General features: G+C 63.9%; 104 protein-coding genes and 5 tRNA genes (1 of these 109 cut by a window edge). 44 read left to right on the top strand and 65 right to left on the bottom strand.

Translation table 11 applies throughout. The features are described 5' to 3' along the window. On the bottom strand, window positions 1-869 hold the start of the coding sequence (locus tag ACFW0H_RS20740; protein WP_422915741.1) for a DUF1302 domain-containing protein. The gene continues 988 nt to the left of window position 1, outside the view; 869 of the gene's 1,857 nt are visible here — the first part of the coding sequence; it begins with the start codon at window positions 867-869; its stop codon lies off the left edge, out of view. A 149-nt stretch (window positions 870-1,018) separates the two neighbouring features. Beyond that, complete coding sequence (locus tag ACFW0H_RS20735; protein WP_422915740.1) at window positions 1,019-2,341, bottom strand: serine hydrolase domain-containing protein; 1,323 nt, start codon at window positions 2,339-2,341, stop codon at window positions 1,019-1,021. A 159-nt stretch (window positions 2,342-2,500) separates the two neighbouring features. Here ACFW0H_RS20735 and ACFW0H_RS20730 point away from each other — a divergent pair, with 159 nt between their 5' ends. After that, the gene (locus tag ACFW0H_RS20730; protein ID WP_422915739.1) at window positions 2,501-3,412 is read left to right on the top strand and encodes a LysR family transcriptional regulator; all 912 of its coding nucleotides are present in this window, start codon (window positions 2,501-2,503) and stop codon (window positions 3,410-3,412) included. A 362-nt stretch (window positions 3,413-3,774) separates the two neighbouring features. Here ACFW0H_RS20730 and ACFW0H_RS20720 read toward each other — a convergent pair. From ACFW0H_RS20720 to ACFW0H_RS20700, 5 genes are all read right to left on the bottom strand, one after another. Next, window positions 3,775-3,850, bottom strand: a tRNA-Gly gene (locus tag ACFW0H_RS20720). A 15-nt stretch (window positions 3,851-3,865) separates the two neighbouring features. Then, window positions 3,866-3,941, bottom strand: a tRNA-Glu gene (locus tag ACFW0H_RS20715). 6 nt (window positions 3,942-3,947) lie between these two features. Then, window positions 3,948-4,023: transfer RNA gene (locus ACFW0H_RS20710), tRNA-Gly, on the bottom strand. An 89-nt stretch (window positions 4,024-4,112) separates the two neighbouring features. Next, window positions 4,113-4,188, bottom strand: a tRNA-Gly gene (locus tag ACFW0H_RS20705). A gap of 15 nt (window positions 4,189-4,203) precedes the next feature. After that, window positions 4,204-4,279: transfer RNA gene (locus ACFW0H_RS20700), tRNA-Glu, on the bottom strand. Between the two features lie 232 nt (window positions 4,280-4,511). Between ACFW0H_RS20700 and ACFW0H_RS20695 the strand changes: the two genes are divergently transcribed. Continuing rightward, entirely contained in the window at window positions 4,512-5,282 is a 771-nt protein-coding gene (locus ACFW0H_RS20695) for a hypothetical protein (RefSeq protein ID WP_422915738.1), read from the top strand. A 23-nt stretch (window positions 5,283-5,305) separates the two neighbouring features. Further along, on the top strand, window positions 5,306-5,968 hold the full coding sequence (locus ACFW0H_RS20690; protein ID WP_422915737.1) for a glutathione S-transferase family protein: 663 nt from the start codon (window positions 5,306-5,308) through the stop codon (window positions 5,966-5,968). 171 nt (window positions 5,969-6,139) lie between these two features. On the opposite strand, the gene ACFW0H_RS20685 is transcribed toward ACFW0H_RS20690, so the two are convergent. Next, window positions 6,140-6,622 (bottom strand): GAF domain-containing protein, encoded by a 483-nt coding sequence (locus ACFW0H_RS20685; protein ID WP_422915736.1) that lies wholly within the window; start codon window positions 6,620-6,622, stop codon window positions 6,140-6,142. After that, window positions 6,619-7,509 carry an ATP-binding protein gene (locus ACFW0H_RS20680; protein ID WP_422915735.1) on the bottom strand — a complete coding sequence of 297 codons (891 nt, stop codon included), beginning with the start codon at window positions 7,507-7,509 and terminating at the stop codon, window positions 6,619-6,621. The genes ACFW0H_RS20685 and ACFW0H_RS20680 overlap by 4 nt, the downstream gene beginning before the upstream one ends. A gap of 57 nt (window positions 7,510-7,566) precedes the next feature. Here ACFW0H_RS20680 and ACFW0H_RS20675 point away from each other — a divergent pair, with 57 nt between their 5' ends. Then, a complete protein-coding gene (locus ACFW0H_RS20675) occupies window positions 7,567-9,936 on the top strand; it encodes a response regulator (RefSeq protein ID WP_422915734.1) in 2,370 nt (789 codons plus the stop codon). On the opposite strand, the gene ACFW0H_RS20670 is transcribed toward ACFW0H_RS20675, so the two are convergent. The 3 genes from ACFW0H_RS20670 to msrB form a co-directional block, all read right to left on the bottom strand. Next, on the bottom strand, window positions 9,917-10,384 hold the full coding sequence (locus ACFW0H_RS20670) for a MarR family winged helix-turn-helix transcriptional regulator (RefSeq protein ID WP_422915733.1): 468 nt from the start codon (window positions 10,382-10,384) through the stop codon (window positions 9,917-9,919). The genes ACFW0H_RS20675 and ACFW0H_RS20670 overlap by 20 nt on opposite strands. Continuing rightward, window positions 10,381-10,866, bottom strand: a complete 486-nt coding sequence (locus tag ACFW0H_RS20665) for a glutathione peroxidase (RefSeq protein WP_422915732.1) — start codon at window positions 10,864-10,866, stop codon at window positions 10,381-10,383. The genes ACFW0H_RS20670 and ACFW0H_RS20665 overlap by 4 nt, the downstream gene beginning before the upstream one ends. 118 nt (window positions 10,867-10,984) lie before the next feature. After that, window positions 10,985-11,377, bottom strand: coding sequence for a peptide-methionine (R)-S-oxide reductase MsrB (msrB, locus tag ACFW0H_RS20660; RefSeq protein WP_422915731.1), 393 nt, complete (start codon window positions 11,375-11,377; stop codon window positions 10,985-10,987). Between the two features lie 172 nt (window positions 11,378-11,549). Here msrB and ACFW0H_RS20655 point away from each other — a divergent pair, with 172 nt between their 5' ends. From ACFW0H_RS20655 to htpX, 3 genes are all read left to right on the top strand, one after another. Beyond that, window positions 11,550-12,761, top strand: a complete 1,212-nt coding sequence (locus tag ACFW0H_RS20655; protein WP_422915730.1) for a pyridoxal phosphate-dependent aminotransferase — start codon at window positions 11,550-11,552, stop codon at window positions 12,759-12,761. Window positions 12,762-12,767: 6 nt separating this feature from the next. Continuing rightward, entirely contained in the window at window positions 12,768-13,220 is a 453-nt protein-coding gene (locus ACFW0H_RS20650; protein ID WP_422915729.1) for a hypothetical protein, read from the top strand. Window positions 13,221-13,307: 87 nt separating this feature from the next. After that, complete coding sequence (gene htpX, locus ACFW0H_RS20645; protein WP_280366508.1) at window positions 13,308-14,180, top strand: protease HtpX; 873 nt, start codon at window positions 13,308-13,310, stop codon at window positions 14,178-14,180. A gap of 177 nt (window positions 14,181-14,357) precedes the next feature. Here htpX and ACFW0H_RS20640 read toward each other — a convergent pair whose 3' ends face one another. Continuing rightward, the gene (locus tag ACFW0H_RS20640) at window positions 14,358-15,029 is read right to left on the bottom strand and encodes a thiopurine S-methyltransferase (RefSeq protein WP_422915728.1); all 672 of its coding nucleotides are present in this window, start codon (window positions 15,027-15,029) and stop codon (window positions 14,358-14,360) included. 99 nt (window positions 15,030-15,128) lie between these two features. On the opposite strand from ACFW0H_RS20640, the gene ACFW0H_RS20635 reads away from it, so the two are divergent. Continuing rightward, window positions 15,129-15,896, top strand: coding sequence for a DODA-type extradiol aromatic ring-opening family dioxygenase (locus ACFW0H_RS20635; RefSeq protein WP_422915727.1), 768 nt, complete (start codon window positions 15,129-15,131; stop codon window positions 15,894-15,896). A gap of 187 nt (window positions 15,897-16,083) precedes the next feature. Here ACFW0H_RS20635 and ACFW0H_RS20630 read toward each other — a convergent pair whose 3' ends face one another. Continuing rightward, on the bottom strand, window positions 16,084-17,751 hold the full coding sequence (locus tag ACFW0H_RS20630) for a DEAD/DEAH box helicase (protein ID WP_422915726.1): 1,668 nt from the start codon (window positions 17,749-17,751) through the stop codon (window positions 16,084-16,086). A 369-nt stretch (window positions 17,752-18,120) separates the two neighbouring features. Here ACFW0H_RS20630 and ACFW0H_RS20625 point away from each other — a divergent pair, with 369 nt between their 5' ends. Beyond that, window positions 18,121-18,912 carry a crotonase/enoyl-CoA hydratase family protein gene (locus ACFW0H_RS20625; RefSeq protein ID WP_422915725.1) on the top strand — a complete coding sequence of 264 codons (792 nt, stop codon included), beginning with the start codon at window positions 18,121-18,123 and terminating at the stop codon, window positions 18,910-18,912. Between the two features lie 153 nt (window positions 18,913-19,065). On the opposite strand, the gene ACFW0H_RS20620 is transcribed toward ACFW0H_RS20625, so the two are convergent. Next, window positions 19,066-19,812, bottom strand: a complete 747-nt coding sequence (locus tag ACFW0H_RS20620) for a spermidine synthase (protein WP_422915724.1) — start codon at window positions 19,810-19,812, stop codon at window positions 19,066-19,068. 246 nt (window positions 19,813-20,058) lie between these two features. Between ACFW0H_RS20620 and ACFW0H_RS20615 the strand changes: the two genes are divergently transcribed. Next, the gene (locus ACFW0H_RS20615) at window positions 20,059-21,408 is read left to right on the top strand and encodes a class II 3-deoxy-7-phosphoheptulonate synthase (RefSeq protein WP_422915723.1); all 1,350 of its coding nucleotides are present in this window, start codon (window positions 20,059-20,061) and stop codon (window positions 21,406-21,408) included. Window positions 21,409-21,951: 543 nt separating this feature from the next. Here ACFW0H_RS20615 and ACFW0H_RS20610 read toward each other — a convergent pair. From ACFW0H_RS20610 to ACFW0H_RS20600, 3 genes are all read right to left on the bottom strand, one after another. Next, window positions 21,952-23,157, bottom strand: a complete 1,206-nt coding sequence (locus tag ACFW0H_RS20610; RefSeq protein ID WP_422915722.1) for a winged helix-turn-helix domain-containing protein — start codon at window positions 23,155-23,157, stop codon at window positions 21,952-21,954. A 40-nt stretch (window positions 23,158-23,197) separates the two neighbouring features. Next, window positions 23,198-23,698 (bottom strand): DUF3291 domain-containing protein, encoded by a 501-nt coding sequence (locus tag ACFW0H_RS20605; protein ID WP_422915721.1) that lies wholly within the window; start codon window positions 23,696-23,698, stop codon window positions 23,198-23,200. A 77-nt stretch (window positions 23,699-23,775) separates the two neighbouring features. Further along, window positions 23,776-24,015: a DUF1127 domain-containing protein gene (locus ACFW0H_RS20600; RefSeq protein WP_422915720.1), complete on the bottom strand. Its 240-nt coding sequence runs from the start codon at window positions 24,013-24,015 to the stop codon at window positions 23,776-23,778. Between the two features lie 97 nt (window positions 24,016-24,112). On the opposite strand from ACFW0H_RS20600, the gene ACFW0H_RS20595 reads away from it, so the two are divergent. Continuing rightward, entirely contained in the window at window positions 24,113-24,964 is an 852-nt protein-coding gene (locus tag ACFW0H_RS20595; RefSeq protein ID WP_422915719.1) for a LysR substrate-binding domain-containing protein, read from the top strand. Window positions 24,965-24,967: 3 nt separating this feature from the next. On the opposite strand, the gene ACFW0H_RS20590 is transcribed toward ACFW0H_RS20595, so the two are convergent. Continuing rightward, window positions 24,968-25,720: a sulfite exporter TauE/SafE family protein gene (locus ACFW0H_RS20590; protein ID WP_422915718.1), complete on the bottom strand. Its 753-nt coding sequence runs from the start codon at window positions 25,718-25,720 to the stop codon at window positions 24,968-24,970. A 103-nt stretch (window positions 25,721-25,823) separates the two neighbouring features. Here ACFW0H_RS20590 and ACFW0H_RS20585 point away from each other — a divergent pair, with 103 nt between their 5' ends. Next, on the top strand, window positions 25,824-26,777 hold the full coding sequence (locus ACFW0H_RS20585; protein WP_422915717.1) for a LysR family transcriptional regulator: 954 nt from the start codon (window positions 25,824-25,826) through the stop codon (window positions 26,775-26,777). Here the strand turns inward: ACFW0H_RS20585 and ACFW0H_RS20580 are convergent, their stop codons facing one another. Further along, complete coding sequence (locus ACFW0H_RS20580; protein ID WP_422915716.1) at window positions 26,778-27,287, bottom strand: RDD family protein; 510 nt, start codon at window positions 27,285-27,287, stop codon at window positions 26,778-26,780. It lies immediately after the preceding gene. A gap of 126 nt (window positions 27,288-27,413) precedes the next feature. Between ACFW0H_RS20580 and ACFW0H_RS20575 the strand changes: the two genes are divergently transcribed. Both ACFW0H_RS20575 and ACFW0H_RS20570 read left to right on the top strand, forming a co-directional pair. Further along, a complete protein-coding gene (locus ACFW0H_RS20575) occupies window positions 27,414-27,887 on the top strand; it encodes a MarR family winged helix-turn-helix transcriptional regulator (RefSeq protein ID WP_422915715.1) in 474 nt (157 codons plus the stop codon). 152 nt (window positions 27,888-28,039) lie between these two features. Then, on the top strand, window positions 28,040-29,059 hold the full coding sequence (locus ACFW0H_RS20570; protein ID WP_422915714.1) for an alpha/beta hydrolase: 1,020 nt from the start codon (window positions 28,040-28,042) through the stop codon (window positions 29,057-29,059). Between the two features lie 60 nt (window positions 29,060-29,119). On the opposite strand, the gene efp is transcribed toward ACFW0H_RS20570, so the two are convergent. From efp to ACFW0H_RS20555, 3 genes are all read right to left on the bottom strand, one after another. Further along, window positions 29,120-29,686: an elongation factor P gene (efp, locus tag ACFW0H_RS20565; protein ID WP_044875372.1), complete on the bottom strand. Its 567-nt coding sequence runs from the start codon at window positions 29,684-29,686 to the stop codon at window positions 29,120-29,122. A 43-nt stretch (window positions 29,687-29,729) separates the two neighbouring features. Further along, window positions 29,730-30,857, bottom strand: coding sequence for an elongation factor P maturation arginine rhamnosyltransferase EarP (earP, locus tag ACFW0H_RS20560; RefSeq protein ID WP_459077322.1), 1,128 nt, complete (start codon window positions 30,855-30,857; stop codon window positions 29,730-29,732). 121 nt (window positions 30,858-30,978) lie between these two features. Further along, complete coding sequence (locus ACFW0H_RS20555; protein WP_422915713.1) at window positions 30,979-31,188, bottom strand: hypothetical protein; 210 nt, start codon at window positions 31,186-31,188, stop codon at window positions 30,979-30,981. A gap of 500 nt (window positions 31,189-31,688) precedes the next feature. Here ACFW0H_RS20555 and ACFW0H_RS20550 point away from each other — a divergent pair, with 500 nt between their 5' ends. Both ACFW0H_RS20550 and ACFW0H_RS20545 read left to right on the top strand, forming a co-directional pair. Then, window positions 31,689-32,063 (top strand): helix-turn-helix domain-containing protein, encoded by a 375-nt coding sequence (locus ACFW0H_RS20550; RefSeq protein ID WP_422915712.1) that lies wholly within the window; start codon window positions 31,689-31,691, stop codon window positions 32,061-32,063. 332 nt (window positions 32,064-32,395) lie between these two features. After that, window positions 32,396-33,061 carry a YcbK family protein gene (locus ACFW0H_RS20545; RefSeq protein ID WP_422915711.1) on the top strand — a complete coding sequence of 222 codons (666 nt, stop codon included), beginning with the start codon at window positions 32,396-32,398 and terminating at the stop codon, window positions 33,059-33,061. A gap of 2 nt (window positions 33,062-33,063) precedes the next feature. Here ACFW0H_RS20545 and ACFW0H_RS20540 read toward each other — a convergent pair whose 3' ends face one another. The 9 genes from ACFW0H_RS20540 to amaB all read right to left on the bottom strand — a co-directional run bounded on the left by ACFW0H_RS20540 (window position 33,064) and on the right by amaB (window position 42,164). Then, window positions 33,064-33,267, bottom strand: coding sequence for a hypothetical protein (locus ACFW0H_RS20540; RefSeq protein ID WP_422915710.1), 204 nt, complete (start codon window positions 33,265-33,267; stop codon window positions 33,064-33,066). Window positions 33,268-33,463: 196 nt separating this feature from the next. Then, window positions 33,464-33,802, bottom strand: coding sequence for a DUF2388 domain-containing protein (locus tag ACFW0H_RS20535; protein ID WP_422915709.1), 339 nt, complete (start codon window positions 33,800-33,802; stop codon window positions 33,464-33,466). A gap of 192 nt (window positions 33,803-33,994) precedes the next feature. Beyond that, window positions 33,995-34,711, bottom strand: a complete 717-nt coding sequence (locus tag ACFW0H_RS20530; RefSeq protein ID WP_422915708.1) for an ABC transporter ATP-binding protein — start codon at window positions 34,709-34,711, stop codon at window positions 33,995-33,997. After that, window positions 34,708-35,580 carry an ABC transporter ATP-binding protein gene (locus tag ACFW0H_RS20525; protein ID WP_422915707.1) on the bottom strand — a complete coding sequence of 291 codons (873 nt, stop codon included), beginning with the start codon at window positions 35,578-35,580 and terminating at the stop codon, window positions 34,708-34,710. Before ACFW0H_RS20525 ends, ACFW0H_RS20530 begins: the two co-directional genes overlap by 4 nt. Further along, window positions 35,577-36,857 (bottom strand): high-affinity branched-chain amino acid ABC transporter permease LivM, encoded by a 1,281-nt coding sequence (gene livM / locus ACFW0H_RS20520; protein WP_422915706.1) that lies wholly within the window; start codon window positions 36,855-36,857, stop codon window positions 35,577-35,579. The genes ACFW0H_RS20525 and livM overlap by 4 nt, the downstream gene beginning before the upstream one ends. 1 nt (window position 36,858) lies before the next feature. Beyond that, entirely contained in the window at window positions 36,859-37,770 is a 912-nt protein-coding gene (locus ACFW0H_RS20515; RefSeq protein WP_422915705.1) for an ABC transporter permease subunit, read from the bottom strand. Window positions 37,771-37,931: 161 nt separating this feature from the next. Beyond that, window positions 37,932-39,053, bottom strand: coding sequence for an ABC transporter substrate-binding protein (locus tag ACFW0H_RS20510; RefSeq protein WP_422915704.1), 1,122 nt, complete (start codon window positions 39,051-39,053; stop codon window positions 37,932-37,934). A gap of 212 nt (window positions 39,054-39,265) precedes the next feature. After that, entirely contained in the window at window positions 39,266-40,552 is a 1,287-nt protein-coding gene (gene amaA, locus ACFW0H_RS20505; protein ID WP_422915703.1) for an L-pipecolate oxidase, read from the bottom strand. A 121-nt stretch (window positions 40,553-40,673) separates the two neighbouring features. Next, window positions 40,674-42,164 carry an L-piperidine-6-carboxylate dehydrogenase gene (gene amaB / locus ACFW0H_RS20500; RefSeq protein ID WP_422915761.1) on the bottom strand — a complete coding sequence of 497 codons (1,491 nt, stop codon included), beginning with the start codon at window positions 42,162-42,164 and terminating at the stop codon, window positions 40,674-40,676. 145 nt (window positions 42,165-42,309) lie between these two features. Here amaB and ACFW0H_RS20495 point away from each other — a divergent pair, with 145 nt between their 5' ends. From ACFW0H_RS20495 to ACFW0H_RS20475, 5 genes are all read left to right on the top strand, one after another. Next, on the top strand, window positions 42,310-43,233 hold the full coding sequence (locus tag ACFW0H_RS20495; protein WP_422915702.1) for a LysR substrate-binding domain-containing protein: 924 nt from the start codon (window positions 42,310-42,312) through the stop codon (window positions 43,231-43,233). A 245-nt stretch (window positions 43,234-43,478) separates the two neighbouring features. Next, window positions 43,479-44,729 carry a 2-aminoadipate transaminase gene (locus ACFW0H_RS20490; protein ID WP_422915701.1) on the top strand — a complete coding sequence of 417 codons (1,251 nt, stop codon included), beginning with the start codon at window positions 43,479-43,481 and terminating at the stop codon, window positions 44,727-44,729. A 4-nt stretch (window positions 44,730-44,733) separates the two neighbouring features. Then, window positions 44,734-47,775: a D-2-hydroxyglutarate dehydrogenase YdiJ gene (gene ydiJ / locus ACFW0H_RS20485; protein WP_422915700.1), complete on the top strand. Its 3,042-nt coding sequence runs from the start codon at window positions 44,734-44,736 to the stop codon at window positions 47,773-47,775. Between the two features lie 396 nt (window positions 47,776-48,171). Beyond that, a complete protein-coding gene (gene hglS, locus ACFW0H_RS20480) occupies window positions 48,172-49,569 on the top strand; it encodes a 2-oxoadipate dioxygenase/decarboxylase HglS (protein WP_422915699.1) in 1,398 nt (465 codons plus the stop codon). Between the two features lie 90 nt (window positions 49,570-49,659). Next, a complete protein-coding gene (locus tag ACFW0H_RS20475) occupies window positions 49,660-51,342 on the top strand; it encodes a thiamine pyrophosphate-binding protein (RefSeq protein ID WP_422915698.1) in 1,683 nt (560 codons plus the stop codon). Between the two features lie 131 nt (window positions 51,343-51,473). Here the strand turns inward: ACFW0H_RS20475 and ACFW0H_RS20470 are convergent, their stop codons facing one another. After that, on the bottom strand, window positions 51,474-52,388 hold the full coding sequence (locus ACFW0H_RS20470; protein ID WP_422915697.1) for a LysR substrate-binding domain-containing protein: 915 nt from the start codon (window positions 52,386-52,388) through the stop codon (window positions 51,474-51,476). A gap of 103 nt (window positions 52,389-52,491) precedes the next feature. Between ACFW0H_RS20470 and ACFW0H_RS20465 the strand changes: the two genes are divergently transcribed. Both ACFW0H_RS20465 and ACFW0H_RS20460 read left to right on the top strand, forming a co-directional pair. Further along, window positions 52,492-53,196, top strand: a complete 705-nt coding sequence (locus tag ACFW0H_RS20465; RefSeq protein WP_422915696.1) for an SDR family oxidoreductase — start codon at window positions 52,492-52,494, stop codon at window positions 53,194-53,196. Window positions 53,197-53,242: 46 nt separating this feature from the next. Continuing rightward, window positions 53,243-53,623 carry a Rid family detoxifying hydrolase gene (locus ACFW0H_RS20460; RefSeq protein ID WP_422915695.1) on the top strand — a complete coding sequence of 127 codons (381 nt, stop codon included), beginning with the start codon at window positions 53,243-53,245 and terminating at the stop codon, window positions 53,621-53,623. A gap of 343 nt (window positions 53,624-53,966) precedes the next feature. Here the strand turns inward: ACFW0H_RS20460 and ACFW0H_RS20455 are convergent, their stop codons facing one another. Next, the gene (locus ACFW0H_RS20455; protein ID WP_422915694.1) at window positions 53,967-54,932 is read right to left on the bottom strand and encodes a LysR family transcriptional regulator; all 966 of its coding nucleotides are present in this window, start codon (window positions 54,930-54,932) and stop codon (window positions 53,967-53,969) included. Window positions 54,933-55,241: 309 nt separating this feature from the next. On the opposite strand from ACFW0H_RS20455, the gene argH reads away from it, so the two are divergent. From argH to ACFW0H_RS20410, 9 genes are all read left to right on the top strand, one after another. Then, window positions 55,242-56,669: an argininosuccinate lyase gene (gene argH, locus ACFW0H_RS20450; RefSeq protein WP_422915693.1), complete on the top strand. Its 1,428-nt coding sequence runs from the start codon at window positions 55,242-55,244 to the stop codon at window positions 56,667-56,669. Window positions 56,670-56,761: 92 nt separating this feature from the next. Beyond that, on the top strand, window positions 56,762-57,640 hold the full coding sequence (locus ACFW0H_RS20445) for an amino acid ABC transporter permease (RefSeq protein WP_422915692.1): 879 nt from the start codon (window positions 56,762-56,764) through the stop codon (window positions 57,638-57,640). A 26-nt stretch (window positions 57,641-57,666) separates the two neighbouring features. After that, on the top strand, window positions 57,667-58,431 hold the full coding sequence (locus tag ACFW0H_RS20440) for an amino acid ABC transporter ATP-binding protein (protein WP_422915691.1): 765 nt from the start codon (window positions 57,667-57,669) through the stop codon (window positions 58,429-58,431). A 32-nt stretch (window positions 58,432-58,463) separates the two neighbouring features. Continuing rightward, entirely contained in the window at window positions 58,464-59,282 is an 819-nt protein-coding gene (locus tag ACFW0H_RS20435) for an ABC transporter substrate-binding protein (protein WP_422915690.1), read from the top strand. Window positions 59,283-59,297: 15 nt separating this feature from the next. Beyond that, complete coding sequence (locus ACFW0H_RS20430) at window positions 59,298-60,146, top strand: polysaccharide deacetylase family protein (RefSeq protein WP_422915689.1); 849 nt, start codon at window positions 59,298-59,300, stop codon at window positions 60,144-60,146. Further along, window positions 60,139-61,038 carry a polysaccharide deacetylase family protein gene (locus ACFW0H_RS20425; RefSeq protein WP_422915688.1) on the top strand — a complete coding sequence of 300 codons (900 nt, stop codon included), beginning with the start codon at window positions 60,139-60,141 and terminating at the stop codon, window positions 61,036-61,038. Before ACFW0H_RS20430 ends, ACFW0H_RS20425 begins: the two co-directional genes overlap by 8 nt. After that, window positions 61,035-62,396: an MmgE/PrpD family protein gene (locus ACFW0H_RS20420; protein ID WP_422915687.1), complete on the top strand. Its 1,362-nt coding sequence runs from the start codon at window positions 61,035-61,037 to the stop codon at window positions 62,394-62,396. Before ACFW0H_RS20425 ends, ACFW0H_RS20420 begins: the two co-directional genes overlap by 4 nt. A 95-nt stretch (window positions 62,397-62,491) precedes the next feature. Further along, entirely contained in the window at window positions 62,492-63,670 is a 1,179-nt protein-coding gene (locus ACFW0H_RS20415; protein WP_422915686.1) for an MFS transporter, read from the top strand. Window positions 63,671-63,721: 51 nt separating this feature from the next. Next, window positions 63,722-64,009 (top strand): hypothetical protein, encoded by a 288-nt coding sequence (locus ACFW0H_RS20410; RefSeq protein WP_422915685.1) that lies wholly within the window; start codon window positions 63,722-63,724, stop codon window positions 64,007-64,009. A gap of 9 nt (window positions 64,010-64,018) precedes the next feature. Here ACFW0H_RS20410 and ACFW0H_RS20405 read toward each other — a convergent pair whose 3' ends face one another. From ACFW0H_RS20405 to ACFW0H_RS20370, 8 genes are all read right to left on the bottom strand, one after another. Next, entirely contained in the window at window positions 64,019-65,056 is a 1,038-nt protein-coding gene (locus tag ACFW0H_RS20405) for a GlxA family transcriptional regulator (RefSeq protein ID WP_422915684.1), read from the bottom strand. Window positions 65,057-65,243: 187 nt separating this feature from the next. After that, on the bottom strand, window positions 65,244-66,281 hold the full coding sequence (locus tag ACFW0H_RS20400) for a GlxA family transcriptional regulator (RefSeq protein ID WP_422915760.1): 1,038 nt from the start codon (window positions 66,279-66,281) through the stop codon (window positions 65,244-65,246). Between the two features lie 146 nt (window positions 66,282-66,427). Next, window positions 66,428-67,774 (bottom strand): MmgE/PrpD family protein, encoded by a 1,347-nt coding sequence (locus tag ACFW0H_RS20395; protein ID WP_422915683.1) that lies wholly within the window; start codon window positions 67,772-67,774, stop codon window positions 66,428-66,430. Between the two features lie 71 nt (window positions 67,775-67,845). Beyond that, complete coding sequence (gene proX / locus ACFW0H_RS20390) at window positions 67,846-68,865, bottom strand: glycine betaine/L-proline ABC transporter substrate-binding protein ProX (protein ID WP_422915682.1); 1,020 nt, start codon at window positions 68,863-68,865, stop codon at window positions 67,846-67,848. A gap of 56 nt (window positions 68,866-68,921) precedes the next feature. After that, a complete protein-coding gene (proW, locus tag ACFW0H_RS20385; protein WP_422915681.1) occupies window positions 68,922-69,875 on the bottom strand; it encodes a glycine betaine/L-proline ABC transporter permease ProW in 954 nt (317 codons plus the stop codon). 52 nt (window positions 69,876-69,927) lie between these two features. Next, entirely contained in the window at window positions 69,928-71,100 is a 1,173-nt protein-coding gene (gene proV, locus ACFW0H_RS20380; RefSeq protein ID WP_422915680.1) for a glycine betaine/L-proline ABC transporter ATP-binding protein ProV, read from the bottom strand. 248 nt (window positions 71,101-71,348) lie between these two features. Beyond that, the gene (locus ACFW0H_RS20375; protein WP_422915679.1) at window positions 71,349-72,296 is read right to left on the bottom strand and encodes a DMT family transporter; all 948 of its coding nucleotides are present in this window, start codon (window positions 72,294-72,296) and stop codon (window positions 71,349-71,351) included. A 73-nt stretch (window positions 72,297-72,369) separates the two neighbouring features. Further along, complete coding sequence (locus ACFW0H_RS20370; protein ID WP_422915678.1) at window positions 72,370-73,581, bottom strand: aromatic ring-hydroxylating oxygenase subunit alpha; 1,212 nt, start codon at window positions 73,579-73,581, stop codon at window positions 72,370-72,372. 219 nt (window positions 73,582-73,800) lie between these two features. Here ACFW0H_RS20370 and ACFW0H_RS20365 point away from each other — a divergent pair, with 219 nt between their 5' ends. The 9 genes from ACFW0H_RS20365 to ACFW0H_RS20325 all read left to right on the top strand — a co-directional run bounded on the left by ACFW0H_RS20365 (window position 73,801) and on the right by ACFW0H_RS20325 (window position 84,530). Continuing rightward, the gene (locus ACFW0H_RS20365) at window positions 73,801-74,751 is read left to right on the top strand and encodes a LysR family transcriptional regulator (protein ID WP_422915677.1); all 951 of its coding nucleotides are present in this window, start codon (window positions 73,801-73,803) and stop codon (window positions 74,749-74,751) included. Between the two features lie 363 nt (window positions 74,752-75,114). Next, entirely contained in the window at window positions 75,115-76,434 is a 1,320-nt protein-coding gene (locus ACFW0H_RS20360; RefSeq protein WP_422915676.1) for an NAD(P)/FAD-dependent oxidoreductase, read from the top strand. A 183-nt stretch (window positions 76,435-76,617) separates the two neighbouring features. Further along, window positions 76,618-77,943: an MFS transporter gene (locus tag ACFW0H_RS20355; RefSeq protein WP_422915675.1), complete on the top strand. Its 1,326-nt coding sequence runs from the start codon at window positions 76,618-76,620 to the stop codon at window positions 77,941-77,943. A gap of 77 nt (window positions 77,944-78,020) precedes the next feature. Beyond that, entirely contained in the window at window positions 78,021-78,932 is a 912-nt protein-coding gene (locus ACFW0H_RS20350) for a dihydrodipicolinate synthase family protein (protein WP_422915674.1), read from the top strand. Next, entirely contained in the window at window positions 78,925-80,415 is a 1,491-nt protein-coding gene (locus tag ACFW0H_RS20345; protein ID WP_422915673.1) for an aldehyde dehydrogenase, read from the top strand. Before ACFW0H_RS20350 ends, ACFW0H_RS20345 begins: the two co-directional genes overlap by 8 nt. A 240-nt stretch (window positions 80,416-80,655) precedes the next feature. Further along, complete coding sequence (locus ACFW0H_RS20340; RefSeq protein ID WP_422915672.1) at window positions 80,656-81,570, top strand: DMT family transporter; 915 nt, start codon at window positions 80,656-80,658, stop codon at window positions 81,568-81,570. Window positions 81,571-81,585: 15 nt separating this feature from the next. Next, window positions 81,586-81,777 carry a hypothetical protein gene (locus tag ACFW0H_RS20335; RefSeq protein WP_422915671.1) on the top strand — a complete coding sequence of 64 codons (192 nt, stop codon included), beginning with the start codon at window positions 81,586-81,588 and terminating at the stop codon, window positions 81,775-81,777. A 146-nt stretch (window positions 81,778-81,923) separates the two neighbouring features. Continuing rightward, on the top strand, window positions 81,924-83,333 hold the full coding sequence (gabP, locus tag ACFW0H_RS20330) for a GABA permease (RefSeq protein ID WP_422915670.1): 1,410 nt from the start codon (window positions 81,924-81,926) through the stop codon (window positions 83,331-83,333). A gap of 168 nt (window positions 83,334-83,501) precedes the next feature. Beyond that, window positions 83,502-84,530 carry a GlxA family transcriptional regulator gene (locus ACFW0H_RS20325; RefSeq protein WP_422915669.1) on the top strand — a complete coding sequence of 343 codons (1,029 nt, stop codon included), beginning with the start codon at window positions 83,502-83,504 and terminating at the stop codon, window positions 84,528-84,530. Between the two features lie 357 nt (window positions 84,531-84,887). Here the strand turns inward: ACFW0H_RS20325 and ACFW0H_RS20320 are convergent, their stop codons facing one another. The 4 genes from ACFW0H_RS20320 to ACFW0H_RS20305 form a co-directional block, all read right to left on the bottom strand. Next, window positions 84,888-86,012 carry an agmatine deiminase family protein gene (locus ACFW0H_RS20320; RefSeq protein WP_422915668.1) on the bottom strand — a complete coding sequence of 375 codons (1,125 nt, stop codon included), beginning with the start codon at window positions 86,010-86,012 and terminating at the stop codon, window positions 84,888-84,890. A gap of 85 nt (window positions 86,013-86,097) precedes the next feature. Then, the gene (locus ACFW0H_RS20315) at window positions 86,098-87,192 is read right to left on the bottom strand and encodes an extracellular solute-binding protein (RefSeq protein ID WP_422915667.1); all 1,095 of its coding nucleotides are present in this window, start codon (window positions 87,190-87,192) and stop codon (window positions 86,098-86,100) included. A 2-nt stretch (window positions 87,193-87,194) separates the two neighbouring features. Then, window positions 87,195-88,103: an N-carbamoylputrescine amidase gene (gene aguB, locus ACFW0H_RS20310; RefSeq protein ID WP_422915666.1), complete on the bottom strand. Its 909-nt coding sequence runs from the start codon at window positions 88,101-88,103 to the stop codon at window positions 87,195-87,197. Between the two features lie 4 nt (window positions 88,104-88,107). Beyond that, on the bottom strand, window positions 88,108-89,157 hold the full coding sequence (locus ACFW0H_RS20305; RefSeq protein ID WP_422915665.1) for an agmatine deiminase family protein: 1,050 nt from the start codon (window positions 89,155-89,157) through the stop codon (window positions 88,108-88,110). A 133-nt stretch (window positions 89,158-89,290) separates the two neighbouring features. Here ACFW0H_RS20305 and ACFW0H_RS20300 point away from each other — a divergent pair, with 133 nt between their 5' ends. Then, window positions 89,291-90,151 carry a LysR substrate-binding domain-containing protein gene (locus tag ACFW0H_RS20300; RefSeq protein WP_422915664.1) on the top strand — a complete coding sequence of 287 codons (861 nt, stop codon included), beginning with the start codon at window positions 89,291-89,293 and terminating at the stop codon, window positions 90,149-90,151. 72 nt (window positions 90,152-90,223) lie between these two features. Here the strand turns inward: ACFW0H_RS20300 and ACFW0H_RS20295 are convergent, their stop codons facing one another. The 4 genes from ACFW0H_RS20295 to ACFW0H_RS20280 form a co-directional block, all read right to left on the bottom strand. Continuing rightward, window positions 90,224-91,816, bottom strand: a complete 1,593-nt coding sequence (locus ACFW0H_RS20295) for an MFS transporter (RefSeq protein WP_422915663.1) — start codon at window positions 91,814-91,816, stop codon at window positions 90,224-90,226. Continuing rightward, a complete protein-coding gene (locus ACFW0H_RS20290) occupies window positions 91,813-92,910 on the bottom strand; it encodes an HlyD family secretion protein (protein WP_422915662.1) in 1,098 nt (365 codons plus the stop codon). Before ACFW0H_RS20290 ends, ACFW0H_RS20295 begins: the two co-directional genes overlap by 4 nt. 93 nt (window positions 92,911-93,003) lie before the next feature. Next, a complete protein-coding gene (locus ACFW0H_RS20285) occupies window positions 93,004-93,417 on the bottom strand; it encodes a cupin domain-containing protein (protein ID WP_422915661.1) in 414 nt (137 codons plus the stop codon). A 98-nt stretch (window positions 93,418-93,515) separates the two neighbouring features. After that, a complete protein-coding gene (locus ACFW0H_RS20280) occupies window positions 93,516-94,265 on the bottom strand; it encodes an SDR family oxidoreductase (RefSeq protein WP_422915660.1) in 750 nt (249 codons plus the stop codon). Between the two features lie 262 nt (window positions 94,266-94,527). Here ACFW0H_RS20280 and ACFW0H_RS20275 point away from each other — a divergent pair, with 262 nt between their 5' ends. Beyond that, window positions 94,528-96,126: a winged helix-turn-helix domain-containing tetratricopeptide repeat protein gene (locus tag ACFW0H_RS20275; protein WP_422915659.1), complete on the top strand. Its 1,599-nt coding sequence runs from the start codon at window positions 94,528-94,530 to the stop codon at window positions 96,124-96,126. A 119-nt stretch (window positions 96,127-96,245) separates the two neighbouring features. Here ACFW0H_RS20275 and ACFW0H_RS20270 read toward each other — a convergent pair whose 3' ends face one another. Beyond that, window positions 96,246-97,001, bottom strand: coding sequence for an SDR family NAD(P)-dependent oxidoreductase (locus ACFW0H_RS20270; RefSeq protein ID WP_422915658.1), 756 nt, complete (start codon window positions 96,999-97,001; stop codon window positions 96,246-96,248). A gap of 9 nt (window positions 97,002-97,010) precedes the next feature. After that, window positions 97,011-97,778: an SDR family NAD(P)-dependent oxidoreductase gene (locus ACFW0H_RS20265; protein ID WP_422915657.1), complete on the bottom strand. Its 768-nt coding sequence runs from the start codon at window positions 97,776-97,778 to the stop codon at window positions 97,011-97,013. Window positions 97,779-97,990: 212 nt separating this feature from the next. Here ACFW0H_RS20265 and ACFW0H_RS20260 point away from each other — a divergent pair, with 212 nt between their 5' ends. After that, entirely contained in the window at window positions 97,991-98,935 is a 945-nt protein-coding gene (locus ACFW0H_RS20260) for a LysR substrate-binding domain-containing protein (RefSeq protein WP_422915656.1), read from the top strand. Window positions 98,936-99,222: 287 nt separating this feature from the next. Here ACFW0H_RS20260 and ACFW0H_RS20255 read toward each other — a convergent pair whose 3' ends face one another. The 13 genes from ACFW0H_RS20255 to ACFW0H_RS20195 form a co-directional block, all read right to left on the bottom strand. After that, window positions 99,223-99,930 (bottom strand): GntR family transcriptional regulator, encoded by a 708-nt coding sequence (locus ACFW0H_RS20255; RefSeq protein ID WP_422915655.1) that lies wholly within the window; start codon window positions 99,928-99,930, stop codon window positions 99,223-99,225. Window positions 99,931-100,018: 88 nt separating this feature from the next. Beyond that, window positions 100,019-100,927, bottom strand: a complete 909-nt coding sequence (locus tag ACFW0H_RS20250; protein WP_422915654.1) for an EamA family transporter — start codon at window positions 100,925-100,927, stop codon at window positions 100,019-100,021. Window positions 100,928-101,027: 100 nt separating this feature from the next. Next, window positions 101,028-101,798, bottom strand: coding sequence for a GntR family transcriptional regulator (locus ACFW0H_RS20245; protein WP_422915653.1), 771 nt, complete (start codon window positions 101,796-101,798; stop codon window positions 101,028-101,030). Then, window positions 101,795-102,823, bottom strand: a complete 1,029-nt coding sequence (locus ACFW0H_RS20240) for a proline racemase family protein (protein WP_422915652.1) — start codon at window positions 102,821-102,823, stop codon at window positions 101,795-101,797. The genes ACFW0H_RS20245 and ACFW0H_RS20240 overlap by 4 nt, the downstream gene beginning before the upstream one ends. Window positions 102,824-102,833: 10 nt before the next feature. Then, complete coding sequence (locus tag ACFW0H_RS20235; protein WP_422915651.1) at window positions 102,834-104,315, bottom strand: aldehyde dehydrogenase family protein; 1,482 nt, start codon at window positions 104,313-104,315, stop codon at window positions 102,834-102,836. Beyond that, on the bottom strand, window positions 104,312-105,595 hold the full coding sequence (locus ACFW0H_RS20230) for an NAD(P)/FAD-dependent oxidoreductase (protein WP_422915650.1): 1,284 nt from the start codon (window positions 105,593-105,595) through the stop codon (window positions 104,312-104,314). Before ACFW0H_RS20230 ends, ACFW0H_RS20235 begins: the two co-directional genes overlap by 4 nt. Continuing rightward, window positions 105,592-106,623, bottom strand: coding sequence for a 4-hydroxyproline epimerase (locus ACFW0H_RS20225; protein WP_422915649.1), 1,032 nt, complete (start codon window positions 106,621-106,623; stop codon window positions 105,592-105,594). Before ACFW0H_RS20225 ends, ACFW0H_RS20230 begins: the two co-directional genes overlap by 4 nt. A gap of 57 nt (window positions 106,624-106,680) precedes the next feature. After that, on the bottom strand, window positions 106,681-107,559 hold the full coding sequence (gene dapA, locus ACFW0H_RS20220) for a 4-hydroxy-tetrahydrodipicolinate synthase (protein WP_422915648.1): 879 nt from the start codon (window positions 107,557-107,559) through the stop codon (window positions 106,681-106,683). Between the two features lie 46 nt (window positions 107,560-107,605). Beyond that, window positions 107,606-108,271: an amino acid ABC transporter permease gene (locus tag ACFW0H_RS20215; RefSeq protein ID WP_422915647.1), complete on the bottom strand. Its 666-nt coding sequence runs from the start codon at window positions 108,269-108,271 to the stop codon at window positions 107,606-107,608. A gap of 10 nt (window positions 108,272-108,281) precedes the next feature. After that, entirely contained in the window at window positions 108,282-108,953 is a 672-nt protein-coding gene (locus tag ACFW0H_RS20210; protein WP_422915646.1) for an amino acid ABC transporter permease, read from the bottom strand. A gap of 10 nt (window positions 108,954-108,963) precedes the next feature. Continuing rightward, window positions 108,964-109,782, bottom strand: a complete 819-nt coding sequence (locus ACFW0H_RS20205) for an amino acid ABC transporter ATP-binding protein (protein ID WP_422915645.1) — start codon at window positions 109,780-109,782, stop codon at window positions 108,964-108,966. Between the two features lie 54 nt (window positions 109,783-109,836). Further along, a complete protein-coding gene (locus ACFW0H_RS20200; RefSeq protein ID WP_422915644.1) occupies window positions 109,837-110,682 on the bottom strand; it encodes a transporter substrate-binding domain-containing protein in 846 nt (281 codons plus the stop codon). Window positions 110,683-110,917: 235 nt separating this feature from the next. After that, window positions 110,918-111,829: a LysR family transcriptional regulator gene (locus ACFW0H_RS20195; RefSeq protein WP_422915643.1), complete on the bottom strand. Its 912-nt coding sequence runs from the start codon at window positions 111,827-111,829 to the stop codon at window positions 110,918-110,920. Window positions 111,830-112,081 lie beyond the last annotated feature (252 nt).

The raw sequence follows: 112,081 nt of genomic DNA, 5'->3' as shown, positions 1-112,081 counted from the left end.
TTGCCGAAGCTGGCCGGGTCGTTGGCACCGCCACGCGGAACGCCGAAGCAGCCCTGGGGGATGAAGTCGTTGGTCGCGAAGTAGGTGCCGCAGCCCTCCAGCACGGTCCGCCGCCACTCCAGCTGGTAGAAGGCCTCCAGGCTCAAGGCGTCTGTCAGGCCGAGGTTGCCGTAAAGCATGGGCACCGGCAGCAGCGCTTCCTTGAGCTGCGAACCGGGTCGGCGCAGCGCCGCCACGTCGATGGGGTTTGCCGCGTTGATGCCGTTCTGGAAGAACAGGCCCTCGCCCCAGTTGACCACCTGGTTACCGGCGCGGGCATGCAGTGGGTGGTCCCCGAGGGTGAAATCACCGAACACATAGGCGTCAAGCAGGGCCGCGCCCTGGAACTTGGCCAGCTCGTCGAAGTGGCTGTCATCCAGTTTGCTGTTCGGCTGGTAGCCATTGGACGAATGGCCGAAATCCACCTCGCGATTGCTCAGGGTGTAGTCGTACCAGGCCTTGCCACGGATGAATGCGCCGTAGTTGCGCCAGTTCAGTTCCATCTCGCCTAGCAGGGTAATCGGCGACGACACCAGGTTGCGTTTGCGGAAATTGAGGCGGCCGTCGTCGCCGGTACGCCCGCCGCTGGGATTGAACTGGCCGGGCGCGCCAAAACCGATACTGTCGGCGTTCCCCTGGAAGATGCTGTCACTGTCAGGCTTTTCAGCATTCCAGATCGCACCGATGCTGAGGCTGCCGTTGACACGGCCACTCACCTCGCCCCATTGGATCTCGGCGGCCTCGGTGCCCATCGAGATTGCCAGGGCCAGCGGAGAAAGGAGCCGCGAGGCCCGTACCAGTCGGTGACGGCGGGACTGTTGGTGAATCATGACGCTACCTCTTATTAGTTGTTCTGTGAGGTTTTCGATTGGCCTGAAACCGGCACGAGCGAACCCGACCCACGCCGGCGATGGCGCGAGGTTCAGGGGAAGTTGGCCGGATCGAATGCAGGGACGAACTGCCAGTCCCCGCCCTGGGGTTAATTGGGAATGACGCGGAGCACCGCGGTGACCAGATTGTTGAACGCCTTCTGCGAATCAATCGCCCTGGACCCTCGGGCCTGACTGGCTCCAGGCTGCGTGGCGCGAGGTGCCAGGTCCATGGCGGAGGCCAGCTTGACGATCACCAGTTCGCGGGCCGGATTGATGTAGATCTTCTGGCCGAAACGACCGGCCGCCTCCAGCGAGCCGTCGCCATCGTTCTTCTGGTACCAGTAATTGTGGTAGGAGTAGCCGGTCCGCTCTCCGGATTTGCTGCCCGCAGCAATCAGGTCCCGATTGTCGTGAGGTGCGAAGCTCAGCTGCACCGCTCGCGCGAACGGGTCTTTCCGGGAGTCCTCGCCGAGTGCGAGGCGTACCGCTTCGGCAAAGCGTCCGGCATCGCGCAAACTGCTGCTCAACCCACCACTGGCCATCTCGATGCCCTGCTCATCCACCAGCATGTCGGCATCATCCACCGCGAACTGCGACCAGATCCGCTCCGACACCAGCCTGCTCCAGCTCTGCCCGGTGACGCGGCTGATGGCCCAGGCGACCGCTTCAGGTGAGCCGTTCTGGTAGAAGAAAAGTGGTTTGCCCGCCTGTGCCGCATCGTTACCCGCCACCTTGAGGAAGTCGTAGATGGTGGCAGGCATACCGGGCTTGCGAGGAACAATGCCCGTCGCAGCAAACAGCCCGATGTCCGGCGGCACGTTGCCGGGATAGCTGACGGCAACGGCCATATCCAGGTTCTGCTGGACAGTGGCATCGCCGAAGGGGGTATCGACCAGCTCGGGGACATAACTGGAAAGCCGCGCATTGGGGTCCAGTTTGCCCTCGGCGATAAGCTGCGCTGCAAGCAGGCCCGTGACCGATTTGGTCATCGACGCCCAGATATGCGGCTGACGCTCAGTGAAACGGTCGAGATAGCGCTCGTAGACGATCCTCCCCTTGTGCAGGACGAGGAAGCCATCGGTGGCGGTTTCCTCCAGATATCGGGAGAGCGTCAGCGTCTGCTCGCCAACGGAAAAGGCCAGATCACCCAGCGACTGCGGCTCGCCATTCTTCAACACCAGGGGCGATTCGGCCCGGGCGACGTTACGGGTGGGCGACAACTCTCGCGCATGGCTCGTGGCCCAGCGCAGATAAGGGGATTGAAAGGCATTGGCCTTGGTCACTCGCTGCTCGGCCGGCGGCGGGAACCCCTGCATCACGTCCAATCCTCCTTCAGCGAACGCAGACTGCAAACCCAATCCGGTGAGCAGCAGACAGGCAGAAGCAACACGTTTGAATGGTGCGGTGATCAAAGTTGACTGGTTGTTCATTGTTATTGTGTCCGACGGTGTGGTCCGGGCAGTTCGGGAGCTTGCCACGATCAATTCCTGGGCAAGTCACAACTGTTGTGGTGCGGCGCCAGTCTGTGAGAGATTCAGGCATAAACACAAAGAACCAAACAGGCGAAACCCATAACCATCTGGAATGCCATGGACACTCGCGACTTCGAATACATGGTCTGCATCCAGAAGCACGGCACGATCGGCAAGGCCGCAGAATCCCTGGGGATCAGCCAACCGGCACTGACCAAGGCGCTACGCCGGGTCGAACAGCAGTTGGAAATTCAACTCTTCGAGCGTCTCCCGCAGGGCGTGCGGGCCACCGAGGTCGGCGAGCTGTTTCTCGAACGGGCAAAGCACCTCTACCGCGACTTCGAGGACGCGCTCGCCGAAATGCGTTGCATCAGCAAGGGTGAGCAGGGAATCGTGCGGCTCGGCTACTCCCCGACATTCCCCGATGCGCTGGTGGTCGCAGCCAGCCGCCGCCTGATGCGCGAACGGCCCGCCGCCAAGCTCCGTCTGCACTGGCGCTTGGCCAAGGAGCTGATGGAAGCTCTTGATGCCGGAGACATCGACATGGCGTTTGTTCCCCTATCGGCAACCAGCTCGGAGTTCAGCACGCAACTCCTCTATGAGGATCGCCTGGTCGTTGCCGTGGACCCGAGTCATCCACTGGCCACACGAAAGCGGATAACCCTCGCGGAACTGCAGGGGGAAGAGTGGTTGCTGCCCGCCGGGAACATGGGCGTTCGGCAGATGCTCGAGGAAAACTGCCGTCAACGCGGCTTGCCTCCGCCATTGTGGCGGGCCGAAGCGGACTTCAGTAGCGAGACGCTCTATCAATTGATTGAAGGGACACGGCTGCTGACGCTTGCACGCTATGGGCGTGGCTTCCTGGCGACAGGATTGGCGGCGATCGACATGAAACCGGGAGAGCTCGAACTCGATCGACGCGTCGGCATCGTCACGCGAGCGCAAGGTTACCTATCCCCCGTTTGCCAACGAATGATCGAATTGTTCAAGGAGGAGTTGGACAAGAAAGAGATTCTGGAGTGGCTGTAGGGTCAGGGGATCGATTGGGAGATGCCAGGATTTTCCGCCCGTGGGAGAGACGACAAGGCAATAGCCATCTGCGTCGGGAAGGCTGTAGGTTTTTTCTGATGCTTTAGCTTGTCGGATAGACAGATCGGAGAGGCTCATTTCATAGCTCCCAAGCTTCAGCATGGGCTCTATGCAGGACATGCCCCCGCTCATCCCTGGAAACAATGCGAATCGACGCCAAACCTGTTTTCGGTCTCGACTCTGGCCTCAAAACCTCCAGCTGTTGCTGGAAATTCATGGCTTTTGGCTGGAACGAAAAAAGGGCCTTGCGGCCCTTCTTTCAGTGTCTTACAGAACTCCGCGGAACTCTGTAGATCGATATTTGGAGCGGGAAACGAGACTCGAACTCGCGACCCCGACCTTGGCAAGGTCGTGCTCTACCAACTGAGCTATTCCCGCATGCAACTTTGAAACTGGCGTCCCCTAGGGGACTCGAACCCCTGTTACCGCCGTGAAAGGGCGGTGTCCTAGGCCACTAGACGAAGGGGACTGAAATTGGAGCGGGAAACGAGACTCGAACTCGCGACCCCGACCTTGGCAAGGTCGTGCTCTACCAACTGAGCTATTCCCGCATGCAACTTTTACAGCTGCGCTCTTCAGAGCGCGCCCCTCACCCTTTTCGGGCTCGGGAGACAGAACCCTTGGGCCCTGCCTTTGAATCTGGAGCGGGAAACGAGACTCGAACTCGCGACCCCGACCTTGGCAAGGTCGTGCTCTACCAACTGAGCTATTCCCGCATAAAACTTCGAAAGTGGCGTCCCCTAGGGGACTCGAACCCCTGTTACCGCCGTGAAAGGGCGGTGTCCTAGGCCACTAGACGAAGGGGACGCGGCCCGGAACTTACAACAGCTTTGACGCTTGCTTCCGGCTTCATCGCTCTGCCACCGGCATTGCGTCGAAGTGGCGCGCATTCTATGGAGGCTTTGAACACCCGTCAACCCTCTATCGAAAACTTTTTAAAATCAAAGACTTCCGATCAAAATTTGATCCACCTCTATGAAGGCTCCGGGGCGAGCCTCTACACTCGCCCGCACCTGACATGAACATCGGAGCCCTTCAGATGTCGCCACTTGTGATCACCCTGTTGATCGTTGTCGGTATCGTCATCCTCGTTGTCATTGGCTACATCAATCATGTGGTGGAGAACAGCAAGCTGGAGAAGGCGCGCCTGAAGGCCGACCTCGGCGACCGCATTCGCCGCTGCGCCGACCTCTCCGAGACCCTGCCCGGCCAGATGGTTTCCCCCGCCCTCAAGCTGCTGTTGACCCGCCTGCAATTGCAGTTGGGCGAACGACTGCAACAAATAGAGAAGCACGACAACGGCCTCAAGGTGCGCCTGGACCAGCTCCGCTCGCTGGCCGGCCAGGGCGAATCCATCCCGGTGAGCAACCCGCCACAGAAGATCCAGACCGAAGCCAAGGCCAAGGAAATCCGCTTCCAGCTGGAGACCCTCCACGGCCAGGTCACGCGAGCCGTCCAGGACGGACTGCTTCCCGCTGCCGAGGGCAAGAACTGGGCCAGGGATATCCGCGACATGCTCGTGCAGCTGCACGTCGAGTTCTTCACCAACCTTGGCCTGCAGGCCGTCCAGGAAAACCAGCCGCGTCAGGCCCGCCTGGCCTTCGAGCGCGGCGTGCAATACCTGCAGAAGCAACCCGATCCGGCGCGCTACCAGGCCCCGCTGCAACAGCTCAAGGCCCAGCTCGCCCGGGCCAACGCCCTGGTACTGGAAAACGCGCAGCCCACCGCGAACGAACCCAGCGAGCTCACCGAGGGTCTGAAGTCATTGGATGACGACGACATCTGGAAGAAGAAGAACATCTACGACTGATCCGCTCGGACGAGGACCACCCGATGAGCCTGATCCTGTATGGCGCCCCACTCTCTCCCTTCGTGCGCAAGGTACGCCTCTATCTCCATGAGAAGGGCCTGGATTACCAGCTGGAGATAGTCTCACCTTTCAGCCAACCGGCCTGGTACCGTGAACTGAGCCCCCTGGGCCGAATCCCCGCGCTGCGCGACGGCGACCTGACCCTCGCTGACTCCAGCGTCATCTGCCAGTACCTGGAAGAAAAGCACCCGGAGCGCGCGCCGCTCTATGGCCGCAACGCCGAGGAACGCGCACGGGTACGCTGGCTGGAGAAGTATTGCGACTACGAAGTCGCACCGCTGGCGACTTTCGGGGTGTTCCGCAATCGCACCCTGAAGCCGTCCATGGGCCAGAGTTGCGACGAAGCCACGGTGCAGGCAGCCCTGGTGGACAAGCTGCCGCCCCACTTCGATTACCTGGAGAAAACCCTGGGCACCGCGGAGTATTTCGTTGGCGAGCAGCTGACCATGGCCGATCTCGCCTTCGCCACGCAGATGATCAACATGGAGCATGGCCGGGAGCGCCTCGACCCGGAGCGCTGGCCAAGCCTGGCCACCCATTACGACCGCATCAGCGCACGGGAATCGGTACAAGCCGTGCTGCCGGGGGAGCAGAAAATCCTTGCCAAGCTGGCGGGTCGGGCCTGAAGCATCGTCTGCAGGGTGGATAGCGCTCTTCTATCCACCTTCCTTCGCCAGGCCTGACTCCGCTGGTGGACCGGTGAAGCGTGGTCCACCCTGCGAAGGGCACACCTACAAATACAACGCCCCTGCAAAGCAAAAGCCCGGACCAGTCCGGGCTTTTTCATTGCGGCGGAATCAGCAATCGGTCAGGCGCAGAAAGATCGCCGCCAATTGCTCGATGCCGGTCTGGTCCTCTTCCGTGAAACGCGCCAGCTCCGGGCTGTCCAGGTCGAGCACGCCGATCAGGCGGCCGTCCTTGACCAGGGGCACCACCAACTCGCTGTTGGAAGCACTGTCACAGGCGATGTGGCCGGGGAAGGCATGCACGTCTTCCACTCGCTGGGTTTCCCGGGTACGAGCCGCCGCCCCGCAAACACCCTTGCTGAAGGGAATGCGCACGCAAGCCACCTTGCCCTGGAAGGGGCCAAGCACCAACTCCTCGTTGCGGTTCAGGTAGAAGCCGGCCCAGTTCAGGTCCGGCAGCTCATTGAAGAGAAAGGCGGAAAATTGCGAGCTGTTGGCGATGAAATCACGCTCATCGGCCAGCAGCGACTCCAATTGCGCAGCTAGCAGCGCGTAGCCGGAAAGGCCGGCGCCGGCCTGTTGCAGATCGATCATTTGGAAGACTCCAGTAACGCGAGCCCGACCCAGTGGCGGGCAAATTGATAGGCACAACGGCCGTTGCGATTGCCGCGCCCGAGGGCCCAGCGGATCGCCAGTATTTCCAGCTCCTCGGTCCACTCCCAGTCCAGCGCGGTGGGCTCGGCCAGTACGCCGATCCAGTGGCGCACCACAGCGAGGAAGTGATCCTGGGTGAAGGGATAGAAGGACAGCCAGAGGCCGAAGCGGTCGGACAGGGCGATCTTGTCCTCCACCGCCTCGTTGGGGTGCAGCTCGCCGTCGACCATCTGCCAGTGTTCGTTGTCGCTCTGCTTCTCCGGCACCAGGTGGCGGCGGTTGGAGGTGGCATAGAGCAGCACGTTGTCCGGTGCGCGCTCCAGGGAGCCATCCAGCACGCTTTTCAGCACCCGGTAGTCGCCCTCGCCCGCCTCGAACGACAGGTCGTCACAGAACAGCACGAAACGCTGCTGCAGGCCGGCCAGTTGCTCGACCACACGCGGGAGGTCGGCCAGGTGGTCGCGCTCGATCTCGATCAGGCGCAGCCCGGCGCCAGCGTGCTCGGCCAGCAGGGCCCGCACCAGGGACGACTTGCCGGTGCCGCGGGCGCCCCACAGCAGCGCATGGTTGGCAGGGAGGCCATCGACGAACTGGCGGGTGTTACGCGCGAGCTGCTCGCGCTGGGTGTCGACCCCGATCAGATCGGCCAGGGACAGGTCCAGGCTCACATCCAGGGGCTGCAGATAGCCGCTGCGGCCATCGCGGTGCCAGCGCGCAGCGAGGCTCTGCTGCCAGTCGATTACCGGGCGGATCGCCGGCAACAGGGGATCGAGACGGGCCATGAGCGCATCGGCGCGCTCGAGAATTTCATACAGACGGGAATCCACGTTCTACTCCTTGGCTCAGCCGCAGTCACCAGGCGCTGCCGGCAGACCGGATAGGCTATGCTTGGCAAGCCCTCGGAACAAGGCCAAATCCCAAGTCCCATGGATATTCCGCTGACACAACGGCTGTCGTTCAAGCAGGCCAGCCTTACGGTCCTGGTGGCGTTCATCCTCGGGACCGTTCTCAGCGTCATCCAGGTGGCCAGCGACTATTTCAACGAGAACGCCTCCATCGACCGAGAGATTCAGGCCCTCCTCGAGATCGCCCACAGCCCCGCCGCGCGTATCGCCTACAACATCGACGCCGAACTCGCCCAGGAACTGGTACTGGGGCTCCTGCGTTCGCCGGCGGTGATCCGCGCCGAGATCATCGACAACAACGGCGCGATACTGGCCAGCGTCAGCCGCCCGCGCACCGAGAGCGATTTCCGCATTTTCAGCGACTATATGTTCGGCGAACGCCGCGAATTCGAAGACCCGCTCTACATCATCCACGCACCCAACGAGACCCTCGGCGTGCTGCGCCTGGAAGTGGACACCTTCGCCTTCGGCAGCCACTTCCTGCGCCGCGCCATGCTGACGCTGCTCAGCGGATTCGTGCGCAGCCTGCTGCTGTCGCTGATTCTCCTGGTGCTCTTCTACAGCATGTTGACCAAGCCCCTGGTGGCGCTGATCCGCCACCTCAGCGAGCGCGACCCGCGCGCCGCACCGGACGCCAAGCTACCCTGCCCCGTCGGCCATGAGCAGGATGAGATCGGCGTGCTGGTGGAAGTGATCAACCGCCAGCTGGCCAGCCTGTCCACCGAGATGCAGCAACGGCGCGAAGCGGACCAGCGCCTCAACCAGTACCTGGCGGAACTGGAAAACATCGTTTCGGCACGCACCGCCGAGCTGAAGGCCGCCAACAGCCGCCTCAGCCGCTATAACCAGGAACTGGAAGTGGCACGCAGCACCGCCCTGGAAATGGCCAAGGCCCGGGCCGCCTTCCTCGCCAACATGAGCCACGAGATCCGCACTCCGCTCAATGGCCTCCTGGGCATGCTCGACCTGGCCATGGACGGGCCGCTGAACAACGAACAGCGCCGCCAGCTGCAGATCGCCCACGACTCCGGCAGCGTGCTGGTGGAGCTGCTCAACGACATCCTCGACCTGTCCAAGTTCGAAGCCGGCCAGTTGGAGCTGGAGCAGATTCCCTTCGACCTCGGCACCCTGCTGGAAGACACCGCCAACCTGCTGTCGCAGAACACCGCCCCCGGCGTGGAACTGACCTGCCTGATCGACCCGCAATTGCCATCGCTGGTGATCGGCGACCCGACCCGGGTGCGCCAGGTGATCAGTAACCTGCTATCCAATGCGCTCAAGTTCACCCGTTTCGGCCGCGTCGACCTGCGCGCCACGCCGAGCCCCGGGGGCGTGCTGATCTCGGTACGCGATACCGGCATCGGGATTTCCGCCGAAGCCCTGCCCAAGCTGTTCCAGCCATTCTCCCAGGGCAGCGCGGGGATCACCCGGCAGTTCGGCGGCACCGGCCTCGGCCTGGCGCTGACCCGCCATCTGTGCGAAGCCATGCAGGGCCAGCTGGAGGTCAAGTCCCAGGAAGGGCTGGGCAGCCTGTTCAGCGCGGAATTGCCGCTGGTGGAGCACAGTCCGGCCGAACCACGCCCGCCACTCAAGGGCAAGGTCATCGCGCTGTGCGGGGCCAAGAGCGGCCTGGCCGAACTGCTCGCCACCTGGCTGCCGCTATGGGGACTCGAATTCGAGCGGCGCGACAAGAATGCCGAGCTTGCTGGTCTCCATGCCGATCTGCTGGTCAGCGACGACCCGGACTGCCTTGAAAACCTGCGTCGCTCCGCCCAGATGCCGATCCTGCTGGTGACCGGCTACGGCAGCTTCCTGCCGCCACCCAGGGCGGCGACCCTGACACCCCTGCACCAGCTGGCCCGCCCCCTGTCGCGGGCGGCACTCTACCAGGCCCTGCAGCGGGTACTGATGAAACTCCCGGACGAAGCACCCGCCGCCAAGTCGGCCGCGGCCGAGCCGTTGCACCGCAATGCCCGGGTGCTGCTGGTCGAAGACAACGCGGTGAACCAGTTGGTGGCCAAGGGCATGCTGGCCAAGCTGGGCTGCGAGGTGCTGCTGGCCGGTCACGGCGCCGAAGCACTCAGTCATCTGGAGCGAGCGCCCGTGGACCTGGTGCTGATGGACTGCAACATGCCGGTGATGGATGGCTATGAAGCCACCCGTCGTATCCGCCAGAGCGGGCGCTGGCCGGGGCTGCCGATCATCGCCCTGACCGCCAACGCCCTGCCGGACGAGCGCGAACGCTGCCGCGCCGCCGGCATGGACGACTACCTGGCCAAGCCCTTCCGCCGCGAAGAGCTGGTGGCCATGCTCGACACCTGGCTGCCCGCTACTCAGGCAACCCCATGAGCTGACCCAGCAGTTCGCCAAGGCGCTCGCGCAGCTCGGCCATCTCGTTGAGGTCCAGGCCGCTGGCGCAGATCAGCTCGTTGCGCAGGGGCATCACTTTGTCCCGCAAGGCGGCGCCCGGCTCTGTCAACGCCAGGTGCACCTCGCGTTCGTCATGGGTGGCGCGCTGGCGCCGCACCAGGCCGAGTTGCTCCAGGCGCTTGAGCAGCGGCGTGAGGGTGCCGGAATCCAGCAACAGGCGTTCGCCCAGGGCTTTCACCGTGGGCTGCTCCGGCGGCCGCCCGTGCCACTCCCAGAGCACCAGCATGACCAGGTATTGCGGGTAGGTCAGGCCAAGTGGCTCCAGCAGCGGGCGATAGCCACGGATCACCGCGCGGGACGCGGCATACAGCTTGAAGCAGAGCTGGTTGTCCAGCAGCAGCTCGGGTTCGATCGACGGCGTGTTCATTTCAGCAGGGCTTCGATCTCGGCGCTGATTTCTTCCGGTTTGGTGGTCGGCGCGAAGCGCTGGATCCGCTGGCCGTCCTGGCTGATGAGGAACTTGGTGAAATTCCACTTGATGCCCTGGCTGCCCAGCAGGCCCGGCGCGCGCTTCTTCAATTGCACGTAGAGCGGGTGGGCGTTGGTGCCGTTCACCTCGATCTTCTTGAACAGCGGGAAACTGACGCCGAAGTTGAGCTCGCAGAACTCGCTGATGGCGCTTTCGTCGCCCGGTTCCTGCTTGCCGAACTGGTTGCAGGGGAAACCCAGTACCACCAGGCCCTTGTCCCGGTACTGCTGCCAGAGATCTTCCAGCCCCTTGTACTGCGGCGTGAAACCGCACTGGCTGGCGGTGTTGACCACCAGCAGGGCCTTGCCGCCGAAGTCCGCGAGGGTCTTCTGCTCGCCTTTGATGGTGGTGACGGGGATATCGAGAAGCTTGTCGCTCATGGCCTTGGCCTGCGCTGAAAGGTGGGAAGTAAAAAATAGCTCTCAATTAAATTGCGTGCAATTCATTTCCTCCAAAAGAAGGCCCGCCTTGCGGCGAGCCCTGGTACAAAGCCCCGGATCAGCGCGGTTCGAGCTTCAGCGACACCGAGTTGATGCAGTAGCGCAGGCCAGTGGGCCGCGGGCCGTCGGGGAAGACATGGCCCAGGTGCGCGTCGCAGCGGGCGCAGCGCACCTCGATGCGGTGCATGCCATGGCTGAAATCCTCCAACTCGCGGATCACGTCCTTGCCCACCGGCTGGAAGTAGCTCGGCCAGCCGCTGCCGGAGTCGTATTTGGCATCGGAATCGAACAGCGCCTCGCCGCAGCAGGCGCAATGGTAGATACCCGGGGTCTTGGTGGCGTAGTACTCACCGGTGAAGGCACGCTCGGTGCCGCCCAGGCGGCAGACGTGGAACTGGGCGTCGGAAAGCTCCTCGCGCCAGCTATCCAGGGGTTTCTCAAGCTTGTCCATGACGGTCCTCGGCAGTATTAAAAAAGCCCGTTCCCGACCTTTTCGGGCCATCGGGCCGCACGTATCATGCGCGATTCATCAGACGCCAGTCTGGCAGCGGCGTTACAGGCTGCCAAGGCGCATCGATCCCCGTCGCCCGCGCGACCTTTTCATCTCGGGACAGTAACGCATCATGCAGGTCAGCAAATCGAACAAGCTCGCCAACGTCTGCTACGACATCCGTGGGCCGGTGCTCAAGCACGCCAAACGCCTGGAAGAGGAAGGCCATCGCATCCTCAAGCTGAACATCGGCAACCCGGCGCCGTTCGGTTTCGAAGCCCCGGAGGAAATCCTCCAGGACGTGATCCGCAACCTGCCTACCGCCCAGGGCTACAGTGACTCCAAGGGCCTGTTCAGCGCCCGCAAGGCGGTCATGCAGTACTACCAGCAGAAGCAGGTGGAAGGCATCGGCATCGAGGACATCTATCTCGGCAACGGCGTGTCCGAGCTGATCGTGATGTGCATGCAGGCGTTGCTGAACAATGGCGACGAAGTGCTGATCCCGGCCCCGGACTACCCGCTCTGGACCGCCTCGGTAAGCCTGGCCGGCGGCAAGCCGGTGCACTATCTGTGCGACGAACAGGCCAACTGGTGGCCGGACCTGGAAGACATCAAGGCCAAGATCACCCCGAACACCAAGGCCATGGTGATCATCAACCCGAACAACCCCACGGGCGCCGTGTATTCCAAGGAAGTCCTGGAAGGCATGGTGGAACTGGCACGCCAGCACAACCTGGTGGTCTTCTCCGACGAGATCTACGACAAGATCCTCTACGACGGCGCCGTGCACATCTCCACCGCCTCCCTGGCGCCGGACGTGCTCTGCCTGACCTTCAACGGCCTGTCCAAGTCCTACCGCGTGGCCGGCTTCCGTTCCGGCTGGGTGGCCATCTCCGGACCCAAACAGAAGGCCCAGAGCTACATCGAAGGCATCGATATCCTGGCCAACATGCGCCTGTGCGCCAACGTGCCCAGCCAGCACGCCATCCAGACCGCCCTTGGCGGCTACCAGAGCATCAACGACCTGGTGCTGCCCAATGGCCGCCTGCTGGAACAGCGCAACCGCGCCTGGGAGCTGCTCAACGACATCCCCGGGGTCAGCTGCGTCAAGCCCATGGGCGCGCTCTACGCCTTCCCGAAGATCGACCCCAAGGTCTGCCCGATCCACAACGACGAGAAGTTCGTGCTCGACCTGCTGCTCTCCGAGAAGCTGCTGATCGTCCAGGGCACCGCGTTCAACTGGCCCTGGCCGGACCACTTCCGTGTGGTCACCCTGCCCCGCGTCGACGACCTGGAACAGGCCATCGGCCGCATCGGCAACTTCCTCAAGTCGTACCGCCAGTAACGGTTCATGGACCTGCACGTAGACGACTTCTACAAGGACTGCGCCACCGGCCTGCTGCAGCTGTACCAGGCCTTTCCGCGGCGCATCGCCCTCTATGTGGAAGACCTGATCGGCCCGTCCGAACCCGACGAGTTCGGCCTGCCCAGCAAGCGCCACGAAAGCTGCCTGGGCGCCCTGCTCTGGCTGGCCGATGAGGGTTACCTGCGCTTCGACAGCAGTATTCGCTTCGAAGCCCTGGACCAGGCAGTCCTCACCGAGAAGGGTTTCCTCCGGCTTTCCCGTGCCCTGCACGGCGCGCCGGCCGATGCACAGACCCTGCCGCCCAGCGTCCTGCGGGTCCGCGCCAGCCTTGCACAGCAACTGCGCGAGACCCTGCGCAGCGCCGACAGCGAACGCCTCGTGCGCCTGACTCGGCTAATCTTCGAAAACAGCAACAACTCCGCAAACGACATAGTTTGAAATAGTCCCCGGTTGAATACGCCCGGGGCGCCCCTTATATACCCCGCATACCAAAACGCTTTCCGCCGTGAGGAGACTGTTCCAATCATGATGCGCATCCTGTTGTTCCTGGCCACAAACCTTGCAGTCCTGGTGATAGCCAGCATCACCCTGAAGCTGCTGGGCGTGGACCGTTTCACCGGCCAGAACTACGGCAGCCTGCTGGTCTACTGCGCCGTGTTCGGCTTCGCCGGCTCGCTGATCTCGCTGTTCATCTCCAAGTGGATGGCGAAGATGAGCACCGGCACCGAAATCATCACCCAGCCGCGCACCCGCCACGAGCAGTGGCTGCTGCAGACCGTCGAGCAACTGTCCCGCGACGCCGGCATCAAGATGCCCGAGGTGGGCATCTTCCCGGCCTATGAGGCCAACGCCTTCGCCACCGGCTGGAACAAGAACGACGCACTGGTGGCCGTGAGCCAGGGTCTGCTGGAGCGTTTCTCCCCCGATGAAGTGAAAGCCGTGCTGGCTCACGAAATCGGCCACGTGGCCAACGGCGACATGGTGACCCTGTCGCTGATCCAGGGCGTGGTGAACACCTTCGTGATGTTCTTCGCGCGCATCTTCGGCAACTTCGTCGACAAGGTGATCCTGAAGAACGAAGAAGGTCCGGGCATCGGCTACTTCGTCGCGACCATCTTCGCCGAACTGGTCCTGGGCATCCTCGCCAGCATCATCGTCATGTGGTTCTCGCGCCGCCGCGAATACCGCGCCGATGAAGCCGGCGCCAGCCTGGCCGGCACCAACGCGATGATCGGCGCTCTGCAGCGTCTTCGCGCCGAACAGGGCGTACCGGTGCAGATGCCCGACAGCCTGACCGCCTTCGGCATCAACGGCGGCCTGAAGCACGGCCTCGCCGGCCTGCTGATGAGCCACCCGCCGCTGGAAGACCGCATCGAGGCCCTGCGCCGCCGCGGCTGAAACGAATCACACTGACTTGGGCGGCCAACTGGCCGCCCTTTTTTTGTCTGTGTGTAGGGCGGAAATCCCTTTGGGGATTTCCGCCATCGGTGTATTGCGGTCGGGCACGAAATGGTGGATCGATGAAGCGTGATCCACCCTACACGGCTGACACGGCGCTGCCCTGTGGGAGCGAATTCATTCGCGAATGGAGTCCCGACGGTGCAGGCGAAACACCGGTTCATGCAGGCTGTCCAGGCCACGGGAGGCGAACTTCCAGTTCTTCTCCAGCACGTCGTTGCGCTCCAGCATCTCCACCTCCCAGCCCGCCTCCAAGCGCCGGCGCACTTCGGTCTCGGGCACCGAGAACGGCGGGCCTTCGAGGCGGGCCTGCTCGTAATCCAGCGTCACCATCAGCCCTTCGCAACGGGCCGGCAGAATGCTTTCCAGATGGCGCACGTAGTCGTCACGCATGGCGGGCGGCAGGGCGATGATCGCCGCCCGGTCGTAGAGGGCATGGCAACCGGCGACATCGGCGGCATCCAGGGAAAAGAAATCTCCCTGGAGAATCTCGATCTCGCCCACGCTGTAACGGCGCAAGGCGCCCTGCTGCGTAAGCTCCGGCGTCAGCCCCTGCTCGGCGAAAAAGTCCTCCACGGCACGCTCGGCCAGCTCCACACCAAGCACGCGGTGCCCCTGCCCCGCCAGCCAGACCATGTCCAGAGACTTGCCGCAAAGCGGCACCAGTACCTGGCAGCCCCGGGGCAATCCCAGCTGCGGCCAGTAGCGCGCCAGATAGGGATTGGCCTCCCGCTGATGGAAACCGATCTGGTTCTCTGCCCAACGCGCCTGCCAGAATTGCTCGTCCATGATTCCTCCATCTTTTCGATCAAAATACTCAAATATTTATGCTGGAAATCGATATATCCAGCCCGGATGATGCCGGAATCCTACCGGAGGAATTCCGAAATGCTACCCAGCCTGTACATCTCCCACGGCTCCCCCATGCTCGCCCTGGAGCCAGGTGCCAGCGGCCCCGCACTCAAGGCCCTGGCCGATGCACTGCCGCGCCCCCGGGCCATCCTGGTGGTCTCCGCCCACTGGGAAAGCGATCGCTTGCTGCTCAGCGGCGGCGCCCGGCCGGAAACCTGGCACGACTTCTACGGCTTCCCGCCGCCGCTCTACGCCGTGCAATACCCGGCTCCCGGCGCGCCTGAACTGGCCGAAGAAATCGCCGGTCTGCTGACCGAGGCCGGCCTTCCCGCAGGCGTCGACCCGGAGCGCCCGTTCGACCACGGCACCTGGGTGCCGCTGTCGCTGATGTACCCTCAAGCCGATATCCCGGTAGTCCAGCTATCACTCCCCAGCCGGCTCGGCCCGGCCTTCCAGACCCGCGTCGGCCGGGCCCTGGCCGGCCTGCGCCAACGCGGCATCCTGCTGATCGGCTCCGGCAGCATCACCCACAACCTGGGCGAACTGGACTGGCGTGCCGGCCCGGACGTGGTGACACCCTGGGCACAGGAATTCCGCGACTGGATCGTGGAGCGCCTGGAGACCGACGACGAGGCCGCCCTGCATGACTACCGGCACCTGGCCCCTCACGCGATCCGCAACCATCCCCGGGACGAGCACCTGCTGCCGCTCTACTTCGCCCGTGGCGCCGGCGGCCGTTTCGGCCTGGTGCACAGCGGCTTCACCCTGGGGGCGCTGGGGATGGATATCTACCGCTTCGATTGAAGCCGCGAGGTTTCGCTCTTCTGTGGGGGCGAATTCATTCGCCAAGGGCTGCGCAGCAGCCCCCTTGGGCCTTGCCGGGCAGACCTGCGGCCTGCTTGGCGAATGAATTCGCCCCTACAGGTAGCCCAACAGCCAGACACAAAAAAGCCCCGCGATTGCGGGGCTTTTTCGTTTACAGCGGCGTGCTTCAGTCTTCGCGGTAGCGGCGCAGCTTCAGTTGCTTGCCGGCCACGCGGGTGTCCTTCAGCTTGCCCAGCAGGCGGTCGAGGCCCTCTTCCGGCAGCTCGATCAGGCTGAAGGTTTCGCGGATCTGGATGCGACCGATGGCCTCGCGGGCAATACCGCCCTCGTTGAGGATGGCACCCAGCAGGTTCTTCGCGGCGATGCCGTCGCGAGTCCCCAGGGCGGTGCGGCAACGCACGCGACCCTCACCCAGCGGCATGGGCGCACGGCGTTCGCGGTATTCGCCGCGCTCGCTGCTGTCGCGCTCGCGACGCTCGCGGGGCTGGAAGCTCGGCACCAGCGGCTGCTCGCGCTCGACATCAGCCAGGTTCAGCGCCTGGCCATTGGTGGCCTTCTGCAGCAGGGCGGAAGCCAGGGCACGCGGGCTGCAGCCGATATCGGCGATCAGGCGGTCCAGCAGCTCGCCGTGGCTGGCTTCAGCACCGGCCACCAGCGGGGCGATGCTGGCGGTGAGCTTCTTGATGCGCGCGTCCAGCACTTGCTGGGCGTTGGGCAGACGCACCTCGGCGACCTTCTGCCCGGTCACGCGCTCGATCACCTGCAGCATGCGGCGCTCACGCGGGGTCACCAGCAGCAGGGCGCGGCCATCACGGCCGGCACGGCCGGTACGACCGATACGGTGCACGTAGGATTCCGGGTCGTAGGGCATGTCCACGTTGAACACATGGGTGATGCGCGGTACGTCGATACCACGGGCGGCAACGTCGGTGGCGACCACGATGTCCAGGCGGCCGTCCTTCAGCGACTCGATCACGCGCTCACGCTGGTTCTGGGCAATGTCGCCGTTCAGCGCGGCGGCCTTGTAGCCCTTGGCTTCCAGGGCACTGGCCAGGTCCAGGGTGGCCTGCTTGGTGCGCACGAAGGCGATCAGCGCGTCGAACTCCTCGACTTCCAGCAGGCGCAGCACGGCCGGCGTCTTCTGGTCGGCGTGGACCATCAGGTGGGCCTGCTCGATGCGTGCCACGGTCTGGGTCTTGGCGGCGATCTTGACGTGTTGCGGGCTCTTCAGGTGACGCTCGGCGATCGAACGGATCGACGGCGGCAGGGTGGCGGAGAACAGCACGCTCTGGCGGCTTTCCGGGAGGGCCTCGAAGATCACTTCCAGGTCTTCCATGAAGCCGAGCTTGAGCATCTCGTCCGCTTCGTCCAGCACCAGTTGCTGCACGGTGGCGAGCAGCTTCTCGTCACGGCGCAGGTGGTCGCAGAGGCGGCCGGGGGTGGCCACGATCACCTGGGCGCCCTGGCGCAGGGCCTTGAGTTGCGGGCCCATGGGGGCGCCGCCGTAGACGGCGACCACGTTCAGGCCGGGCATCTGCTTGGCGTAGGTTTCAAAAGCGGTGGCGACTTGCAGTGCGAGCTCGCGGGTCGGTGCCAGGATCAGCGCCTGCGGCTCTCGTTTGGCCGGATCGATGCGCGACAGGATCGGCAGCGCGAAGGCTGCGGTCTTGCCGGTACCGGTCTGGGCCTGGCCGATCATGTCGTGGCCGGCGAGGATCACCGGAATCGACTGGGCCTGGATGGGGGACGGCTCTTCATAGCCAACCGCGGTGATCGCGGCGAGTACGTTGGGATGAATGCCGAGCGCGGCGAAAGTGCCGAGTTCCTGGGTCATGGGTCTGCCTCGTGTGCATCCGCAAAGACCCTTTTTCCATGGCTGCACATGCCGTGAAGGACCTTGTGGGTCAACCCTGGCAGCCTGGTAGAGAATTTGCGTGAACGCTTTTATGGGAATGGATGAAACGTCAAGGGAGTCCGCAGCGCGGACTTGCCGCCGAAGGCAAAGTGCCTCGGGAAAAACGCAGTACTTGAACGGAGCCGTCAATTGGCCGGCGCGCATCATACAGGAAATTTCTTCCACACGTGCAGCTTTTTCAACACCCCGGCACCCTCTCCGCTGGACGGCGGCCCCGCAATGGACAAGCCTCCCGCGCGGGTCTATATCCCACCTGCCCTCCTGCGATTCCGATGAAGGAAAGCCGCTATGTCCCCCAGTTCCGCCGGCCGCGTCAGCCGTGAAAAACGCGGCCACATCATGCTCATCGGCCTCGACCGTACCCCCAAGCGCAACGCCTTCGACCAGTCCATGCTGGACGACCTGGTGCTGGCCCTGGGCGAGTACGAGCGGGATGACAACGCCCGCTGCGCCCTGGTCTTCGCCCATGGCGAGCACTTCACCGCCGGGCTGGACCTGGCCAGTGTCGGCGACACCTTCAGCAAGGGCTGGAAGCTACCGGGCGGCGCAATCGATCCCTGGGGCACCTTTGGCGGCCCGCGCCCGACCAAGCCGCTGCTGGTCGCGGTGCACGGCTATTGCTACACCATCGGTATCGAGTTGATGCTCGCGGCGGACATCAACCTCTGCGCCAGCAATAGCCGCTTCGCACAGCTGGAAGTGCAACGCGGCATCTTCCCGTTCGGCGGCGCCACCCTGCGCATGCACCAGGTGGCCGGCTGGGGCAATGCGATGCGCTGGCTGCTCACCGGCGATGAGTTCGACGCCCACGAGGCCTATCGCCTCGGGCTGGTCCAGGAAGTGACAGCCCCCGAAGACTTGCTGCCGCGGGCCATCTGGCTGGCGGAACGGGTAGCTGCCCAGGCTCCACTCGGGGTCAGGGCGGTGCTGGCCTCGGCGCGCCAGACCCTGGACGAAGGGGAAAAGGCCGCGGCGGCCAGCCTCCTGGCCACCACCCAGCGCCTGCTCGCCTCCGAGGACGCGAAAGAAGGCCTGCGGGCGATGCTGGAAAGGCGGGATGGGCATTTCAAAGGGAAATAGCCGTTTCCGCGCGGAGTTTCAGGAACCTGTAGGGGCGAATTCATTCGCCAAGGGCAGCGCAGCTGCCCCCTGCTGCCTTGAAGGGCAGACCTGCGGTCTGATTGGCGAATGAATTCGCCCCCACAAAGTTTGTACTTCCCATCCAGGCACCGTCTAACTCGCCGGCCGCAGCACATCCAGCAGCGACTGCAGCGAATAGCCGAGGCTCGGCGCCAGGGCTTCGGCCCTTGACCGGAGCGCCTCGCGGTCCAACTCCTGGTCGAGGCCGGCCGGCACGAAGATCACCACGTTGCCCTCTTTCACCGGGCACTCCCAGTAATGGCGGTGGAAGAGCCCGCGCAGCAAGGCCGCGCCCAGGGGCTTGCCATCATCCGTCGCCCACTGGTTGATCACCAGCCAGCCACCGGGGCTGAGGCGCTTCTGGCAGGCGCCGAGGAAATTCCAGGCCAGGTGGCCGACACCCGGCCCCTGGTCGGTGTAAAGATCGACGAAGATCAGGTCGGCCGGCTCGGTGCTGTCGAGCAGTTCCAAGGCATCGCCGATGCGCACGAACAGGCGCGGGTCGTCGGTCAGGCCCAGGTATTCCATGGCCAGGCGTGGCACGTCGGGGCGCAGCTCGATCACCTCGACGTCCTCCAGTGGCAGGAACTTGAGGCAGGCCTGGGTCAAGGTACCGGCACCCAGGCCAAGGAACAGGGCGTTTTCCGGCGCCTCGTGACATAGCGCCCCCATCAGCATGGCGCGGGTGTAGTCGTATTCCAGCCAAGCCGGATCGCTGGTGAAGACGCAGCTCTGCTCCACCGCATCACCGAACTCGAGAATGCGATAAGGGCCGACCTCGTAGACACGGATCACCCCGAAATCGTCGTGCACTTCCGCGAGCAGGCGCTCTTCGGACATCAGCTCATCACTCCATCAAGGCGGTGCAGACCGTTCGCACCCGCCCGACGCCACACCGGCGCCTATTGCCATTGAAGCCGGAGCCGGTATTCCCGGCATTATCCGAACCACGCGCCCACCTGGCGTGGGCCGCACAAGGATAACAGCGGCGCAACCGAAAACCGCACACATGCCGTCATAGGCGCCGCCTGCGGGCCTTTCGGTTACCATGGCTCATCTACCGCAAGCAGCCGTATCGAGACCCTGATGAGCAGCCAAGAATGGAGCCCCGAAAGCTGGAGGGACAAACCCATCCAGCAGCAGCCCGAGTACCCGGACGCCGCCAAGCTGGCGCATGTCGAGCAGACCCTGGCGAGCTACCCGCCCCTGGTGTTCGCCGGCGAGGCCCGCGAGCTGCGCCGTCAATTCGCCGAGGTCACCGAGGGCCGCGCCTTCCTGCTCCAGGGCGGTGATTGCGCGGAAAGCTTCGCCGAATTCTCCGCTGCGAAGATCCGCGACACCTTCAAGGTGCTGCTGCAGATGGCCATCGTCATGACCTTCGCCGCCGGCTGCCCGGTGGTGAAGGTGGGGCGCATGGCCGGCCAGTTCGCCAAGCCGCGCTCCTCCGGCAACGAGACCCAGGGCGATGTCACCCTCCCCGCCTACCGTGGCGACATCGTCAATGGCATCGGCTTCGATGCCACCAGCCGCGTGCCGGACCCGGACCGCCTGCTGCAGGCCTATCACCAGGCCACCGCCACCCTCAACCTGCTGCGCGCCTTCGCCCAGGGCGGCTTCGCCGACGTGCATCAGGTGCATCAGTGGAACCTCGACTTCATCGCCAACTCCGCACTGACCGAAAAATACAGCCAGTTGGCCGGCCGCATCGATGAAGCCCTGGCCTTCATGCGTGCCTGCGGCCTGGACAGCGCGCCGCAATTGCGCGAAGCGAGCTTCTTCACCGCCCACGAGGCATTGCTGCTGAACTACGAGGAAGCCTTCGTGCGCCGCGACAGCCTCACCGGCGGCTGGTACGACTGCTCGGCGCACATGCTCTGGATCGGTGACCGCACCCGCCAGCTCGACGGCGCCCATGTGGAGTTCCTGCGCGGCGTCGGCAACCCCATCGGTGTCAAGGTGGGGCCGAGCATGGACACCGACGAGTTGCTCCGCCTGATCGACATCCTCAACCCGGACAACGACCCCGGCCGCCTCAACCTGATCGTGCGCATGGGCGCCGAGAAAGTGGGCGAGCACATGCCGCGCCTGGTCCGTGCGGTGCAGGGTGAAGGCCGCAAGGTGCTGTGGAGCTCCGACCCCATGCACGGCAATACCATCAAGGCCTCCAGCGGCTACAAGACCCGCGACTTCGCCAGCATCCTCAGCGAGGTGAAGCAGTTCTTCGAGGTGCATCGCGCCGAAGGCAGCTATGCCGGTGGCATCCATATCGAGATGACCGGGCAGAACGTCACCGAATGCATCGGCGGCGCCCGCCCCATCACCGAAGACGCCCTCTCCGACCGTTACCACACCCACTGCGACCCACGCCTGAACGCCGATCAGTCCCTGGAACTGGCCTTCCTGATCGCGGAGACGCTGAAGCAGATTCGTCGCTGACGGTCGTGCCGCTCTTGTAGGAGCGACTTCAATCGCGAGGCAGGTCGACGACCTGCCCGAAACGTCCCGGGGACGGCTTCGCCGTCCTTTTCGCGAATGAATTCGCTCCTACACGCCCATTCCAGTGCGTAGGGGGGGGTAAATCCCTTTTGGGATTTACACCATCGGTGTCTTGCCCCGCCTCGCTGGTGGATAGAAAAGCGCTATCCACCCTACACGGCTGATTGCGGAGACGCTGAAGCAGACCCTTCGCTGATGGCGTGTCGCTCTTGTAAGAGCGATTTCAATCGCGATGCAGGTCGAAGACCTGCCTGGAACGTCCCGGGGACGGCTTCGCCGTCCTTTCGCGAATGAATTCGCTCCTACACGCCCATTCCAGTGCGTAGGGGGGGGTAAATCCCTTTTGGGATTTACACCATCGGTGTCCTGCCCCGCCTCGCTGGTGGATAGAAAAGCGCTATCCACCCTACACGGCTGATTGCGGAGACGCTGAAGCAGACCCTTCGCTGATGGCGTGTCGCTCCTACACGCCGATACCAGGCCTCAGCCAAGGCACGCCTGCAAGCGCACCGTCCCCGGCCGGCGGCAGGTCACCGCCACCTCGCCCAGACCCAGCCAGGCCGCCATGCTCTGCAGGTTCTCCGCCAGCGCCTGCATTCCGGCCTCGCCGAGGCCGTGCTCTTCCTCGTGCAGGGCATGCACGGCCAGACGGTCCTGGGCGCGCTCGGCGCGCAGGTCGACGCGCGCGGCCAGGCGCTCATCATGCAGGAAGGGCAACACGTAGTAGCCGTACTGGCGTTTGTGCTGGGGCGTGTAGATCTCCAGGCGGTAGCGGAAGTCGAACAGCCGCTCGGTGCGTGACCGCTCCCAGATCAGCGAATCGAAGGGCGACAGCAAGGCGCTGGCCTTGATCCTGCGCGGCACCCTGGGCGTCCCGAGGCAGTAGGCGAGCTGTTTCCAGCCGTCGACCCGCACCGGCTCCAGCGCGCCCTCTTCCACCAGTTCGGCCAACCGTGCCTGGCTGTCCGCCGTGTCCAGCCGGAAGTAGTCGCGCAGGTCGCGCTCGGTGGCGACGCCCAGGGCCAGGGCGGCACGCAGCAGCAACTGGCGCTGGGCGTCGGCTTCGGACAGTTCCGACTGGTTCAGGAGGTCGACCGGGATCACCCGCTCCGGCAGGTCATACAGGCGCTCGAACCCCCGACGCCCGACCACCGTCACCTCACCCGCGGCGAACAGCCACTCCAGCGCGTGCTTTTCCGCGCTCCAGTCCCACCAGGGCCCGGCCCGCTCCTCCCGCGTACTCAACGCGCCAGCCCCCAGGGCGCCCTGCTCGCGCACCGCCTGCAGGACCCGCTGGATCACCGTCTGCTGTTCGAAACCGAAGCGCGCCAGCTGCTGGTAGATGCCCTCGCCGTCGGCCGCCCGGCGCATGCGCCAGCGCATCAGCGGATAGAGCTCCAGCGGCAGCAGCGAGGCCTCGTGCCCCCAATACTCGAACAGCGCCCGGCGCCGGGGCTTGCCCCAGGCGAGGTCATCCAGTAATTCGCGGTCGTAGTGGCCTAGGCGGGAGAAGGCTGGCAGGTAGTGGGAGCGCACCAGGGCGTTCACCGAGTCGATCTGAACCACACCCAGCGCCTCCAGCTGCGCCAGCAGTTGCCGGTGGCGGATGGCGCCGCGTGGCGTGCGGGCGAAGCCCTGGGCGGCGAGGGCCAGGCGGCGGGCTTCGGGAAGGGAAAGGGTCAGCGTCATGGGCTCCGTGCCGGCTGGGGAATGACGCTTCACACTAGCATCAGCTTGCCTGACTTTCGCGTAGCAACTCGACGGGCGCAAAAGGCACGGACTGATCCGGGGCGAGGAAGGTCTGGCGGAAGGTGAAAGCCTCGGGCGTCGGGCCGGCCTCCCGCAGCCGCGCCAGGCGCTGGGCCGCTTCCTGGACATCCGGGCGGTGCCCCCTCGGGACCCACCAGAGCACCTGATGGACGCCGGCAACACGCTCGAACCACTCCTTGCGCCGGCGCAGCATCTCGACATGGGCGGAGCCGTAGACGAAGTCGCTGAGGCTGGCCACATCGCGCCAGACCGAGAGATTGACCAGCACGTCCGGACCGAAGGGGCGGATGGCGGTGGCATCGCCCTCCTCGTCCTGCAGGCGCCAGACGAAGCCCGGCGCGCTGTCGGCCATGGCATTGACCGGCGCCAGGTTGGCGACGAAATCGGCCATGAGCGGAGAATCCAGGGGCGCCGTCATCACGGCGATATTCAGTTGTGCCAGTTCGTGGGTGTTCGACATGGTTTCTTTCCTTTGAGTCCATTCATCAAGGTTGCGGCCCGCCCTGCGCTTCACCGTCGGCGGGCCGCATCGCAGTTTCACTTGGTCATCGGGTCTTCCCAGAAGTGGCGTTCGCTTTCCTCCATCACATCGGCACGGGACAGGCCGATGTCCTTGAGCATTGCATCGCTCATCCGCGCCAGTTGCTCCCGCTCGTACGCAAGCTGCTCCCAGCGTCTGATCCTGTGCCATGCGGCGGCAAACCAGCTTTCCTGATGAGGCATTGCGTCGAATCGAGCCTGATGCGAAGTACCGATAAAGCCGTGTTGACCTTTCATCGTGTTGCCCTCCCAGTGGGGATGGCGACAGTTTCCGACCAGGTCTAAGATCAATCCAACGAATGTTTCTTATGCAATGCATCTCAGGATTTGATGAATGAACTACCCTGCCATCGATACCGAATTGCTGCGCACCTTCGTCGCCATCGCCGACTTCGGCGGCTTCACCCGCGCGGCGGAAGTGGTCAACCGCACCCAGTCGGCCGTGAGCATGCAGATGAAGCGGCTGGAAGAGGACGTGCTGCAACGCGCGGTGTTCGAGCGTGACGGCCGCCAGGTCAGACTCACCGCCGAAGGGCAGATCCTGCTGGGCTACGCGCGGCGCATCCTCAAGCTGCATGGCGAGGTGATGAGCACCCTGCGCGAGCCGCATATGGTGGGTTCGGTGCGCATCGGCACGCCGGACGACTATGTGATGCGATTCTTGCCAGGCATCCTCTCGCGCTTCGCCCAGACCTTTCCGCTGGTGCAAGTGGAGGTGCACTGCGACTCCAGCGCCCAGCTACTGCAGCGCCAGGACCTGGACCTCACCATAGTCACCCGCAAGCCGGGCGACGACATTGGCCAGTTGGTACGACAGGAACGCATCGTCTGGGCCGAGGCCATCGGCTTCAGCCCCCACGAACAGGCATCCATCCCGCTGGCCATGTTCAACGGCGAATGCTTCTGCCGCGCCTGGGCCTGCAACGCCCTCGACGCCATCGGCCGCGAATACCGGGTTGCCTATACCAGCCCCAGCCTGTCGGCGATCATGGGCGTGGTCAGCGCCGGCCTGGCAGTAACCGCCCAGCTGCAGAGCCTCGTAACCCCCGACATGCGCATCCTCGGCGAGGCCGAAGGCATGCCGCAGCTGCCGCTGTGCAACATCATGCTGCTGCGTAACGATCACACGCAGTCACCGGTGACCGACACCCTGGCCGAGCACATCATCGAAGGCTTCCGCATCTGAGCCTTACTTGACCACCAGCAGTACCGCGCAGAGCAGCAGGAAGACGCAGAACAGCGAGCGCAGCACCCGCTCCGGCAGGGCATGGGCCATCCGAACACCCCAGCTGATGCTGAGCAGGCCACCCACCGCCAGGGGCAGGCCCATGGCCCAGCTCACGTGGTGGTGCAGGCCATAGGTGGCCAGGGTCACCGCGGTGCTCGGCGCCGCCAGCGCCAGGGACAGCCCCTGGGCCACCACCTGGCTGGTGCCGAATACGCTGGTCAGTACCGGCGTGGCGATCACGGCGCCGCCGACCCCGAACAACCCGCCTGCCGCCCCGGCCACGCCGCCCAATGCGCCCAGCCAGGGCCAGGGCTGGCGCAGTTCGGTACTGGCCTGGGTCTTGGCCATGAACATTCGCGCGAAGTTGTAGGCGGCCAGGGCCAGCAGGAAGCCGACGAACGCCAGGCGCATGCTTTGCGCATCCACCCCCACGGCGAAGAGCGAGGCCAGCCAGGCGAAACCGAAGCTGGTGGCCGCCAGCAGCGTCGCGTAGCGCACGTCGATGCGATTGCGCTGGTGATAGCGCCACAGCGCCAGCAGCACATTGGGCACCACCATTACCAGGGCCGTGCCCTGGGCCAGTTGCTGGTCCAGACCGAAGAGCACGCCCAGGGCGGGAATGGCGATCAGCCCACCGCCGATGCCAAAGAGCCCGCCCACGGTGCCAAGCAACGCGCCCAACAGGATATTCAGAACAAAAGCCAGCAGGTCCATGACGCCTCCAGATCAGATTGCTGCCGATGCTACGCGCGGCCGGTTGGCACGGAAACGCACAGCGGCGCACAATGGCTGTGCGCCAAACGCATAGGCAAACCCCATGAACCCCGACGCCCTCACTGAACAACTGGCCCTGTTCCTCGACGTGCTGGAAGCCGGCAGCTTTTCCGCCGCCGCACGCCGCAATCCCCTGACGCCCTCGGCCGTGGCGCGGCGTATCGACGCCCTGGAACGGGCCCTGGGCAGCACACTGTTCGTGCGCAGCACCCATGCGGTGAAGGCTACCCCCGCCGGCCTGGCCTTTGCCGAACGAGCAAAACGGGTGCTCGCGGAGCTGCGCCTGGCGCGCGCTGAGGCGGTGTCCCTGAGCAGCGCCCCCGAAGGACTGATCCGCATCGACGCGCCCTCCCCCTTCGGCCGTCGCCATCTTGCTCCCGCCATCGCCGAGTTTCTCATGGCCTATCCCGGCCTCGACGTGCAACTGCGGCTGATCGACAGCTTCGTCGACATGCAGGGCGAGAATCTCGGCCAGGTGGACCTGGTGCTGCGCATCGGTCCCCTGGCCGATACCCGGCTGGTGTCCACCCCGCTGGCGCCCATGGTGCGGATACTCTGCGCCAGCCCCGAATACCTGCGCCGGCGCGGCATTCCGCGCGATCCGCGCGAATTGCCCGACCATGATGGCCTGGACTGGGACGCCCTGGCGCCACCTTATGCCTGGCGTTTCGAGGTGGACGGCAAGTTGCAGCTGATCCGACCGGGACGCATGCGCATGACCGCCAACAATGCCGAAACCCTGCTGTTCAGTGCCCTGGCGGGGCTCGGCATCGCCCACCTGCCGACCTGGCTGATCGGCGAGTACCTGGTACGCGGCGAACTGGTGCCGCTGTTCTGCGACGACGGCCTGCCGCCGCCCGAGCCGAGCGGCATCTACGCCTTGCGCCTGGAGGGCGAAGCCAGCTCGCGGAGCCGGCTGTTGCTGGAGTTCCTGAAGAACCGCTTCGGCCCGGTGCCGCCCTGGGACCTCGCCCTTGGCGGACTGGGCCGGGCCTGATCAGCGCGGCGGCTGCACTACACGGGTGCCCGCCAGCAGGTCGTGCAGGCAGCGTCGGTCGGCGCGGAAGATGAACAGGTAATCCACCAGCACCAGCAGCACACCGACCACCGGGACATAGGCCAGCAGCCACCAGAGCAGGTAACGCTTGAGCAACAGGTTGCCCAGTTCCGGCACCTGGCCTTCGAGGTCGACGATGGCAATCTTCAGCAGTCGCTTGCCGAGGGTCTGGCCGTACTGCTTCAGCAGATGGCCGTTGACCAGCAGGAACACCGCCAGGCCCACCACCAGACCGAGCAACTGCTGGCCGAGGCTGGGTTCGATGCCTTGCCGGGCCGCTTCGAAGGTGCCGGAGAGGTAAGCCACCGGCACGGTCGCCAGGCTCATGACCAGGCCATCGATCAGCGCTGCGCCCAGGCGCATCCAGCGGGAGGCCAGCAGGGGTTCAGCGGCGCTGTTGACGGTGAGTTCGGCCTGGGGCGCCTGATAGGGATTTTGCAGGTTGTCCATGTTGCGGTCCTTGCAGGGAGTGACCAGTGAAGTCTGGCCCCTGCCCGGTGCAGTGCAAGGACATCTCGCCGGAGACGAACGGAATGAACTTTGCCCACGAAAGGCTTGCGCGCTAAATTGGACGCCATGACTGCCTTTCGGAGATCGATCATGTCCACCGCCCCGTGCAAGGAACTGCTGCTCGACAACCAGCTCTGCTTCGCCCTGTATTCCACGTCCCTGCTGATGACCAAGGTCTACAAGCCCCTGCTCCAGGAACTGGGCCTGACCTACCCGCAGTACCTGGCCATGATGGTGCTCTGGGAAGGCGACGGCATCACAGTGGGCGAAATCAGCAACCGCATGCTGACCGACCCCGGCTCCCTCACCCCGCTGCTCAAGCGCCTGGAAACCGAGGGTTTGATCACCCGCACCCGCAGCAGCAAGGACGAACGCGTGGTGGAGCTGCGCCTCACCGAGCAAGGCCGTGCCCTGCAGGAAAAGGCCAAGTCGGTACCGGCCTGCATCCTCGCCGCCACCGAGCTCTCCATCAAGCAATTGGACAGCCTCAAGGGCGAACTGGTGTCGCTGCGCAGCAACCTGGGCAAGGCCGTCTCCTGACGGCCTTATTCCCGAATCGGCAAAAATCTATTCCAAAGTCTTCCAATAAATATCTTGCGCGCTAAATAAATCGCGATTAATTTTCGTACCACGCACTTACTTAGCGCGCCAATTTTTAGCTATCAAATCAAATCCAGACTGAGGAATCCGCCATGAAACCTATCAGCACTTTCGTCGCCGGCAGCCTGCTCGCCCTGTCCGTTGGTCACGCCTTTGCCGCCGGCAGCCCGGGCGTCGAGCGCACTACCCAGGCCTTTCTCGAAGCCCTGGCGGCAGGTGGCGGCAAGCCCATGGAGACCCTGGCGCCCAAGGACGCCCGGGCCGTGCTGAGCGGAGCCCAGGCCAGCGTGAAGCTGGAGCTGCCGAGAGCCGATGTCAGCCAGAAGACCATCGAAGCCGATGGCCAGAAGATCGACCTGACCATCGTCCGCCCCGCCGGCGTGAATGGCACCCTGCCGGTCTTCATGTTCTTCCACGGCGGCGGCTGGGTGCTGGGCGACTACCCGACCCACGAACGCCTGATCCGCGACCTGGTGGCAGGCTCCGGCGCCGTGGCGGTCTACGTCAACTACACGCCCTCCCCCGAGGCCAAGTATCCGACCGCCATCAACCAGGCCTACGCGGCGACCCGTTGGGTGGCCGAGCATGGCAAGGAGATCGGTGTGGACGGCAATCGCCTGGCGGTGGCCGGCAACAGCGTCGGCGGCAACATGGCCGCAGTGGTCAGCCTGATGGCCAAGGACAAGGGCACGCCGAAGATCCGTTTCCAGGCCCTGCTCTGGCCGGTGACCGACGCCAACTTCAACAACGCGTCCTACAACCAGTTCGAGAATGGCCACTTCCTGACCCGCAACATGATGAAGTGGTTCTGGGACAGCTACACCACCGACCCGCGCCAGCGTGCGGAGATCTACGCCTCGCCGCTGCAGGCCTCCACCGAGCAGTTGAAGGGCCTGCCGCCGGCGCTGGTGCAGACCGCGGAGTTCGACGTGCTGCGTGACGAAGGCGAGGCCTACGCCCGCAAACTGGACGCTGCCGGCGTGGAAGTGACCGCGGTGCGCTACAACGGGATGATCCACGACTTCGGCCTGCTCAACGTGCTGGCCAAGGTCCCGGGTACCCGCGCCTCCATGCAGCAGGCCGGCGAAGCGCTGAAGGAACACCTGAAGTAAGGAAGGCGGAAACGAAAAAGCCCGGCATGTGCCGGGCTTTTTTGTATCCCACTAGAAGGCTCAGGCCTTGACGCGGGACTTGTACTCGCCGGTACGGGTGTCGATTTCGATGGAGTCACCGATTTCGCAGAAGGCGGATACTTGCAGCTCGGCGCCGTTGTTCAGGCGAGCCACTTTCATCACCTTGCCGGAGGTGTCGCCACGAACGGCCGGTTCGGTGTAGGCGATCTGGCGAACGATGGTGGTCGGCAGTTCAACGGAGATCACGCGATCGTTGTAGAACACGGCTTCGCAGACGTCGGTCATGCCGTCTTCGATGAAGGTCAGGACGCCTTCCAGGTCGGCCTTCTCGATCTCGTACTGGTTGAACTCGGTGTCCATGAACACGTACAGCGGATCGGCGAAGTAGGAGTAGGTCACTTCCTTGCGTTCAAGGATGATCGGCTCCAGCTTGTCGTCGGCCTTGAATACGGTCTCGGTGCCGGCGCCGGTCAGCAGGTTTTTCAGCTTCATCTTGACGACTGCGCTGTTACGGCCGGATTTGTTGAACTCGGCCTTCTGGATAACCCAGGGAGCGCCATTGATGTTGGCGACTTGGCCGGCGCGGAACTCTTGAGCGGTTTTCATACGAATATCCGATGTGGATGGGTGACAAAAAACAGGCCGCGTATCATAGCGGTTTTGTACAAAACTGCACCAGACCCGTCGCAAGGTCGGTGCGTTCGGCCTGAACCCCGCACCAGCACTCGGCGTGGGACTGCAATTCCGGCCAGTGCGCCATCAGCCCGGTCCAGGCTTCGCCCATACCCTTGCCCCGGTTCCAGGCCCTCCAGCTTTCGGTCAGTGCGCCTGCGGCGGCCGGGGACAGGTCGCGGCAATGGACGGCGAGGAACGCCTCGAGCTTGTCCCAGTGCGCGTCCTCTTCCTGCTGGTAGATGTGCCAGAGCAACGGTCGTCCGGCCCACTGCGCACGGACGAAGGAATCCTCCCCGCGCACCGCGTTGAAATCGCAGCTCCAGAGGACATGGTCATAATCCTCCTGACTGACGAAGGGCAGCACCGCAATCGACAGGCGGCCACGTCGGAAACGGGCACCCGCGCCCAGCTTGTCCTCGCCCAGCCAGCGGGCCAGGTCCGCCAGTACCCGACCGACGGGCACCAGCAACTGCACCGCGCGGTCGCCGGCTGCCAGGACATCCAGCCAACCCGCCAGCGCAGCGTTCTCGTAGGCGAAGAGGGAAACCAGCAGCGCGCCCTCCTCCAGTTCCACGCCCAACGCTTCGAGAAAGGTGCGGCGCGCTTCGGGATCGGCCTGGAAAGCCTGGCGCCGCTCCACCAACCCGGTTTCGCGCAGCAGACCGCCGGTGCCCTCGACGAAGCCGGGAAAATAGAAGGCTTTCTGCAGGCCATTGGGCTGGAAGGACGGCAGGCCATGACAACCGGAGATCCAATCCTCCGCGCTGAGGTATTCCAGGTTCAGCCAGCGGGGCTGGTCCGACCGTGCCGCCATTGCCGCCAGATATTGCTCCGGCAACTGGCACGCGAAGGCTTCGATCACCACATCCGCCGCGTCGGCGGGCTGCCAGTCACGGCGCCAATGGCGGATTTCCACGCCCTGCTGCCATTGGCCGTCGGCTTCGGGATCAGCCTGCGGGCAGAGCGGCGCGAACACTGCCGGCTCGTCCACCCACAGACGCACCGCCTGGCCGTGCTCGGCCACCAATTGGCGTGCCAGGCGCCAGGTCACGCCGATGTCGCCAAAGTTGTCGATGACGTTGCAAAAGATGTCCCACTTCACGATGCGGCTTCCCGGAAAAGCCCCAGTTTAACCAAGACGACGGGGGCGAAAACAAAATGCCCGCCATGAAGGCGGGCCAAGGGGAGCATGGAGCAGAACGGGATGAGCGGGTGTCGATACCTCAAGCCAACAAGCTGTGAGGGCTGCGCTGGCGGCGGGACAGTTCCAGCAGCCAGATCGCCTGGCTGGCGCCAGCCGCTTCGCGAGAGGTGAAGGGGCCGGAACGCATCACGCCATCCACCACCACGAACCAGCAGGCCATATGGCCATCAGTGCGCAGCGACTCCGGGACCGCGGTACCGACCAGGGACATGACATCAACGTGGGACATGGCCTCACCTCCATTGCATTGCATGGGGTGAAGCCTATGGGCGAGGCCCGGCTGATAGAAATCAGTTGTCTCGATAGTGGCTATCCATCTCAACAATGGATCGTCGGCCAGTTCGCTATCGGCAACCCGCTTCGGCCCGGCCTGGACACACAAAACCCCCTGCCCGTGAACACGGACAGGGGGCGAATCAGAGACGGCATACCTCAATCAGCCGGTGGACCGGTGGGCCATGGTTTCCACCAACCGCGGCCGGTCCGCCGGGCCTGCCAGACCGCATCGCGACATGCGGTGGCAGCCCCATCGCAACAGCGACACAACCTTGCCTCAAGCTTCAATACCCCTGGTGGTGGCGGACCTGTCCTGGCCAAGCCGGTTTCCTCATCTTCCATGATTAGCCTTGGCAAATACCGGGCTGGCACCTACCATAATCACATATCGATAACCATGCAATCACGATAAGTGAACCAAGGACGATTCATTCCGTAATTAAGATTCGCGGCATGAACACGCTTGGATCGCGCATTGCGCACTACAGAAAGCAGAAAGGACTCTCGCAGCAGGCCCTGGCGAACGAGTGCGGGTGGGAATCCCAGTCCCGCATCGGCAACTACGAGCGGGACTCCCGGGAGCCCTCGTTCGATGACCTGAGGCGAATCGCCAAGGTGCTAGAGGTGACACTCAACGACCTGTTGAATCCTGTGCTGCAGATCGCCGAATCCGAGGCGGGCGCTTACTCCCGCGAGCAGCAACTCAGCCCGCGATCGCGCCAGGTGCTGGACCGCCTGATGCTGGCCGCCAGCGAGGGCCGCCTGGTGGAAGACGACCTGGTCCTGCTCGAACAGATCGCCCGGCGCCTGGAAAAGCCGGAAAGCTGATCCTTTCCGGCCGGCGGCTGTCTCAAGGGCATGGGGACCTCGTCCCTTGCCTCGAGAGGTACCGCCCATGCTTGCCCAGGTCATCAAGATCGCCTTGCTGGCTACCCTCCTCGCCAGCAGTGGCGGCTGCATCATCCACCACTACGATCACGACCACTACCGTGGAGGCTGGGATGGCCACCGCGACCACTATTACGGGGACCGAGACGGACACAGGAGAGGCCACCGTTGAGCCACGAAAGCCCCGCAAATGCGGGGCTTTCAATTGAGGCTCCGGAGCACGCAGCGCCAGGTGTATAGTCGTGGACCCGGCCCTTGGAGCGCGGTCGATCATGGCTGCTTCCACCCCTGGCATTTCAAGGCGCCAAGTGCTCAAGGCCTTCGCCGCGTACGCGGTGCTCATGGCCTCGGGCGATGCCATGGCCAGCCGGATCGACGTGCAGTTGCGCCCCCGCAACCTCCATGCCCGCCTGCTCAACCGTGACCGCCACCTGCGCCTGGAACGTCCTGCGGCCGGCGAAATCGCCACCTTCTGCTATTTCCGCAAGGGCAAGGGCTGGGACCTGACCGGCTACCGCAAGGGTTGCCACATACTGCGGGACGTCCAGTACAAGAGCACAGTGAAGATCAACGTCAGGTTGCTGGACCTGCTGTTCCTGATCCAGGCCTGGCTACGCATCAACAAACTTCCGACGCGCATCCTCATCAACAGCGGCTACCGCACGCCCCAGCACAACGCGACCCTGGAAGGCGCCGCGCGCAACTCCCTGCACATGCGCGGCATGGCGGCCGACATCCGCATCCCGGGCGTCAGCGTCGAACGGCTGGGCAAGCTGGTCCGTGGCATCGGTGCAGGCGGCGTGGGCTTCTACCCGTCGAAAGGCTTCATCCACGTCGACGTCGGCCGCGTCAGGACCTGGCGCGTGGCGGAACTGCTGGAACCGGGCCAGGAAGAATGGGCGCTGGCCGTTCTGGACCAGGGCGAGGACTTCGCCTGACTTCAGTCGAAGTCAGCGCAATCCCCACAGACGAACTGACCGCGCCGGTCCGTCCGCTCGGTCGGCTCGCCGCAGTAGTCGCACGCCCCTTCCGACGCATCGAGCGGATCGGCGTCTTCGTCGTCGAAGAATTCGTCATCCAGATCGTCATCGTTGTCGAGCAGGTGATCGTGCTCGGGTTCGTGGAGGTCGAGATCGTCGTCCATAGGGGGGGATGCCGGGAAGCTTTGCGGGTGGCGCAGACTATAGCCCGCCCCGCCGCCAGGCCAGCGATTTCTCCTTGTGCCGTTCGTCGGTGGTTGTGCCATGCAAGATGTCGCGCGCCTGCCCGCATGGCCGGTGAACGAATGGCCCTGGTCCAGGGGAGTTCCCGTGGCCAGCGCTACGGGAACTCGGGCGGAGTCACTGCTTGTCGGCGGCGAGGATCGCGCTGGCCAGTTCCAGGTCGCTGTGGGCCTGCAGGGCGGGGTTCTCGCTGCGCAGCCGCTGCAGCTCGGCCTCCAGGTAGGGGCCGCGGATGGCGCCATCGCTGGCGATGAAGCTGCTGGCATCGTCCTGCACGGGGCCGACGAGCTTGTCGTCGCCGCCGCTGGTCAGGTAGGTGGAGGCGGTGGTGGCACCGGTGGAGAGCAGGCTGCGCAGCAGGTCTTCGTGTTCACTGTCGTGCTTGTGATCGGCCATGGCCGAAGCGAAGGGAGCGGCGATCAGGACGAGGGTTGCAGCCGTGTTGCGAAAACGCATGGTGACTCCTTGGGTGATTGCGTTCCCCCTCAGATTGCGGCGCGCGGGACGAGTTCCTGATGCGGACCTCAAAGTTGATTTGCGCCGGCTCGCCCCGTGGCGAGCCGGCTCCTGCCCGGATCACTCCAGCCTGCAAACCTCGACCCGCTCAAGGGCGCCCGTTTCGAGACGGGCGCCCAGGAGACGGTCGCGTCAGTGCCCACCCAGGTATGCAGCGCGCACCTGGGGATCCTCGAGCAACTCCTGGCCGGTACCGGTCATGCGAATCTCGCCGGTGACCATCACGTAGGAGCGGTCGCTGAGCTTCAACGCGTGATTGGCGTTCTGCTCCACCAGGAAGATGGTCATGCCCTCGGCGGCGAGATCGCGCAGGGTCTGGAAGATCTGCTTGACCACGATGGGCGCCAGGCCAAGGCTCGGCTCATCCAGCAGCAGGATCTTCGGCCGGCTCATCAGGGCGCGGGCGATGGCGAGCATCTGCTGCTCGCCACCGGACATGGTCATGGCGCGCTGGTTGCGCCGCTCCTTCAGGCGCGGGAACAGCTGGAACATGCGCTCCATGTCCTTCTCGGCGTGCTCCATGCCGACGGGAATGGTCCCCATCAGCAGGTTCTCCTCCACCGTCATGTCCGGGAAGACGCGGCGTCCCTCGGGGGACTGGGCGATGCCATTGGAGGCGATGTAGTGTGGCGAGCGCCGGCTGATGTCCTCGCCCCGGTAGACGATCTGACCCGAGCAGACCCGCGGCTGGCCGAAGATCGACATCAGCAGCGTCGACTTGCCGGCGCCGTTGGCACCGATCAGCGACACCGTCTCGCCGGCGTGAATCTCCAGAGACACCTTCTTCAGCGCCTGAATCGGGCCGTAGAACACGTCCACATCCCGCAGTTCCAGAATGGGCGCACTCATGCCGCCTCCTCCTCTTCCGCGCCGAGATAGGCCGCGATTACCCGTTCGTTGTTCTGGATGTGCTCCGGCTGGCCCTGGGCGATCACATCGCCGTGCTCCAGCACGATGACGTGGTCGGAAATGCTCATCACCATGCCCATGTCGTGCTCGATCAGCAGCACCGTCACCCCGTGCTTGTCGCGCAGCGTGCGAATGATCGACGTCAGAGCCACGGTTTCCGCCGGATTGAGGCCGGCTGCCGGCTCGTCGAGGCAGATCAGCTCCGGGCCGGTGCACATGGCGCGGGCGATTTCCAGGCGGCGCTGCTGGCCGTAGGAGAGTTCACCGGCCAAGCGATTGGCGCAATCCAGCAGGTCGACTACGCCCAGCCAGTAGAAGGCCCGTTCCAGCAGCCGCTCCTCGGTACGCCGATAGCCCGGCATGTTGAAGATGCCGGCGAGCAGGTTGCGGTTCGCCTGCATGTGCTGGGCCACCAGCAGGTTCTCCACCACCGTCATTTCCTTGAACAGGCGGATGTTCTGGAAAGTGCGGGCCAGGCCCGCGCGATTCACCTGGTGGGTGCCGCCGAACATCTTGTAGTAGAGGCGCCGCGCGAAGCTCAGCGGGTTGACGAAGTCGGTCGGCTGGAACGGCTCGCCCAGCACCTGGATGACATTGGTCGACCGGTTCCGCGCCTTCAGCTCGATGCGCCCACCGGTGGCGGTATAGAAGCCGGTCAGGCAGTTGAACACCGTGGTCTTGCCGGCACCGTTGGGGCCGATCAATGCGGTGATGGAGCCACGCTTCACCGCCAGGTTCACATCCTTGAGCGCCTTGATGCCGCCGAAATGCATCATCAGGTGCTCGACACGCAGAATATCGTCACTCATTGCGCAAACCCCTTCGGTGCGGCCACACCCACTCGACTGACACGAATCAGGCCCCTCGGTTTCCAGATCATCATCAGCACCATCAGCACGCCGAACAGCAGCACGCGGTAGTCGGCGAAGTTGCGCAGCAGCTCCGGCGCGACGGTGAGGACGAAGGCGGCGATCACCACGCCAACGGTCGAACCCATGCCGCCGAGCACGACGATGGCGAGGATCAGCGCCGACTCGAAGAAGGTGAACGAGGTGGGGTTGACGAAACCCTGGTAGCTGGCGAAGAACACCCCGGCCAGGCCAGCGGTGGAAGCGCCGATCATGAACGCCGAGAGCTTCACCAGCACGTGGTTCAGGCCCATGGCGCGGCAGGCGATCTCATCCTCGCGCAGCGCTTCCCAGGCGCGGCCGATGGGCATGCGGGTCAGGCGGCGCTTGATGTAGAGCACCAGCAGCACGGTGAGGAAGAGCACCACGTAGATGAACGCGAACTTCAGGTTGGGGTTGTAGGCGAAGCCGAAGAACTCATGGATGGGCACCCCGCCCTCCTTGGCCCGGCGCCCGAATTCCAGCCCCATGAAGGTCGGCGACGGCACGGCCAGGCCGTTCGGGCCGCCGGTGAACGCCAGCCAGTTGTTCAGCACCAGGCGGATGATCTCGCCAAAACCCAGGGTGACGATGGCCAGGTAGTCGCCATGCATGCGCAACACCGGGAAACCCAGGATGGCGCCCGCCAACGCCGCGGCAATGGCGGCCAGGGGCAAGGCGGACCAGAAGCCGAGCCCCAGGTGGTCGTAACCCAGCGCCAGTCCATAGGCGCCGATGGCGTAGAAGGCCACGTAGCCGAGGTCAAGCAGGCCGGCGAGGCCGACCACTATGTTCAGGCCCAGCCCCAGCAGCACGTAGATCAGGCCGAGGATCACCACGGTGAGCAGGTACTTGCTGGCCACGAAGGGCAGCGCCACGGCCGCGACGATGATCAGGGCCATGATCCAGCGCGCGTTCGACTTGTGGCCGGGGGGCAGGACATGGACGCCGCTGCCCGTCAGCTCGAAACGGCTGTGAAAGGCCTTGCCCCTGGTGGTCTGCAGGAAGAGGCTGACAGCCAGGCGCCCCGCCATCACGCTGGCGATGATCCAGCCCACGCGATCGAGCTGGAGGTTGAAGCCATAACCATCGAGCACGACGCCAACGATGGGGCCGAACACGATCAGTGCCAGCAGACCCGCGATGAGGGCGTCCAGAAGGCTTTTCTTGATATCGAGAGAAGTCGGTTGAGTCGCCATGTCACACCTTCGCGACGTGCGGACGGCCCAGCAGGCCTTGGGGACGGAAGATCAGGATCAGCACCAGCAGGGAGAAGCTGAAGACGTCCTTGTAATCGGTGTTCACCACGCCGGAGAACTGCGCCTCGGCGACGCCGAGGATGATGCCGCCGAGCATGGCGCCGGGCAGCGAGCCGATGCCACCGAGCACCGCGGCGGTGAAGGCCTTCACGCCGATGATGAAACCGGCGTAGAAGTCGAAGGTGCCGTAGTTCATGGTGATCAGCACGCCGGCCAGTGCAGCCATGGCGGCACCGATGACGAACACGTAGGAGATGACCCGGTCGGTGTTGATGCCGAGGATCGAGGCCATCTTGCGGTCCTGCTGGGTGGCGCGGCACATGCGGCCGAGCCTGGTGCGCTGGATGATGAAGGTCAGCGCCGCCATGCCGAGGAAGGCCGCCACCAGGATGAACACCTTGGTGTAGGTGAGCTGCACGAAACCATCGCCCACCTGGAACTTCAGCGCGCCATCGAGCAGCGTCGGGATGCCCTGCTGGCGGGCGCCCTGGCTGAGCTGCACGTAGTTCTGCAGGATCAGCGACATGCCGATGGCGGAGATCAGCGGCGCCAGGCGGGTGGAGTTGCGCAGCGGTTTGTAGGCGATGCGCTCGATCACGAAACCGTACACGCCGGTCACCAGGATGGTGAACAGCAGGGTGCCGAGGATCAGCAGCGGGAAGGATTCCAGGCCGCAGAAGGCCAGGATGGCCATGGTGATCGCGGCGAGGTAGGCGGAGATCATGTACACCTCGCCGTGGGCGAAGTTGATCATGCCGATGATGCCGTAAACCATGGTGTAGCCGATGGCGATCAAGCCATAGACCGACCCCAGGGTCAGGCCATTGACCAGTTGTTGAAAAAGCACGTCCACAAGGGCTCTCCCGAAGGGGGGATGAGGGAGCCCGCGCCGAGGTCTCGGCGCGGGCCGGGTCAAGGGCTGCCCGGCAGATCGGGTGAAGGCATCACGGGCAATGCAACGGCGGAGCGGCTGGCGAGCCGCCCCGTCGACGCTGCCTGGTGCTCACCCTTCTGTCAGAGCTGGCTGTACTTGCCTTGCGCGTCCCAGCGGTACATCACGTACGGCGACACCGTCAGGTCGCCCTTCTCGTCCCATTCCTTGGTGCCCATCACGGTGCTCACCGCGTTGCCCTTCAGCCATTCGCTGGCCTTGGCGCCATCGCTGCCGCCGGTGGCCTGGAAGGCCGCGGCAATGGCCTGCATCGCGGCGTAGGAGAACATGGTGAAGCCTTCCGGCTCATAGCCGTTGGCGCGGAAGCGCTGCACCACCGCCTGGCCTTCGGCCTGGCCGCGCGGGTCGGCAACGAAGGTCATGAGCACGCCGTCGGTGTACTGCGGGCCGCCGGCGGTGGTGACCAGTTCGTCGGTGACGATGCCATCGTCGGAGAGGAACTTGGCGGTCAGGCCCTGCTCGCGCATCTGGCGCACCAGCGGGCCGGCTTCCGGGTGCAGGCCGCCAAAATAGACGACTTCGGCGCCGGAGGCGCGGATCTTGGTGACCAGGGCGTTGAAATCCTTCTCGCCACGGGTCAGGCCTTCGTACAGGACTTCCTTCACGCCGCGCTTGGCCAGCTGTGCGCGGGTAGCGTCGGCCAGGCCCTGACCGTAGGTGTCCTTGTCGTGGATGATGGCGACCTTGGTGGCCTTCAGCTCGTCGACGATGTAGTTCCCGGCGATGACACCCTGCTGGTCGTCGCGACCGCAGATGCGGAACATGCCGGAAAGGCCGCGCTCGGTGACCTGCGGGTTGGTGGAGCCGGGGGTGATGACCAGCAGGCCGGCATCGTCGTAGATCTCGGAGGCCGGGATGGTGGACGAGGAGCAGAAGTGGCCGATAACGGCGGAAACCTGGTCGGAGTCCACCAGGCGGTTGGCCACGGCCAGGGCCTGCTTGGGTTCGCAGGCGTCGTCGGCCTTGACCAGGACGATCTTCTCGCCGTTGATGCCGCCCTTGGCGTTGATGTCCTCGGCGGCCTGCAGCGCGCCGCGCCAGAGCTGGTCGCCATAGGCGGCGTTGGCGCCGGTGTGGGGACCGGCGACGCCGACCTTGATATCGGCCTGGGCGGCGACTGCGAGTCCCATCGCGACGCACAGTGCGGTGAGGCGGGCGGGCTGCATGAAGTTGGCTTTGCTCATGGGTTGACCTCTTTGTTGTTGTCCAGTGGTTGTCGATCAGCGCATCTGGCGTGCGCGTCCAAGGCAGCGATAAGTCGTCCGGGGACGACGGGAGGGTTTTTCGGGCAACGCCCTCCCCTTGGGCGGGCAGCCGGGGCTGCCCATCCTGTTCTTCTGGTGCATCTGTTCGGTGTTGGGCTGAAGCCCACCCTACGGCCGGTCCAGCAGCCGACTCAGAGGATCACTCTGAGGCACTGGCCGGCGTGGTACAGGGAGAAACCCGCCTCGTAGAAGCAGCTGCGCAGCGAGGCGGTGCGCAGGCTCTTCATCGGGGCGAAGGGAATCGGCAGCGCATCCGGGTCGTCCTTCAGCAGGTAGTCCGCCAGGGCCTGGCCGATCGCGGTGCCGGTGGTGTTGCCACGGCCGTTGTAGCCGGTCACCGCGACCACGCCGGGCGCCGGAGCGAACAGGCGCATCAGGTGATCGGGGGTAAAGTCGATGCAGCCGGTCCAGTGCAGCTCCCACTCCACCTGGCCCAGTTCGGGGAAGTAGTGCTTCTGGATGCGGTCGGCCCAGCTGCGGACGAACCAGTCCGGCTTGTTGCTGGCCTTGCCCAGGCTGCCCAGCAGCAGGCGCCCCTCGGCGTCGCGGCGGATGCTGCTGAGCACGGTGCGGGTGTCCCAGGAACCCTGTCCATGGGGCAGGACCCGGTCGGCGGCAGCGCCGGCCAGGGGCCGCGAGGCCACTTGATAGTAGTAGCCGCGAAAGTAGTTGCGGCGCACTTCGGTCCACTCGCCTTCGGTGTAGGCGCCGGTGGAGATCACCACCTGCCCCGCTACCACGGCGCCGGCTTCGGTGCGCACCAGCCAGTCATTGGCCTGGCGCTGCAGGTCCACCACCGGCGAGCGCTGGTAGAGCGCGCCGCCGGCACGGAGGAAGGCCTGGGCGAGGCCCTTGGTGTAACCCATGGGATTGATGGTGCCGGCGCGGCGGTCCAGCAGCGCCCCGGCGATCTTGTCGGTGCCACAGTGCTCGGCGCAGGCGGCGCCGGTCAGCAGCTCCACATCGGCGCCACGGCGGCGCCACTGGGATTCGCGGTCGCGCAGGTCGGCCAGCCCCGCCTCGTTGTGCGCCATGTGCAAGGTGCCCTGGTTCACCGCCTGGCAGTCGATGCCATAGCGGCGGATGGCGGCGAAGACCTGCGCCGGAGCCTGGCCGAGCACGCGGTTCAGGCGCGCGCCCTGCTTCTGCCCGAGCGTGGACTCGACATCGTCGGGCTTGATCCAGGTACCGGCGTTGACCAGGCCGACGTTGCGCCCGGAACCGCCATGCCCCACTTCGTGGGCTTCGAGGATGCACACCGAGCGGCCCTGCTCCTGCAGCTTGAGCGCGGCGGTCAGGCCGGTGATGCCGCCGCCGATGACGCACACATCGAAGCGCGCTTCGCCGAACAGCGCCGACGCCGTCACAGGCTGGGGCGTCAGCTTCTCCCAGAGACACTCTTGGCGAAATCCACTCATGAAAACTTCCTCTTCGATCATCCGCACGGGCCGACGCCCTGGCTGGAAGTGCGTGCCAGGGAACCTGGCGAACAAAAAGCCCCATGCCGGGCACGGTCGTCCGGCATGGGGAAGCACGTGGTCAGTCGAAGACGATGCCTTGCGCCAGGGGCAGCTCGCGGGAGTAGTTGACGGTATTGGTCTGGCGGCGCATGTAGGCCTTCCAGGAGTCCGATCCGGACTCGCGGCCGCCGCCGGTTTCCTTCTCGCCGCCGAACGCGCCGCCAATCTCTGCACCGCTGGTGCCGATGTTCACGTTGGCGATGCCGCAATCGCTGCCCGAAGCGCTCTGGAAACGCTCCGCCTCGCGGACGTCAGTGGTGAAGATGCAGGACGACAGGCCCTGGGGCACTTCGTTGTTCAGGCGCAGCGCTTCCTCGAAGTCGTCGTAGGCGATGACGTAGAGGATCGGCGCGAAGGTCTCGTGGCGCACCACGTCGGTCTGCCCAGGCATCTCGACGATGGCCGGCGCGACGTAGTAGGCGTTCGGGTACTGGTCCTGCAGCTTGCGCTCGCCGCCGAACACTTGGCCGCCCTCGTCACGGGCGCGGGTCAGGGCGTCCTGCATGGCGGTGAATGCCTGCTTGTCCATCAGCGGGCCGACCAGGTTGTCCTTGCGCGGATCACCGATGCGCACCTTGCCGTAGGCGGCTTTCACCCGCGCCACCACCTCGTCCTTGATGGAGCGGTGCACGATCAGGCGACGCAGGGTGGTGCAGCGCTGCCCCGCAGTGCCGACAGCGGCGAACAGGATGCCGCGCACCGCCAGGTCCAGGTCGGCGCTGGGGGTGAGGATCATGGCGTTGTTGCCGCCCAGTTCCAGGATGCTGCGACCGAAACGGGCGGCGACGCGCGGACCGACTTCGCGGCCCATGCGGGTGCTGCCGGTGGCGCTGATCAGCGGCACGCGGGGATCGTCCACCAGCACTTCGCCGGCCTTGCGGTCGCCGATCAGCAGTTGGCTCAGGCCTTCCGGCGCGGCACCGAACTGCTTCAGGGCCTCTTCGAACAGCGCCTGGCAGGCCAGTGCGGTCAGCGGGGTCTTCTCGGAGGGTTTCCAGATCACCGAGTTGCCGCAGACCAGGGCCAGGCTGGTGTTCCAGGCCCACACGGCCACGGGGAAGTTGAAGGCGCTGATGACGCCGACCACACCCAGCGGGTGCCAGGATTCACGCATGTGATGGCCGGGGCGCTCGGAGGCGATGGTCAGGCCATAGAGCTGGCGCGACAGGCCGACGGCGAAGTCGCAGATGTCGATCATTTCCTGCACTTCGCCCAGGCCTTCCTGGGTGATCTTGCCGGCCTCGATGGAGACCAGCTCGCCCAGCGCGGCCTTGTTTTTGCGCAGCACCTCGCCGAACAGGCGGACCAGCTCACCACGACGCGGGGCCGGCACGTCGCGCCAGGCCAGGTAGGCCTTGTGGGCGACATCGATCTTGCCGCGCACGGCCTCCGGGCTTTCCAGGGTCACCTGGCCGATCTGGCTCCCGTCGATGGGGGTGTATACGGCATGGTTGCCCCCCTGGTACGCACTGGCGTTGACACCAAGGCTCTTGAGCAGCTCGCCAACCATGTTCTTCTCCTGCATCTGGTGAGTGGTTGAATTCATTGACGGGGGTCAGTATTAATCCTCGGGCCCAGGCTCAACAAACGACCTTTAAGCACCACATCATTCCCCCAGGGAATGACAAAACCCGTATTCCGCCGCCGAGATCGACATGTCCAAACGATTGCTTCCCACCATGGCCGCCCTTCAGTGCTTCGAGTCCGCCGCCCGGCACATGAGCTTCACCCGCGCGGCGGAGGAACTGCACCTGACCCAGAGCGCCGTGAGCAAGCAGGTCGCGCAACTGGAGGAGATGCTCCAGCATCTGCTGTTCCACCGCGTACGCCGGCGCCTGCAACTCACGCCAGCGGGCGAGCTGTATCTGGCGGAGGTCAACAAGATCCTGACCCAGGTGGATATCTCGAGCCGCTACATCCTCTCCTATGGCGGCGAAACCGAGGTGCTGCGCGTCGCCACCCAGCCCACCTTCGGTGCCCGCTGGCTGATCCCGAACCTCAAGGGCTTCACCAAGCGCAACCCCAATATCCACCTGGATATCCGCAACGAACTGGAGCCCTTCGACCTGGTGCAGGCCAAGGCCGACGTGGCCTTCTTCTACGGCCAGGGCTCCTGGCCGGGGGCCACCTGCATCGAGCTGTTCGGTGAGGACGTGGTGCCGGTCTGCCTCCCCGAGATGCTTCCCGACCGCCCCTTCGCCAACGCGGGTGAACTGGCCGACCTGGTGCTGCTGCAATGCACCTCGCGCCCGGAGTCCTGGCACGAGTGGTTCGAGGAGCAAGGCATCAACACCGAGCACAGCTACCACGGCCCGCGCTTCGACACCTTCTACATGTGCATCCGGGCGGCCCAGTCCGGCTGCGGCGTGGCCCTGGTACCGCGCTTCCTGGTCGAGGACGAACTCGCCGAGGCCAAGCTGGTGATCCCCTGGGAGCACCACAAGGTGAGCCAGGGCGCCCACTTCATCGCCTATGCCGAGCAGTCCATCGACATCCCCAAGGTGCGCGCCTTCGTCGACTGGATTCTGGAAAAGGTGGGCAAACCCGATGCCCACGAATTCGGGTCCGGTTCGCTGTAGGGTGGGCTTTAGCCCACGCGGCACTGCAATGGTGGGCTGAAGCCCACCCTACCGCCCAGCCAAGTCGATCGCTCCAGATGCCCCCACATCCCGAATTCAAGGAATGACCCGATAATTTCTTTTCGCTTGTGACAGGCCCGGGTTCCTCGCTCTGATAAAGGGAAATCCCATTCGAAGAGGAATGCCGAAATGCCCCTGCGTGCCCGCTGCCCCGCCCCGCTGAAGAAACAGGCGGAGGTGCGTCCATGAACCCGTCCACCATCAGCGCCTCGTTGTCGGTCGTTCATCCCATCACCCTTAGCCATGGGCAGAACGCCCGGGTGTGGGATACCGAGGGCAACGAGTACATCGACTTCGTCGGCGGCATCGGCGTACTGAACCTGGGGCACTGCAACCCCGCCGTGGTCGCGGCCATCACCGAACAGGCCCAACGCCTCACCCACTCGGCATTCAACGCCGTGCCCCACCAGGGCTACCGCGAGCTGATGCAGGCCCTGGCGGACTTCATCCCGGTCAGCTACCCGCTGGCCGGCATGCTGACCAACAGCGGCGCCGAAGCGGCGGAGAACGCCCTGAAGATCGTTCGTGCCGCTACCGGCCGCAGCGTGGTCATCGCCTTCGACGGCGGCTTCCACGGCCGCACCCTGGCGACCCTCAACCTCAACGGCAAGGTCGCCCCCTACAAGCAACGCGTGGGCACCCTGCCCGGCCCGGTCTTCCACGTCCCCTACCCCAGCCCGGATACCGGGGTGACCGCGGACGAGGCCTTCAAGGCCATCGAGCGCCTGTTCAGCGTGGAGATCGATATCGGCGAGGTGGCCTGCTTCATCTTCGAACCCGTGCAGGGCGAAGGCGGCTTCCTGGCCATGGACCCGGCCTTTGCCCAGCGCCTGCGCGCGTTCTGCGACGCCAACGGCATCTACCTGATCGTCGACGAAATCCAGTCCGGCTTCGGCCGCACCGGCCAGCGCTTCGCCTTCTCCCGCCTGGGCATCGAGCCGGATCTGCTGCTGCTCGGCAAGAGCATCGCCGGGGGCCTGCCCCTGGGTGCGGTGGTGGGCCGCGAGGCGCTGATGAACGCCCTGCCCAAGGGCGGCCTGGGCGGCACCTACTCCGGCAATCCCTTGGCCTGCGCCGCGGCCCTGGCCAGCCTGAAGCAGATGACCGACGCCAACCTCTCCTCCTGGGGCGAAGCCCAGGACCAGGCCATCCAGCGCCGCTACGAGAGCTGGCGCCAGCGCGCCATCTCGCCCTGCCTGGGGCGCCTGACCGGCACCGGCGCCATGCGCGGCATCGAGCTGCTGACTCCGGAAGGCAAACCCGGCACCCAGCAGTTGGCCGATCTCATCGAGACGGCGCGCCGCAAGGGCCTGCTGCTGATGCCCAGCGGCAAGAGCCGTCACGTGGTGCGTCTGCTCGCGCCCCTGACCATCGAGCCCGAGCTGTTCGAGCGGGGCCTGGACATCTTCGAAGAATGCCTGGCAGGTATCCGCTGAAGCCATGATTGCCCGTATCGCTGCACCGGTAGAGCTCACAAGGCTCTACCGTTCCTTCCTGGAGTCGCTCAAGGCGCGCGGTTTCCAGGGGGAGATTTCCCCTGACTACGGCAACCGCACCGTGCTGGCGACCGACAACTCGATCTACCAGCGCCTGCCACAAGCGGCGCTGTTTCCCCAGCACGCCGAGGATGTCCAGCGCATCGCCGCCCTCGCCGCGGAACCCGAGTACCGGGAGATCGTCCTCACCCCGCGCGGAGGTGGAACCGGCACCAACGGCCAGTCACTGACCCACGGGCTGGTGGTCGACCTGTCACGGAACATGAACCGCATCCTCGAAATCAACGCCAAGGAACGCTGGGTTCGGGTGCAGGCGGGCGTGGTGAAGGACCAGCTCAACGCGGCCCTGAAACCCCACGGCCTGTTCTTCGCCCCCGAGCTGTCCACCTCCAACCGCGCCACCCTCGGCGGCATGATCAATACCGACGCCAGCGGCCAGGGCAGTTGCACCTACGGCAAGACCCGCGACCACGTCCTGGCCCTGGACAGCATCCTGCTCGGCGGCCAACGCTTGCATACCGGCCCCGTGTCGGACCAGGAGCTGGGCGGTCTGAGCGCAAGCGAGGGGCGCCTGGGTGAAGTCCACCGGACCGTGCTGGATGTCCAGCGCGAGCATGCCGACCTGATCGCGGCCAGCTTCCCCAGGCTGAACCGCTGCCTGACCGGCTACGACCTCGCGCACATCCGCGACGCCGATGGCCGCTTCAACCTCAACAACATTCTCTGCGGCTCCGAAGGCTCCCTCGGCTTCCTCGTCGAGGCGAAGCTGAACGTCCTGCCCATCCCGAAGCACTCGGTGCTGGTGAACGTCTCCTATGCCAGCTTCATGGAAGCCTTGCGGGACGCCCGGGCACTGATGGCAATGGCACCGCTCTCCATCGAGACGGTGGATTCGAAAGTGCTGAATCTCGCCATGAAGGACATCGTCTGGCACGACGTCGCCGAGTACTTCCCGGCCGATCCGGCAACGCCCACCCTGGGCATCAACCTGGTGGAGTTCAGCGGGGACGATGCAGCGGCGCTGGAAGCGAAGGTGGCCTCCTTCGTCGAGCACCTCAAGGGTGACACCAGCGTCAGGCGAATCGGCCATACCCTCGCCCGTGGTTCTGCCGCGGTATCCAAGGTCTATGCCATGCGCAAACGCGCGGTGGGCTTGCTGGGCAATGTGCAGGGCGAGGTCCGGCCCCAGCCCTTCGTGGAAGATACGGCGGTGCCGCCGGAAGCGCTGGCGGATTTCATTGCCGAGTTCCGCGCCCTGCTGGACGGCTTCAATCTGCAGTACGGCATGTTCGGCCATGTCGACGCCGGCGTGCTGCACGTGCGCCCCGCCCTGGACATGAAGGACCCCGCCCAGGCGGCCCTGGTGCGCCCCATCAGCGACGGTGTGGCGCGGCTGACCCACAAGTACGGCGGCCTGCTCTGGGGCGAGCACGGCAAGGGGGTGCGCTCGGAATATGCGCCGAAATTCTTCGGTGAACTCTACCCGGCACTGCAGGCGATCAAGTCCGCCTTCGACCCCTTCAACCAGCTGAACCCGGGCAAGATCGCCACCCCGCTGGGCGCCCGGGACGAGCTGCTGAAGATCGACGAAGTCACGCTGCGCGGCGACCTCGATCGCCAGATCGACGAACGCATCTGGCGCAGCTACGAGTCGGCCGTGCACTGCAATGGCAACGGTGCCTGCTACAACTACGACCCCAATGATGCGATGTGCCCATCCTGGAAGGCGACCCGTGAACGCACCCAGTCCCCCAAGGGGCGGGCGTCGCTGATCCGCGAGTGGCTGCGCCTGCAAGGCCAGTCCGGGGTCGACGTTCTGCAGGCAGCCAACGATGCCCGCGTCCGCTCCCCCTTCAATGGGCTGCTGGCCAAAGTCCGGAACACACTGGGCAAGCGCCGTGGCGACGAGGACTTCTCCCACGAAGTGTTCGACGCCATGTCCGGCTGCCTGGCGTGCAAGTCCTGCGCCGGCCAGTGCCCGGTGAAGGTCAATGCCCCCGAATTCCGCTCGCGTTTCCTGGAGCTCTACCACAGCCGCTACCTGCGCCCGCTCAAGGACTATCTGATCGGCTCGCTGGAGTTCAGCATTCCCTATTTCGCGAAGGTCCCGTCGATCTACAACGGCCTGATGCGACTGGGCGTGACCAGGGCGTTCCTGAAGCACCACGCCGGGATGGTCGACAGCCCCCTCCTCAGCCGGATCGATCTGGAACCCGTGCTAGAGCACTGGAATGTCGAGGGTGCCAGCCCGGAAAGGCTGCGAATGCTATCGGCGGAGCAACGCGAGCGCAGCGTCATCCTCGTGCAGGACGCCTTCACCCGCTACTTCGAAACCCAGGTACTGGCCGACCTGATCGAGGTCCTTTCACGCCTGGGCTTCAGGGTGCTGCTCGCTCCCTACCGGCCCAACGGCAAGCCGCTGCAGGTGCTGGGCTTCCTCGGCGCCTTCGAGAAGGCGGCACGGAAGAATGCGGCCATGCTCAATGAACTGGGCGGCCATGGCGTGAAGCTGGTCGGACTGGACCCGGCCATGACGCTGGTCTACCGCCAGGAGTACCGCAAGCTGCTGGGCCAGGAAGCGCCGGAGGTGCTGCTGCCCCAGGAGTGGCTGGCACAGGTCCTGGCGGAATCCCCGGTGACGGCTGCGGGAGACGATTACTACCTGCTCGGCCATTGCACCGAGAAGACCAACGCTCCCGCGGCCACCGCACTCTGGCCGGAGGTATTCAAACGACTGGGCCTCAATCTCAAGGCAGTGTCCGTGGGCTGCTGCGGCATGTCCGGCACCTACGGCCACGAGACGGCCAATCGGGAGACCTCCGAGAAGATCTACGACCTGTCCTGGCGCAAGGTCGTCGAGGACAAGGCCGGCCACCAGCGCCTGCTCGCGAACGGCTACTCCTGCCGCAGCCAGGCCGACCGCCTGAGCGGCGTGGAACTCGCCCACCCCATACAGGCCCTCCTGAGGGTGCTGTCCGCACGCTGATCGCACAACCGCGCCGCTGTTGCCCGGGGCCCCTGGTCATGCTTTGAGCCAGGGGCCTTTTTTCATTCGAACTCGGCCAGAGCGACAAGGTTGCCTGGTAGGGTGCGCCGTGCGCACCAGGGGTCGAGCGAGGCGCAAGGGTTGATCCCGCAATCGGTGCGCACGGCGCACCCTACGATGGGGAATCCATAGCTGCCGGAATCATTCCCGAGGCGGGTCAGCGGTGCTTGCCAGGCCCTGCAACCGAGGGGAGCACTTCATTCCGCAGGAGAATGAAGTACTGAGAAGATGTCGTTTGTACGGGATGCGCAAGCTCAGCAGAATCCGGGGCATGCCTCCGCGGCCGATCGGCCCGGCTTGCAGGCCCACATCACGCGTCCAGGAGACTTCTTCATCATGAACAACCAGGGGTTCATCGACCCGTCCGAAATTCGCGCGCAGTTCTCTCGCGCCATGTCCGACATGTACAAGGCCGAAGTCCCGCTCTACGGCGATCTGCTGGACCTGGTGGCACAGACCAACCGCAAGGTGATGGACGAATCCCCCGAAGTCGCGGAGCACCTGCGCTGGACCGGCGAACTCGGCCGCCTGGCCATGGAGCGCCATGGCGCGATCCGCGTCGGCACGGCGGAAGAGCTGTCCACCATTCGCCGCCTGTTCGCGGTCATGGGCATGCAGCCGGTGGGCTACTACGATCTCAGCCCGGCCGGGGTGCCGGTGCACTCCACCGCCTTCCGTGCCGTGCATGAAAGCGCCCTGCAGGTCAGCCCCTTCCGGGTGTTCACCTCGTTGCTGCGCCTGGAGCTGATCGACAACCCGGAGCTGCGCAAGCTCGCCAGCTACATCCTGGCCAAGCGCACTATCTTCACCGCGCGGGTGAAAGAACTGATCGCCAGGTTCGAAGCCGAGGGCGGCCTGAACGAAGCCGATGCCGCCGAGTTCGTGAAGGAGGCCCTGGAGACCTTCCGCTGGCACACCGAAGCGACCGTCACCGCCGCCGAATACGACCAGTTGCATGGGCAGCACCGCCTCATCGCCGATGTGGTGGCCTTCAAGGGTCCCCATATCAACCACCTGACCCCGCGCACGCTGGATATCGACCAGATCCAGGATGGCATGCCCAGGCACGGCATCACCCCCAAGGCGGTGGTGGAAGGTCCGCCGCGCCGCAAGTGCCCGATCCTGCTGCGCCAGACCAGCTTCAAGGCCCTGCAGGAGAAAGTCGCCTTCGTTGGCCAGGGCAGCGCCGATGGCAGCCATACCGCTCGCTTCGGCGAGATTGAGCAACGTGGCGCAGCCCTGACCCCTAAAGGCCGGGAGCTGTACGACAAGCTGCTGAACGATGCCCGGGCCGAGTTGAAGGAATTCCCCAGCGAACAGAATGCCGGGCGCTACAACGAACTGCTGGAGACGCACTTCCAGGCGTTCCCGGACAGCCATGACCAGATGCGCACCCAGGGCCTGGCCTACTTCCGCTACTTCGTCACCGAGAAAGGCCTGGCGGCGCGCAGCAACGAGGTGCGGCCGCGCACCCTGGACGACCTTATCCAGGCCGGCCATGTGCACTACGAGCCCCTGGTGTACGAGGATTTCCTGCCGGTAAGCGCCGCCGGGATCTTCCAGTCCAACCTCGGCGACAACGCCCAGGTGAACTATGAGATCACCTCCAACCAGGCGGATTTCCATACCGCCCTGGGGGCCACGGTGCTCAACGAGTTGGAGCTCTATGCCGCAACCCAGCGACGCTCCATCCTCGACTGCTCCGCCACGCTCCATCTGCCGCCGCTCCTCTAGCAGAGGCCGATAAGCGTCTATAAGACATCCTGCGAAATCAAGTCGCAGCGGGCCCCGCCACTCGTCCCAGCCCAGCACGAGGAATGACCGATGAACCAGCCACTCAAGAGTCGCAGCGGAGGCCAGATCCTGGTCGACGCCCTACGCATCAACGGCGTCGAACGGGCCTTCTGCGTTCCCGGTGAAAGCTACCTGGCCGTCCTCGACGCGCTCTATGACGCGCAGGAGCAGATCGACCTGGTCGTCTGCCGGCAGGAAGGCGGCGCGGCCTACATGGCCGAAGCCTATGGCAAGCTGACCGGCAAGCCCGGCATCTGTTTCGTCACACGCGGCCCCGGCGCCACCAATGCCTCGGTGGGAGTGCACACGGGCTTCCAGGACTCGACGCCGATGATCCTCTTCATCGGCCAGGTCGCCCGCGACCAGAGGGACCGCGAGGCCTTCCAGGAAATCGACTTCCGCGCCATGTTCGCGCCGCTGGCCAAGTGGGTGGTGCAGATAGACGACGCCCGCCGGATCCCGGAGTTGGTGAGCCAGGCGTTCCACCGCGCCATGAACGGTCGCCCCGGTCCGGTGGTGGTGGCCCTTCCCGAAGACATGCTGACCGACGTGGTGAGCGTCGCCGATGCCGGCCCGGCCCGCGTCATCGAGCCCCACGCCAATACCGCCGACATGCAGGCGCTGCGCCATCTGCTGCACCGCGCCGAGCGCCCGCTGATGATTCTCGGCGGCGGCGGTTGGAATGGTCGCGCCGTAGCAGATATCCGCCGCTTCGCCGAACGCCATGACCTGCCCGTGGCCGCTTCCTTCCGTTGCCAGGACCTGTTCGACAACACCCACCCCAACTACGCCGGCGACCTGGGCTTCGCCGCCGGCCCCAAGCTGGTCCAGGCAGTGAAGGATGCCGACCTGCTGCTGGTGGTCGGCGCCAGGCTGGGGGAAGTTTCCACCAATGGCTACACGACCGTGGAAATCCCGGTACCCCGGCAGACGCTGGTGCATGTCCACCCCGGAATCGAGGAACTGGGCCGGGTTTACCAGCCCACCCTGGGAATCAACAGCGGCATGACGACCTTCGCCGCCCTGGCGGCGGACCTGCCCGAGATGGAGGGTAACCGCTGCCCGGATTGGCGAGCCGCGCTGAACCGCAACTATCGGGACAATCTCGTCGCCCAACCCACTCCCGGGGCGGTGCAGATGGCCGAGGTCATCGCCTGGCTACGCGACCACCTACCCGCCAATGCGATTCTCACCAACGGCGCGGGCAACTACGCCGTGTGGGTGCAGCGGTTCTACCAGTACCGGCAGTTCCGCACGCAGCTGGGCCCCACCAACGGCTCCATGGGCTACGGCGTGCCGGCGGCGGTGGCGGCCAAGCGCACCTTTCCGGAGCGCACCGTCGTGGCCTTCGCCGGCGACGGCTGCTTCCTCATGAACGGCCAGGAGATCGCCACCGCGGCGCACTACGGCGCCAACGTCATCTTCATCGTGGTCAACAACGGCATGTACGGCACCATCCGCATGCACCAGGAACGCAACTATCCGGGACGGGTCAGCGGCACCGACCTGCACAATCCCGACTTCGCCGCCCTGGCTCGCGCCCATGGCCTGCATGGGGAGACGGTGGAACGCACCGAGGACTTCCCCGCTGCGTTCGAACGCTGCAGCGCAGCAGGCGTGCCGTCCCTGATCGAAATCCGCATCGACCCGGAAGCCATCACGCCCCGGCAGTCCCTCAGCCAGATCAGAAGCGAAGCGCAAAAGCGGCACTGACACACCCCTCCAGTCAGGTAGGGTGCGCCGCGCGCACCAGCGGTTGGGCGTCGCGCAGGGGCCAATTCCGTAATCGGTGCGCATGGCGCACCCTACGGAGGGCTTCGGATTCACCCCCGAGAACGGTGCCTCTATCGCGCGTTGGCCTCCGCAAGCAGCCATTCGACGACCTTGCCGATGACCGACTCCGAGGTGAACGGGTCTGCAGTCAGCACGTAGAATCCGGCGTCCGTGTCCAGCTGATACTGGTTTCCCAAGGCTTGGACCAAGGCTCCGGTCTTCAGCGACTTTTCCACCAGGGGTTCGGCAATCAGGGCGATGCCCATGCCTTGTTCGGCGGCCTCCAGCGCGAGGCTGGTCTGCGAGAAGACCGGCCCTGAGAACCGGGTTCCAGGCGATCCGTAGGCTTCGAACCAGCGCTTCCAGTTGTTGTGGCTATCGGAAATCAGCGGAACCTTCACGAGGTCCTCGGGCCGGCTCCAGCTGCCATATCCGTTCAACGCCGGGGAGCACACCGGAATCGCACGTCCGGGAAGCAGGAAACTCGCATGGCCCTCGGAGAATGGCGGGGCACCCCAGCGAATCGCCATATCCACGCCTCCCCGCCCGCGCAACGGCCGGGCGATGTCGGAAGCGTCGATCATGATCGATATCTGCGGATGGGCCTCCGCCAGCCGCGCCAGGCGAGGGACCAGCCAGCGGCTGGCAAATGCCGCCGTCGTACTGAGCGTCAGTTGATTCGGGTCCCGGCCGCTCTCCCGGCTCAGCAGATCCCGGGTTGCCTCCTCGATGATCCCCAATGCCAGGCGTACCCGGTTCACGTACTCCTCCGCCGCCGGAGTCGGGGCCAGACCACGTGGCAGCCGGGTGAACAGTTTCATGCCGAGCCTGCTTTCCATGGCACGAACCTGCTGGGCCACGGCCCCCTGCGTAACGAACAATTCCTCGGCTGCAGCCCTGAAGCTTCCGAGCCTGGCAGTCGCCTCGAACGCAACGAGCTGGTTGTGTACGGCCTGCGCAATGCGCCGTGCTTCAGAACCTTTCACCCTGTAGTTTTCCTACTGTCTGATCTGATTATTCGTGGTTAGTGCAAGCCGCGAACATCTGGCTTCATAGCCGTGGAGTCATTAACCAACCGAGGAAAGCACCATGTCAAACCAAAAGGTCGCCATTGTCACTGCAGGTGGTAGCGGGATGGGCGCAGCCGCCGCGCGAAAACTGGCCGCAGACGGCTATCGTGTAGCAATTCTATCTTCTTCCGGCAAAGGCGAAGCGCTTGCCGAGGAACTGGGCGGAATCGGCGTGACTGGCTCCAACCAGTCCAATGAGGACATCGCTCGCCTGATCGACCAGGTGGTGGCCCAGTGGGGTCGCATCGACGTAGTGGTCAACAGCGCCGGCCACGGCCCACGCGCGCCCATCCTCGATATCACCGATGAAGACTGGCACAAGGGCATGGAGGTCTACTTCCTCCCGGTCGTCCGTGTCGCCCGGCTGGTTACGCCGATCATGCAGAAACAGAAGTCCGGCTCGATCATCAACATCTCCACCGCCTGGGCATTCGAGCCGAGCGAAATGTTCCCGACTTCCGCGACCTTCCGCTCCGGCCTGGCCGCCTACACCAAGATATTTGCGGACACCTTCGCCAGGGACAACATCCGCATGAACAACGTGCTGCCCGGCTGGATCGACAGCCTGCCGGCCACCGAAGAACGTCGCCAGAGCGTCCCGATGGAGCGCTACGGCACGTCCGAAGAGGTCGCGAGCGTCGTTGCCTTCCTGGCCTCCGAGGGCGCCGGTTACATCACTGGCCAGAACATCCGCGTAGACGGCGGCATCACCCGCTCCGTCTGATTCGGCGCGTGCCCCAGGATCCACATTCCCCACTCAGGAACGCAGCATGCGCAGAATCGCCATTCACAGTGATCAGGCCCCGGCCGCCATCGGTACCTACTCCCAGGCAGTGCAGATGGGAAACCTCGTCTTCCTGACCGGTCAGATCCCGCTAAACCCCACGACCATGGAGCTCGCGGAAGGTATCGAGGCTCAGGTCGTCCAGGTATTCGACAACCTCGAGGCCGTTGCCGCCGCTGCAGGCGGCTCCTTTGCCGACGTCGCCAAGCTCACTATCTACTTGACCGACCTCACCAACTTCGCGGCGGTCAATGAGGCGATGGGGCGCTATTTCGACGCCCCCTACCCGGCTCGCGCGTCGGTTGGCGTGGCCTCTCTGGCCAAGGGTGCCCTCATCGCAGTGGATGCGACGATGGTGATGGACTGACTGCAGCTCGCCGCCCGCTCTGCGGCTGCAGTGCGGGTGGTCTCTGTCCGGGCGAGATTTTCACGGTGATCGATTCGGCCAGATCACTGCGATGAGCGCATTCCGCCAGAAGCGGAACTTCGAAGATGCCGGCGAAGTACCAGGTATTCAAATCCCATCGCCCTCCTGAGACTCCACAACAGCGATATCGCTCAGCTTCGTGGGGGCCTGGCGCCTAGGTTCTTTCATGGGTTGCGGCAACTTCCCCCCGTAGAAACACTGGGGCCGCTCCGTGGACGCTGAAGTGGGACCGTTACTTCACACTTACTGGCCGAATGCCTTCAAGTCTCGATGAGCCCGACCGCTACGCTTCACGTTTGAGATCAATTTTCATGGCGTCGGCAAAAGCCTTGATCAACGGACTGCGCGGAGTGTTATGGCGCAAGATCAGGCAGAAGGCCGTCTGAATGTTGACCACATCGGGGCGAATGGCCCGCAAACGCCCGTCCTTGACGAGTCGATCGGCAAACTGGCAGGGAAGAAAACCAATGAACCTACCGGTCAGGATCAGGATCGCAACGGCTTCAACCTGAGTCGCCAAAGTGGATAGGTTGTCGTGGTCGAAGAACTCTCGCTTGGCCGAGTGGATCGCATAACGGTGATTGACGAAGTTATATTCTTTCAATACTTCAGGATCAATCTCTTCATCTGCCCTATCAAACAACTCATGACCAACCCCGCAGTACAGAATCGATTGCTCCTGGTACATTTCAAAATAATCGAATTCCTCCCTCCGCTGATAAACCGGAACTATTCCCGCAACAAACCGCCCTTCGACAACGCCGCGCTCGACTTCATCCAACTGAGACACACTCAAGCGCATCCTGACCTTGGGCGCTTCATCGGCGATCAACCTTAGCGCCGAAATCAACAAAGAGTTCGGATCGAATATCGTATTGTCGATCACGCCAATACTGAGATCACCAATGAGTTCGTTCTGGGCGCAACTTATCCGGTCGCGAAAGTTGTCCACCGAGTTGAACAACTCGATGGAAGCCTGATACACCACCTGCCCCTCGTCAGTCAGGCTGAAGCCTTCTCGCCCGCGGCTGCACAGGCGCATACCGATGCGGATCTCAAGGTCCGAAATCTGTTTGCTGATGGCCGCGAGGCCGACATTCAACTCGTTCTGCGCCGCGCTGAAGCCGCCTGCCTCCACGACTGCCTTGAACACTTTGAGCAGTTTGAAGTCCTGTCCGCTCAGCGCCATGGGGGCTCGATTTCTTGTCTTCCCGGGCAGGTTTCCGGGTATGGAAAGTGAGGTTTCCATGATGATTATTTACCTCGTGGTCGGCATGCAACAGGCTAGATCCCACAACAAGAAATCAGCCGGCCCAATCATCATGAACACATACAACGGCGCATTGCAACTCACTTCAAATCCCTGTCTTCAGCCGCAACTGGCTGAATACTCTAATTTTTTATCCTGCCCATACGGACAGGAACTCCTACTTATCTCCATCCTGCCCAAATACCTTTCATCGACAGTGACTTTCAGGTACTCACGCGTGCGCTGAATAGCACTTCCAAGTATTTGGAAGCATTCGTTTTAAATCTAAAAGAGCGAGGAAGAACAACAATGACTCAACCCACCGATCGCCTTTGGGGTGCCCGTTTCAAGAGCGGCCCGTCCGCAGCCCTGGCAGCGCTTTCGCGCTGCCCCGACCGCTACTTTCAACTGGCTCCCTACGACCTCGCCGGTTCCCGGGCGCATGCCCGCGAACTGCAACGAGCCGGCCTGCTTGACGAGGCTGAAACCCAGCGCATGCTGGAAGCGATCAACGGGATCGACGACGACTTCCGCGCCGGCCGCATCACCCCCACGGCGGACGACGAAGACGTGCATACCTTCATCGAGCGCGTGCTGACCGAACGCCTGGGCGCCCTGGGTGGCAAGCTCCGTGCCGGCCGCTCGCGAAATGACCAGGCCTCCAACGACCTGCGCCTGTTCCTGCGTGATCATGCCCGCAAGCTGGCCCAGCAGGTGCTGGACCTGCAGGACGCGCTGGTGGAACAGGCCGAACAGCATGTCGAGACCATCTGCCCCGGCTTCACCCACCTGCAGCAGGCTCAGCCCATCACCTTCGCCCACCAGTTGCTGGCCCATGGGCAAGCCATGCTGCGCGATGTGCAGCGCCTGGTCGACTGGGACGCACGCAGCGCATTGTCGCCCTTGGGCGCAGCAGCCATGGCCGGCTCGGCGATCGCCCGCCAGCCGCAGCAGTCCGCCCACGAGATGGGTTACTCCGCGCCCTGCGAAAACTCCATCGATGCGGTGGCCAGCCGTGACCACGTCGCCGAGTTCCTGTTCGTGGCCAGCATGCTGGGCATCAACATCTCGCGCCTGTCGGAAGAGTTCTGCCTGTGGTCCTCGCGCCAGTTCCGCTGGATCGACCTGGACGACGCCTATGCCACCGGCAGCTCGATCATGCCGCAGAAGAAGAATCCCGACATCGCCGAACTGTCGCGGGGCAAGGCCGGACGGCTGATCGGCAACCTGACCGGGCTGCTCTCCACGCTGAAATCCCTGCCGCTGTCCTACAACCGCGATCTCAGCGAAGACAAGAACGAGGTCCTGGATACCCTCGAAACCCTGGGGCTGGTACTGCCTGCCATGGCTGGCATGGTTCGTACCATGCGTGTTCGTACCGACGAACTACGCCGTCAGGCTCCGCTCGGTTTCACCCTGGCGACCGAAGTCGCCGACTGGCTGGCGGTACGCGGCGTGCCCTTCAAGGAGGCCCACGAGATTACCGGCGCACTGGTGCGTGCCTGCGAGGAGCAGGACATCGAGCTGTGGGAAGCCAGTCCCGCCACCCTGGCGGACATCGATGCACGCCTGACCCCGGACGTGCGTGACAGCCTGACCCTCGAAGCCGCGATCGCCGCTCGCAGTGGCTGGGGCGGCACGGCTCCAGAGCGTGTCCGCGAACAGATCGCCCGGTTGAAATCGGCCCTGGAAGGCCAACGCGAGTGGACCGCCAACTACACCGGCCCGCGCCTCTGAGCCGTGCCCGAATGAAGCGCGCCCACCTGGTGCGCGCTTTCCAGATAGACCGATAAGCCGCAGCGCTCTCGCGCCGCCTTCGGAGCAACACCATGAGTCAACTACAAGCACAACGCCTTGCCGCCGAGCGCAAGCAACTGGAAAACGAGTTCGACATCACCCAGTACGAGCACGTGCCACGGCGCTACTACGGACGCATGTTCTTCGCCACGCTGATCGTCGTCCTGCTGGTCGGCCTCGGGAACGCCTTCGCCAAGGGCCAGATCGAATGGTCCTACGTTGGCCAGTTCCTGACGTCCGAAGCGATTCTCTTCGGCCTGCTGAACACCATCGTGATGTCCGTGCTGGCCATGGCCCTCGGGATCATCTTCGGGGTGGTCACGGCGATCATGCGCATGTCGCACAACCCCATCCTGCAGTACGTCGCCCTGGCCTACACCTGGCTGTTCCGCGGCACGCCGCTGATCCTGCAACTGTTGCTGTGGTTCAACCTGGCGCTGATCTTCCCGACCATCAGCATTCCCGGCCTCTTCCAGATCGAGACCGTGACGGTGATGACGCCCTTCGTCGCCGCGCTGCTCGGCCTGAGCATCAACCAGGGTGCCTACACCGCCGAAGTGGTGCGTGCCGGCCTGCTGTCGGTCGATACCGGCCAGTACGAAGCGGCCAAGTCCATCGGCATGCCGCGCCTGCAGTCGCTCAAGCGGATCATCCTGCCCCAGGCCATGCGCATCATCATTCCGCCGGTGGGCAACGAGTTCATCGGCATGGTGAAGATGACCAGTCTGGCCAGCGTCATCCAGTACTCCGAGCTGCTGCATAACGCCCAGAACATCTACTACGCCAATGCGCGCGTCATGGAGCTGCTGATCGTCGCGGGCATCTGGTACCTCGCCGTCGTCACCGTCCTGTCGCTCGGCCAGAGCCGCCTGGAACGTTACTTCGCCAAAGGCGCAGGCAAGCGCTCCTGATCGCCCACGTCGAGAGAGATATCCCCATGAGAAGCATCGTCAAGGCTGTCGGCCTGAACAAGTACTACGGCGATTTCCACGCCCTCAAAGACATCAACCTGGAGATCGAGCAAGGCGAAGTCCTGTGCGTGATCGGCCCCTCCGGTTCGGGCAAGAGCACCTTCCTGCGCTGCATCAACCAGCTCGAGAAGGTCGACAAGGGCGGCCTCTGGGTCGATGGCGAACTGGTGGGCTACCGCATGGTCGGTCGCAAGCTCTACGAGCTCAACGAGACCCAGATCGCCCGCCAGCGCCTGGCCACCGGCATGGTCTTCCAACGCTTCAACCTGTTCCCGCACATGACCGTGCTGGAGAACGTCATCGAAGGTCCCTGCCAGGTGCTCAAGCGCTCCCCCAAGGAAGCGACCGAAGACGCAGTCGAACTCCTGGCCCGCGTGGGCCTGGCCGACAAGCGCAATCACTACCCCATTCAGCTTTCCGGCGGTCAGCAGCAGCGGGTTGCCATCGCGCGTGCCCTGGCCATGCGGCCGAAGCTGATGCTGTTCGACGAACCCACCTCCGCACTCGACCCGGAACTGGTCGGTGAGGTGCTCTCGGTCATGCGTGATCTCGCCAAAAGCGGGATGACCATGGTCGTTGTAACCCACGAACTGGGATTCGCCCGCGAGGTTTCCAACCGCGTGGTGTTCATGGATGACGGCCAGGTCGTGGAAAGCGGAAGCCCCGAAGAGGTCTTGCTGACCCCACAAAACCCACGAACCCAAAACTTCATTTCTGCCGTTCGCGCCTAGTCGCCAATAACAATCTCAAGAGAACGACGTACATGAAAAAACTGATCCTCACCTCCGTATTGATGGGCCTCGCCGTTTCCGCGCAGGCATCCGCAGAACTCCCGGCAGCCATCAAGGAAAAAGGCGAAATCGTTGCGGCGATCATGCCCAACTACCCACCCATGGATTTCAAGGACCCGGCCACCAACGAGCTCACCGGCCTCGATTACGAACTGGGTAACGCATTGGCCGAGCGCCTGGGCGTGAAAATCAAATGGCAGGAAACCGCCTTCGAGCAGATGGTCAGCGCGCTGACCACCAAGCGTGTCGACATCATCCTCTCCGGCATGACCGACACCGTGGAGCGGCAGAAAGCGGTCACCTTCGTCAACTACTTCACCAGCGGCCCGCAGTTCTACACGCTGCAGAATCGTACTGACCTCAATGAGAGTACCGACCTCTGCGGCAAGAAAGTGGGCACCAGCCGACGCACCACGTTCCCGGCTGACATCGCCGCCTGGAGCAAGGCCAATTGCGAAGCGACAGGCAAACCGGCTGTGATCGTGGTCGGCTCCGAAGGCAGCGCCGATGCCCGTGCCCAACTTCGCCAGCGCCGCCTGGACGCGGCCATGCAAGGCAGCGAAACCCTCCCGTACATCATGTCCCTGGAGAAGGACACCTTCAAAGCCGTGGGCACCCCGATCACCTCGCAGTTGACCGGCCTCGGCGTGAGCAATGCCAACCCCGAACTGGCCCAGGCCGTAGCGGCTGCTCTGCAGAGCATGATCGCCGATGGCAGCTATCAGGCCATCCTGAAGAAATGGGACCTCGAGGAAGGCGCCATCGAGCGCGTGACCATCAACGGCAAGTAAGCTCGGAACGCACTCATGTCCCCCTCGACAACCCCTCACTGGCCCGGCGAAAGCCGGGCCTGCATGGCCCTGGCCTTCGACGTGGATGGTCCGACCGGAGATGCGATGCTCGACGGATCGATCTGGCGCAAACCCGAGTACTTCGGCTTCGGCAGCTACGATCCCTATCGAGCCCTGCCACGCATCCTCGATCTGCTCGACGCCGTCCGCATCCCGGCAACGTTCTTCGTACCCGCATGGGTCGTGGAGAATTGGCCACGGCAATGCCGGGCGATCGTCGAGCGGGGACATGAAGTGGCCTACCACGGCTACAAGCACGAGTCCTTCTATGCCCTTGAGCTGCAAGCGCAGCGCCAGGTGATTGAGAAGTGCCGGGACGTCTTCTGGAATGTGCTGGGTATCCGCGCGGAAGGATTCCGCACACCGTCCGGAGATTGGCACACCCACACTCCCGGCATGCTCCTGGACGCTGGCGTGATCTACTCCAGCAGCATGCGCGGCGATGATCGCCCTTACCTGGTCAAGGTCGCCGGACACTCCCGACCGCTGGTGGAAATCCCCGGCCACTGGGAGCTCGACGACTATGCCTCCCTTGCCTACACCAAGGGACCGAACTTCCCTTCCGGGCTGGACCGCACGGCCAGCTATGAACTGACCCTCGATAACTGGTGTCGCGAGTTCGACGGCGCCATGGACGAAGGACTGTGCCTGACCACGCTGTTCCACCCGAAGATCACCGGAAAACCCGGCCGGCTCCTGCTGCTGGAACGCCTCTTCGAACATATGCGCCAACGTGACGATGTGTGGTTCGCCACCTGCCGCGACGTTGCGCAATGGACGCTCAAGGAGCACGGCAATGACTGACCTGCCAATCTGGCCCGCGCCCTATCGCTGCGCCGTGGTGGTCACCGTCGACTACAACGACGTTCACGGCATTCTCACCCAGGCACCTGCTGTTGCCGGCCGCGACAAGACACTGTCCGTCTGGCGCTATGGCACCACGCGTGGCGTAGCGCGCCTGCTGGGCACCTTGGCCGACCTGAACGTGCGCAGCTCCTGGTGCATTCCCGGCATAGTCGCCGAGGAAAACCCGGATCGGATCGATGCGATTCTCAATGGCGGACACGAGATCGCCTGTGCCGGCTACCGGCACCAGGATTACGATCAGCTCAGCCTCGCTGAGCAGGAAGCCGAGCTGGAGCGCGGCTGCAACGTCCTGACCAGGCTCACCGGGTGCAAGCCACGAGGTTTCCGCTTGCCCGCGGGCAATTGGGCACCCGGTTTCCCCGAGGCCATGCGCCGCCAGGGCATTGTCTGGTCGTCGTCCCTGCGCGGTGATGATCTGCCCTTTGCGCACCGGCAAACGGTTCCCGGCAGCCCGCCATTGATTGAACTGCCCCTGCACTACGAGCTGGAGGACGAACCCTATTTCGCCTTCAACCTCAGCCCGGCGGTGCCCCCCGCGCAATCGCGCATCGCCTCCTACAGCCACACCCTGAAGAACATGCAGATGGACTTCGCCGGGTTCCACCGCTACGGCCTCTGCTACGTGCTGCGCCTGCACCCCGAAATCATCGGCACCCCCGGCCGCATCGGATTGCTGCGCGAACTGCTGGAAGGCATCCGGCAGCACCCGGACGTCTGGTTCGCCACCGCCGAGGACGTGGCGCAGTGGTGGGCACAATCCGGCCCCGCGCTGCCCGATGATCATCCTGCCGCTGTTTACGCACGCCATATCCCGGAGCATCAACTGTGACTGAACGCTTCCAAAAACTGGTCCGCTTCGTGGTCGAGACCCGCTTCGACGACCTGCCCCGGTCCCTGGTCGAGAAGGCCAAACGGCACATCCTGGACACCTTCGGCGCGACCCTGGCGGGTGCCGACAGTGACATCTTCAAGGCCTCCTACCAGCTTTGCGTACAGCACGAAGCGCCCGGCAGTACCGTGCTCTGGGGCACCTGCCATTGCGCCAGTCCGCGCAATGCAGCCTTGCTGAACGGCATTGCCGCCCACGCCCTGGAACTGGACGATGCCGGTGGCTGCGACCATTCCGGCGCTGTGGTCCTGCCCGCCGTGATGGCTGCGCTGCAGGCGAGCGGCAAGGCGATATCCGGCAAGGAACTGCTGGTGGCCGTGGTCATCGGTTACGAAGTCGGCCGACGTGTGCTCGAAGCCTGCGGCAGTTACTCGGCCCACAACGGTGCCGGCTGGCACTCCACCGCGACCTGCGGTGTCTTCGGTGCAGCCGCGGCTTGTGCGCGGGTATTCGGGCTGGACCAGGCGCAGACCCTCTCCGCACTGGGTATCGCCGGCAGCTTCAGTGGTGGCCTGTGGGCATTCATCCACGACGGCTCCCAGACCAAGAAGCTGCACACCGGCCGCGCAGCGGAGGGTGGTTTGCTCGCCGTCATGCTGGCGCAGCAAGGGATTACCGGACCGTCTTACCTCTTCGACGATGTCTGGGGTGGATTCCTCAAGACCCTGGCCGGCGACGACGCCGAGCCGGAGGCCCTGGACGAAACCCTCGGCGAAATCTGGAAGCTGGCGCGTTGCTCCATCAAACCCTACGCCTCGTGTCGTGGCACCCATGCCGCCATCGATGCCGTGGGATTGCTGATGGCAAAGCTGGACATCAAGCCCGACCAGATAGCCGAAATCCGCGTGGAGATGTGTGAGTTCCTCAAGGACATGTGTGGGCATACCCGCATCGAGACGCTCGCCTCGGCACAGATGAGCCTGCCGTACGCACTGGCGGCCAGGCTCACCTTCGGCCACGCGGGGCTGGATGCCTACGAGGACAACTGCCGGGAGAGTCCGGCGATCGCTTCCTGGTTCGAGCGCATCAACCTTGATGTGAACCCCACCCTGTCCGAAGACGGTGAACCCATCGTCACCCTGCGCACCTGCGACGGCCGAGAGGCCAGTCTGTGCGTTGAAGTGGCGCTTGGTGCCCCCGGCAATCCCATCAGCGATGAGGCCCTGCTGGACAAGTTCCACAGCCTGGCGAACCGCGTGCTCCCGCCTACCCAGGTCGCGGAGCTGGCCAATCTTCTCCTGACACTGGAAGACGTGCCCTCCACCGCGAAGCTTCCCGAGCTGCTCTCAGCCGCATAGCGCAATCACGAATGCCTGGCCTTGTGAACGAGGCCAGGCATTGAGTTGACGCTCCCGCCCGAGACTGCAGGACGTTAAGGACAGACAGGATTTCTGTGACTACTTACTCGCTCGTCATTCGCCGGCTGATGGTGTGCTCGCTGACCATCGTCATCAGTCGCGCCATCACCAGCCCCTTGCTGGCACTGTTCATCAGTACGCAACTGGGTCTGGACCAGAAGGACGTCGGCTTGTTGGTCGGCATCGCCGCTTTCACCGGCACCCTGCTCGGCCTCTACGGCGGCTATGTCGTGGACCGCTTCGAGAAGCGCCGGCTGCTGATCCTGGCGATGCTTTCCAGCGCCATTGGATTCCTTCTGCTGACTTTTGCCAGCAACACGTACCTCGCAACGCTCACCCTGGTGATCACCGAATCGGCCGCAGCGCTGTTCGTCATTGGCTCCAAGGCGATCCTCAGCGACAACCTTCCCGTGGAGCAGCGGGCCAAGGCCTTCTCCTTCCGCTACACCCTGACCAACATCGGCTACGCCACCGGCCCGATGCTGGGCGTGGTGATCGCCGGCGTCCAGCCATTGGCGCCCTTCTGGACGGCCAGCGCCATCGCCTTCCTGAGCATTTTCCTGATGAGCGGGGTGCCGCCCAGCAAGCGCGCCGACGCCGCCAGCCAAGCCCGGCCACCGAGCTTCCTGGTAACCCTGGCCACGTTGAAAAGCGACCGCACCCTGGTGCTCTTCACCCTGGGCAGCCTGCTGAACGCCGTGGTTCATGGGCGATTCACCATCTACCTGTCGCAGTACCTGCTGGTGGGTTACCAGGCCGACGACGCCATGCAAATCCTCTCGGCGGTGCTGGCCTGCAACGCCATTACCGTGATCGTCCTGCAGTACCAGTTCGGCAGGCTGCTCAAGCGAGAGCAGCTGCCATTCTGGATGGGCGCCGGCTCGGTCCTGTTCATCGGCGGCCTGCTGGGCTTCATCTACGCCGAAAACATGGTCAGCTGGTGCGTGGCGATGTTCGTGTTCACCCTGGGTGAAATGATCGTGCTACCCGGCGAATACCTGTTCATCGACACCATCGCACCGGAGCACCTGCGTGGCAGCTACTACGGTGCGCAGAATCTCGCTGCGCTGGGTGGCGCGCTCAGCCCCATCTTGTGTGGCTACCTGCTGACCCATTCCGCCCCGGGCAGCATGTTCCTTGTGTTGATGGGGCTCGCGGCCATGGGCGGGCTGCTCTGCTTCGCGACCGGCAGGCTCGCCCGAAGCCGGACGTGACCCGCCCCGCATGGATCGATGCTTCGCGTGGCCGGAGCGAAAGGTAGTGACATGAACAAACACCAGGAATTCCGCTTCATCAACGGCGCCCCGAAACGGCTGTTGCTGGTCATCGAACCGAAGTCCAGCGAGTTCTGGATCGAAAGCCACGCCATGGTGAGGATTCTGGTGGAAGGGGAAAACACGCCAGCCACTCTGGATGTCGAGTACCTCTCCGGCGGCATGGTGGTTTACACCTCCGAGGGGAGTCGCGTGCAGGTCTTTCAGAATGACCGTCGCCTTCCGCAGGAAAGACGCTCCAAGCGGATGGCATCGAGGTTGAATCGCCAGAATTCCTAGCGGATGGGTTCAGACCTTGAAATGGGTACGTGCGCGGAACTGGCCCGGGGCGATATCGAACATTTCGCGGAAGCAGCGGTGGAAATGCGGGAGGGTGGCGAATCCGCTGGCTACGGCTATTTCGATCAGGGATTTGTTGGTGTGCTGCAGCAACTGGCGCGCGTGGGTGAGGCGCAGCTCCAGGTAGTAGCGCGGCGGTGTGGCCTTGACGTGGCGCCGGAACAGTCGTTCGAGGTGGCGCCGGGAGATGCCCACGTAACGCGCGATCTCACCTATTTCTATGGGGTCCTCGATGTTGCTGTGCATCAGTTCAAGTGCGAGTTTGAGGGTTCGCGGCAAGGTCGGATCGAAGTCGATGGACACCACCGAGACGTCGACTATGTCGCGCTTCTTGTCGCAGCTCAGTACATCCTCCACGGCATTGAGCAGCTCCTGACCGGCACTGGCGCGCACCACCTCCAGCATCATGCCCAGGGAACTGTTGGCGCCGGCACAGCTGATCCGCTTGCGGTCAAGCACGTGGGAATGGCTGGTCACGGTCACCTTGGGGAACAGCTCGGACATCATCGCCCGGCCGTCCGGATGAAAGGCGCACTCATGACCATCCAGCAATCCGGCCTCGGCCAGGAAGTAGGCGCCGTTCCAGAGGCCGCCAAGCACCGCCCCCGCCGCGTCGGCCTGGCGCAGCTTGGCCCTCAGCACGGGTTCGGTCTCGAGGCGGACACGGAATCCACCACAGACGACGACGATGTCCTGGCCCTTCTCGTCCAGCTCGGCCAGGGTGCAATCGGTGGAAATGGAGATGCCCAGGTCGCTCACCACCAGATTGCTGTCGCCACCGACCACCAGGACTTCGAACAGCGGAGTCGAACTCATGAGGTTGGCCGTGACCAGGGCATCCACCGCACCGGTGAAGGCCATCATCGAGAAGTGCTCGCGCAGGATGAAGGAGACGCGGCGTACCGGAGTGGTCAACCCTGCGCGGCTGGCCTTGTCCAGATGGGCCAGGTTCTTGCTCTTCAATACGCTCTCGAAGGACGTTCTCATGTCTCGGCTCACGGGCATTCAGGGTACGAATCGACAATCCCCCTGCTGATACTCGGCTCCCGGCCCGCAGGACGGTACCAGCGGCGTCAGCTTCTCACAGTTGGGACCGCCCGACAGTGCCACAATCGCCGCTTCCTTTTCCCGCCGCGACGCCGTGCCCGGACTGATCGTGACCAGTAAGTTTCCTTCAAACCCTGAAATGGGTACGTGCGCGGAACTGACCCGGGGCGATGTCGAACTTTTCACGAAAGCAGCGACTGAAGTGCGGAAGGGTCGAAAATCCGCTCGCCACGGCTATCTCGGTCAAGGACTTGTTGGTGTGCTGCAAGAGCTGACGCGCGTGCGTGAGGCGCAGTTCCATGTAGTAGCGCGGCGGTGTCGCCTTGACGTATCGCCGGAACAGGCGTTCCAGGTGTCGCCTGGAAATGCGCGCATAGCGCGCGATCTCGAGGATATCTATCGGATCCTCGATATTGCTGTGCATCAGCTCCAGGGCGAGCTTGAGGGTTCGCGGCAAGGTTGGATCGAAGTCGATCGACACGACTGAAACATCAAGGGTTTCCCGCATCTTGTCGCAGCCCAGGACTTCCTCCACCGCGTCCAGCAGATCCTGGCCGGCACTGTGCCCCACCACTTCCAGCATCATGCCCAGCGAGCTGTTCGCACCCGCGCAGCTCATTCGCTTGCGGTCGAGCACGTGGGAATGGGTGGTCACATTCACTTTGGGAAAGACCTCGGACATCATCGCCCGCCCGTCCGGATGAAACGCGCATTCATGGCCATCCAGCAGACCGGCCTCGGCAAGGAAGTAAGCACCGTTCCAGAGGCCACCAAGCACTGCGCCCGCCGCGTCGGCGTGACGCAGCTTCGCCCTGAGCAGCGGCTCACTCTGGAGGCGGACGCGGAATCCGCCACACACCACAAGGATGTCCTGCTGCTTCTCGTCCAATTCCGCCAGGGTGCAATCGGTGGAAATGGCGATCCCCAGGTCGCTCACGACCAGATTGCTTTCGCCACCGACCACCAGAACCTCGAACACCGGCGTCGAACTCATGAGGTTGGCCGTGACCAAGGCATCCACCGCACCGGTGAAGGCCATCATCGAGAAATGCTCACGCAGGATGAAAGCCACGCGGCGTACGGGCGTTGTCAGTCCTGCGCGGCAGGCCCTGTCCAGATGGGCAAGGTTCTTGCTCTTCAACACACTCTCGAATGACGTTCTCATCTTTTCGACTCGCAGCTGTTCAGGAATCACATCAAGGCCACCCCTTTCCTGGTAGCGGCCCTTCCCCCGGCTCGAAGTGCCGGACAGCCCCCATCGGGCAAGAGTGCCCACAGCATGCGGGCTGACTGGCAGCCCGCAGCCTGTCGTCAAACCGCGCCAGCCGGCTCGAACAGCAAGGCAAACAGCTTCTCGCAGCTGGGACTCCCCGGTAATGCCGCGATTGCCTGTTCGATTTCGCGCCGCTGCCCGTCGTCCAGACTGATGCCGGCCAGCAGGTCGAACTTGGCGAGGAATTCCGCGCGGGTCATGGCCGTTTCGGGGTCGCCCTTGGCGGCGGTGATCGGACTGGTCAGGACCTGGCCATCCTTGAGCCAGACCAGGACCCGCGAAAGGATTTCGTTGGGGAAGCGTACGGAGAGCTCATCGCTCTCGACGATTTCGATCCGCTGACTCACCGCGAGGATGTCGGGCGCGTGAATCGCTTCGCCCGTCACTTCCAGCGGCCCGACCTGTCCGCGCACCACCAGGGCCGCCAACGGGAAGGCCAGCGCGTACTGGGCTTCGTCGGCGTTGGCCGGGGTATGCCCCTGCAGGCGCATGGATTCGTGGAAAGTCTGCACCTGGATCTGCTCGATGTTCTCACCCCGGATCTGCGGATGCTCGGCCATCAGCGCGGTCATGGCGGTGAGGGCCGGCTGGGCCCAGCGGCAGACCGGCCAGGGCTTGAAGTACTGGGCGTCGATCTCCCAACGCTCGCCAAGGTCCTGCCAGTAAGGGGCCACCGCCTCGTCTTCCACCGTCTCGGCCGGCGCCCCGGTGAGGCCGGCTTCGGCCAGCAACAGCGCATTGAGTCCGGCATAGGCCCCGGCGCCATGGGCATCACGCAGCATCGAGGGGTGATCGACCAGGCGCATCATCGGGCAGCGCGGGCCGAAGTATTCAGCGATGCCCAGGGCATGACGGAAGCGCTGCTCGTCCAGCCCCAGGAGTCGTGCGCCACCGCATACCACGCCTACACCGGAAAAAGCCCCGGAGGCATGGTATTCAGGAGCGGTTGCCATCAGCGCGGCGCCGGCCCGCAGCGCCGTCTCGTAGCCGATGCAGAGGGCGCTGAGCAGTTCCTCGCCGCTGATGGTCCTGCCCTGCTCGCGGCAAGCATCGACCAGCGCCAGCAAGGCCGGCACCACGGTCGCCCCAGCGTGCCCCTTGGAGGTGAAATGGCCTTCATGGGCATCCAGGCTGTCAACGCTGAAGCCCCCAGCCCAAGCGGCCCCAAGCGGGTGCACCGGGCGGCCGTCGAACAGCAGGCGGCTGGCCAGTTTTCCGGCCGGGTAATGGCTCAGCGCGTAATGCTTGAGTGTCTGGCTGGTGTGATTGTCACGCGCACCGGCGGCAACACCGAGGATATCCAGCAAGCAGGTCTGCAACAGCTCGCGGGTATGGGACGGTGCGTCGCGGAAACGGAAATCGCGGACGAACGAATAGAGCGACATGCGGGGGCTCCACCGACGAAGTTGGGCAAGGGGGAAGGTAGGGGTGCCCGCATGGCGGGCACCTGGGACGCTTACTGGTTGGCGGCGGCTCGCGATGCCTGCAGCCAGGCGTCGAACTGCTGGCGATGCGCGGCGACCCACTCCTTGGCATGACGCTGGATGTCGGCGGGCCTCTTCTCGCCCTGCTGCATCTTCAGGTTCTGTGCACTCTCGTCGTCGGTGCTGATCTGCACCAGCGAGAGAAACTTCACAGCCGCCGGGTTCTCCTCGGCGAAGTCCTTGTTCAGCACAGCCACGACCTTGTCCACGGCGAACCCGAGGTTCTTGCCCTTGTACATGGTGTCCACGTCGTTGTTGCCGTCCGGCAGGTCGGTCTTCGGCACTTCCAGCCAGACCACGTCCGTGTTCTCGACCAGCACGCTGGCGATCCACTGCGGCACCCAGGTGAAGTACAGGATCGGCTTGCCTTCCTTGTAGCGGGTGATGGTGTCGGCCATCAGGGCGAAGTACGAGCCCTGGTTGACGTGCACGCTCTTGTCCAGGTCATACGCCTTCATGTGGTGGGAGATGACCAACTCACAACCCCAGCCCGGGTTGCAGCCCGTCAAATCGGCCTTGCCGTCGCCGTCGGTGTCGAACAGCTTGGCGATCTCCGGCTTTTTCAAGTCGGTGATGTACTTGATGTTGTATTGGTCCGCGGTTTTCTTGTCGATCAGGTAGCCCTGGCTGACACCCGGCAGGATGTCGCCGGTCTTGACCATCACCTCGTCACCGCCGGCCTGCTGGTAGAACTTGTCGTGCAGCTTTTCCCACAGGTGCACGGTGAAATCGGCATCGCCATTGGCCAGGGCCACCATCATCACGCCGTACTCGGTCTCCTTCGGCTCCTGGACGTCGTAGCCCAGTTCACGCAGGCCTTCCATCGCCACCTCGCCGCGGAAGCGCTCTTCGGCGATGGAGGGGAAGATCGGCGTGACCTCGACGCCCTCGCCGGGCTTGTCGGCCGAAGCGCTGGCACTCAGGGCGGCGACCGTCAGGGACAGGGCGGTGGCGCATTGCAGGAGGCTGCGGGAGAACTTGGATCGATGCATCGTCTCGTACCTTTTTTGTGGCTTTTTGTCGGGTTCGGCAGATCGAATCAGTCAGCTCAGGCGGTCTTGCGCCGCCCGGTGGATTGCCCGGCACCGCACAGGCGCAGCAGCGCGCCAACGGGGCCGGTGTGGTACCAGCGCAGGCTGGGGTCGGCGCTGGTGCGCGCACCCATGGCCTGGGTAAGGCGGTCGAGGAAGATGGCCAGCAACACCAGCCCTACCCCGCCGACGGTGGCCAGGCCCATGTCCAGGCGACCGATGCCGCGCAGGACCATCTGCCCCAGGCCGCCAACCGAGATCATCGAGGCGATCACCACCATCGACAGTGACAGCATCAGGGTCTGGTTCATGCCGGCCATGATGGTCGAGGTGGCCAGCGGCAACTGCACGCGGGTCAGCATCTGCCGTGGGGTGCAGCCAAAGGCGCGGGCGGCCTCGATCTTGTCTTCGGGCACCTGGCGGATGCCCAGGTTGGTCAGGCGCACCAGCGGTGGCAAGGCGAACACGATGGTCACCAGCACGCCTGGCACGTCGCCGATGCCGAACAGCATCACCACGGGCACCAGGTAGACGAAGGCCGGCAGGGTCTGCATGGCGTCGAGCACAGGCCGCACCACGCGCTCCATGTGGTCGCTGCGGGCGCAGAGAATACCCAGCGGGATGCCGATCACGGCGCAGAAGAACACCGAGGTCAGCACCAGCGCCAGGGTGGTCATGGACTCCGACCATACGCCGATCAGGCCGAGCAGCGTCAGGGTGACGAAGCAAAGCAGTGCCATGCGCTTGCCGGCCAGCTGCCAGCCAAGCAAGGAGGACAGGATGATGCCGATGCTCGGCGGGATGCTCTGCAGGACGTACTCGATGCCATTGAGCACCTGGTCGATAGGCCAGCGGATGGCACGGAATACATCACGGAAATTGTGCACCAGGAAATTCAGGGTGGTTTCCACCCAGTCACCCAATGGGATGTTTGCGGTTTGGAACGGATCGAGAAGACTGAACTCTGACATGCTGGCTACCTATTCTCCGAAGTTGCGGCTGTTGCGTGATCGAGGGATGCGCTCAGTGGCGGCTCAAGGTTTGCAACAGCAGATTCTTGGAAATGGTGCCCTTCAGAGCACCGCTGTGATCCAGTACCGGCACGGGATATGGGAGTGCCGCGACGATATCCAGCACGTCATGCAGGGGAGTGTCGGTGTAGACGGGGTGCTGCTTGTGCAGGCTGAACTGTGCTTCCGGTTGCCCGGCCGCCACGCTGCCGGACTCGTCCGCGCCCACCACGGCGAGCAGTTGGTCACGCTCGTCGATCAGGTAGCCGTAGGGCACCCCGGCCTGAAAGCGCGGGGCCTTGCCGTTGACCCGGCAGACCATCGCCGGATCGAGCTGGGCGACATCGCCGGCCTTGAGTACCCGGGAGCTGTCGAAGCCCTTGAAGAAGGTCTCGACATATTCGTTGGCGGGCTGGTTCAGCAGTTCCTGCGGCGTACCGATCTGCACGACCCGGCCGCCTTCCATGATCGCGATGCGATGGCCGATGCGGATCGCTTCTTCGATGTCATGGGAGATGAAGATGATGGTGCGCTGCTGCTCGGCCTGCAGGCGGATCAGCTCGCCCTGCATCTCGCTGCGGATCAGCGGATCGAGGGCGGAGAACGCCTCATCCATGAGGAGGATGGTCGGGTCGTTGGCCAGCGCCCGGGCCAGGCCGACACGCTGCTGCATCCCGCCAGACAGCTGGTGCGGGTAGCTGTATTCATGCCCAGCCAGCCCCACCTGACGCAGGGCCTCGATTGCCCGGGCGTGGCGTTCGCCCTCACCCACGCCGGAGATCTCCAGGCCGAAGGCGGTATTTTCCAGGACGCTCATGTGCGGCATCAGCGCGAAGGACTGGAACACCATGCCCATTTCCTTGCGGCGGACATCGAGCAGTTCCTTGTCGGCCAGGCCGGTGATCTCGCGCCCGTTCAGGTGGATGCTGCCGGAAGTGGGCTCGATCAGGCGATTGAACAGCCGCACCATGGTCGACTTGCCGGAGCCGGACAGCCCCATGATGACGAAGATCTCGCCGCGCTTGACCGAGAAGCTGGCGTCGAACACCCCGACGACATGCCCGGTCTTGCGGAAAATTTCATTCTTGTCGGCGCCCTTTCTCAACATCTCCATGGCAACTTCCGGATGAGGTCCGAATACCTTGAAGATGTTCTTTACCGAAAGAATATCGTCGGCCTGATTCATACCAACCCTCTTTGTTATGCTTATTAACCGATCAGTCAACTTCGTGCTTTCCAGTCGCTAGATGGACTGTGACAAGCGTCCAGCAATACCGGTGATCCATTCGTCTCTGACGTGGGTGAACCGGCGCGCAGAAAATCCTGCTCCATAAAAGCGACATCGATTTATGTATGTCGCGTTGCAGCTTCAAATTAAGTTCAGACCCTCACAGCGTCCAACGACATTTGTTCGCCCGTAACCATAACTTCATGTTATTGATCACCCGCGGCGCCGCCTTGCAGCGACGCGATTTCCGGCTCAACCGGCTCCTGACGCGCCAGGAAAACCGCCGCGAGCAGCACCATCAGTCCGCCAGCGAACATGATTGATGTGACTTGCTCGCCCATGAGCAATACCGCAATGGCCACGGCCACCACCGGCTCCACGGTCGACAGGGTCGCGGCCGCTGACGGCCCAATGCGCGGCGAGCCGGCCAGGAATGCCGCCACCGGGACCAGGGTGGCGAACAGTGCCAGCCCTATGGTCGCCCCCCATGCGAAGGGGGTCGAAGGCAAGGAAGCGCCTTGCACGAGGGCCGCCACGGCGAAGGTCAGTGCGCACCCCACAAGCAGCATGGCGGCCGATGCCAACGGGTTCTCATGGACGACCCGATGGGTGCCGTAAATGATCGATGCCCCGTAACACACCGCGGCGAACAGCGCCCATAGCGCCCCGATCGATGCGCCCGACAGGTTGAGCCCTGTGGCCATCGTTACACCGCCCAGGGCCAACGTCAGGCTGGCCAGCTTGAGTGCGCTGGTCCGCTCCCCCAGCCAGGTTATGGATACCGCCGTGACGAAAGCCGGAAAGCTGTACACCAGGATGATCGCCAGACTGACCGATGTGGATCGGGCGGCGCTGTAGTACCCCAACGCCGCGAGCCCGTAGCCGAGTCCGAGCAGCAGGTTCTGTCCCGCCAGGCGGCCCACGGGAAGTGGAATTCCCCGCCAGCGCAGGAACACCAGCAGCATGCCGGCGGCAATCGAAAAGCGCGCCAGAAGGAGCCCCACCGGGTCGGCACCGCCAACGTAGGCATACTGGGCGAACAGCGGCTGCAGGCCGTAACAGAACGCCGCCAGCAGCACGAGAAAGAAGCCCTTGGCATGACCATTTCGGCGCGAAAGGGTATTCATGGATTGCATCACCAGGTTGTTGGCCAAAAGGCCTTCCAGAAAAAAAAGGCCCCGTATCACCAGGTGGGTGAAACGGGGCCAAGTCGAAGGTGTACGAGGTTCAGTCGGCCAGCCGGCTGGTCATGGTCGCGCAGTACCAATCGACGAACTGGCAGACGCCATTCTCCGCAATCGATGAGTAAGGTCCGGGCTCATAGGCAGGAGAACTCACGCCCGCCTGGGCCCCTTCGACCAGGCGACGATCCTGGTCGTTGGTGGCGATCCAGACCCGGGTCAGGCGCTCGAGGTCATAGTCGAGGCCTTCCTGCGCATCCTTGTGCACCAGCCACTTGGTCGTCACCAGGGTTTCGTTGGGGCCTTGCGGCAACACACGGAAGCTCAGGGCGTGGTCGCCGAGGAAGTGGTTCCAGGTGGAGGGATAATTGAAGTACAGCAGCGCACCGATATTGTCCTCGCCGCTGCGATCGAGACGCCCGGCCACCGCGGGCTTGCCGTCCATGGTGTAGCTCACGGCGCCGGCCGAAAGCGGAATGCGCGTCATGCGGAACTGCCCGCCTTCGTCCATCACCAGGCGGCTCGGCAGGCCGGCTGCCTCACAACGGTTCCAGTGCGCCACCAGCTCGGGGTCATCCTCGCCAGCCACACCTGCTACCGAAAGGTTTTCGACGTAGGAATTGAGCAACTCCGGATGGGTGCCGTCGCAGTGGTAGCACTCGCGGTTGTTCTCGAAGACCAGCTTCCAGTTGCCCCGCTCGATCAGGTTGGACTCGAACGCCACCTTGCAGTCATCCAGGTTGTGCGGAGCGATGAAAGGAGAAACGGCCTTGCGGAATTTCTCGAAATCCGGCGCCTTGTCGGCCACGCAGACGTAGATGTAGCTGTTCACCACTTCGCAATGAGCCGGCTTGAGGCCGTAGTCGGCAACGTTGAAATCCGGCCCCATGTTGCCCGCGAACAGCAGTTTGCCGTCCAGGTCGAACACCCACTTGTGGTAGGGGCAGACGAGTTTCGCGACCTTGCCGCTGTTCTCGGTGCACACCTTGGAGCCGCGATGCCGGCAGGCATTGTGGAATGCCCGCACCTGACCATCGCCGCCACGCACCACCGCAACCGGATAGTCGCCAATTTGCAGGGTCAGGTACTGGCCGGGCTTCTCCAGTTCGAAGGTATGTCCGGCAAAGATCCATTCCTTGTGCCAGATATGGTCAAGATCCTGGCGATACACCTCGGCATCACTGTAAACAGCGCGAGGAAGGGCATGACGCTCTTTGCGTTGGCGGATCAGGGCCAGTACAGCAGTGTTCTTATCCATTGTTATATGCACTCCAAAACAGGCACGGGAAATTCGGCGAAGAATGGAGTCATGGACTCATCAGCTCGCGCCTTCCAAGGTCAGGGCTTTCTGCATGAGTGCTCTTTCGGATAACCTCAGCGAAGCCTTCCTGCCGCAATTGCAGCTGGCCGCAGTCTAGGACGAGGTCGCCGGTCGACAGAACCGACTTTTTATTCAGGATTTTGATTACTTGTAGTTATGGTCAAACACACCGAGCCCGATCAGACCCTGATCAAGATGCCGTCGTTACGCGCCGTCAAATCCTTCGTCGCGGCAGCCAAGTATCAGAATTTCACGCGAGCAGCCGAAGCCTTGTGTGTGACCCAGGCCGCGATCAGTCGGCAGATTCGCGAGCTGGAAATCTACCTGGGCGCCGAACTTTTCAAGCGCGAGGGACGCGCCGTCGAGCTCACGGCAGCAGGTTCGATCTTCTTCGATGCGGTGCAGTTGTCCTTCGTCAACATCTCCCAGGCCGCCGAGCGCATCCGCAACAAGAGCACCACCAAACGCGTGCTCACCCTGTGCTGCTCGCCGGCATTCTCCGCGCACTGGCTTGCCCCTCGGTTGCCAAGCTTTTTCGGCGCGAACCCGGACGTCGACCTCAACCTGATCACCACGCAGAACTTCCTGTCCATGGAACCCGGTGTGCGCCCGGACATCTTCGTCACCAAGATCGCCAAGATCCGCGAGGGGTATCGCAGCTATCCCCTGATGCACGATGTGATCTACCCGGTATGCACGCCGAAGTATCTCGAGGAACACCCGGAAATAAGCACCCTGGAAGGCCTGCGCGACACCGTATTGCTGAATCTCAGCCCCTACGGCCGCTCGCAGGTCGCCGAGCATGTCGACTGGAAGGTCTGGCTGGCGTTCCACGACATCGATCTCGAAGCGCGCACGGCCAACGCCCCGCATTTCTTCAATGCCAACGACTACATCCTGCTGATCCAGATGGTCCTCAATCATCAGGGCGTCGCCCTGGGCTGGAATCATCTGGTAGGCCGCCTGGTCGACCAGGGATTGCTGATCAGGCCGGTCGAACAGGAACTGGTGCTCAAGGACACCCTGCACTACCTGACGTTCGACGAAGACAAAGAGGATGACGATGCCTGCTGCCGCCTGCGCGACTGGTTGCTCGCGCAGCTTTGATAACCGGGCGTTATTATTTTCCTCCATTATTTGTTGCTTAATCCGCCGACACCGTATTGCTAGGATAATAATTTAAATATCAATCCCCCAAAGAACCTGCCCCGCGCAGGTTTTTTTATTTCTATTACCCCTCCGATAAACCATAACCTCTGATCATTGATTGCCACCCCTAAATGTTGCTTGTTGGCGACTTGAGGCTGTCATTAATCTTCATGCCGACATCGCCATGTAACGGGACCTGCCTGTAGCAGCACGACCACGTCATCGAGCGAGCTGATTTCGTCCTGTGCTGCTCTTAGTCCAGCGAGTCATTTCCCGCAAGGGATGCTTATCAAGCTGAAATAAAAAAGTTAGGTCTCTGAAATGACAAAAGTTACGTCTTTACCTGCCGATGACAAGAGCTGTGGTTGGTACCACCTCAGCAAGCCTCGGCAACCAAGGCCTAGCCATTACGGCAACAGTTCGGCTCGCTGGGTCGTAGTCGGTGCCGGTTTCACCGGCCTCGCCGCCGCCCGACAGTTGGCGCTCAATTTTCCCAATGATGAAATCGTCCTTGTCGAAGCGCAGGAAGTCGGATTCGGCACCTCCGGCCGAAATGCCGGTTTTGCCATTGACCTGCCCCACGATATCGGGGCCGATGACTACATTGGCGATATCGATACCGCGAAGATCAGCCTGAAACTGAATCTCACCGGCCAGTCCCTGCTCAAGGAACTGGTAGAGCGGCACAACATCGATTGCCAGATGAAAGCCTGCGGCAAGTACCAGGCGGCTATCGAAGACCGTGGCATCGCCGTGCTGGATGCCTACCGGCGTGGCCTGGACAAGCTCGGCCAGGCCTACGAGATGATCGACGGCGACGACCTCCCTGCGCACATCGGCACGCACTTCTACCGCAAGGCGCTGTTCACCCCGGGGACGGTGCTCATCCAGCCCTCCGCCCTGGTCAAGGGCTTGGCCGATAGCCTCCCGGCCAATGTCAGCCTCTACGAAAACACGCCCATCACCGGAGTCGAGTACGGTGAGAAGACCGTCCTCACCCACGCCTTTGGCAGCATCACCGCCGACAAGCTCATTCTCACCAACAACGCCTTCGGCATGAGCTTCGGCTTCCTCAAGGGCAGGATGCTCCCGGTCTTCACCTACGCCAGCATCACCCGCCAACTCACTGCGGACGAACAAGCGCGTCTTGGCGGCAAGCCCTTCTGGGGGTTGATCCCGGCCGATCCCTTCGGCACCACGGTACGTCGCACGCCGGACAACCGCCTGTTGATTCGCAACAGTTTCAGCTTCAACCCGGATGGTCGCAGCAACACCAAGTACCTGGATCGCTTCGTGAAGCGGCATCGCGCCTCTTATGAGCGTCGCTTCCCGATGCTGCCTGGCGTTGAATTCGAATACACCTGGGGCGGTTCATTGGCCTTGTCGAGAAACCACATGGGGCATTTCGGCGAACTGGCCCCCAATGTCTACGGCGCACTCTGCTGCAACGGGCTTGGTGTAACGCGTGGTACTGCCACGGGCAAGCTCCTCGCTGATTGGCTGGCAAACGATCGAGATGAGTTGATCGATTTCCTGCTGCGCACCTCAGGCCCCAACAGAAATCCGCCGGAACCTTTCCTTTCTGCAGGCGTGAATCTCAACCTCAAGTGGGGACAGTACCGGGCAGGAAGAGAGAGCTGAGTACTTTTGATTTCGTAGTTCAGGGCAAACACCAGGGCCGATCATCACCAGGCCAGTGGATCTGAATGCCTGCCGACATTGATTCAGGCGGTCTCTCGAAACTTTCGAGGCTCGTTCGAATTCGAGCTTCGCGGTGTCATGCAGTCCAGATTCAACCGAACACCTAATAAGCGGGAAATAACAATGACAATTCCTAGATCAGTAGAGGATGTCCCTCTGAACAGCTTCCACAAGCTGTTGACCATCCGTTCCGGCGGCGGGTCCTTCGTTGATGGCTATGTCCTCAGCATCATTGGCGTTGCCATGTTGCAAATGACCACCGGCCTGAACCTCAGCGAATTCTGGCAAGGACTCATCGCCGCCTCGGCATTGATCGGCATCTTCTGCGGCGGCTTCCTGGGTGGCTGGCTGACCGACAGGCTGGGCCGCAAGAAAGTCTTCTTCGTGGGCCCGACCCTGTTCATCCTTGGTTCCCTGGCGCAGTACTGGGTCGAATCGGCCGCGGCGCTGTTCCTGTTGCGCTTCCTGATCGGCATGGCCGTCGGTATCGAGTACCCGGTGGCGACCTCCCTGCTGGTGGAGTTCCTGCCGAAGAAATATCGCGGCCCGCGTCTGGCTACCCTGACCATTCTCTGGTTCGCCGGTGCCGCCCTCGCCTACGTTGCCGGTGACTTCATCCTGCGGGTCGGCGGCGAAGAGGCCTGGCGGCTGGTCCTGGCCAGCCCCGCCGTGATCGGCGCGATCCTGTTTGCCCTGCGCATGGGCACGCCGGAATCGCCCCGCTGGCTGCTCAGCAAGGGGCGTGCAGCGGAGGCTGAAAGCATCATCAAGCAGGTGTACGGGAATGACTTCTCGCTGAAGAACCTGCCCGAACAAGCGGAAGTGAAGAAGCTCTCCGTGTGGAATCTCCTGCATTCGGGCTACGGCAAGCGCATGCTGTTCGTCACCGTGTTCTGGACCTGCTCGATCATTCCGGTGTTCGCGGTCTACGCCTTCGCGCCCAAGGTCCTGCAGGCGCTCAACCTCAAGGGCGACTGGGCCTCCTTCGGCTCGGTGGCGATCACCTTCCTCTTCGTCGTCGGCTGCATCATCGCCACTCGGCTGATCAATACCGTCGGCCGCCGCAGCATGCTGGTCCACAGCTTCCTCTGGTCGGGCCTGGCCCTGCTGGGGCTGGGTGCGTTCCACACCGGCTCGGAAGTCCTGATCCTGTTCCTGTTCGGCGCCTATGCCCTGTTCATCGGCGGTGCCCAGGTGCTTCAACTGGTCTACCCCAACGAATTGTTCCCCACCGAGATTCGCGCGTTCGCTGTCGGCGTGGGCACCTCCTTGTCGCGGATCGGGGCTGCGGTCGGCACTTACCTCGTACCCATCTCGCTGGAAACCCTCGGCATCGCCCAGACCATGGTTGCCGCCGCGGTGGTGACCTTCATCGGCTTGCTGGTCGCCTGGGCCCTGGCCCCGGAAACCCGTTCGCTCAACCTGCAACAGGCAGCGTCGCTTGCCTGAAACCTGAACCTGCCTCGCCGCTGCACAACGCAGCGGCGCGGTGAATAGACAAAGCCCTCACCCAAGGAGAATCCAATATGAACTTCGACGGTATCTTCACCCCGGCAATCACTCCCCTGACCGCAGCGGGAGCCATCGACAAAGCGGCCTTCGCGCAAGTGCTGGAACACCTGATCGAATCCAAGGTTCACGGCATCGTCATCGGCGGCTCCACCGGCGAGTACTACGCCCACACCGCCCAGGAACGCTTCGATCTCGCCGCACAGGCCAAGGATGTGATCAATGGCCGCCTGCCGCTCGTGGTAGGCACCGGCGCCGTCCGTACCGAGGAGTCGATCGCCTATGCCGAAGCGGCCAAGGCCATCAAGGCCGACGCGCTCCTGGTGGGTTCGCCGCCCTACGCCCTGCCGACCCAGCAGGAAATCGCCACCCACGTGCTGGCCGTCGATCGTGCTGCCGGCCTGCCGATCATGCTGTACAACTACCCCGCCCGCATGGGTGTCGGCATGGGCGACGAGTTCTTCGCCGAAGTGGCCGATTGCAAGAACATCGTCGCCATCAAGGAAAGCTCGGGCGACACGGCCCGTCTGCATCGCCTGGCCGTGCAGCACCCGGATATCGCCCTGTCCTGCGGCTGGGATGACCTGGCCCTGGAGTTCTTCGCCTGGGGCGCCCGCAGCTGGGTATGCGCCGGCTCCAACTTCATTCCCCGCGAACACGTGGCCCTGTACGAGGCCTGCGTGATCGAGAAGGACTTCGACAAGGGCCGCCGCATCATGGCCGAGCTGATGCCGCTGATGGACTTCCTCGAAAGCGGCAAGTTCGTGCAATCGATCAAGCACGGCTGCGAGCTGATCGGCCTGCGTGCCGGCGGCGTGCGCGCGCCGATGCAACCGCTCGACAGCGAACAGGAGCAGGCGCTGAAAGACATCCTCGCCGTGCTCAAGCGCAACATCGCGAAAATCACCGAGGGTTCCAACAATGGCTGAGTTGCTGAGCAAAGAGGAATACGCGGCAATCGCCGCCAAAGTGGAATTCCGTACCCAGGCGTTCATCGACGGTGAATTCCGCGATGCGCTGTCGGGCCGTACCTTTGTCACCACCAACCCGGCCACCGGCAAGCTGCTGGCCGAGATCGCCGCTTGCGACGTGCAGGATGTCGATGTGGCCGTGGCCGCCGCCAAGCAGGCTTTCGACGACGGCCGCTGGTCGAAGCTGCAGCCTGGCGAGCGCAAGCACATCCTGCTCAGGTTCGCCCAGCTGCTGGAAGACAACGCCCATGAACTGGCGGTGCTCGAATCGCTGGACAGCGGCAAGCCGGTCAGCGAGTGCCAGAACGTCGACGTGCCGGAAACCATCCACACCATCCGCTGGCACGCCGAGCTGATCGACAAGATCTACGACAACACCGCCCCGACCGGCAACGCGGCCGTGACCATGGTGGTGCGCGAAGCCATTGGCGTGGTCGGCCTGGTGCTGCCTTGGAACTTCCCGCTGCTGATGCTGGCCTGGAAGATCGCCCCTTCGCTGGCAGCCGGTTGCTCGATCGTGGTCAAGCCGGCCAAGGAAACAACCCTGAGCGCCCTGCGCGTGGTGGAGCTGGCCTATGAGGCAGGCATTCCCGCGGGTGTGTTCAACCTCGTCCCGGGTGGTGGGCGTGAAGTGGGCGAGGCCATCGGCCGCCACATGGACATCCCCATGGTCAGCTTCACCGGCTCGACCGACACCGGCCGCCTGTTCCTGAAATACGCCGCCGAGTCCAACCTCAAGCGCATCGTGCTGGAACTGGGTGGCAAGAACCCGGCGGTGGTCATGAACGACTGCGAGGACCTGGACGAAGTCGCCCAGTTCGTCACCGCCGGCGCATTCTGGAACATGGGCGAGAACTGCTCGGCATCCTCGCGTCTGATCGTCCATAAGGACGTCAAGGACGAGTTGCTGTCGCTGATCGCCAAACACCTCAAGGACTGGAAACTGGGTGACCCGCTGGACCCGGACAACCGCCTGGGCGCAATGGTCAGCAAGTCGCACTTCGAGAAGGTTCGCTCCTACCTGGCATACGCCGCCGAGCAGAAGCTCAATGTGGTGCAGGGTGGCGAGACCGAGTCGGGCGTGTTCGTGCAGCCGACCATCGTCGACGGCGTGGCCCGCGACAGCCGCCTGTTCGTCGAGGAGATCTTTGGCCCGGTGCTGAGCGTCACCAGCTTCTCGACCATCGATGAGGCGATCGAGCTGGCCAACGACACCGTCTACGGCCTGGCCGCTTCGGCCTACACCGGCAGCCTGCGCAATGCCCTGCGCCTGTCGCGGGAGATCCGCGCGGGCGTGGTGACGGTCAACTGCTTCGGCGAAGGCGATGCCTCGACGCCGTTCGGTGGCTACAAGGAGTCTGGCTTCGGTGGGCGCGACAAGTCGATCTGGGCACATGATCAGTACACCGAGCTGAAGACCATCTGGATCAACGCGTCCTAACAACTGATGCGCTGATTGACCCGATTCGCCACCGCCGTCTGTGCGGTGGTCGAGTCGGAGATTTTCTTGCATAACCGCCCTCAAGCAGCCAGTAGCTCATGGAAGAGCGTCACCAATGCTGCCGCACCAGGCATCCGCAAAGTCCGGATGTCATCCCCAATCCCCATTCGTCATCGAAACCAGTGCGCACGGCCACAGGGGAGTGTGTCGGCCACGCTTTTTCGTAAAGACCAACTGCCCATGCTTTCTGTAGATGTAACCCAGGTTGCTCCTTCGAGCAGCCATCGTGCTTCCTTGACCGTTGCCCACATCGCCGCGGTGCTCTTCGGCCTGACCGGTATTCTTGGTGCGCTGATCCATGCCGATGCGGCGGTCATCACCTATGGTCGCGCGGCCTTTGCGGTCCTTGCCCTGCTTGTCGTTGCGCAGCTGCAACGACGCTCGCTGTTTCGCGGCCTGAGCTGGCGAAAACTGGCGATCCTGTTCCTGTCGGGCGCAATGCTCACGGCCCACTGGGTCACCTTCTTCATCGCCATCAAGGTCGGCGGAGTCGCGGTCGCCACCCTTGGCTTCGCCAGTTTCCCGGCTTTCATCGCCCTGCTGGACATGCTGGTGTTCCGTGAACGAATCGGCGTCCGTGAAGCTGTACTGCTGGCGCTGGTCACCCTCGGGCTGGTGCTCGTCACACCTTCGTTCGACGTAGGCAACCAGGGCACGATCGGCCTGCTCTGGGGCCTGGCCTCCGGCCTTTCCTTCGCGATGCTGGCCATGACCAATCGCCGCGCCACGCGTGGGATGGACGCCATGCAGGTGGCGTTCTGGCAGAACGTTGCCGTCGCATTGCTGATCTCACCGTTCTCGCTGGAAGGCTTCGTGAACGAAGGGTTGGCGACAGCGGACTGGATCTACCTCGGCCTGCTGGGCGTGTTCTGCACGGGGCTATCGCAATACCTGTTCGTGAAGAGCCTGGACGGTCTCGACGCGCGCAGCGCCGGAATGATCATCGCGCTGGAACCGGTGTATGCCATTGCCTGCGCCTGGTGGCTGTTCGGGGAGCGCCCCTCGCTGCTGATGCTGGCCGGGGCGGCCTTGATCATCGTGGCCACGGTCCTGTCGGCGCGGAGCAAGCCTTCCGAGACGTCCATATCCAGTTAACGGCCTGTGCACGCCATGCGGGTTGCTCTTGAGGCAGAAGACAAGGGCACGCCCCATGTGACCGATCCCATGGCGCATCCGCATGACATGCCCAGTGCCGCGGAGCAGATGCCGCTGGCACACAAATCGATGTCGCTTTTCCTCAACGCGGTGGCGAACAGGGCCAACCGATCTCCGATCCATGTGGACTATGTTGGCCTCGCGTGATGCCTGCCAAAACTGGGTTTCATCGCTGGTGTGCCGCCCGGCCGGGCGGCAAGACGGGTAGGGATTCGGGCGACCGACTCCCCAAGTCAGCAGCGTTCCGGTGGCAGCCTTGCGTCTCCATAACAAGTCCAAGAGCAGAGATCAGAATGACCATCACCCGAGCGGAAAGCGCAAGCAGCGAACTGGCGCAAGGCTTCAAGCCGCGCCATATAACCATGCTCTCAATCGCCGGCATCATCGGCGCCGGATTGTTCGTCGGCTCCGGGCACGCCATCGCGTCTGCCGGCCCCGCCGCAATCGTGGCGTATGCATTGGCCGGGACCCTGGTGGTCCTGGTCATGCGCATGCTGGGGGAAATGGCGGTGGCCAGCCCCGACACCGGTTCCTTCTCCACCTATGCGGACCGGGCGATCGGCCGCTGGGCCGGCTTCACCATTGGCTGGCTGTACTGGTGGTTCTGGGTACTGGTGATCCCTATCGAGGCGATTGCAGCCGGCGTGGTGCTGAACAACTGGTTTCCGCAGATCGAGACCTGGTTCTTCGCACTGACCGTGACCGTGCTGCTGACCGCCACCAACCTCTTCAGCGTGGCCAAATACGGCGAGTTCGAGTTCTGGTTCGCGATGCTCAAGATCATCGCGATCGTGGCCTTCATCGCGCTGGGCGCTGCCGCTCTTCTCGGCGCCCTGCCTGATCGTGAAGTCAGCGGCCTGCAGCGCCTGACGTTGGAACATGGCGGGTTCATGCCCAATGGCTGGACCGCGATCATCGGCGCCCTGCTGACGACCATGTTCAGCTACATGGGCACCGAGGCGGTGACCATTGCCGCATCCGAATCGAGCAATCCCGCCAGGAACATCGCCAAAGCCACTCGCTCGGTGATCTGGCGGATCAGTGTTTTCTATCTCCTGTCGATCTTCATCATCATTTCCGTGGTGCCCTGGAATGACCCCCTGTTGCCGGTACAGGGCTCCTACCAGCGTGCCCTGGAAATCATGAACATCCCTTATGCGAAGTTCCTTGTCGACATGGTGGTGCTGGTGGCCGTAGCCAGTTGCCTGAACTCCTCGATCTACATTTCCTCGCGCATGATCTACTCGCTGAGCAAACGCTCCGATGCGCCGGCCTTCATCCAGCGCACCTCCGCAGCGGGCGTGCCTCGGGCGGCGGTCATCGCCAGCACCCTTATCGGCATGCTGACGACCGCCCTGAACTTCTTCGCGCCGTCCCAGGTCTTCGCATTCCTGCTGGCCAGCTCCGGGTCCATCGCCCTGCTGGTCTACCTGGTCATCGCCTTCTCCCAGCTGCGCATGCGGACGATGCTGCAAAAGCAGAACGCCGAAATCGCCTTCAAGATGTGGCTGTTCCCCTGGCTGACCTGGGCCGTCATCGGATTCATCGTCTTTGCCCTGGGCGTGATGTTCGTCATGCCGCAACACCGTCTTGAGGTGACATCGACCCTGGGGCTGGCGCTGGTAATCCTGCTCATCGGCATCTTCGGCAAGCGGCAGCACCCGCAAGTCGAGCGTGTTGGCGCCGTAGGGAAAACCGTCTGATCTGAACGACCGGCAAGCCCCTCGGGAAAGCACTCAGGTACTTCCCCTGGTTCGGACACGAAGCGCCTGGGCGATGACGCCCGGGCGCTTCGTGCTTCCAAGACTGTGCCTGGACGGTCGGTCCAGACGCTGAATTGTTGAATTTACTGACATTGAACGAGGAAGAGATTGAGAGAGCGGAGGTTTTTCAGCGACGGCTTGCAGGGACGGAACCTCCGGTTTGTTGGTGAACACAAGGATGAGCTTTTACCTCAAGCTCGAGTGGGCTTCGTCCTGCTCGAGCATTTTTCACTTCCCGCCTTCACCCAAGCCCTGGATACATTGGTCACTGCGAACCTGATTCGGTCGAACGCCTTTGCAACGAGCACCTTCAGCCTGAATGGAGGCTCGATCGCCAGCGACCTTGGCCTGGTCATCTCCCCGAATGCCGCACTGCAGGGCGAGCACCTGCACGAGCTTGATCTTCTGGTGGTGTGCGGCGGCCTTCGGACGACCCTGCGTGCCATGCCGGAACTGACCCACCTGCTGCAGGCCGCGAATGACAGGGGCGTCGTACTGGCTGGGCTTTGGAATGGCGCATGGTTCCTCGGCCAGGCGGGACTGCTCGATGGGTACAAGTGTGCTGTGCATCCAGAGAATCGGGCAGCTCTTGCAGAAATAGCCAAGAACAGCCAGGTGACATCCGACAGCTATGTCGTCGACCGTGATCGGCTCACCGCCGCAAGCCCGACGGGTGCCTTCCACATGGTTCTGAGCTGGATCGACAACCTGCATGGGCGTGGGCTGGTTGACGCCATCGTCGATATCCTCGCCTTCGAAGAGTCACGCTACCGGCGAGTGCATCCGTCACTCCACGAGAAGATGAGTGAGCCCGTCCGGGATGCGATTACCCTGATGGGCGCGAACATCGAGGAACCGTTGAGCCAGGACCAGCTTGCCCGTTACGTCGGCCGCTCCAAGCGGCAAATGGAGCGGCTGTTCCAGCAGCAGCTCGGAACCACGCCGGTTCGCTTCTATCTGGAGCTGCGCATTACCGAGAGTCGGCGCTTGCTCCAGCACTCGGACCTGCCCATCTCTGAAGTGAGCGTTGCCTGTGGTTTTGCCTCGTCCAGCCACTTCAGCAAGTGCTATGCGGCCTTCTATGGCTACTCCCCATCCAAGGAAGTGCGATACGGGTGTGTGAAATCCACGAAGTAGATGGGCATCACCAACATCCATGTCGGACGTCGCCATTGCTCGGCCCCCGTGCACAAGGCCGCCCCTTTTGCCTGGTCTGGACCGTAGGGTGCGCTATGCGCACCGATTCCGGGATCGGCTTCGGTACCCCGTCCAACCGCCGGTGCGCACGGCGCACCCTACCGGATCGGCTTCATCCTGCTAGCCCGGGAATTCGAATTGTCACAGGCAGAGCCGGTGACGCATGACCACGTCCTAGGGACGTGGTTTGCCAAGTTCAGATCAAGGCTCGCCCTGTTGATGGCCGAGCCTTGAGCCGCACCAGACTGGGCCACGAGATCTCCGCTAACCGATCGACACGGGACAAGGCGACGTGCGTCAAATGAGCGGAAGGTGCTTGGTCACGCAATGAATCCCGCCACCACCTGCGGCGATAGGGTCGATGTTGAGTTGCTCCACCACTCGCCCCGGATAGAGCTTCGTCAGCAGGTCCTTGCAGTAGTTGTCCGCCGCCGCGTCGCCGAACTGCGGGGCGATGACGGCGCCGTTGACCGGCAGGAAGTTGATGTAGCCCGGCGCGAAGTCCGGATTGTTGGTGGTGTACGGGTTGCTGCGCACCTTCAGGGGCGGCGGCAGGGTGTGGACCACCAGCTTGCGTCCATCGGCATCGGTGGCGGCATTGAGGATTTCCAGGTGCTTGCGGGTTACCGCGTAGTCGTATGACTTGGGGTCGTTGTCCAGGTTGGCGATCACCACTCCCGGCTTGACGAAGCGGGCATAGAAATCGACGTGGGCATCGGTGATGTCCTTGTCCTTGATACCGGGCAGCCAGATGATCTTGCGCAGGCCGAGGTTGGCCTTCAGCTCGGCCTCGATCTGCGCCTTGCTCATCCCTGGATTGCGATTGCTGTTCACCCAGCAGCTCTCGGTCATGATCGCGGTGCCGTGGCCATCCACCTCGATGCCACCGCCCTCGCCCACCAGCGCGCTGCGAATGTAGGTCGACTCCATCTCGTAGCTGAGGGTGTCGGCTACGCCGGAGTCGTTGGCCGAAGTCTGCTTGTCGCCCCAGCCGTTGAAGTTGAAGTCCACCAGGCCCAGGCCGCCCGCCCCGTCGACCACGAAGCAACCGCCGTAGTCACGAACCCAGACGTCATCCAGCGGCAGGGTGAGAAATTCGATATTGCTGCTGCCGCATTTGCTCCTGGCCTGCGCCAGCTGGCTGGCGCGGCACAGCACCGTGACCGGCTGGTACCTGGCGATGGTCCTGGCCAGTTGCGCGATGGTGTCATTCACCGCCGTCTCCCAGCCTTGCCAGACGCGGGATGACGCCGCGAACGCCACGATCACCCGCTCCTGCGGGCCGTGTTCGTCGGGCATGTACCAGCTGCCGGTCAGGGCCGCTGAAACGCGGGCCGCACCCAAGCCAAGGCCCAGGGAAGCGACGGCGCCAATTCCGCTGGCAGCCATCACCTGTTTGATGAAATCACGGCGAGTCGACATGGGAGGTCCTCTCTCAGGTGTAATTGCGGGGCGCAGCATCACCCATGCCCGGGTGGCGCCCCGTGCGCTCTGGCAGTGGGTGGATTCAGTTGTGCAGGGCGGTCTTGAAGGTGGTCCAGGCGCGCATTCGCGCACGCATCTCTCGCTGCGGGATGTCCTTGCCGGGGATCAACCTCGCGTAGGTCGCTTCATCGACATAGATATCCGGGTTGTTGCGCATGTCCGCGTCCACCATCGGCCTGGCCTTGGCGCTGGAGGTGGGATAGCCGGTGGCGTTGCTGATCGCCGCCATGTTCTCGGGGCGCATGATGAAGTTGATCAGGGCGTAGGCGTATTCCGGGTGCTGGGCATCGGCCGGGATGGCCATGGTGTCCATCCACACCGTGGTGCCTTGGACCGGCACGCGGTACTGGAAGTTCGTCTGCTTGCCCGCCTCGTCCGAAGCGCGTTGGGCCTGGGTCATGTCGCCGCTGTAGCCGAGGGACAGGCAGATGTCGCCATTGACCAACTGCGTGACCGGCTGCGACTGGAACTTGCGGATGTACGGCTTGATGCCCTGGAGCAGCACCACCGCCTCGGCCAGTTCGGCCGGCTTGCTGCTGCGTGGGTCGTGGCCGAGGTAATTCAGCACCACGGCCAGCACCTCGTCGGGTGAGTCGATCATCGAGATGCCGCAGTCGGCGAACTTCGCCGCCAGTTCGGGCTTGAAGATCAGGTCCAGGCTGTTGACCGGCGCGCCGGCCAGGCGCTTGTCGATCATCTCCTGGTTGTACGTCAGGCCGATGGTGCCCCAGGTATAGGGCACCGTGGCGTGGCGCGAGTACGGGTAGCGGGTCTGCAGCGTGCGCAGGCCGGGCTCGAGGTCATCCAGGTGTTCGAGCTTGCCCGGGTCCAGTTTCTGCAGGGCGCCGGCGCGCATCAGGCGTTCGGCCACGGTGTCGCCAGGGAAGATCAGGTCATAACCGCTGTGGCCGGACATCATCTTCGCTTCCAGGGTCTCGCTGCTGTCCATCACGTCGTAGATGACCTGGATGCCGGTTTCCTTGGTGAAGGCGCTCAACGTGTCCGGAGCGAAGTAGTCCGCCCAGTTGTACAGGCGCAGGACCTTTTCGTCGGCCTGAGCGGCACAGTTCAGGCTAACGCCCAGCGAGACGATCAACAGCTTCTTGATGGCATTCATCTTCAGGCTCCCTGGCGCTGCCAGCGTTCGTGGGTTTGACGACCATCCAGCCCCAGCAGCGGGCCGTACATTTCCGGGCGGCGATCGCGGTAGACGCCCCAGTTGAGGCGCTCCTCGGCCATGGCGGCGAGGTCGAGCCGCTGGACCAGCACGCCGGTGCTGTCGCGGTCGGCTTCGGCCAGCAGCCTGCCCTTGTGATCGGTGATGAAGGACGAGCCGTAGAAGCGCATCCGCAGGTGTTCATCGGTGGTCGCCACTTCCTCGCCGACGCGATTGGCGGCAATCACCGGGAGGATGTTGGCGGCGGCGTGGCCGCGCTGGGTGAGCTGCCAGTGATCGCGGGAATCCAGCGCCGCCGCCCCCGGTTCCGAGCCGATGGCGGTCGGATAGAGCAGCACCTCGGCGCCCATCAGGGACAGGCAGCGGGCGGTTTCGGGGAACCACTGGTCCCAGCAGATACCAACCCCGATCCGGCCGTAGGCGGTGTCCCAGACGCGAAAGCCGGTATCGCCGGGGCTGAAGTACTCCTTCTCCTGGTAGCCGATGGCGTTGGGGATATGGGTCTTGCGGTACACCCCAAGCAGGCGACCATCGGCATCGGCCACCGCCAGGGAGTTGAAGAAGGCATTGCCGGCACGCTCGAACCAGCTCAGCGGCAGCACCACGCCCAGCTCTCGGGCGAGGTCGGCGAAGCGATTGAGCACAGCGCTCCGGCCGAACTCCTGCGCCAGCGCCAGATGCTTGTGGTCCTGCTCGATGCAGAAGTACGGAGTGGCGAACAGCTCCTGCAGGAGGATCAGTTGCGCGCCCTTGGCGGCGGCCTCCCGCACCAGGCGTTCGGCCTGGTCGAGGTTGCGTTCAAGGTCCCAGCTGCAAGCGAACTGGGTGGTGGCGACGGTCAGTATGCTCATCCCATCACCCCCTCTGCGGCCAGGCCGGCTGTTGCTGGGTGATGCAGTGCACGCCACCACCACCGTGGGCCAGCTGGTTGATCCGCACCGGCACCACTTCGCGGCCTGGGAACGCCAGGCGCAGGGTCGCCGCGGCTTCATCGTCGGCGGCAATGCCGTAGGCCGGCATGATGATCGCGCCGTTGGCGATGTAGAAGTTGGTATAGGAGGCGCAGAACACCTCGGCGTTCTGGTCCACCGCCTCGCTGGCTTCAAAGAGTTCGAGCATCTCGAAGCGACGCCCTTGCGCATCGGTGGAAAGCTCCAGGGCGCGACGGTTCTCGCGCGCCACTTCGGCGTAGGCCGAGGACGAATCGCGGGTCGCATCCACCAGCAGAGCGCCGGGTCGAGCGAAGGCGCACACGCCATCGACGTGGCCATCGGTCATGTCGCCGGTGACGTAGTCGGGATCGCCCGGCAGCCAGATGGTCTTCTTCACCCCCAGCAGGCGGGAGAAGATCTCTTCCATCTCGACCTTGCTCATGCCGGGGTTGCGGTTGCCGTTGAGCAGCACGGATTCGGTGGTGATCAGCGTGCCCTGGCCGTCCACGTGGATGGCGCCACCCTCGTTGGCCAGGACGGTATCGAAGCACTCCATACCCAGATGGGCGAGGACGCGCCGGGCCAGGCTTTCATCCAGGTCGAAGGCCGATTTGCCGCCCCAGGCATTGAAGCGCCAGTTGACGCCGGCCGTGCCCAGGTGCGGATGGCAGACGAAGCTCGGGCCGGAGTCGCGGCACCAGCTGTCGTTGATCGCCAGTTCGACCAGTTCGATGTTGGGGCCGCAGAGCTCGCCGGCACGGGCCACCGCGGAGGGATCGACGACCATCTTCACCGGCTCGAAGCGGGCGATGGCGTTGGCCACACGGGCGAAGTCGACCTGCACGTCGGCCAGGGTCACCCCCCAGCCGTTTTCCCAGAGAGCCTGGTTGTGGGGGAACGCCATCCAGGTGGCGGCGTGCGGAACCCATTCAGCGGGCATTACCCAGCCGTTCTGCGAATCGTTGATTTGCATACAAGTGCCTTTCTTAAGTTTTTGTTATCACAGAGAAACCACGGCCGTGGTGATGGTCTGCATGCTAGGCCTGTAAAAGCGCAGCAACAAACGATAGATTTTGCCGATTACTGATTAGCAGGACTTATCAGACATGTTGAAACACTGGCCACCCCTGAATGCCCTGCGCGGCTTCGAAGCCGCTGCCCGCCTGGGCAGTTTCCACAAGGCGGCTGAGGAGTTGCACCTCACCCAGTCAGCCATCAGCCAACAGATCCGCAGCCTGGAAAGCTTCCTCGAACAGCCGCTGTTCTTCCGCAATGGCCGCAGCGTGTCGCTCACCGATGCCGGCTTCGACCTGCTCAGCACCACCCAATCGCTGCTGCAGCAACTGGCCGTGGGCGTCCGACGCCTGGATCAGTACCGCAAGCCCAACCAACTGGTGGTCAACACCACGCCCGCCTTCGCCCACCACTGGCTGGTGCCGCGCCTGGCGGACTTCCACCGGCGCCACCCGCAGGTCGACCTCTGGTTGCTGACCACCGACGAAACCCCGGACATGGCCACCCAGACCATCGACATCGCCGTACGCGACGACCTCAGCGCGCAGGCCGAATGCAGCTTTCGCGTACTGCTGGAGGACCGCCTGTATCCGGCCTGCCATCCCGGTCTTCTGGAGCTGACGGCCGACGCACGGACGACCCTGCACGGCGAGCGTGAAATGGACTGGAGCCACTGGCGGGTGCAGGGCGGCGCCGACGTCGGCCAGCAAAGCCAGGGGCTGAACTTTTCCGATCCCGGTCTGTTGCTGAATGCCGCCAGTCAAGGCCTTGGCATCGCCCTGGTCAGCCGGCTCCTGGCCGGCCGTGCCCGCGGCCAGGGCTCACTGGTGCCACTGGTGGAGCAGACCGTACGCGGACCGAACTGGAGCTGGTTGGTGCGTCGCGATAAAGAAGGCAATCCGCTTACCCGCAGCTTCTGTGACTGGCTGATCGAGGCTCTGGAGCGGAGTTGAGGCGCATTGCCGGACTGCCGCGCGGTGCGGTCCGGTCGCTCGCGGCGGCGTACTGGGCAGGCGTGGGCGGTCTCACGCTACGGTGCGCACAGCGCGCGCCTTCGCGTAGCGCGAAAGGCCGATCTTGATGCCGACCAGCATGGGGGCGGCGATGACAAAAAGCAGGGCAACGGCGATGAACGCTGTGTCGAAGGCAATCACAGTGGACTGACCTGTCACCGTCCGGCCCAGCAGGCTCGTCGCGGCCTGGCTCGCGCCCGCTGCATCCATCCCTTTCACCGCCAGCATGGATGTCGTGGTCGTCAGTCGTTCGATGACCGCGCCCTCCCCTGCGGTGACGTCAGCGCCGAGGACCACGGCATTGGCGACGACGTTATGCTCGATCAATGTCTGGAGTGCTGCGACGCCCATGAGACCGCCAAGCTGGCGACCCGTATTGAAGAGGCCTATTCCGGCGGCGAGGTTTCGGCTGTTGAGGTTGCTGAATGCGATCAGCGTGATCGACAGGAACAGGAAGCCAAGGCCCAGGCCGCGCAACAGGATGGCCGCCATCATGTCGGCCGTATCGCTTTCGTTGGTGGAGCCGGAAAGCATCCACATTGCCGCCATGATCATCAGGATGCCAAAGGGCACGGTGGCCACTGGGGGAACGCGGCGGGCCTGCGTGAGAAAGGCGGCAAACAGGAGCGCACCGACAAACAGCGCGCCGCTGGGCAACAGCAGCAGGCCGGCATCGGTAGGGGTGAACGCGAGAACGGACAGGGCGAAGGCGGGAATCAGGAACGCGCTGCCGAACAATGCGGCACCGGCCACGAAACTGACGATGAAGGCGAAGGTGAAGTCTTCCGATTCGAACAGGGTGAAGTCGAACAGGCCTCGGCCATTGGCGAGCACTTGTTGGCCGAGGAAAGCCAGCAGGGCAGCCAGGCCGGTCAGGGTCAGCCAGAGGATGCGCGGCTCTTCGAACCACTCCCACCGGCTGCCCTGGCTCAGGACGTAGGTGAAACAGAGGATCACGGTAGCGATCAACGCGCAGCCGAGCCAATCGAATGGACGCCGCCGCGCCTTGGCGGGCGCCGGGGCATCTGCGATGAGCAGAAGTCCGACGGATGCCAGGGCAAGCGGGACGGCGCTGAGGAAGATCCAGGTCCAGGACTGGCTGTCGATCAACCAACCCTGCAGGGCCGGGGCGAAGGTTGCGGATGCAACGACGGCACCCATGGCGAACAGGGCCTGCAGGAGTGGCTGCTGGTGCTGGGGATAGGCGAAGAAGATGAGCGTTTGCCCCCCGACCAGCAGGGTGCCGCCGGCCAAGCCCTGAATGATGCGAAGTGCGATCAGCAGGTCCAACCGGGCTGTGATGGCAGCAATCCCGCACGCCAGGCCCATGACCAGGGTTGCGCCGATGACCACATTGCGCGGCGGGAAACGGCTCAACAGCCAGGGGGAGGTCATGAACCCGATGAGCTTCAGTGCGATGTATCCGATATCCAGCCAGGCGAACTCATCCGGGGTCGCGTAGGTGTCGCCGATGATGTCGCTGCGTCCCAGGGCAAGAACGGTGCTGGTAATGGCTTCCGTCAGCGTGGCAAGCACGAGGCCTGCAAGCGGAAGAATGCGGGTCCGGGCTCCGACTCGGCTCGAAAGGGTGACGAAGGTTGTCATGAGCCGCTTCCCCCCTCGATTTCGACCCGTGCGGACAGGCCCGGCACGATGCGGCCCGGTAGCGGATTGTTGACCAAGCGGATTTTCACTGGAACGCGCTGCACGACACGGACGAAGTTGCCGGTGGCGTTGTCGGTGGGGAGCAAGGTGAATGCCGACCCGCTGCCGGGGGCAAAGCTGTCGACTACCCCTTCGAGCGTCCCGTCCGGGTAGCCGTCGATGGTGATACGTACGTTCTGGCCGGGCTGAATGTGTTCAAGCTGGGTTTCCTTGAAGTTCGCCACTATCCACACGTCGTCGACAGGGACGATATCGAGCAGCGAAACGCCCGGCGTCACGTAGCGGCCAAGGCGCACCTGACGGTTGCCGACGACGCCATCGACAGGCGCGCGCACGACGGTGCTGTCCAGATCGATCTGGGCGACTTCGAGCACTGCTTGTGCCTGCGCCACCGCGGCCACGGCGGCTTCTCGCTGCGCCACGAGGACAGCGATGCGTTGATGCTGGGCTTCTACCGTTGCGGAAGCGGCCGATACTGCCGCCTCGGACCTGAAGCGTGCCGAGTCGCTCTCGTCGACCAGGGCCTGACTGACCGCGTTGCTACGGATGAGTTTGTGGCTGCGATCGTGGGTCTTGATCGCCAGGTTCATCTCGGCCACGGCTGAGCGTTTCTGGGCTTCGGCTTGCCGAATCAGGGCATGCTGAAGCTGGGTCTCTGCATCGACGTTGGTCAGGCGCGCCTCGGCCGCCTTGACGTTGGCTGCCGCTTGCGCGAGCCGTGCCCGGTAGTCCCGATCGTCGATGCGAAACAAGACATCACCTGCCTTGACCGCCTGGTTGTCGTCGACCTCGACCGTGGTGACGTAGCCACTGACCTTGGCGGCGAGCGAGGTGACGTCGCCACGGACGTAAGCGTTGTCGGTCGACCTCGCACCGCTTGAAAGCGCCATGGCCAGTCCGGTGGCCACGACCACGATGGCGCTTGCAAGCAGCAGCAAGCCGATCACCTTCTTCTTGTTTGGCCGCGTTTTTGCGACACCGGCCTCGAAGCTTTCGTCGGTGGCGCTGGCGACCTTGTGCTCACGCGCTTTCATTTTCTGATTACCTGTTGAATTCCGATGACCTCCAGCAGCCCCAGGCGGGCGTGGCCTGGAGCTGCCGGGCTTCCGTCAGCCGGTTGATCGGTGTCATTTTCTGGCCGGTGTGACGAGTTCCTTCTCGTTGCTGTCGAGGACGAACACGGCCAGCAGGCGTGCCGGTTCCGTGTCGCTGGCGTTCGCGCTTACGCCGTGAAAGGAGCCAGGCTCTTCGACAAAGTTCTCGCCGGCCTTGTAGACCTTTTCCGGGGAGCCGTTGACGCTGCTGCGGATGGCGCCCTCAAGGACCGTGGCATAGATGAAGGCCGACTTCGGATGGGTGTGGGACGGTGACCCGGCTCCCGGCCCGTACTCGACGAGCACGCCCCTCATGCTCTTGCCAGGGACGTTCGGGATGGGGCGATCGAAGACCACCGTCACCTTGCCCGGCGGTCGGTCGCCGGCAGACGCTGTGGTCATCGAGAGCGCTGCAAAGGCAGCAGCCAGGAAAACTTTGGTGAACATGGCAATTCTCCTACGCATGCATGTGTCGTGAAGGCGCGGCCTGTACGGGGTCTACGCCTTCCTGATTTGTCCCAGGGCGCGATCTGCCCGTGTGAGCCTCAGCGCTGTGACTGACCGAGCCAGTCCTCGAAGTGGATCTCACCGAGACGCGGGTTCTTGCCTGGGGTCAGCGATTTATCGTCGAGAAGGGCGCCGAAGTAACGAGCGTGCACGTCCGGCACGACCTTGCGTGCGTCCTGCGTGCCCCGCAGGTAGCGCCGGATCAGTTCGTCGATGGGCATGGCCTCGGGGCCGGCGACTTCGACGGTGCCATTGGCTGGCGCTTCGAGGGTGACGTCGGCGAGGACTGCCGCGACGTCATCGGACGCTATCGGCTGGATCAGTGCCGGTGACACATGCAGCTCCGTACCGACGGCAAAGGATTCGGCAATGCCGCTGACGAACTCGAAGAACTGCGTGGCACGCAGGATGGTGTAAGGGATGCTGGACGCCTTGATGAGGCTTTCCTGCGCAACCTTGGCGCGGAAGTAGCCGCTGTCGGGCAGGCGTTCAGTGCCAACAATGGAAAGTGCGACGTGATGGCGGACGCCGGCGGCAGCTTCGGCAGCCAGCAGGTTGCGGGTGGAGGTCTCAAAGAAGTCGAGAACGGCCTGGTCCTCCCACACGGGCGCATTGGCCACGTCGACGACGATGTCTGTGCCATCCATCGCTTGGGCCAGCCCCTCGCGGGTGATGCTGTTCACGCCCGTGCTGGGGGAGGCCGCGAGCACGTCATGGCCGCGCTCACGGAGGTGCTTCACAAGTTTAGAGCCGATGAGGCCGGAGCCTCCGATGACGACGATCTTCATGGTTTCTCTCCTCTTCTTCCGGCGGCAGTATTGCTATCGGTGTAGGTGGAGAGTGCGCTCGCGCCGTGGAGAAGTCCTTGTGCCTGCCTTGAATCGCCCTTCGAGCAAGCTTGGGTTTTCGTCCAAGGAAACTGTTTTCCGACCGTTTCCCTTGCAGAGGACGGTGCAGCCTGTTGTGCGCTACCGTGCTATCACTATCAGCTACTGATCGCCAGTCGCCTGGAACACGGAATCGTGGGCGATCGGCCGGGGGAAACCGACCTTGCAATTCCTATTTGGAGACTACGTGCTCGATCAGGGGCGCCGGGAACTGACCTTGCGCGGGCATGTCGTGGCCGTTGGGCCGCAGGTCTTCGATCTATTGCTGCATCTCGTCAGCAACCGCGATCGCGTCGTCAGCAAGGACGACCTGCTCAAGGCCGTGTGGGGCAGCCGGATCGTCTCGGAGTCGACTATCACCAGCCACATCAATGCGGTTCGCAAGGCCATCGGCGATACCGGTGAGGAGCAGCGCCTTGTCCGGACGGTCGCCCGCAAGGGTTATCGCTTCGTCGGCGAGGTCAGGGACAGCGAGATCGGCGAAGCACCACAGCCTGACCGGGCAGGCCTCGGCGAAGCCGCGCTCGTTGGAGCGAAGGAAACGCCTCCATCCGTGCTCGTCCTTCCGGAAAAGCCCTCCATTACCGTCCTGCCCTTCCTGAACCTGAGCGGCGATCCGGAGCAGGACTATTTCGCCGACGGCGTGGTGGAGGACATCATCGCCGCCCTGTCGCGTATCCGCTGGCTGTTCGTCATCGCGCGCAATTCGAGCTTCACCTACAAGGGCCTCGCGGTGGACGTCAAGGAAGTCGGCCAGGCGCTCGGCGTGCGCTACGTGCTGGAAGGTAGCGTGCGCAAGTCCGGAAACAAGGTGCGCATCACCGGGCAGCTGATCGACGCGACGACCGGGACGCATATCTGGGCGGAGCGCTTCGAAGGAACGCTCGACGACATCTTCGAACTGCAGGACCGGATCGCCGAAAGCGCCGTCGGCGCGATCGCACCCCAGCTCGAACGGGCGGAAATCGAACGCGCCAAGCGCAAACCCACGGAAAGCCTGGACGCCTACGACTATTACCTGCGTGGAACGGCGAAACTGCACAACGGCACCCGGGAAGCCATCGAGGAGGCGCTGCCGTTGTTCTACAAGGCCATTGAACTCGATCCGGAGTTTGCCTCGGCCTATGGCATGGCCGCCTGGTGCCACTTCTGGCGCAAGGTGAATGGCTGGATGACCGACCGACCGCGAGAGATCGCCGAAGGTGCTCGGCTTGCGCGTCTGGCGGTGGCGCTCGGCCGCGATGATGCGGTGGCGCTGACCCGAGGCGGACATGCCCTTGGCCATCTCGCCGGCGATCTCGATGGCGGCATCGCGCTGCTCGACAGGGCCCGCCTGCTTAACCCCAACCTTGCCCCGGCCTGGTACCTGGGCGGCATCCTGCGCGCCCTTCGCGGTGAAACCGACGCCGCGATCGAAAACCTGACCCATGCCATGCGCTTGAGTCCGCTGGATCCGGAAATGTTCAGGATGCAGGTCGGGATGGCGCTCGCACACTTCTTCGCCGGGCGCTTTGACATGGCCGCGGACTGGGCGGAAAAGGCGTTGGGGAACCTGCCCAGCTTTCTGCCTCCGGTTGTGCTGGTGACGGCCAGTCATGCGCTCAGCGGGCGAATGGACAGAGCGAAACAGGCGCTGCTGCGCCTGCGTGAGCTGGATCCAGCCTTGCGTATCGCCAACCTGAAGGACTGGCTGCCCATCCAGCGGCCCGAGGATCTCGCCCGGCTGGCAGATGGTTTGCGGTTGGCCGGGTTGCCCGAGTAACCGCGGCCCGATGGGCCCTCGCCGATGCTTTCGTTCGCCCGGATCGGCAACCTCCTCCGCAATGCCTGCATTGCAGAGGAGGTTCAGCACGCCATTCAGACCTTCGGAAAGACCCGCCCTCAGAACGGCAACGGCAGCTTGGCCGTTCGCCCGCCGTCGACGACTATCACCTGGCCGGTGATGAAGGCCGCAGCATCACTGGCCAGAAACACGACGACGTTGCCGATGTCCTGCGGCTCGCCGGTACGCCCGACGGGATGCAGCTTGAGCAGACCGGCGCGCGCCTGCACGGGATCGGGCTGTGCGTCGATATAGGCGTGGCTCAGGTCCGAGTTGATCCACCCGGGGGCGATGGCATTGCAGCGAATGCCGTCGCGCCCCAGGTCGACGGCCAGCGCACGGGTGAAACCATGTACGCCAGCCTTGGAGCCGCAGTAGGCGGTATGCCAGGGGTTGGCACCTATGCCTTCGATCGAGCCGATATTGACGATACTCCCGCCACGCACGCGCAACTGCGGCAGCAGAGCCTTGGCCAGGAAGACCGGGGCGCGCAGGTTGACGGCCATCATCCGGTCCCAGTCATCCTCGCTCATCTCGTCGAGCGAGCGTTCGAACATGAAGCCGGCATTGTTGACCAGGATGTCGGCACCGCCGAAGCGCTCCTCCACCGCCCGCGCGATGGCATAGGGCGCATCGCGCTCGGCCAGGTCGGCCTCAACCCAGGCCACCTGCGGGTTGGCGCCCAGGTCTTCATCCAGCGGCTGGCGCTGCGCAATCAGCACCCGCGCGCCGGCTTCCAGGAGTTTTTCGGTGATCCCGCGACCGATTCCGCGCCCGCCGCCGGTAACGACGGCCACCTTGTTGTTCAGCATCATGTGCGTTCCTCAGCCTGAAACCGGTTTGGCGCCGGTGACTTCCACCGTCTCGCCGGCGATGTAGCGGGCCTGGTCGGAAGCCAGGAAGGCGATCACATCGGCGATATCCTCCGGCTCGGCGATGCGGCCCAGCGGCACGGTCTTGTTCAGCTCCTCGATGGCCTTGTCCGGGTCCAGGCCGCGGCGCTCGAAGCCGCTGCGGATCATCGGCGTGTTGATTTCGTGCGGGCAGACGGCATTGACGCGGATGCCGAGCGGAGCGCAGTCCCGGCCGAGGTTCTTCGACAGCGCCGCCACCGCGCCCTTGCTGGTGCAGTAGGCGACGTGGCCAGGCCCCGGGTAGGTGCCCCAGACCGAAGACGTGTTGACGATGGCACCGCCGCCACGCTTTTTCATATGGGGGATGGCGGCGCGGCAGAGGAAGAACACCGCATTCAGGTTGACGTCCATCGCCGTGAACCACATGTCGTCGGTGGTTTCCTCGATGGTTCCGCGGGGAATGATGCCGGCGTTGTTGAGCAGGATGTCGACACCGCCGAAGCGTTCGACCGCCCGCGCGATCACCGCTTCACAATATTCCTTCTCCCGCAGATTGCCCGCCAGGCAGTCGGCCTCGGCGCCGAGAGCACGGGCCTGGTCGACCATCGCCTGGCAGCCGTCGGCGTTGATGTCCGAGATCATCAGGCGTGCGCCTTCGGCGGCGAACAGCCGGACCAGGGCCTGACCGACGCCACCGGCGCCTCCGGTAATCACGACAATCTTGTTTTCGAACCTCATTGTTTGGTGCCTCCGGGTGGGGTGATGTGAGGCCGATATTCGATAGTTCGCGATTCACTGACAAACGAGTTTTGCGTGGCATTCACTTAGCTTTTAGTTAAGTGAAACTCAGGCTCCTGGCACAGAAGTCCACAGTTACCTAGCCAGAATCTGTCATTCCCAGTTGCGCTCTGGTTAACTGTTCGCAGTGTCCGACTCGACAGGTGCGCCCAATGAGCAACCTCAGGCAGCTACTCCCGCCACTGAATGCGTTGCGCACCTTCGAAGCGGCCGCCCGCCATGGCAGTTTCAAGTTGGCGGCGGAAGAACTCTGCGTGACCCAGGCGGCGGTCAGTCGCCAGATCCAGACGCTGGAAGACTTCTATGGCCTGAAGCTGTTCCTGCGCGGCAACCGCAAGGTCCAACTCACCCGCGACGGCAATGCGTTGTATCTGGCGGCCTCCTCCGCCCTGCAGCACATCGCCACGGCGTCCCGCGAACTGCTGCGACGCAATAGCCTGGACTACCTGGCCCTGATCACCACCACCGCCTTCGCCCAGCTATGGCTGATGCCGAGGCTGAAGCAGTTGCGAGTCCAGCACCCTGAGCTCCAGTTGCATCTGATCAGCACCGAGGGCAACCCGGACTATCAGGAGAGCTTCAGCGCCGCCGTGACCCTGGGGCTCGAGGAGCACCCACAGTACGTGGCCACATACCTCTTCTCCGAAGAGATATTCCCCGTCTGTACGCCCGGCTTTCTCGAACAGCACCCGCAGATCTCGACCCTGGAAGGGCTGAAGACCGTCACGCTGCTGAACCTCAGTGCGAGCCACTGGAAAGCCAGGCTCTGGGCGCCTGTCGACTGGTCGTTCTGGCTGAAGCGGTTCGGCCTCGATGCCTCCAGGTGCAAGGAAACAATGGATTTCAGCCATTTTTCGATGCTGCTGGATGCGGTCGAGGAGGAAGTAGGCGTCGGTCTGGCCTGGCGCCACCTGGTACAGCCGCAGCTCGACGCGGGCAAGCTGGTAAGGCCGACCAACGAGACCGTTCTTGCCGATGATCGCAAGCACTACTTCGTCTGCCGCCGCGATCTGGCCGGGTCGATGGAAATGCAGATACTCCGCGATTGGCTGCTGGAGCAGACGCGGGAGCTGAGGGAGCGGTCCGTCAAGGGTTGACGCCGGCGAGCCCAAAGCCATCCTGAAGCCAACACAAACCGGGCGCTACCAACTGCCGCATCGCCACCGTAGGACGCATCCCTCTCCCCCGTCCCCCGCCCTGCGCCCCAGCCCGATCGCTTCGCGCTCAGGCGCTCATCGGCACCGGAAGCGGTGCTTCCAAGAGCGTGCGTCTTCGCCCCGGAGGGAGAGGGGTGACGCGCGCCGGCAGGTCCCAAGTCATGCTGAAGCCAACACGGGTCTGAAACCGAGTGCCAGGCACCCGTGCCGCAACGGCTTTCCGAAACCTACGAGATCTTCATCTGCGACGTGAGGTTCTGCTGCATGAAATCCAGGAAGCGGCGCTGGAACAGCATGGTGTGCTCGTGGGCGGCGTTTTCCGCCGCATCGGCGTCGCGGGCAGCGATGGCTTCGACGATCTCCTCGTGGTCACGCCCCAGCTTCGTCTGGCGGGCGGAGCTGATGACGTAGTCGAAATGCAGGTGCAGGAGACGTTGGCCTTCGCCCAGGAGCTTCTCGTAATAGCTGGTGAGATAGGGATTCTTGCCGGCACGGGCAATTTCCATGTGGAGCGTCTTGTTCAACTCGGTCATCGCCTGGAAGTCGCCCTGGGTGATCGAGTCCATGTAGGTCGCCTCGGCAGCCCGAATCCGCTCCAGGTCCTCATCGGTGCGCTGCAGCGCCGCCAGTCGCGTCACGGCACGCTGGATCAGGTCCAGGGCTGCCACATAGTTGGGGAACTCCTCGATCTCGAAGGGCGTCACCAGGGTGGTGCGGTTCGGCAGGATGGTCACCAGCCCTTCGGTGATGAGCCGCGCCAGGGCGTCCCGAACGGGAGAGCGGGACAGGCCGAACTGTGTGGCGAGCGAGACCTCATCAAGCGGCGAGCCCGGTTTGAGTTTCAGGGTGAGGATCTGCTTGCGCAGCTCTTCGTAGATGAATCGCCCGCCATGTCGACGGCCGTTGCTTTCCGGCTCTACTGCATCGTTGCTCATCGGCCACTCTCTGCTGGTTGCCCAGTACGGCTGAGGGACTGGGGTCTTGTCGGCAAGAGTAACGCAGCGCCCCTGCTGGCGAAATGGCTCAGCCTTGGCGCCTGTGGGCCAGCAGCACGATCCCGGCGACCACCATGGCGCCCCCGAAGACTTGCAGCCCGCTGAGCCGCTGGTCGAGGATCAGCCAGCCGAACATCAGGCCCGCCACCGGTTCCACGTTCATCACCGGCGCATTGCGCGCGATATCCAGCCTGGGCATGCAGATGAACAAGGTGGAGAACGCCGCGCCATAGAACAGCACCAGGAACACCAGGGCGATCCCCCCTCCCTGCGTCTCCGGCAGCGCCAGGCCCCCGGGAACGACGCCGGCGAAACCGGCCATGCAGGCGCACAGGAACACCAGGGCCATGGTCAGCATGCTGCGCACCGTCCCGGCCATCCGGGACAGGCGATTGTCCGAAATCCACATGGCCGCAGCGAACACCGCCGCCCCGACCAGGCTGAACAGCACGCCCTCGAGCCAGCGCTGGTCCAGCGCGCCCTTGGCGGCAAGGATCGTCGGTACATCCAGCGCTATCAGCAGGCCGCAGAGGATTACCAGCATGAGGAACGCCGCCCGACGCGTAGGCGCCGGGCCGCCAAGGATAAAGGTGATCACCGCCAGAAAGACTGGTGCAAGGTTGACCACCAGCAAGGCCAGGCCAACCGGAATCCGGGCAACCGCGGAATAGATGCAGAAGCTTTGCAGGCCGATCAGGCAGCCCACCAGGATCTGCCAGCCAAGCACCCCGGCGCCAAGACGAAGGGACTCCCGTTTCCAGAGCACCAGGATACCGAGGACCAGCATGGTGACGCCGGAGCGGCAGAGGATGGCGAGCAGCAGGCCTGCGCCGTCATCGAAGGCGATGCGGGCGGCGATGTGGTTGCCGGCGAAGGCGCAGGCCAGGCTGGCCAGAAGCAGGACGGCGATGTGTCGCGGGAAGTGGTTTGATTGCATCGAGGAGCCTGGTCGTGATGACGGTTTTGACGAAACCTGCTGAACGCGCCGAGGCACGGATTCCGCTCGCGTGGGCCGTATGCGTCTGCGGTGGCCAAGCCTAGAGCACGGAGATGTTCTTCGTCAGGTTCTGCTTCATGAATTCCAGGAAACGATCGCGGAACAGAATCGTATGTTCGTGAGATGCACGTTCCGCGGCATCGGCTTCCTGCCGCGTGATCGCCTGGATGATCTCGTCGTGATCCCCATCCGGACGGCCGAACTTCGCCGAGCTGACGATGAAATCGAAATGCAGGTGCAGTAGGCGCTGCCCCTCACCCAGCAGCTTCTCGTAGTAGCTGGTCAGGTAGGGATTTCGGCCAGCCCTGGCGATTTCCAGGTGGAAGGCCTTGTTCAGTTCGGACATCGCCTGGAAATTGCCGCCGTCCAGCGCCTTGATGTACGCGGCATTGGCCTGGCGGATGCGTTTCAGATCGTCATCGGTGCGATTGATCGCCGCCAGCCGGGTCACGGCGCGCTGGGTCAGGTCCAGGGCGGCAATGTAGTTGGGAAATTCCTCGATCTCGAAAGGCGTCACCAGCGTGGTGCGGTTCGGCAGGATGGTGACCAGCCCCTCGCTGATCAAACGCGCCAGGGCATCGCGCACCGGAGAACGGGAAACCCCGAACTGCGCGGCCAGCGACACTTCGTCCAGCTGTACGCCGGGGCGCAGCTGGAGCGTGAGGATCTGCCTGCGCAATTCCTCGCAGATGTAGCGGCCTCCGTGCCTTCGAACATTGTTTTGCGCATCGATCGTCACTACGCCCATGGTACTGGCCTCGAGTATGGGCGGGCCCGGAGGCCCGCCCGGATCGGGCTGACGCGCCCTCAACGGGGAAACGCCGGCCCCCAGGTATCGCTCAACATGAAGCCGTCGGCCAAGGGGTCGTCCGGGTCCACACCCAGTTGCTGGATGCCGTAGATCCAGGCACGCCCGGTCACTCGCGGCAGAACGGCGGGCTTGCCACCCACTTCGGTGCGGCCGAGCAGCTGGACCTGGAACTCGCCATTGATGGTGGAACGGGAGGTCAGCCGATCCCCCACTTCCACCAATCCGCGGGCTGCCAGGGTGGCCAGGTTGGCTGAGCTGCCCGTGCCGCAGGGCGAGCGGTCCACACGCCCCGGCGGCAAGGTGGTGCAGGTCTGGTAAGTGCTGCCGTCGAGGCGATTGCGGAACATCACGTAAGCGACCTCGTCGAGGGCGCTGAACAGTGGATGCTGCACATCGACCTGGCGGTTGATCACCTCCTTCAGTGCCACGCCGGCGCTGGCCAGCTCACGGGCATTCTCGGGCGCGATGGACAGCCCCACCTGGTCCACATCCACCAGGGCGTAGTACACGCCGCCGAAAGCGATATCGGCCTTGATGGTGCCGAAGGCTTCGGTCTCTATGGGCACGTCCAGCTGCTCGACGAAGGCCGGCACCATATCCAGCGAAACGCTCAGGCAGCGGCCGTCCTCGCAATGGGCCCTGGCGGTCACCAGGCCGGCGGGGGTATCGAGCACCACCGTGGTTTCCGGCTCCTGCATCGGCACCATGCCCAGTTCCAGCAGCGCGGTGACCACGCAGATGCAGTTGCTGCCGGACATGGGATGGGCCTTGTCCGCCTGCAGCACGATGAAGCCCGCCTGGGCCTCCGGCCGGGTCGGCGGCAACAGCAGGTTGACCGACATCTGCAGGCAACCGCGCGGTTCCAGCACCACCAGCCGGCGCAGGCTGTCATCCACTTCGTTGATGTAGTTCATCTTGTCCAGCATGGTTTCGCCGGGGATGCCGACCACACCTCCGGTGATGACCTTGCCGATCTCGCCTTCGCAGTGGACGTCCACCAGTTGCAGGGTCTTTTTCCAGCGCATGGCGTCCTCCTTACTTGATGTACCAGCCCCAGGGCTGTTCGCTGTCGTAGCGGGTGATCTGCTTGGTTTCCAGATAGTTGTTCAGGCCCCATTCGCCCAGCTCGCGGCCAATGCCGCTCTGCTTGTAGCCACCCCAGGGCGCCTCGGTGAAGGTCGGTTGCGAGCAGTTGATCCAGACGATGCCGGCGCGCAGCTTGCGGGCCACCCGTTCGCAGCGCGCAAGGTCCTTCGACATCACGGCTGCGGCCAGGCCGAAGCGCGAATCGTTGGCCGAACGCAGGGCTTCGGCTTCATTGTCGAAGGGACGGATGCAGACCACCGGGCCGAAGATTTCTTCCTGCCAGATCCAGCTGTCTTCCGGCACGTCGGCGAATATGGTCGGTTGCAGGTAGAAGCCCTGCTCGAAACCGGTCGGACGCTCGCCGCCGTAAACCAGTTGCGCGCCCTCCTCCTTCCCTCGCGAGATTGCGGCCAGCACCTTGTCGTACTGGCCCTTGTTCACCAGCGGGCCGAGCAGTACGCCCTCTTCCAGGCCATTGCCGATGCGGACCTTCGCCGCTTCCTCCTTCAGGCGCCCCAGCAGCGGCTCATAAACCTCGCGCTGGACCAGCACGCGGGAGGTGGCGGAGCAGACCTGGCCCTGGTTCCAGAAGATACCGAACATGATCCACTCGACGGCGGCTTCGATATCGCTATCGGCGAAGACGATGAATGGCGACTTGCCGCCCAGCTCCAGACTGATGTTTTTGATGTCCTTCGCAGCGGCCTGCATGATCCGGCTGCCGGTGGGCACGCTGCCGGTGAAGGCCAGCTTGTCGATGCCGGGGTGCTCGGCCAGCGGCGCGCCGGCGTCCGGCCCCAGGCCCGGAACCACGTTCAGCACGCCGGCAGGCAGCCCGGCCTTGTCGGCGATGCGCGCCAGTTCCAGGGCGGTGAGCGGGGTCAGTTCGGACGGTTTGAGCACCATGCTGCAGCCGGCGGCCAGGGCCGGAGCGACTTTCCAGGCGGCCATCAGCATGGGGAAGTTCCAGGGAATGATCGCCCCGGCCACACCCACCGGCTCCTTGCGCGCCACCGAGCTGAAGCGCTCATCGGCCAGGGCCACGGGCTGTTCCAGATGGCTGTCGAGGTCTTCGGCGAGGTCCGCGTAGAAGTCGAAGCAGCCGGCGGTATCGCCGATATCCCAGAGCGCCTCGGGCAGCGGCTTGCCGTTGTCGCGGACTTCCAGTTCGGCCAGTTCCTGCTGGCGGTCACGGATGCCCTGGGCGATGCGGCGCAGCACGGCGGCGCGGGCGGAACCGCTCATCTGCGGCCAGGGGCCCTCATCGAACGCCTGCCTTGCGGCCTTCACCGCCAGGTCCACGTCTTCGGCGGTAGCCGCTGCGACCTTGGCGATCAGCGCCTCGCTGCTCGGATCGAGGGTGTCGAAGGTGCCACCTTTGACCGGGGCAACCCACTGGCCATTGATGTAGAGCTGGTCGTACGAAGTCATGCGAGTCCTCCAATGAAAGCGAAGCGATTGGCGCTGAAGGGAGTCAGGTCCTGGGCGGGCCGGCGTCCGGCCACCAGGTCGGCGATCAGGCGCCCGGTGGTGGCGCCCAGGGTGAGGCCGAGCTGGCCGTGGCCGAAGGCCATGTAGACGTTGCCAAGCCGCGCGGAACGGTCGATCACCGGCTTGGTGTCCGGCAGGAACGGGCGGTAGCCGACGCCGTACTCGAACTGGCTGGTCTGCAGCTGCGGCAGGATCCGCTTGGCCTTTTCCAGGATGATGTCGGCGCGCTTGAAGTTGGGTTCGGCGTTGGGACCGGCGAACTCGATGGTGCCGCCGATCTGCAGGCCACGGGTCATGGGACTGAAGCAGAAGCCGCCGTCGGCATAGATCACCGAGTGGCGAACCTCCACGCCCGGCTTGGGCAGCAGCACCTGGTAACCGGCGATGCCCGCCAGGGGGATGCTCGCGCCGAGCTGGGCGAAGAACTCCCGGGAACCGGTACCCGCTGCCACCACCACATGGTTGGCAGGCAGTCGATCACCACTCTTGAGCGTGACGCCCGTGGCGCGATCGGCCACTTCGTCGATCCGCTTGACCTGGTCGCGGACACGCACACCTCCCTGGTCGAGGAAGCTCTGGGTCAGCGCGGCGATGAAGCCCTTGGTGTCGCTCACCGAGCGCCAGTCCGGGAACAGCAGCCCCTGGTTGAACTTGCCCGCCAAGGCCGGCTCCAGGTCGGAAATCGCCTTGGCATCGAGAATCTCCGCCTTGAAGCCCAGGGACTCGCGCAGCTCCAGGTGTGGCCTCTCGTGAGTGATGGCCGAGGGGGAATCGAACACTTCGAGGATCGGCCGCTCACCGAGCAGGGTCTTGTCCGCGCAGGCGTCCAGCAGCGGCGCGTAATCCTCGTACACGGTCTCGGTGAGACTGGTCATGGCGCGGGCGATCTCGACGATCTTCGCGTGGCGGGCGCAGGCGACGAAGCGCAGGAACCACGGCAGGATGCCCGGCAGCGCGCTGGGACGCAGGGCCAGCGGCCCTTTCTGGTCCAGCAGCCAGGACGGGATCTTCTTCAGGATGCCGGGCTTGGACAGCGGGATGACCTCGCTCACCGCCATCTGGCCGCAGCTCCACTTCGCCGTGCTGTCGCCCGGCGCAGCCGGGTCTACCAGGGTGACCTGGTAGCCCTCGCGTTGCAGGTACAGGGCACAGCAGACGCCGACGATGCCGCCACCGATGACGACCGCCGACTCCACGAACTGGCCTTGTTGATGATTCATACATCCCCCTTCTTGCCGACGAAATCGCCGAGGGAGAAGCCGTCCCAGTACGGCTGCGTGTCATCCACGTAGAACTCGGCGCGGCCCGTGATCCAGGCACTGCCCTCGATACTCGGGTAGACGGCGGAGGCGCCATTCGACAGGGTGGTCGGCGCTTCCGCACGCCCGGTGAAGCGACTGCCAATGATGCTTTCGTGACGGAAGGCTTCGCCTTCGGCCAGCCAGCCCCGGGCGAAACGCTGGGCGACCCGCGCGGAGGTGCCGGTGCCGCAGGGTGAACGGTCCACCAGGCTGTCGCCCGCGATCACGACAGCGCGCCCGTGGGAATCCTTGGCCAGCGGATGGCCGGTCCACATGCAGTGCTTCACGCCGCGGATCGAGGCGTCGTCCGGGTGCACCACATCGAAATTGGCATTGACCAGGCGCTGCACTTCCCTGCCCCACTCCAGCAACTGCTCGGGCGTGAAGTGTTCGCAGCCGGCGTAGTTGGCCTGCACTTCGATGATCGGATAGAAGTTGCCGCCGTAGGCGATGTCGAGCTTCAACTTGCCCAGTTGCGGCAGGAAGATCTGCACGTCCTGGTACAGCAGGAAGCCCGGCACGTTGGTGAAGCGCACCGAGGTGACCTTGTCACCCTGCCGCTCGTAACGGGCACGGATCTGGCCGGCCGGAACATCCACCACCACCTGGCCCGGCGTTTTCGGCGTCACCAGCCCCGCTTCCAGGGCAAAGGTGATGGAGCCGAGGGTGGCGTGACCGCACATCGGCAGGCAGCCGGAAGTCTCGATGAACAGCAGGCTGAAATCGGCCTCGGCGCTGACTGGGGGATAGAAGAGGGTTCCCGACATGTGCGAGTGGCCACGGGGTTCCAGCATCAGGGCCCGACGGACCCAGTCGTAAGCTTCGATGAAATGCTGGCGACGCTCGCTCATGGTCGCGCCACGCAGTTCCGGGGCGCCGCCCACCACCATACGCACGGGCATGCCTTCGGTATGGCCTTCGATACAGGTGAAAACTTGGCTGGTCATCTCTGTTCTCTCGGGTTTTCGGCATCGACTCCATTTGGAGCCGATGCCGGCTTCGGGTCAACGCTGGGAAGCTTCGAACACCTTGCGGAATTCGGCCTTTTCGTCATCGGTCAGCGGCTGCAGCGGCATGCGTGCGTTGCCGGCGTTGAAGCCCGCCAATTCGCAGCCGTATTTCACCTTCTGGATGAACTTGCCGGACTCCATGCTGGCCATCACCGGGAACAGCGAACGCATCACCGCCTGGGCGCCGGCCAGGTCGCCGGAGGAATACTTGCGGTAGAAGTCCACCACCTGGTCCGGGAAGCAGTTGGCCGGGCCACAGATCCAGCTGCTGGCGCCCCACAGGAAGAAGTCCAGGGCCTGGTCGTCGGAGCCGCAGGACAGCTGGTAGTTGTCCTTGTAGGTGTTGCCGATCTCGATGGCGCGCAGCAGGTTGCCGCTGCTTTCCTTGATGGCGATTACGTGGGCGTTGTCCTTGAAGGCTTCCAGCACGTCGAAGCCGACTTCCACGTTGGTGCGCACCGGGTAGTTGTAGAGCACGACGTTGACGTCCGGCACCGCATCGAGGATCGCCTGGTAGTGGCCGATCAGCTCCGACTGGGACGGCAGCGCGTAGTACGGCGGCGCGATCAGCACAGTGGTGTAGCCGGCGTCGCGGGTCTGCTTGACCTGCTCGATCACTTCGCGGGTGCAGGAGCCGTTGGCGCCGGCGATGAGCACACCACGGTCACCCACCACCTCCTTCACGGTGGCCATCACCTGGCGGCGCTCTTCATTGGTCAGGGCGTAGTACTCGCCGGTGGAGCCCAGGGGCACGAAGCCGCTGACGCCGGCCTTGAGCTGGTACTCGATGATGGAAGCCAGGGTTTCGTGGTCGACCGCACCGGTCTTGTCGAAGGGTGTGACGAGGGCGGGCAGGATGCCTTTCAGTTGCATGGATTTTCTCCAGATTGTGGGGGCCAGGAAGGTGCTTTTTTGGGGGTTAGTAGGCGTAGCGCCGGAGCATCCGGGCTTCGACCACGCCGACCAGGCGGGTCAGCGGGAAAGCCACGAGGAAGTAGATGACGGCGACGGCGGAGAGGAACTCGACCGGCCGGGCCGTGCTGTTGGAAATGTTCTGGCCGACGAACATCAGGTCGGCGATGCCCACCGAGGAGATCAGCGCGCTCTCCTTGAACAGGCTGACCACATTCGACAGCAGCGGCGGAATGGCCCGCAGCAGTGCCTGCGGGAAGATCACGTAGAGCACTTTCACCCGCGAGGTCAGGCCCAGGGCGGTGCAGGCATCGTGCTGCTCGCCGGCGATGGACTTCAGCGCGCCGCGGAAGGTCTCGCTGGTGATGGCCGCCATGTACAGCGTCAGCGAAATCACCACCGACAGGTAGGGCGGGATATCCACGCCGAACACCACCGGGAAGCAGAAGAACACCCAGAACAACTGGATCAGCAGCGGCGTACCGCGGAAGAACTCCACATAGAGGGTGGTGGGCAGCTTGAGCAACCTGGCACGGGACAGGCGCAGCAGGCTGAGCAGGAAACCGCCCAGACTGCCGACCAGGGCGCAGCCGAGGGTGATGGCCAGGGTCAGCGCCAGGCCCTTGGCCAGCACATGCCAGTAGGTGAGGACGATGGAGAAGTCGAGGGTCATGGTGTTCTCCTCAGCGCGCGGACGCGGCGTCCTGGCGACGCTCGATCCACTGCACCAGCTGGGCGATGGGCAGGGACAGGGCGAAGTAGACCAGGGCGATCAGGGTGTAGGTTTCCAGCGGGCGGTAGGCCTCTGTGGCCAGGCTCTTGCCCACGTACATCAGGTCGGAAACGGCGACTATGGCCACCAGCGCGCTCTGCTGCAGGGTGCCGATGCCATTGGTGATGAGTACCGGCAAGGCATTGCGCAGGGCCTGCGGCAGCACCACGTACAGCGTGCGCTGCCAGGACCGCAGACCCAGGGCGACACAGGCGTCCAGATGCTCGCGCGGCACCGCCTGGACACCGGCCCGGTAGGCCTCGGCGTTGAACGCGGTGAGGTTCAGGCCCAACGCCAGGAAGCCCATGGCGACCGGGTCGATGAAGACGTTGAACAGCATCGGCACGCAGTAGAAGAACCAGACGATCTGCAGCAGCGCCGGCGTGCAGCGGAAGAACTCGATGAACAGCTGGGCCGGCCAGCGGACGAAGAACCAGCGGTTCAGGGTCATCAGGCACAGGCCGAAACCGCAGACCAGGCCGATGAGGTTGGAGACCAGCGCCAGCTCCAGCGTCACCTTCAGGCCGTCCCAGAGGACGCCGAAATTGCCGCTCAGGAAGTGGAAGTCGAATTGGTAGTTCATGGCTTCGCCCTCAGTCCAGGTGCAGGACTTTTTCGAGGAACTCCCGGGTACGGGCTTCTTTGGGCTGGGTGAAGATCTGCTCCGGCGGGCCCTGCTCGACCACCTTGCCGTTGGCGCAGAACACCACCCGGGTGGCGATGTGCCGGGCGAAGTGCATGTCGTGGGTGACGATGATCATCGCCATCTTCTGTTCGGCCAGCTGCATCATCACGTTCTGCACCTCGATGACCATTTCCGGGTCGAGGGCGGAGGTCACTTCATCGAACAGCATCAGCTTGGGCTCCAGCATCAATGCCCGGGCGATGGCCACGCGCTGCTTCTGGCCGCCGGACAGCTGGCTGGGATAGGCGTTGAGCTTGCTTTCCAGCCCCAGGCGCGCCAGATACATGCGGGCCCGCTCGGTGGCTTCGGCCCTGGAGACGCCGTGGACCCTGGTGGGCGCCAGAATCAGGTTGCTCAGCACCGACAGGTGCGGGAACAGGGTGTAGTGCTGGAACACCATGCCGATCTGCGTGCGCAGTTTTTCGTCCAGCGTCTTGCCGCGACCCGAGCCGCCATTGATATAGGGCTTGCCCTGGAAGCTGATGGCCCCGCCCTGGATGCCCTCGAGCCCCATCAGGACCCGCAGCAGCGAGCTCTTGCCGCTGCCGCTCGGACCAATGATCACCAGGCGGTCGTCGGCACGCATGTCCAGGTTCAGGTTGTCCATCACCACCAGCTGCTCGCCGTAGGATTTGCACACGTTGCGCAGTTGGATGAAGTCGCCGGAAGCCGAATCGGAGGCGAACGCAGACTGTGGCTGGGCGGCCACCAGATAGGGGGAATTCATAGGGAGATTCTCCGGGAGGGCCCCGCAGGGGGACCCTCAGGGGTCAACGAGAGATCACTGGGCGGTTTTTTCTGCGGCGTTGGCCAGCTTGGAGGCCTTGTCGACGAGGGCGTCGATCTCACCGGTTTCGCGGCGCTGGCTGACGTAGATGTTCAGCACCTGCAGGTCGGCGGCGCTGGCATCGCGGCGCAGGCCGAAGGCGACGCCCTGCTTGGCGAGGGCGGGCTTGGGCAGCACCTCTTTCGCCCAGTCAGGGTTGGCCACCGCGAAGAGATGGTTGGTGTCGCTGGCATCCACCAGCACATCGGCGCGACGGGACATCACCGCCAGGCGGGTCTCGTCCATGCCGGGCAGGCGCATGATCTTGGCGGTCTTGACCACGGCGGAGATCGCCTTGTCCTGGGCGGTGCCGGACATCACGGCGAAGGTCACGCCTTCCTTGTCATAGTCGGCGATGGTGTTGCCGGCGCCGGCGAACTTGGGGTTGTCCTTGTTCACCAGCAGCGACACCTGGTAGTCGGTGGCCGGCGCCGAGAATGCCACCGCCAGGGCGCGCTCCGGCGTCTGGTTCAGGGCCATGGCGAGGTCCCATTTGCCGCTCTGCAGGCCGGCCACCAGGTTGTCCCAGTTGGTATCGACGAACTCCACCTTGACCTTCAGCACCTTCTCGCCGAAGTCGCGGCACAGGTCCACGAAGTAACCGCTGTATTGGCCGGAGGCCGCATCGCGCATGACGTACGGGGCAGCCACAGCCGCGCCGCAGCGCAGCACGCCAGCCTTTTGGATGTCTTTCCAGATTTGCGTATCGGCCGCCTGGGCAGGGGCCTGGGAGAGCAACGCGCCGATTGCGGTGGCGCAAGCGAGCAGATTGCGGATGGAGCGAGAGAAGAACCGAGCCATTTTGAATCTCTCCGGGAACGTTGTTGTTGTAGGCAGAAGAGTCAGCTATCGATTTTGCGCTGTGTGTTGTGATGTGCATTTCGATGTGTGCAGCGCTGTATGCAGATTAGGACCGAGCAAAACTTCGTGTCAACAGGCCGTCATGGATTTTTTTTGCGGCAATGACTCGCCAGTCGAGCCGTCAAACGACTGGCTCGACCGGTGCGGGCGTGATGGGGCGGGCGTTAGGGAGGGATCAGCGGGTGTGCTGGAGGGCGTCGAGGAAGCGCTCGAGGATCAGGTTCTGCCGGCGCCCCTTGCGGGTCGCGATCGCCAGCTTGGCATCGAAGAACAGCCGGTCAGGGCCGAGCGGCGCCATCAGACCCTTCTCCACCCATGCCGCCGCGTAGTGGTCAGGGAGGAAACCGATGTAGCTGCCGGTGAGGATCAGGAAGGCGATGCCCTCGCGATCGGTGGCCGAGGCGGCGAAGTTGAGCAGCTGGTGCAGGCCGATGGCCTCGGCGGTCATGCGGTAGCTGGGGACCACGGCGTCGGCGCTGCGCAGGTCCTCGTTGCTGACGTCGCCGGCGCGCTCGAACAGCGGATGCTCATGGCTGCAGTAGAGGTTCGAACGCTCCTCGTAGAGCAGGCTGTAGTCCAGCCCCGACAAGGGCGTGATCAGCGGCACCGCGCCCACGTGCAGGCGCCCGTCGAGCAATCCCCGCTCGATTTCGCCCGGGGTGCTCATGCTCAGGTTGATGCGTACCCCCGCCCCTTCCGCCCGCACCGCCTTCAGCGCCTGGGTGATGCGCATCCGTGGCTGGGTCACCAGGTTGTTGACGATGCCGACATTGAGGTCGCCGCGCAGCTGCTGGTGCATCTGGTTGACCTCGCTGCGGAAGCCTTCGATGGCCACCAGCACCGTTTCGCCGGCGCGCAGCACCTCCCTCCCCTCGTCGGTGAGGGCGAAGCCGGCCCGGCCACGCTGGCACAGGCGCATGCCGAGGCGCTTCTCCAGGTCGCCCATGTGCAGGCTGATGGCCGAGCGGGTGATGCCCAGCGCGCCTTCCGCCGCGGCGAAGCTTCCGCATTCGGCAACCGTCTTGAAGAGTCGTAGGAGCTTCAGGTCGAAGTCACTGACCTGGCTCAGGGGAGGCTTTTTGGGCATAGGTGAGTTTTTCAATAAGTTAAGTGAAGTAAATCTAGCTTTAACTCACCCATTCACTCGACACAAGCTGGAGAAGACGCCCAACCCGCCCAACGGCATTCACGCCGAGGAGCCTCCATGAGCAGCATCCCGCACCTGATCAACGGCGAACGCATCGCTGACCAAGACCGTACCGCCGCCGTGTTCAACCCGTCCACCGGCGAGTCCACCCGTCAGGTGGGCCTGGCCAGCCGCGCCACCATCCAGCAGGCC

The sequence above is a fragment of the Metapseudomonas cellulosilytica genome, from assembly GCF_049334135.1.
GTDB lineage: Bacteria > Pseudomonadota > Gammaproteobacteria > Pseudomonadales > Pseudomonadaceae > Metapseudomonas.
Note: the sequence above shows the minus strand (reverse complement) of the source record. Positions and strands in the feature narration are given on the sequence as shown.

Coding starts and splice junctions, on each gene's coding strand:
- ACFW0H_RS20545 (WP_422915711.1), top strand. CDS start 32,396: ATGGCTGCTTCCACCCCTGGCATTTCAAGGCGCCAAGTGCTCAAGGCC.
- ACFW0H_RS20555 (WP_422915713.1), bottom strand. CDS start 31,188: ATGTCCCACGTTGATGTCATGTCCCTGGTCGGTACCGCGGTCCCGGAG.
- ACFW0H_RS20465 (WP_422915696.1), top strand. CDS start 52,492: ATGTCAAACCAAAAGGTCGCCATTGTCACTGCAGGTGGTAGCGGGATG.
- ACFW0H_RS20540 (WP_422915710.1), bottom strand. CDS start 33,267: ATGGACGACGATCTCGACCTCCACGAACCCGAGCACGATCACCTGCTC.
- ACFW0H_RS20605 (WP_422915721.1), bottom strand. CDS start 23,698: ATGTCGAACACCCACGAACTGGCACAACTGAATATCGCCGTGATGACG.
- argH (WP_422915693.1), top strand. CDS start 55,242: ATGACTCAACCCACCGATCGCCTTTGGGGTGCCCGTTTCAAGAGCGGC.
- ACFW0H_RS20260 (WP_422915656.1), top strand. CDS start 97,991: ATGAGCAACCTCAGGCAGCTACTCCCGCCACTGAATGCGTTGCGCACC.
- ACFW0H_RS20690 (WP_422915737.1), top strand. CDS start 5,306: ATGAGCCTGATCCTGTATGGCGCCCCACTCTCTCCCTTCGTGCGCAAG.
- proV (WP_422915680.1), bottom strand. CDS start 71,100: ATGAATCAGGCCGACGATATTCTTTCGGTAAAGAACATCTTCAAGGTA.
- ACFW0H_RS20350 (WP_422915674.1), top strand. CDS start 78,021: ATGAACTTCGACGGTATCTTCACCCCGGCAATCACTCCCCTGACCGCA.
- ydiJ (WP_422915700.1), top strand. CDS start 44,734: ATGATTGCCCGTATCGCTGCACCGGTAGAGCTCACAAGGCTCTACCGT.
- ACFW0H_RS20615 (WP_422915723.1), top strand. CDS start 20,059: ATGAGCAGCCAAGAATGGAGCCCCGAAAGCTGGAGGGACAAACCCATC.
- ACFW0H_RS20210 (WP_422915646.1), bottom strand. CDS start 108,953: ATGAACTACCAATTCGACTTCCACTTCCTGAGCGGCAATTTCGGCGTC.
- gabP (WP_422915670.1), top strand. CDS start 81,924: ATGACCATCACCCGAGCGGAAAGCGCAAGCAGCGAACTGGCGCAAGGC.
- ACFW0H_RS20320 (WP_422915668.1), bottom strand. CDS start 86,012: ATGTCGACTCGCCGTGATTTCATCAAACAGGTGATGGCTGCCAGCGGA.
- ACFW0H_RS20575 (WP_422915715.1), top strand. CDS start 27,414: ATGACTGCCTTTCGGAGATCGATCATGTCCACCGCCCCGTGCAAGGAA.
- htpX (WP_280366508.1), top strand. CDS start 13,308: ATGATGCGCATCCTGTTGTTCCTGGCCACAAACCTTGCAGTCCTGGTG.
- ACFW0H_RS20425 (WP_422915688.1), top strand. CDS start 60,139: ATGACTGACCTGCCAATCTGGCCCGCGCCCTATCGCTGCGCCGTGGTG.
- ACFW0H_RS20685 (WP_422915736.1), bottom strand. CDS start 6,622: ATGATCGATCTGCAACAGGCCGGCGCCGGCCTTTCCGGCTACGCGCTG.
- ACFW0H_RS20305 (WP_422915665.1), bottom strand. CDS start 89,157: ATGCAAATCAACGATTCGCAGAACGGCTGGGTAATGCCCGCTGAATGG.
- ACFW0H_RS20670 (WP_422915733.1), bottom strand. CDS start 10,384: ATGAACACGCCGTCGATCGAACCCGAGCTGCTGCTGGACAACCAGCTC.
- ACFW0H_RS20225 (WP_422915649.1), bottom strand. CDS start 106,623: ATGACCAGCCAAGTTTTCACCTGTATCGAAGGCCATACCGAAGGCATG.
- ACFW0H_RS20530 (WP_422915708.1), bottom strand. CDS start 34,711: ATGAGTGCGCCCATTCTGGAACTGCGGGATGTGGACGTGTTCTACGGC.
- ACFW0H_RS20315 (WP_422915667.1), bottom strand. CDS start 87,192: ATGAATGCCATCAAGAAGCTGTTGATCGTCTCGCTGGGCGTTAGCCTG.
- ACFW0H_RS20345 (WP_422915673.1), top strand. CDS start 78,925: ATGGCTGAGTTGCTGAGCAAAGAGGAATACGCGGCAATCGCCGCCAAA.
- ACFW0H_RS20290 (WP_422915662.1), bottom strand. CDS start 92,910: ATGAAAGCGCGTGAGCACAAGGTCGCCAGCGCCACCGACGAAAGCTTC.
- hglS (WP_422915699.1), top strand. CDS start 48,172: ATGAACAACCAGGGGTTCATCGACCCGTCCGAAATTCGCGCGCAGTTC.
- ACFW0H_RS20620 (WP_422915724.1), bottom strand. CDS start 19,812: ATGTCCGAAGAGCGCCTGCTCGCGGAAGTGCACGACGATTTCGGGGTG.
- ACFW0H_RS20610 (WP_422915722.1), bottom strand. CDS start 23,157: ATGACGCTGACCCTTTCCCTTCCCGAAGCCCGCCGCCTGGCCCTCGCC.
- ACFW0H_RS20495 (WP_422915702.1), top strand. CDS start 42,310: ATGTCCAAACGATTGCTTCCCACCATGGCCGCCCTTCAGTGCTTCGAG.
- ACFW0H_RS20510 (WP_422915704.1), bottom strand. CDS start 39,053: ATGAGCAAAGCCAACTTCATGCAGCCCGCCCGCCTCACCGCACTGTGC.
- ACFW0H_RS20525 (WP_422915707.1), bottom strand. CDS start 35,580: ATGAGTGACGATATTCTGCGTGTCGAGCACCTGATGATGCATTTCGGC.
- ACFW0H_RS20490 (WP_422915701.1), top strand. CDS start 43,479: ATGAACCCGTCCACCATCAGCGCCTCGTTGTCGGTCGTTCATCCCATC.
- ACFW0H_RS20695 (WP_422915738.1), top strand. CDS start 4,512: ATGTCGCCACTTGTGATCACCCTGTTGATCGTTGTCGGTATCGTCATC.
- ACFW0H_RS20195 (WP_422915643.1), bottom strand. CDS start 111,829: ATGCCCAAAAAGCCTCCCCTGAGCCAGGTCAGTGACTTCGACCTGAAG.
- ACFW0H_RS20235 (WP_422915651.1), bottom strand. CDS start 104,315: ATGACTTCGTACGACCAGCTCTACATCAATGGCCAGTGGGTTGCCCCG.
- ACFW0H_RS20240 (WP_422915652.1), bottom strand. CDS start 102,823: ATGCGCTGGAAAAAGACCCTGCAACTGGTGGACGTCCACTGCGAAGGC.
- ACFW0H_RS20365 (WP_422915677.1), top strand. CDS start 73,801: ATGGTCAAACACACCGAGCCCGATCAGACCCTGATCAAGATGCCGTCG.
- ACFW0H_RS20230 (WP_422915650.1), bottom strand. CDS start 105,595: ATGAATCATCAACAAGGCCAGTTCGTGGAGTCGGCGGTCGTCATCGGT.
- dapA (WP_422915648.1), bottom strand. CDS start 107,559: ATGCAACTGAAAGGCATCCTGCCCGCCCTCGTCACACCCTTCGACAAG.
- ACFW0H_RS20580 (WP_422915716.1), bottom strand. CDS start 27,287: ATGGACAACCTGCAAAATCCCTATCAGGCGCCCCAGGCCGAACTCACC.
- ACFW0H_RS20570 (WP_422915714.1), top strand. CDS start 28,040: ATGAAACCTATCAGCACTTTCGTCGCCGGCAGCCTGCTCGCCCTGTCC.
- aguB (WP_422915666.1), bottom strand. CDS start 88,103: ATGAGCATACTGACCGTCGCCACCACCCAGTTCGCTTGCAGCTGGGAC.
- efp (WP_044875372.1), bottom strand. CDS start 29,686: ATGAAAACCGCTCAAGAGTTCCGCGCCGGCCAAGTCGCCAACATCAAT.
- ACFW0H_RS20355 (WP_422915675.1), top strand. CDS start 76,618: ATGACAATTCCTAGATCAGTAGAGGATGTCCCTCTGAACAGCTTCCAC.
- ACFW0H_RS20655 (WP_422915730.1), top strand. CDS start 11,550: ATGCAGGTCAGCAAATCGAACAAGCTCGCCAACGTCTGCTACGACATC.
- ACFW0H_RS20270 (WP_422915658.1), bottom strand. CDS start 97,001: ATGATGCTGAACAACAAGGTGGCCGTCGTTACCGGCGGCGGGCGCGGA.
- amaB (WP_422915761.1), bottom strand. CDS start 42,164: ATGGTTGGCGAGCTGCTCAAGAGCCTTGGTGTCAACGCCAGTGCGTAC.
- ACFW0H_RS20600 (WP_422915720.1), bottom strand. CDS start 24,015: ATGAAAGGTCAACACGGCTTTATCGGTACTTCGCATCAGGCTCGATTC.
- ACFW0H_RS20340 (WP_422915672.1), top strand. CDS start 80,656: ATGCTTTCTGTAGATGTAACCCAGGTTGCTCCTTCGAGCAGCCATCGT.
- ACFW0H_RS20630 (WP_422915726.1), bottom strand. CDS start 17,751: ATGACCCAGGAACTCGGCACTTTCGCCGCGCTCGGCATTCATCCCAAC.
- ACFW0H_RS20300 (WP_422915664.1), top strand. CDS start 89,291: ATGTTGAAACACTGGCCACCCCTGAATGCCCTGCGCGGCTTCGAAGCC.
- ACFW0H_RS20285 (WP_422915661.1), bottom strand. CDS start 93,417: ATGTTCACCAAAGTTTTCCTGGCTGCTGCCTTTGCAGCGCTCTCGATG.
- ACFW0H_RS20250 (WP_422915654.1), bottom strand. CDS start 100,927: ATGCAATCAAACCACTTCCCGCGACACATCGCCGTCCTGCTTCTGGCC.
- ACFW0H_RS20535 (WP_422915709.1), bottom strand. CDS start 33,802: ATGCGTTTTCGCAACACGGCTGCAACCCTCGTCCTGATCGCCGCTCCC.
- ACFW0H_RS20400 (WP_422915760.1), bottom strand. CDS start 66,281: ATGAGAACGTCATTCGAGAGTGTGTTGAAGAGCAAGAACCTTGCCCAT.
- ACFW0H_RS20205 (WP_422915645.1), bottom strand. CDS start 109,782: ATGAATTCCCCCTATCTGGTGGCCGCCCAGCCACAGTCTGCGTTCGCC.
- ACFW0H_RS20295 (WP_422915663.1), bottom strand. CDS start 91,816: ATGACAACCTTCGTCACCCTTTCGAGCCGAGTCGGAGCCCGGACCCGC.
- ACFW0H_RS20650 (WP_422915729.1), top strand. CDS start 12,768: ATGGACCTGCACGTAGACGACTTCTACAAGGACTGCGCCACCGGCCTG.
- ACFW0H_RS20200 (WP_422915644.1), bottom strand. CDS start 110,682: ATGGCTCGGTTCTTCTCTCGCTCCATCCGCAATCTGCTCGCTTGCGCC.
- ACFW0H_RS20395 (WP_422915683.1), bottom strand. CDS start 67,774: ATGTCGCTCTATTCGTTCGTCCGCGATTTCCGTTTCCGCGACGCACCG.
- ACFW0H_RS20435 (WP_422915690.1), top strand. CDS start 58,464: ATGAAAAAACTGATCCTCACCTCCGTATTGATGGGCCTCGCCGTTTCC.
- ACFW0H_RS20455 (WP_422915694.1), bottom strand. CDS start 54,932: ATGGAAACCTCACTTTCCATACCCGGAAACCTGCCCGGGAAGACAAGA.
- msrB (WP_422915731.1), bottom strand. CDS start 11,377: ATGGACAAGCTTGAGAAACCCCTGGATAGCTGGCGCGAGGAGCTTTCC.
- ACFW0H_RS20675 (WP_422915734.1), top strand. CDS start 7,567: ATGCTTGGCAAGCCCTCGGAACAAGGCCAAATCCCAAGTCCCATGGAT.
- ACFW0H_RS20440 (WP_422915691.1), top strand. CDS start 57,667: ATGAGAAGCATCGTCAAGGCTGTCGGCCTGAACAAGTACTACGGCGAT.
- amaA (WP_422915703.1), bottom strand. CDS start 40,552: ATGAGTGGATTTCGCCAAGAGTGTCTCTGGGAGAAGCTGACGCCCCAG.
- ACFW0H_RS20265 (WP_422915657.1), bottom strand. CDS start 97,778: ATGAGGTTCGAAAACAAGATTGTCGTGATTACCGGAGGCGCCGGTGGC.
- ACFW0H_RS20585 (WP_422915717.1), top strand. CDS start 25,824: ATGAACCCCGACGCCCTCACTGAACAACTGGCCCTGTTCCTCGACGTG.
- ACFW0H_RS20475 (WP_422915698.1), top strand. CDS start 49,660: ATGAACCAGCCACTCAAGAGTCGCAGCGGAGGCCAGATCCTGGTCGAC.
- ACFW0H_RS20590 (WP_422915718.1), bottom strand. CDS start 25,720: ATGGACCTGCTGGCTTTTGTTCTGAATATCCTGTTGGGCGCGTTGCTT.
- ACFW0H_RS20550 (WP_422915712.1), top strand. CDS start 31,689: ATGAACACGCTTGGATCGCGCATTGCGCACTACAGAAAGCAGAAAGGA.
- ACFW0H_RS20360 (WP_422915676.1), top strand. CDS start 75,115: ATGACAAAAGTTACGTCTTTACCTGCCGATGACAAGAGCTGTGGTTGG.
- ACFW0H_RS20460 (WP_422915695.1), top strand. CDS start 53,243: ATGCGCAGAATCGCCATTCACAGTGATCAGGCCCCGGCCGCCATCGGT.
- ACFW0H_RS20735 (WP_422915740.1), bottom strand. CDS start 2,341: ATGAACAACCAGTCAACTTTGATCACCGCACCATTCAAACGTGTTGCT.
- ACFW0H_RS20405 (WP_422915684.1), bottom strand. CDS start 65,056: ATGAGAACGTCCTTCGAGAGCGTATTGAAGAGCAAGAACCTGGCCCAT.
- ACFW0H_RS20625 (WP_422915725.1), top strand. CDS start 18,121: ATGTCCCCCAGTTCCGCCGGCCGCGTCAGCCGTGAAAAACGCGGCCAC.
- ACFW0H_RS20255 (WP_422915655.1), bottom strand. CDS start 99,930: ATGAGCAACGATGCAGTAGAGCCGGAAAGCAACGGCCGTCGACATGGC.
- ACFW0H_RS20595 (WP_422915719.1), top strand. CDS start 24,113: ATGAACTACCCTGCCATCGATACCGAATTGCTGCGCACCTTCGTCGCC.
- ACFW0H_RS20430 (WP_422915689.1), top strand. CDS start 59,298: ATGTCCCCCTCGACAACCCCTCACTGGCCCGGCGAAAGCCGGGCCTGC.
- livM (WP_422915706.1), bottom strand. CDS start 36,857: ATGGCGACTCAACCGACTTCTCTCGATATCAAGAAAAGCCTTCTGGAC.
- ACFW0H_RS20665 (WP_422915732.1), bottom strand. CDS start 10,866: ATGAGCGACAAGCTTCTCGATATCCCCGTCACCACCATCAAAGGCGAG.
- proW (WP_422915681.1), bottom strand. CDS start 69,875: ATGTCAGAGTTCAGTCTTCTCGATCCGTTCCAAACCGCAAACATCCCA.
- ACFW0H_RS20640 (WP_422915728.1), bottom strand. CDS start 15,029: ATGGACGAGCAATTCTGGCAGGCGCGTTGGGCAGAGAACCAGATCGGT.
- ACFW0H_RS20215 (WP_422915647.1), bottom strand. CDS start 108,271: ATGACCCTCGACTTCTCCATCGTCCTCACCTACTGGCATGTGCTGGCC.
- ACFW0H_RS20410 (WP_422915685.1), top strand. CDS start 63,722: ATGAACAAACACCAGGAATTCCGCTTCATCAACGGCGCCCCGAAACGG.
- ACFW0H_RS20370 (WP_422915678.1), bottom strand. CDS start 73,581: ATGGATAAGAACACTGCTGTACTGGCCCTGATCCGCCAACGCAAAGAG.
- ACFW0H_RS20445 (WP_422915692.1), top strand. CDS start 56,762: ATGAGTCAACTACAAGCACAACGCCTTGCCGCCGAGCGCAAGCAACTG.
- ACFW0H_RS20335 (WP_422915671.1), top strand. CDS start 81,586: ATGCGGGTTGCTCTTGAGGCAGAAGACAAGGGCACGCCCCATGTGACC.
- ACFW0H_RS20730 (WP_422915739.1), top strand. CDS start 2,501: ATGGACACTCGCGACTTCGAATACATGGTCTGCATCCAGAAGCACGGC.
- proX (WP_422915682.1), bottom strand. CDS start 68,865: ATGCATCGATCCAAGTTCTCCCGCAGCCTCCTGCAATGCGCCACCGCC.
- ACFW0H_RS20280 (WP_422915660.1), bottom strand. CDS start 94,265: ATGAAGATCGTCGTCATCGGAGGCTCCGGCCTCATCGGCTCTAAACTT.
- ACFW0H_RS20635 (WP_422915727.1), top strand. CDS start 15,129: ATGCTACCCAGCCTGTACATCTCCCACGGCTCCCCCATGCTCGCCCTG.